Genomic DNA, 113,553 nt, shown 5'->3' with positions numbered 1-113,553 from the left:
CACGACGTGCGGACCGGGCGCTCGGTGGCGTACCGCGCCGACGAGCGCTTCCCGATGTGCTCCGTCTTCAAGACCTTCGCCGTCGCGGCCGTGCTGCGCGACCTCGACCACGACGGCTCCTTCCTCGCCCGGCGCCTCCGGTACACGGCGGCTGACGTCAAACGGTCCGGCTGGTCCCCCAGGACGGAGCTGCCCGAGAACCTCGCCCACGGCATGACCGTCGGCGAGCTCTGCGACGCCACGCTGCGCTTCAGCGACAACACGGCGGCGAACCTGCTCCTCCGCGAGCTGGGCGGTCCGACCGCCGTCACCCGGTTCGCCCGGTCGATCGGCGACCGCACGACCCGGCTCGACCGCTGGGAGCCCGAGCTGAACTCGGCGGAGCCGTGGCGCGAGACGGACACCTCGACGCCCCGCGCCATCAGCCGGAGCTATGGACGCCTCGTCCTCGGCGACGCGCTTCCGCGCCGGGACCGGGAGCGGCTCACCGGGTGGATGCTCGCCAACACGACCAGCGGTGAGCGGTTCCGCAAGGGGCTGCCCGCCGACTGGCTCCTCGCCGACAAGACCGGCGGCGGCCGCTACGGCGGCAACAACGACGCGGGCATCACCTGGCCACCGGACGGCAGCCCGATCGTGCTCACCGTGCTGACCACCCGATTCGCGGAGGACGCGGCGCCCGTCGATCCGCTGGTGGCCGACGCGGCCACGCTGATCGCGGCGGAACTCCGCTGATCGAGAAAAGAACTCGAAATAAATGGCTTGAGCGTCGCCGCGGGCTTTCCTAGGCTGTGGTCACACGCTGAAAGGAGGTGATCCGAGAACATGGTTTCTTTTCGGATTCGTGAGGTGACTGCGGGCTAACGGCCTGCCGTCGCACTCTGTGCACCTCGGCAGGCCATCTGCCGAAAACCACGCAGTCACCCGACCCGTGGGCCGCCGGTAGATCCGGCCGGCTCCGTCCGAACTCGAGCGGACGGAACCAGGCCCACGGGTCGTCCGCGTTCCCGGCCGCCCACGGATCCGCCGGTGTGGGGCGGATCACAGGGAACCTTCGGGCGGTACCGCTCCTCCTCGGGGTGTCGGCGCGCTGCGGCGCCGGCCTCGGAACGGAGGGGGAACCACCATGGCGGTCATCGGCATCGAGCGGCCTCGCACGATCATCGGCGGGCGCGGCGTCGCCGCGCTGCTCGCCGTCCTCGCGCTCGTGCACCTCTACTGGGCCACCGGTCTGACCTGGCCCGCCGCCGACGAGCGGGCGCTGTCGCTCGCCGTCCTCGGCAGCGTCGTGTCCTTCGGGCCGGCCGTGGTCCTGCCGCTCGCGGCCCTCGAAGGGTGCGCTGCGTTCGCCGTCGCGCTCCACGCGCGCGGTGGTGGCCGCCGACGCGGAATCCCGCGCCTGGTCACGGCTGCCGTCGCCACCGGGATTCTGCTGCGCGCGGCCGTCGGACTGGTGTGGATCGTCGTGGGCAAGGACGGCTCGGGAGCGGCGTTCCCGTGGCTGAACGCGCTCGTGTACACGCCGCTGTGCCTGGTCTTCGGAGGGGCGGCCCTGCGTGCCGCCCGCTGACGCCGTCGACCGCGCCGGCCCCGCGGGCCGCGTCGGCTCCGCTGACCCCGTCGACCGGGGCGTGGCGCTGGTCCGGGCCGCCCGGGGCGGCGACACGCTGGCCCTGCACGACCTGCTCGATCACCTCACCCCGTACATCTCCCGGATCTGCCGTCCCATCGCGCTGGACGACGGACCGGACGCCGCACAGGAGGCGCTGGTGGCGGTCTTCACCTCGCTGCGTTCGCTACGGGAGCCGGAGGCGCTCTACGGGTGGGTGCGGGCGATCGCCGTACGGGAGGCGGTGCGGGTGGCGAAACGGGCGGGAAGGGCGCGGCCGGCCGAACTCAGCGACGTACCGGAGCGGGGAGATCCACAGCTGGCCGCCGACATCGACGACGTCCTGGCGCGGCTGTCGCCCGCCCATCGGGCCGTCCTCGTGCTGCGGGACATCGAGGGGATGGACGAGGAGTCCGCGGCGGCGCTGCTCGGCGTCCCGACCGGCACGGCGAAGTCCCGGCTGCACCGGGCCCGGCAGAGTTTCCGAAAGGCGTGGTCCGCGTGAAGGAAGGCACCGAGGGCGATGGGGGCAACGAGGGTAGGGGTGCGCCGCTGCTCGACGACGTGCGGCGGCTGCGCGTCATGGTCGCGGGTGTCCGGGGCGCCCGGCTCGTCGAGCGGGTGCTCCCCGCGCCACTCCCCCGGGTCTGGCAGGTGATGGGTGATCTGGAGGGCGGCTTCGGGGAGTTCCAGCCCGACATGAGGTCGGTCCGGATCCTGCAGCGCGACGGCGACCGGGTGGAGGCCCTCGCCCGCAGCCGCTACGGACTGCGGGCGCACTTCGACGGCGTGCTGCGCCCCGGCTGGTGCTGGCTGCAGAGCCGGTTCCTGGTCATCGGGATGGCGGCCGTGGAGGACGAGAAGGAGAGCGGGCACACGCGGGTCGCGCTCACCGGTGGCGTACGGGTCCCGGGGCGCGCGGCGCTGGTGCCGTTCGGCGCGCGGCGCGAGCTGGAGCAGGCGATGGCACGGCTGTCCGCGCGGGTCATGTGACCGCCCCCGCGCCCAGCGGCCCGGCGTCGGTCGCCGAGGGGTGAACGCGCTGCGGCAAATCCCCTCCGCGGCAGTCAAGTTGGATGTCAGCACCCATGCCGCGGGACCTGTTCGGCTGGAAGGGTGAGGTCGACATCCGGACGGGAGGCGACCATGACTGCCGTACCGCGTCAGGTCCCTCGCCGTCAGACCGGCGGGAGTCCGCCTCCCGCCGGGGCGCCCCCCAGGACGGGCACACGGCCGGGCACATGGCCGGGCACATGGTCGTGTGCGGGGACGACGCCCTCGCCCACCGGATCGCCGGTGAACTGGCCGAGGTGTACCGGCAGGACGTCGTCCTCGTCGCACCCACCGGCGGCGGCCCGGAGACCGACGAGCCACGCGTGCGGGTCCAACAGGCCGACCGGACACCGCCCGACGAGCCGGCCCTCGTCGCGGCGGGCGTACGCCGGGCGCAGGCACTGGCTCTGCTCCACGAGGACGACGAGGTCAACATGCGGCGGACGCCGTCCGGGTCACCGCCACTTCCTGGCGACTGAACGAGACAACCCATGGCTGGATCTTGCCGTTGATGCCCCCTCCATGATCATATTCAAGCCTTTCTTGTGATCATTTACGTGGGGGCAGAAATGGCCAGAGGCATGGACCGTCGTTCCGTCATACGCGGCGTGGCGACAGCGGGAGTCGGGGCCGCGGCGGGCGCTCTGACGGTGGGGGGCGGTACGGCCCACGCGGCCGGTTCCGGGGGTGACCCGTACAGCGTCGACGTCATCAGCAAGGGCGCCGACCCGACCGGCGTCACCCCGAGCGACGCCGCGTTCCGTGCGGCCGCCGCCGAGGTCCTCGCCTCGTTCCAGCCCGGTCCGATCTCCGGGGCCATCCCGAAGAAGGTCCTGGTCGTCCCGCCCGGCACCTATCTTCTGACCCAGCCGGACTCGCTCCTGCCGAACGTCAACGGCGAGGGCAACGGCGGCATCGTCGACGGGGTGTCGATCACCGGCTACGGCAAGCGGCTGTCGCGGATCGTGTACTCCCCTACGGCCGACGACACCACGCTCTGGACGAACTACCAGCGCTACAAGAACATCCGCATCTCGGGCCTCACGTTCACCAGCACAAACGCCACGTCGAGCTTCAACTACGCGTACTCGTCCGCCGATTACGGCGTCCAGGACACCTGGTACAGCGACGTGGAGTGGCGCGGCAGCTGGAAGCGGGGCATCGGCCTGGACGGCCCGGCCACCACGTCCAACCTGAACAGCGAGATGGGCTGGGACCACTGCCAGGTCGGTGGCTCCTACTCCGACGCGTTCCTCGTCATGGGGATGACGACGGCCGCGACCCAGCAGGACCAGTTCCTCAACTACTGGTTCCGCGACTGCAAGGTGGAGTACCAGTCCGGGGTGTTCGTGAAGAACAACCGCGGCGGTTCCATGAACTTCGTCGGCGGCTCCTACATCCTCACCGACGCCGCGTCCACCGGCACGTTCTTCCAGCTCACCCCCGACGCCACCACCCGGGCCGACTCCGTCATGCGGCTGTACGCGCAGGGCATCCGCTTCGAGCTGCGCGGCGTCGGCCACAAGGTCATCGACTCCCGGTGGTACAAGGGGAACATCACGTTCGAGTCGTGCGACGACACCGCGCTGAGCTTCAAGTCCTGGGCTCCGAACGCCGTCACGCACGTCTACGACTTCAACGCCAACGGCGCCCGCGGACCGATGGTGCGGTACGTGGACTGCGGCCTCATGGGCTCCCACCAGGTGACGACCGGGGCCGTCCCGACCACGTACGGCAAGGTCCTGTACGACGGCTGCCGGTTCATCGACATGTCGACGGCGACCGGTGCGACCGGCTTCCTCCGCTGGACCGGAACCGTCGCGCCGCACTACGAGATGCGCGACTGCCTCATCGGCGCGAGCTACCTGGCGGACGTGAAGAACCCCGCCTGACCTCCTGCCGCCTGCCGCCTGCCGCCTGCCGCAGCAGACAGACGCGGGCCGCGACACACGGTCGCGGCCCGCGCCGCGGTTCATCGCGCGTACACCTGGACTTCGGACCTCCGGCCGGGCGGAGGCCGCCGGGCCGACACGGAAGGGCAGCACGCTCACGCAGGACGTACAAGCCCCCCTCCTGAGGAGACTTGCGTGACTCGCCCCCGTACCGCCCGGTCGCTCGTGCTCGTGGTCACCACGGCGCTCGCCGCGGCCGCTCTCGTCGCGCCGGCCCAGGCCGACGCCGATGCCCAGGAACAGGCCCAGGCCCAAGCCCAGGAACTGGCCCAGGTGCGCCACCGTGGTCCCGCCCGCGCGCTGCCGGCCGTGACCCCCCGCGCCGAGACCCCGGTGCTGCACGACGACGACGCGGGCGGCAACGCCGACGCGGACGACCCCGCCATCTGGCGCAACACCGCCGCCCCCGGCCGCAGCCTCGTCATCGCGACCGCCAAGGAGGGTGGGCTGCGCGTCTACGACCTCGACGCGCGCCCGGTGCAGTCGATAGCCGCGCCTCCGGCGGACGGGCCGGACGACGCCCCCGGCCGGTTCAACAACGTGGACCTCGTCCACGGCCTGCGGCTCTCCTCGGGGCGCACCGACCTCGCCGTCACCAGCGACCGCGGCCACGACCGGCTGCGGTTCTACCGCATCGACCGCGACCGCGCCGGCGGCCCGCTGACCGATGTCACCGATCCCGCCGCCCCGGCCGTCTTCTCGCGGGACCAGGCCGAGATCAACGACCAGCGGACCGCGTACGGTCTGGCGACCTGGACGGACCCGGCGTCCGGGAAGTCCTTCGCGCTCGTCAGCCGCCGCGAGCGGACCAGCATCGCCCTGCTCGAACTCCTCCCGGGCGCCGACGGCAAGGTCACGTACCGCACGATCCGCACCCTGGACCTGCCGGCCACCTTCCGGCTGCCGAACGGCACGTCGTGGGCCCCGTGCGGCGAGCCCGGCGAGCTGCCGCAGGTCGAGGGCATGGTCGTCGACCCGGCCAACGGCACCCTGTACGCCGGCCAGGAGGACGTCGGCGTCTGGCGTCTTCGCGCCGACCTCACGGGCACGCCGAAGCTGGTCGACACGGTCCGCGAGTACGGCGTCCCCGGCGTGTACGACGAGGAGACCGAGGAGTGCACGCCGGGCGCCGACCCCGGCTACGGCGGGACCCGGATCTCTTCGGACGTCGAGGGTCTGACACTGGTCACCGAGTCCGACGGCGACGGATACCTCCTCGCCTCCAGCCAGGGCGACAACACCTTCGCCGCCTACGACCGGGAGCTCGCCGACCACAACGAGTACGAGGGCGGCTTCCGGGTCGCGCCCGCGAGCGGCGCCCTCGACGGCTCCGAGGAGTGCGACGGCGCCGCCGCCCTGAACGCCCCCCTCGGCTCGAAGTACCCGAACGGTCTCCTCGTGGTGCAGGACGGCCACGACGCTCCCGGCGACGGTGACCGCCCCGCGACCAACTTCAAGTTCGTCGACCTCGGCCTCGTCGTGGACGCCCTCGACGACTGATCCTCCGCACGACCGCTCTCCCGCACCCTCACCCGCACCGGCCGCCGGGGCCCGATGCCCCCCGGCGGCCGGTGCGCTGTCACGGGGTCGCGAGGAGCACCGCGACCGCGTGGGCCGTCTCCGGGTGTCTCGTCGTCAGGGACGACGCGGGGAGCGCCGGACCCACCGGCGTCCAGGGATCGCCGCAGCCCAGGAGGTCAGCGACGGCGTCGCAGGTGGCGCGGTGGGTGAACAGGAGGGCCGTACCCGTCGGGGCCGTCGGGCCCGTCGCCGGCCCGTCCGCCGGGGCCCACCCGTCCGTGCGGCCCAGGAGGTCCGCGAGCGCGTCGCAGGTCTCCGGGTGCAGGGGAAGCAGCGTCGCGCCGCGTGGCACGGAGGCGGCCGGGGACACCTGGGCCACCGGCTGTGCGTGCCACGGCGGGACCCAGGTGTCCAGGGCCGCGAGCCGTGCCGGGAAGATCCGGCCCGCCTCGCGGATGAGGAGCGGGGCGAGGTCGGCGGCGTTCGACCGCAGCGTGGTGATGAGGGTGGGCAGCCATGGCAGCAGGACGGGGTCGGGGAGCCGTCCGAAGGCGTTCGACACGGCCTCCACGACGACGTCCGCGAGTCCCGGCACCGGCTCCAGCGCGTGCACGAAACCACTGAGGTAGCGGGGGTACGAGGGCACCACCAGGGGGTTGCCGAGGAGTTCGTCGCAGCGGCCGCGCAGCTCGCCCCGGGTCAGGGTGCCGAGCTGGACCTGCGCGGCCCACAGCAGGGCCGTCTTGGCAGGGTCCCCCGGGTGCGACTGCGCGACCGCGAGCTCCAGTTGTGTCCGGTCGCAGCCGAGCGACAGCGCCAGGCTCTCCATGCTGAACAGGAAGCCCAGCATCGCCGACACCTGCCCCACGGTCGCGTCCTCGTCCCGGAAGGCCGTCGGCAGCAGGGTGCAGTAGTGCGCGTACCCGGCTCTGACGAAGGACTCGATCCACGGCGGGAGGACCGGCTCGCTGGTGCGGTAGTACGCGAGGAGACCACGCACCCGGCGCAACACTTCCGGCGCGCCGTCCACCGTGCGTTCGCCGGCGAGGACTTCCAGGGCCCGGGTGCCGAGCTCGTCGGCGAGGCGCCGGCCGCCGAGATGGAGCGTCGCGTCCTCGACGGCCGCGAGGACCTCGGCCGTGGTGGCCTGCGGCCCGTAGGCGGTGCGGCGCAGCCGCTGCTCCAGCACCTGCTCCAGGCTCACGCCCTCGTAGCCGAGCTCGATGAGCGCGCGTTGGTGGGTGCCGAGCGACAGGTCCCAGGACTCCTGGATCGACCGCTCGCCGAGCCGTCGCTCCCCCATCACCGTGCGGGCCGCGCCGGGCGGCAGCAGACGGCGCAGCATCCACAGGACGTCCGAGCAGGCACGCAGCTCCGGCCGGGACGCCATGTCCAGCAGAGCTCGCCGTACCCCCCGCTGCTGGAGGTTCAGTTCCAGGGGCGCCAGCCGGTCGTGCACGTCACGGGCGAGGGGCGGCAGCGCGTCGTAGCCGACCTGTCCGATCCGGTCGCCGCCCATCATGATCTCGACGAGCCGCCGCACGTCCCGCCGGCCGGGGACGGTGTCCTTCTCGATGCAGGTGACCGCCGCGTCCTGGAAGTCGTACGGCGTCGGCTTGGCCCGGTCCCGCAGGGCGGCGAGCAGGATCGACGTCTCGAACACGGCGATGGCGTCGGCGGTGGAGGCGAGATAGCCGTTGCGTCGGGCGGCACGCACGATGTCCACGGACCAGCCGAGCAGTTCGGCCTCGTCGAGGGTGTGGAGAGCGGGGGGCTGCTGGAGGAACCCGGTGAGCCGGTCCTCGGTCGGTTCGGATACGGGCGCGGGTGCGGCGGGCATGGGCGTGGGCGTGGCCGCAGGGGCCTTCGCCGCCGTCTTCCTCGCGCTCGGCTTCCTCGTACCGGACTGGCCTTCCAGACGGTACGGCTTCACCCGGGTGCGCTTGAGGTTCTTCGCCCATTCCGTCGCGGCGATCGACACCGAGCCGGATGCGAGGCCGAACTGTGCCTCGATCGCCGCGTGGCTGGAGGGAATCAGCCCGTACTGCCAGGTCGTGGCGGTCCGTGGGGAGATGGCGAAGTCGCCGGTGCCGTGGACGCCGAACTCGTCGACGCGGCTGGCCGCGTGGAAGGCTCCGCACACGTAGAGGCAGTCCGCGGGGTCGGTGCCGGTCGCGGCGAGGTGCTCGCGCATCCGGGTCCACATGTAGCGCTCGCGGTCCTCGTCGACCCGTACCCGCTCGCCCCGGCCCGGGGCGAGCCGCCGGAACAGGCTGCCGATGAGGAACATGACCTGGCGGTAGGTGTCGTGGTCGCTGTCGCCGAGCGGGACCTCGACGTACTGGTGCCACCATTCCGACCAGTGCCGCACCTTGCCGTGCCGCAGCAGGTGCTCCTCCAGTTCGGCGAAGCGCGGACGCAGGTCGCCGATCTCGACGCCGACGGCCTCGCCGTGGAGAGCGGCCTCGGGCTCGGTCCCGGCGGCGTGAGTCTCATCGTCCGCAGGCTGCCGGGTGTCCCACTGGAAGACGTGGTCGGAGGAGCGGTCGACGAGGACGAGTTCCACGCCGGGGGTGTCGAGGGCGTACGCGATGGCCTGGTACTCGGCCGAGGCCTCGGTGATCGGGGCGACGACGGACAGCGGGGCCCAGTCGGGCGGGAAGCCGTCGATGTCGCTCGCGAAGGCCTGCACGGCGACCGGCAGCCGGCAGTTGCGCAGTTCGGTCAGGAGCGGCGCCATGTCCTCGCACAGCTCCAGGTAGACGACCTTGGGCTGCTTCTCGCGGAGCCGGCGGGCCATGGCGAGGGCGGAGGCGGGCGAGTGGTGGCAGACGGGGAAGATCTCCAGCGGTTCGGCGACCGCCCGGTCGACATCGTCGACCATGCCGAGCAGGATGCCTTCCAGGGCGTCCTGGCCACCGGCGAACTCGTTCGCCGCTTCGTGGAGTTGCCCGCGCAGAGCGGCGAACGACGGGCTCACGGGCCGCTCGGAAATGGCGCTCATGCCAGCTTGGCGATCGCTTCGCGGCCGCCCTCCAGGAACTCGGGCCAGGAGCCGCCCTGCTCCTTGCCGCGCGGCTCGACGACACCGTGCAGGTACTTGTTGAGGATGGCCAGGTCCTCCGGCTCGCGGCGGGCGAGCGTACCGACCAGGGAGGCGGCGAGGGCGCGGGCCGTCAGCGTGCGCTCGCCGAAGAAGTCGCTGTGCAGGACCGCGTCCTCCAGGACGCCGATCTGCTCGGCGGTGGACAGGGCGGACTCCAGCTTCTCGTCGTCGCTCCCGGCCGCGGCGGCGGAGGCACGGAGGTCGGCGAAGCTCTGGAGGAGGACGTCGAGGAGGGTGGGCGGCACGTCCAGCTCGATCGAGTGCCGGCGCAGCAGTTCCTCGGTGCGGAAACGGACGATCTCCGCCTCGCTCTTCTTGTTCGTCACGACCGGGATGCGGACGAAGTTGAACCGGCGCTTGAGCGCGGACGACAGGTCATTGACTCCGCGGTCACGGCTGTTGGCGGTGGCGATGACGGAGAAGCCCGGCTGGGCGAAGACGATGTTCTCGCCGCCGGCGCTGTCGAGTTCGGGGACCGAGATGTACTTCTCGGAGAGGATCGAGATGAGCGCGTCCTGGACGTCGCTGGTGGAGCGGGTGAGCTCCTCGAAGCGGCCGATGGTGCCGGTCTCCATCGCGGTCATGATCGGTGAGGGGATCATCGACTCGCGGGACTGGCCCTTGGCGATGACCATCGAGACGTTCCAGGAGTACTTGATGTGGTCCTCGGTCGTGCCCGCGGTGCCCTGCACGACCTGGGTGGAGTTGCGGCTGATCGCGGCGGAGAGGAGTTCGGCGAGCCAGCTCTTTCCGGTGCCGGGGTCTCCGATCAGGAGCAGGCCGCGGTCGGAGGCGAGGGTGACGATGGACCGCTCGACGAAGCTGCGGTCGCCGAACCACTTCTGCGTCACCTCCCGGTCCAGGCCGTCGGCGCGCTCGGAGCCGAGGATGAAGAGGCGGACCATCTTCGGGGAGAGACGCCACGAGAACGGCTTGGGGTTGTCGTCGATCGACTCGAGCCAGTCGAGTTCCTCGGCGTACTTGATCTCGGCGGGGGCGCGGAGCAGGTCGGACATGCGAGGGGCCTTTCTGGGCAGGCTCAGGTGAGGAAGGTCTTGAGTTCGTGCACGAGCTTGTTGATGTGGCCGGAGACCACCGGGGTTCCGAGCGCCTTGAACCGCTCCCGGAACCAGGGGTTGACCTCCTGACGTCCGGAGCTGGTCACCGAGCCGACGGGGATGAACCGCACCCCGGACCGGTGGACCGCCTCGATGCCCTCGAACAGTGGCTGTGAGCGGTCGAACTCGTAGAAGTCGGAGATCCACACCATGACGGTGTTCTTCGGCTCAGCGATCTTCGGTCTGGCCATGGCCATCGCGACGGGTCCGTCGTTGCCGCCGCCGAGGTTGGTGCGCAGGAGCACGTCGAACGGGTCGTGCACCCAGGGAGTCAGGTCGATCGCGCGGGTGTCGTACGCGATGAGGTGGACGTCCACCTTCGGCAGCCCGGCGAAGATCGAGGCGAGGATGGTGCAGTTGACCATCGAGTCGACCATGGAGCCGGACTGGTCCACGACGACGATGAGCCGTTGCGGTGTGGTCCGGCGGACGGTGTGCCGGTAGTAGAGGCGGTCGACGTAGAGCCGCTCCTCCTCCGGGCTCCAGTTGGTGAGGTTCTTCCAGATGGTGCGGTCGAGGTCGAGGTTGCGGAAGACCCGCTTGGGCGGGACGGAGCGGTCGAGCTCGCCGACGGTGGCCTTCTCCACCTGGGTGCGGAGCACCTGGGCGACCTCGTCGACGTAACGCCGGATGAGGGACTTGGCGTTGGCGAGGGCGATGCCGGACAGGTTTCCCTTGTCGCGCAGGAGCTGCTCGATCAGGGACATGCTGGGGGTGAGCCGGGCGGCGAGCGCGGGATCGGCCAGTACTTCACGCAGGTGCATCCGGCGGACGAGCTCGGCCTCGACGGCGCCGAGTTCGAGACCCGCGCCGCCGCCGTCGACGGCCCCGGCGCCACGGTCGCCGCGCAGCCCGCCGGGCGGGCAGCCGAGCGACCGCTCCAGCCAGCCGGCGTCCGACTGCCAGCGGGCCAGCTGTCCGGCGGAGACCGTCCCCGATCCGGTGGAGAAGACGTTGAGCAGCAGCTTCGACGCGAGCGCCGCGCGCCGCACCTCGGCCGCCCGGTCGCGGGCGCCGTCCGGCTCGGGCTCCGGGGTCATCAACCCGTCGAACTCTTCGGCCAGTTCGGGATGGCGCTGCACGACGGAGTCCACGGACGCGCCCGGGTCGAGCAGCGCGGACGGCAGGCCGATGTCCTCGACGACGGCGAGGCTCGCCGCTTCCAGGGCGGCCTGCTCCTCGGGGTCGAAGAGCCGGGCGAGCAGGCGCCAGTAGAGGACCTGGCGGCGGTTGTCGTAATCGGCGTCGGTCATGCGCGCAGCAGCTTTCCGGCTCGTTCGCGCAGCACGGCGACGGAGTCCGTGGCCGCCTTCTCCGCCCTGGCACCCGCCTTGTCGGTGGTGCCTCCCGCCCAGCCGCCCGCGCGGAAGACGAGGGTCTTCTTCCGGACGGTCGTCTCGACGGCCAGCGGCTGGATGAGGAACTCCCCCGCGTCCCACCGGAGCAGCCCCAGGCACGCGCCGGACGCGGCGACCACGTCCGGGGTGAGCGGGCCGGCGGTCGGGATGCGGTCGGTGTCGACGGCCAGCCGGTGCCCGGAGAGTGCGAACGTCAGCCGGCCGACGCCCTCACCCGCGCCCTCACCGGCGCCGTCGCCCTCGCCCGCGCCCTCACCCGTGCTGTCGCCCTCTCCGTCGTCGTCGCCCTCCACCGCGTACCCCTCCAGGAAGACGGGGACGGCGATCCGTGCCGGGTGGCGGTCCAGCGGCGCGGTCACCGGGTCGGTGGCGGTGGCGAGGACGACCCGGGCCGTGCTGAACGGGTCGACCGGCTCTCCCGTACGGGCCCGCCGGTCGTCCCAGACGAGGTCGCCCTCGTCCGTGACGGGCATGCCGTCGAGCTCCATGCTGCGGCACTCCCCCGCGGCGGCGAGCAGCGACATGCGCGGCCGGAGCAGCTGCCACAGGCCCGCGCCCACGACCGTGTCCGGCTTGGGCGCGGACACGGCGGCCCGGACCAGACGCGGCTCCGTGCCGTCGGCGGGTTCGAACACCGCGTGGACCTGGGCCTGTACGGCGGTCGCGTGCTCCTGTACGTCCACGCCGAGCGGCAGCAGGCGGCCGGTCGCGGTGGACATGGCCGGGGTCCGGGCGGCGCCCGGCAGGGTCAGGAGCAGCGCGCGCGTCCACAGGTCGGCCCAGCGGCGGACCGGCACGCGGTCCAGGGTGGCCCCGGGGCAGGAGGCCGCGAGTTCGGCGGCGAAGCCGTCCAGCAGGGTGGCCTGCCGGCGCAGCCGCAGGTCCGGCAACATCGCGGAGACGACGGGCGCGGCACCGGCGACCAGCTCGTGGTCGATGCCCTGCCAGCCCGCGCGGGCGAGGTCGCACAGCCAGGCGCGTGCGCCGGCGAGCACGTTGGCGCCGGGCTCCTGCGCCGCCGCGTCCGGCGTGGTCCGTTCGGCGCGCGGCCGGCCGGTGATCTCCGCGACGCGTTCCGTCAGGGCGTCGTGGACGGAGCCCATGAGGGCGGTGCGGGCGGCGGCGAGCGCCACGAGGTGGTCCTCGCCCGCGGCGCCGGCGGCGGCCTTGTCGGCGGCCTCGGCGACCAGCGCGGCCAGCGGCGTTCCACCGACGGCGGTGGCGAGTGCCGCCAGTCCCGCGGCCTGGTCGGGCCGCGGGCGGAGCAGTCCGGAGACGAGGACGCGGTCGAAGGCGTCGACGGCGGACAGTGCCTCGTCGAGTCCGTCGACGGGGTCGGTGAACAGGTCCGTGCGCATCAGGCGACCGTCCTCGTCGGCGGGAACCACTGCATCTCCGGCAGCGGCGCGGTGGTCGGCTCCAGTTCCAGATAGGCGAGGTGCCGCAGGAAGCGGCTGAACACCGGCGCCGCCGCCGAAGTGTCGCCCTGCTCGGGCCGCGTGGCGGTCATCAGCGCGACGAGCTCGTGCGCGTCGGGCGTGGTGTGCGCCGTGTCGCCGGTGTCGGCCTTCAGGTACCGGGCGACGCGGTCGGCCCCGTACTGGAGGACGGCCTCGGCGACGAGTGCCCGGATGTGGTTGCAGAAGCTGCCCCGAGCGCCGCCGCAGGGGCGGTTGTTGTTCGTGCTGCAGGCGAACGCGTACGTCCCGGTCGCGATCGAGGACACGTACACGCGTCCTGCGTCGGACCCGCTGGACACGACACCCTGCAGCCGCCCGTCGGCCAGTTCGACGAACGGCACCTTGGCGAGTTTCCGCGGTCGCGCGGGCGGTACCACCCGCGCCGTACTCGACAGCTCCCAGACCGGCAACGTACCTCTCCCATGCACGTCGAAGGGGATGTTCTCGCCGTTGCGGGAACAGGAACGAACCTATCCCCGGCCACTGACAACGCCTCTGGATCATGTCCACGGGTGTGGTGGCCGGCCCGGTGAAACCGCTCGACACCCCGGCCTTGTTCGGGTTGGCTGGCCGGCATGTCAGAGCTGCGTACCGAACGTCTCGTGCTCCGCTTGTGGAGGGATTCCGACCGCGAACCGTGGGCGGCCATGAACGCCGACCCCGAAGTCCGGAAGTATTTGGGGGGACCGCAGACGCGGGAGCAGAGCGACGCCGCTCTGGCCGGCATGCGGGCCGACTTCCACGAGCGAGGTTTCGGGTGGTGGGCGCTCGAAGCACGCGAGACCGGTCGGTTCATCGGCCGCGTCGGCTTGGACGTGGTGGGCCCGGACATGCCCTTCGCGGGGGTGGACATCGGGTGGCGGCTGACCCGTTCGGCATGGGGTCACGGTTACGCCACCGAGGCGGCCCTGGCCTGCCTGGCCTTCGGTTTCGAGACCCTCGGCCTGCCGGAGGTGCTTGCGTCGACGACCGTCGAGAACCTCCGCTCCCAGGCGGTGATGCGCCGGATCGGCATGACCCGCGACCCGGCCGACGACTTCGAGGACCCGAGCGTGCCCGAAGGACCGCTTCGCCCGTGTGTGCTCTACCGGATCTCCCGCACGTCTGCTCACGGCCTGCGGACGGCGTCACCGGGGCGCTCGTAGCCGCTCTGACCGGCCCGACCGCCCCGACCGCCGACCGCCCCGACCCACGGCATGCCGGGGCCGGGGCCGGGGCCGGGGCGGCTCCCACCCGGTCTCAGCGGGTGCCGGGTTCGCCGTCCAGGAGGTCGAGCGTGGCGCGGGCATCCTCGTCGCCCGCGCGGGCCGGGCCCCTGAGCCAGTCGGCCACCGCCGCGAGGTCGGGCCCCGGCTGCCCGTCGGCAGCCGGTCCTTCCGGCGCACCGGCACCGCGGGAGCCGGAGGGGGCGGGTGCGGAGGAGTGCGAGGCGGCGGGGTCGACGGAACGCAGCCAGCGTTCGGCCTCCTCCGTCCGGCCCGTACGCACCAGCGCCTGGACGAGGTTGAGCCGCGCCGCGGCGTGTCCCTCTTCGGCGGCTCGACGCCAGAGGGGCTCGGCGGCGTCCCAGTCGCCGCGCTCGGCGAGGACGGCGCCGTAGCTGACGAGCGCGTCCGTGACGCCCGCCTCGGCCGCTTCGCGCCACCACCGTTCGGCGCCTGCCAGGTCACCGCGTTGGCGCAACAGGTTGCCGAGGTTGTTCATGCCTCCGGCGTCGCCCGCCTCGATGGCCTTGCGGTAGTACGACTCCGCTCCGTCGAGGTCACCCCGGCCGCGGAGCAGGACGCCGAGGTTGGCGTAGGAGTCGGTGTGACCGGCATCGGCGGCGAGCCGGTAGTAGTGCTCCGCCCGTGCCGTGTCGCCCTCCTCGGCCAGGAGCACGCCCATGGTGTGCTGGGACGTCGCGTGTCCGGCGTCGGCCGCCCGCCGGATGTGCTCCCGCGCGCCGTGGAGACCGTCCTCGGCCACGTGCATCCGGGAGATCCAGAAGAGGACTTCGGGATCGCCGGAGGCGAGGGCGGCGGCGAAGTGGCGGCGGGCGCCTGTCCCGTCGCCCTCGTGGGCCCGGAGCACCGCCATGGCCAGCTGCGCGTGCGGGTGGTGCTCGTCGTCCGGGTGGAGGAGGAGCAGTTGTTCGGCCCATTCGACGGCGGACTCCGCGGCGGGGGCGGGGGCCGCCGCGGGAGCGGACTCCGGCGCCCTCGGCGGCGGCACCGGCGCGCTACGGGCCGCGGCCGCTCGCATGGCCCGCAGTTCGGCCAGGGCTTGCCGGGCGCCTACGTGGCCGGTCTCGGCCACCGGCCGGAAGTATCGTTCCGCCGCTTCGAACTCCCCTCGGTCCATGGACAGCGTTCCGAGTGCCAGGGCGGCCATCTGATCGCCTGCGGCCCGGGCGCGCCGGAGCCACTCCTCGGCCTCCTCGACGGCTCCCCGGTTGCCGAGCCCGATGCCGTAGACGGTCATCGCCCGCACGTTGCCCGCGCTCGCTGCCTCCGCGGCGAGTTCCTCCGGGATCGGGGCGCCTTCCTCGTACGCCGCCCGGACCAGCTCGTCCAACGCCGCCGCCCGGGACGCTCCGCGGGCCGGTCCACCGGACGGTCCGCCGGCCGTGCCGGATCCTCGCCCCGCCCGTCTCCTCCACCACGCGACCATGCCCGTCCCCGTCCGTCGTCGTGTCGTCATTGTGGCCCCGGTGCAGACGGCCGCACCACCTCCAACACACCTGTGGCGCAAAGGAGTTCGAGGCTCGACGTCAGGGGCCGACATGGATGTGGGCGGCCCACAGGGACGGGGTGAGGGGGTACCGGTCGCGTACGCCGCGCACGGCCTCACGCACCGCGTACGGCGCCCGGTCCGCCACCGGGCGCGGTGCCCCCAGCCCGGTGTAGACCTGCTCGGCGATCCGTACGGACATGGTGTCGTCGATCTCCCAGAGTGTTCCCACCACATGGCGGAACCCCGCGAGTTGCAGCCCGCCCGCGAGGTGGAGCCCCTCGTCCATGGCCGTGAAGCCGGACCGGGCCGTGCCGCAGGCGGACAGGTACGCCAGTTCCGCGCCGGACAGGTCGAGGCGGGAGAGGCCCGCCACGGTCAACGGGTGGTCGAGGTGGTCGTGGACCAGCAGTCTGCTGCCCACGGCCGTGAGCGGCTCGGAGGTGCCGTGGCCGGAGAAGTGCAGCCAGGTGCGGTCGGCGAGGGCGGAGACGACGGCATCCCTGGTGGCGGCCTCACCACTGAGCAGCAGGGCGCCGGGCAGTGCTCCGGCGACGGCGACGCCTTCCCCGGCCGCTCCGGGCAGCGGCCGTGCCCCCGGCGCCTCGGGCACGGCGACCACCAGGTAGGAGGGCGGGGACGCGGGGGCGGGACGGCGTCCCGCGGCGAGCGCGCGGACGGTGGGGGCGTACGACGGCACGGTCCGGTCGAGGACGGTGCGGCCGTCGGCCGCGCGGTGGTGTCCTGCGGCGTGCAGCGGCAGGAAGGCCAGCGGGCCGGTGGGGATCCACCACACCCGCGGCGGCGGATCGCCGGCGGGCGTCTCCGTGATGCCGAGGGCGTCGAGCACCGGCCCGGTGATGGTGTCCCACAGCCATCCGAGGTGCGCGTCGATCTCGTCCTCGGCGGCCGGTCCGGCCATCAGGTCGTCGTCTCCGTCCGCGGCCCGGAGCCGTTCGAGGGCGGTGAGGAAGACGGTGGTCCGGTCGGCCACCTCGGACAGCTGGAGCCTTGGCAGCGGGATGGCGCGCAGCCCTCCGGCCGTGATCGCCAGGGCGTCACAGCGGAAGCGGCTGACGTTGACGAGGACGACGGGTCCGTCGGCGCCTTCGGTGAGGAGCCTGTCGGTGTCCGGCGGGAGCATGAAGTCCTCGAAGCCGTCGAGGCGCCGGACGGCGGCCAGGGTCCGGTCCCATTCCGAGGCCGACGCACGGCGTTCCTCGGCGGCCGCGACTCCGTCCCGGGAGTCGGCCGCGCCTTCGGTGTCCAGCCGGGTACGCAGCCGGGCGAGCCGGTCGGCGGTACGGGGGTCCTGGACGCGCAGCCGCGCCAGGTCGTCGTGGTGGCCGAGCCCCTGCCCGAGGAGGAGGCCGCGTCCCGACTCCAGGAGACGCAGGGCGAGGGCCGGGTCTCCGGCGGCGAGCGCACAGGCCGCCGCCTCCCCGGCGATGCCCCGGCTCTCGGCGAGCGCGCGTTCCGCGTCGGCGAGGGGGAGGTGTCGGGAGGCGAGCGCGGGGAGCTGGGCCAGGGCGTGGCCGTAGGCGGTGGCGGCCTCCTCGGGCCGACGCGCCGTCATCGCGTCCCACCCCCAGGCGTGTGCCGCGCGCAGCCGCGTCAGGGGCGCGGCCGCGGGGTGGAGGGCCGCGTCGCGCAGCGCGGTACGGGCTTCGGGGCGCCCTCGCGCGGCCAGCACGAGGCCGAGCTGGTACTGGAGGCCGGCGTACAGGGGGTGACCGGACGGCAGCGTGTCGGCCGCGGTGCGGAGCAGGCGCTCGGCGCGGTCCGCGTCCCGTGCGTCTCCCGTGAGCCGGTAGCGCTCGGTCAGGGCGACGGCGAGGTTGAGCAGGGCGCCCGCCCTGGAGGGTTTGCCGGGGGTCCCGCCGCCGTCCTCCGTCCCGGTCGCGTGCCGCGACGCGGCCTCCGCTCCCGCTTCCCGCTCCGCCGCCCTCACGGCCGCCTCCCGCTCCGCCGCCTCCACGGCCGCCTCCCGCTCCGCCGCCTCCACGGCCGCTTCCAGGGCGTCGTCGCGTGCCCGCAGGTCCGCGTCGGCGGCGGTGCGTTCGTGCTGGACGCGCAAGGCGTTGGCGAGTCCCTGCTGAAGGAGGGCGTGGTCGCGGTGGCCCGGCGGGGTCAGGGCGACGGCCTCCCGGTGGGCGGCGAGGGCCGCCACGAGGTCCTTCGCGTCACCGGTCCGTTCGTAGCGCTGCCGCAGGGCGAGGCCGAGGTTGTGCAACCGGCCGCCACGGTCTTCCGTCCCGCCCTCCTCGACGGCCGCCCTGCCGATCCGTACCGCGTCCATCACGTCGTCGAGGGCGCCGCGGCGTTCGTACCGCTCCCGCAGCGCGGCACACAGGGCACTCAGGACGAGGCTCCGCTCGGGATGGCCGGTGCCCGCCGCCGCCTCGGCCTCGCGCAGGGCGGTGACGGCGGCGTCGAGGTCCTCGGACCTGCCCTCGCGCTCGTACCGGAGGCGCAGGGCCGTGCCCTGAAGGGCCAGGGCGGAGGCCCGAAGCGGACGGATGTGCACGGGAGTTCCGTTGACGGCGGCTTCACAGTCCCGGATCGCGTGGTCCAACCGCCCACGGTCACGCAGGCGTTCGGCTGCCATGAGGCTCTCCCTGGCCCGCTCGTGGAGCGCGGCCAACCGGGCACCCTCCGCCGCGGCCCCGGGGTCGGGTCGCGTCTGCCGCTGACCGGCGTACCGTTCGAGGGCTGTGGCGATGGCGGCGTCCTCCCGGCCCTCCTCGTCGCCGAGGAGCACGCTCCGGCACCGATGGAGGTCGGCGAGGGTCAGGACGGCTTCGAGGTCGGCCGACGGGTCGGGCACATGACGCATCAACTCCCTTGCCATCCCCAGGGCTTCAGGGGCGAGAACCGCAGCTGCGTCCATGTTCGTCCGGAACAGCAGCACCCGCGCCGCCAGGGCTCGCAGCAGATCGTCCCGCCTCGTGACCGCCATACGGGTTACGGTACCGAGCGTGGGCGGCGTCGACCGAGGGGGCGGTTGTATGGCGGGTGAGGAGAAGTACCGGCTCGGCCGGTTGTGCGCACAACTCACGGCGATCCGCTCGCTCGCGGATCGGCAGGGGGAGTCGGCGCAACTCGACGCCCTCCTCACCGAGCTCCGGGCGGACGGCGACCTCCCCGAACTCACCTCTCGCGCGGACGAGTTGCTGCGCCGCTGCGGGGTGGCCCGGGGGCTCGGCGACCATCGTTCCTACGGTGGTGTGCTCCCCCACCTGGGCGGCGGGCACCCGGTGGAGGAGGCCCATGTGTGCCCGAAGGGCCGCTGCGACCGGGTGGACCTCGAAGCCGGCGGCAGGTGCGAGCTCTATGTCGTCCCGTTGCGCCTGGTCAGGTGGGAGGCGTGACCACCTTCCTGGCGACGCTCGGCGGCAAACTCGCCGACACCTGGGTCTCGTTGCTCGTCCTGCCCGGTCTGCTGTACCTCGCCGTGGCCTCGGCCGCCTCGGTGCTCGGTCACCGGCACGCCCTCGACCACGGCGTGCTGACCGCGCGGATCGACGCGCTGGCCGACGATCCGGCCCTCCACGAGCCCGGCACGGTGGTCGTCTTCGGCGTGCTCCTCCTGGTCGCCGCCGCGGGCGTCAGCAGGCTGGCCGCTGCGCTCGGTGCCGGTGTCGAGCGGCTGTGGCTAGGGGACTGGCCGCCGCCGCTACGGCCCGCCGCCCGCGCCCTGACCCGGCGCCGTACCACGCGGTGGGAGGCCGCCGACGCGGCCCACCGCCGGGCGGTGACGGCCAGGGCGCTGCAGGCCGCCGCGGACGGACGGGACGCGCCCTCCCAGGACCCCGCCACCCCGGGCGGCGCCGCGACGGACGGCCTGGGCACCACGCGGTCGGACCCAGGGGCCCTGGACACCGTCGGCCTCAACGAAGCCCGTAACCGGATCTCCCTGACCCGGCCGGCCCGGCCGACCTGGATGGGCGACCGGCTGATCGCCGCCGACGCCCGGGTCCACCGGGCGTACCGGATCGACCTCACCTCGGCCTGGCCCCGGCTCTGGCTCCTCCTGCCCGAGACGGCGCACGCCGAGGTACAGGCCGCCCGGTCCGCGCTCACGGCCTCGGCCCGCCGCGCGGCCTGGGGGCTGCTCTACGTGCTGCCCGCACTGTGGTGGTGGCCGGCCGCCCTGATCGCCGCGGTCACCTGGACCGGCGCCTGGCGTCAGGGCCGGGTGGCGGTCCACGAGTTCGCCGAACTCGTGGAATCCGCCGTCGACCTCCACGGCCGGGACCTCGCCGCCGCCCTGGGCATTCCCTGCGAGGAGCAGCTGACCGCCACCACCGGCCTGGCGATCACTCGTACCCTGCGCAAGGGAACGTGACCCGGTGGCGGCACAGCACCTGAACCGGGATCACACCGCGCCGCTCTTCCGGAAGGACGTGTCGTCGGTGGCCAGCGCCCAGATCACGAGGATCGAGATGGCCATCGAGAAGAGCGCCCACCAGGGGTGATAGGGCAGGAAGAGGAACTGGGCGACGGTGTTCAGGGCGGCCAGCGTGATGCCACCCATCCGCCCCCATTCGGAGCCCATGAGGATTCCGGTGCCGGCGAGGCCGACGAGGATGCCGAGCACGACGTGGGTCCAGCCCCAGCCGGTCAGGTTGAACTCGAAGACGTAGTCGCCGACGCGGGTGTAGACGTCGTCCTTGGCGATGGCGACGATGCCCTGGAGGACGTCCAGGATTCCGATGACCACCATGAGGACACCGGCGAACAGGGTTCCCCCGGCGGCTCCCGGGGCACTTGCGGGGGCGCGGGGCGGGCGGGGTGCGGTGTTCTGGCTCATGGGGTCATCGTCCGGCCGTCGCTCCTTGGACGATCGTTCAAGTGCTCCGCACGGGTGAACGGGCGCCGGTGAGCTTCGTTCGCGGAGCAGGTGAGGGGCAGGTGCGGAGCAGGTGAGGACGGGGATCAGTCGATGGTCCACCGCTGAAGCGACGCGCCGGTGTCGGGCTGCTGGGTGACGAGGGCTCCGTCGGCGGGGGAGGCGGTGGTCAGGAGCAGCCCGCTCGCCGCGGAAGCGACGGTGTAGGTGCCGGCGGCCTGACGGGTGATGTTCCAGCGCTGGTTGGCTCCCTTGGTGCAGGTCCACTGGATGATGTTCGTCCCCGCGCCGGTGGAGCCGCCCTCGACGTCGGCGCACAGCCCGGACTCACTGTTCCTGAGTTCGTAGGTGCCGTCGGTCTGCTGGGTGAAGCTCCACTTCTGGTTGAGGCCGCCGGTCGGCGCCCAGGTGATGAGCCGGGTGCCGGCCGTGGTGCTGTGGTCGGGGTTGTCGAGTGCCTTGCCCGCGGCGGTGAGGGTGTGGACCCCTTCGAGGGAGGCCGTGACCGCCCAGGTGAACGTGGCCGTGCCGGTGGCGCTGCCGGAGGACGCGGTGACGGTGACCGTGGAGGTGCCCGCCGTGGTGGGGGTGCCGGTGATCAGCCCCCCGGTGCTGATGGACAGACCGGCGGGCAGGCCGGTGGCGGTGAAGGTCAGGGGCTTGCCCGCGGAGTCGACGGCTTCCAACTGGAGGGAGACGGCCTTGTTCAGGGTGGTCGTCCGGTTGCCCGGGTGGGTGACCGTCACCGTCTCGGGGACCTGGCCGGTCGGGGTCAGTGTCAGGATCTGCTCCCCCGCCGTCCGGGTGCCGCCGACCGCGTTGCCCGTGGTGTTGCTCCACGTACGGGTGGGCGTGGACTCGGCGAGCCGACCGGAGTCGGCGGAGAGGCCGATGACGAGTCCGCTGTAGCGGTTGACGATCTTGTACGTGCCAGTGGCGGTGCCGTCGGTGGGCGAGGTGCTCCGAAGGACGAACCACTGCTGTCCGACGGTGGGGCCGCCGGTCGGGGCGGCGGTGACGGTGGGCTTGGTGCCCCAGGCTCGTGTGGCGGTGGAGGTGGCGGCCACCCCGAGGAGCTGCCCGGTGGCCGAGTTGGCGATGCGGTGGGAGCCGTCGCCGTTCGGGGTGAAGATCCACGATTCGAGACCGGAACCGGTGGCGGCGGCGAGCGAGGTGGTGGCCGAGCCGCCGGATACCTGGGCCAGGACGCGTCCTCCGGCACTGGAGATGCGGTACGCCTTGGTCGTGTCGACGGGGGCCGCCGGCGCGGTGGTGCCGATCGTCAGGTTGACGTACTCGCTGCTGGTGCCGGCGGAACAGCCGAAGGAGCAGTACGAGCGGAAGTTCTTGCCGACGATCCCGGAAGCGGTCTTGTTGCCGCTGTCGAGGAACCAGCGGTACCAGGACGCGTTCTTGTAGCTGCCGGTGTCACCGAGGCGGAACCACCGCTGGGTGGCCAGGTTGTCGGTGGCGTAGATCTCCTGGGAGGCGTTCCCGCTCTGGTCGACCGCCTGCGGCTGGCCGATGTACAGGCCGAGATGGGCGTTGTACGTGATGTCCATGACGAACAACGGGGACGTCGGGGGCGTCAGGCCGGCGGCCACCTGCTGGCTCACGGTGCCGCCGTTGGCCGGGTCGTACTCCTTCGACGGCGGCGTGTAGCCCGTCGTGCTGCCGGAGCCGACCGGGACCATGGTGCTCTCCCGGCCCCCGACGCCGGGCTGGGACCAGGCGCCGTCGTACCACTTCCGCCAGGATCCGGGAGCCATCTTCGACGAGATCGGAGCTCGGGCGACGTGCCCGTAGAACGCGGCCCAGCCGCCGCCCTTGTTCACGATCCGGGAGCCGTAGAAGGCGTAGAAGTAGCCGGACGCCGTGTCGACGAACAGACGCTGGTCACCGGTGCCGTAGTGGTAGGTCTGCTGCGGGAAGGCAGCGGTGTCGCCGCGCCTGGTGCTGTGGTGCGAGGTGATGACGTGGTCCTTGATGGTCCACGTACGTCCCTGGTCCTTGGAGACGGCGTAGTCGATGCCGTCGTAGTGGATGCCGTCGCCGAAGGGCTGCGGGGTGAACTCGTTGTGCACGAGTCCGTACCAGTCACCGGTGTCCGGGTCGACCCAGACACCGGCGAGGTCGCAGTAGTTGCGGTGCGCGTAGGAACCGGTGGAGGGCGCCTGGGTGGACTCCAGGCCCGTCGGGCTGTTGTTGCAGCGCCAAGTGGTGTCACTGTTACGGTCGTTGGGGTTGGACGGGTTCACCGCGTCGCTGATCGCACCGGACCGGGTGGCGGTGTCGAAGTTCGTCCCCGTGTAGAAGGTCCACTTGCGGGGATCGTTCGCGCCGTACAGCGCGTGCGCCTGCTGGAAGTAGAAGGTGCCGTCCTTGTCGATGTACGTCCCGGCGGGGGTGTCGTCGGGGTGGGTCCACGAGCCCTTGGCACCGACGGTGACGGTGTAGCCGACGGCGCTCGGTGCCGCGGAGGCGGCGGACGCAGGGGATGTCGCGGACGCAGGGGTTGTCGCGAGCGCAGGGATTGTCGCGGGCGCAAGGGGTGTGGCGGACGCAGAGGGCGTGGCCAGCGTGCCGCCGCCGGTGACGACCAGCGCGGCGGCGACGAGCGCCCCGGCCAGTCTGCTGTGCGGAGTGGGCATGGTTCTCCCTGATCGGAGGAGCCGAGAGGGAGCGGGCTCCTTGACGGTCCGGCGGCCTCGCGGACGGCCCACGAACCGGCGGGTCGGCGCGGCCCGCCGGCGTGGACGTGCGTGGCGGCACTCAGACTCCTCGCCCCCGCGTCATGACTCATAGGGACGAATCACCACGGCGCTTGGACTTTCAGTCATGAGCCGGCGCCCACGGCCGGCCGGGGGACGCACGTCACGGTGCGGCGCGTACCGGTGCGGTACGTCCGCCGACCGGCCCTGGCCGGGGCGTGCCGCGGGCTCGTACGGCTCCCGTTCTGCTAGGCAGGCAGCTACCCCGACCGGGTCTCCCGGCCCGGGCCCAGGGCCGGAGGCGCCGGCCCGCCGCTCACCGCACCCAGGGAGATCCGCACGTGCCCACCCCCACCCGTGGCCGCGACCCGCGCACCGTACTGTCCGCCACCGCCCTCGTCGCCGCCGTGCTCGGTGCGGCGCTGCTCCAGCCCGCGCAGGCCGCCGACGGCCACCCGCCGCGGCAGGACCCGCGTCTGCAGCGGCAGCTCGACCGGCTCGTGGCCCAGGAGGACGGCCCGCCCGGGGTGATCGCCCTGCTCACGAAGGGCGACCGTACGCAGGTGTACACCGCCGGCGTCGGCGACATCGCCACCGGCCGGCCGCCGCGCCCCGACGACCACATGCGGATCGCCAGCGCCGCCAAGGCGTTCAGCGGCGCCGTCGCCCTCCGGCTCGTCGACCAGGGCCGGCTCTCCCTCGACGACACCATCGCCGACCGGCTTCCCGGACAGCCCGCGGCCTGGGGTGCGGTGACGCTGCGCCAGCTCCTGGCGCACACCAGCGGCCTGCCCGACTACTCCTCCGACCCCGAGTTCGTGGCCATCCTCACCGCCGACCCCCGCCACGTCTTCGACCCGCGTCGGCTCCTCGGCTTCGTCGCCGACGAGCCGCTGCTCTTCAGTCCCGGCTCTCTGTACGAGTACTCCAACTCCGACAACATCGCGGTGGCGCTCATGGCGGAGGCCGCGACCGGCCGCTCGTACGAGGACCTCCTCGACGAGCTCGTGTACCGGCCCCTGGGCCTGCGCCGCACCAGCCTCCGGCTGGGGCACCGGCTCCCGCGGCCCTTCGTGCACGGCTACGCGGTCGCTCCGCCGGCCGCACCCGAGGACGTGAGCGAGACCTTCGGCGCCTCCGGAGCCTGGGCCTCGGGCGGCATCGTCTCCACCCCCAGGGAGCTGGGCGCCTTCATCCGCGCCTACGCCGGCCCCGCGCTGCTCTCGGAGCGGACCCGCGAGGCGCAACTCGCGTTCCGCCCCGGCGACTCCTCCGAGCCTCCGGGGCCCGGTACGAACGCGGCGGGGCTGGCGATCTTCCAGTACACCACCCGCTGCGGCGTGCTCTACGGCCACACCGGGAACACCGCCGGCTACACCCAGCTCATGGCCGCCACCCCGGACGGCACCCGCTCCCTGACGTTCTCCATCAACACCCAGACCAGCCCCCGCAACAAGCCCGCCCTGCTCGCCCGACTGCGCACCGTCCAGGAGGATTTCGCCTGCGCCCTCCTCAAGGACAAGTGAACGGCCGCTCGGCCGCGGCAGGAAGGGCCCCACACCGGACCGTCGTCACCGGACCCGCGTCACCGAAACGTCGGGGCGAACGGAAGGTAGTCCGCGGCCGAGCCCGAGGGGATGACCGCATAGCTGCCCTCGGGCAGTTCGTTCCATACACCGGGCAGGTCGCCCAAGGGCTCGGAGACCACTATCCGAGTGTCATCGGATATCTCCTTCAGGTAGTGCAGCTCAGGGTGAAGGCGCCGCACCGTCTCGGCCCTGCTGCTGTAGAAGAGCGACCGGGCTCTTCCCTGACTGGAGTAGCGGAAGGCCCATACGCGCTCTCCGTCACTCACGGCCACCGTCATCTGCAGGGGTTCCGACACGCCGTGCTCCTTGCCGAGGCGCTCGATCAAGCCCGCCATGCGGGCGACCGCGCCGGGGACGTCCTGGTCGAGGCCGAAGGTGACGGCGAGGTAGAACATCACCTCGGAGTCCGTCGACCCTTCCATGGCGGGAAAGAGCACCGGGTCGACGGCCATGCACAGGTCGCGCTGCAGCCGGGGAAAGTCCGCGATGGCCCCGTTGTGCATCCACAGCCAGCGACCGTGGCGGAAGGGATGGCAGTTCGTCTGCTGGATCGCGGAGCCGGTGGAGGCGCGGACGTGCGCGAAGAACAGGGAGGAGCGGACGTGCGAGGCGAGCTCACGCAGGTTGCGATCGCTCCAGGCCGGTCCGACATCGCGGAACACCGCCGGTGTTCCGCCGCCGTCAGGGCTGTACCAGCCGACTCCGAAACCGTCGCCGTTGGTCGACTCGACGCCCATCCGTGCGTGGAGGCTCTGGTTGATCAGTGAGTGCTCGGGGCGGTACAGCACGGCGTCGAGCAGCAGGGGCGAGCCCGAATACGCAAGCCAGCGGCACATACGGACCATCCTTTTCGAGGTCTGCTCCGAGCCTACGCCGGTCGCGGTCTCCCCACCCACGCCGCTTCCCGCGTCGGCTCACCGGGTCATGGTCTTCTCAGGCCGGGTGGCCCGGTTCGAGGTCCCGCAGCTCCCGGTACCGGAGCAGCGCGGAGGGTGGGCCCTCGACCGGTGGGGACACGGCCACGGGCGCCAGGACGAAGCCCATGTGGTCGCCGCCGTCGACGCGCCCCTCGATCCGGCCGGTGAACCAGGTGGACAGCTGCTCCAGGACGGGGCTGCCCGCTTCTCCCGGCCGCCAGCCGACCTTCGCGAACTTGTCGACCCGGTCGCCCGTTTCCTCGCCGAAGAGTTCCGCGAGCGCCCGCTCGTCCCGGTGGAGCAGGTGCACGGTGAGGTACTCGGCCTCGCGCGCGACGCGGTAGGTGCGGTTGGCGACCGACAGCCACACGGCGAACCGGGGCGGGTCGATGGAGCACTGCGAGGCGAATCCCACGAGGCAGCCCGCCGGCTCGCCGTCGGCCGCGGCCGTGACCACGTACATCGGGCCGTCGAGACCGTCGGTGAAGGGGTCCAGGTCCGTCACTGCGCCTCCTGCGGTTCCGCGTGGTCGGTGGTCCGGTGGTCTGTGATTCGGTGATCCGGTGATCCGGTGGTTCGGTCAGCGGCTACCCCGGGCGTCGGCGGGCAACCGCGGCGCGGCCCGTCGCTCTGCGGCGACGGTCGTCGGACACCGTGTGAGGGCTCGGTCAGGCGTCGCGTACGGGGGCCGCCCGATCAGACATCGCGCCACTTGGACTCGCCGAAGGAGAACACCCCGAAGAGCACGAGACCGACGGCCACGGCGACCAGAAGCCACGGTCCCGCCGGGGTCTGCGCGAACGAGCGGATCGCGTCGTCGATGCCCTTGGCCTCGCCCGGATCGGACTCGGTCGACGCCTTCAGGCCGAAGAAGCCGACGGCGGCGAACACGAGCCCGCGTGCGACCCCGCCCGGTACGCCGGTCACGTCCATGAAGCGGCGCTGCGGCGCGGACATCCGCTCCCATGTCAGATGCTTGCGGTACTTCCGCAGCACGGCCCGACCGGCGATCCACAGCCCCGCGCCCAGGATGGCCGTGGCCACCGCGCCCACCCACCACGGGCCGCCGGGCAGCGACAGCAGACGGCCCGAGAGGTCATGGCTCTGCCGGTCGGTCGTGCCCGCCCCACTGCCCCGGTCCCCCGCCGCGAAGGACAGGACGAGGAAGGAGCCGACCGCGTAGAACGCGAAGCGCGCGCCGGACAGGGCGCGTCTGCCGAGCCGGTCGCCCTTGGGCCCGGCAGCCCCGAAGAGCGCCTCCGACAGCCGCCACAGCGCCATGCCTGCCAGGCCCACGCCGAGGGCCCAGAGGAGGACGGCCCCGAACGGCGTCGACACGACCTCCGCGAGGGCACCTCCCCGGTCGGCCTGTTCGCTCGTGCCCGTCAGGCCGATCCGTACGGCCAGGGCTCCGACGAGGAGGTACAGCACACCACGCGCCACGAAGCCCGCCCGCGCACCTGCCCGTACGGCCGCTCCGCGGGCCGCTCCTCTCCTCAGGTTCATGGACGACGGGCGCATGGACGACAGGCGCATGGGCAACTCTTCAGGCTCATCGACGGCCCTGCTGTGATCATGTCCGGTCACTCCCCTCGGTCGGAACCTACGGGTTCCCCGTCTCCCCCGGCCGAACCATGCACGTCGGGAAGACGGCCCCCGGAGCGGTGGATGACCTGCCGTTTCCGGGGTAGTCGCGGATCGACCCAGGGAGAAGGCCATGAAGGCACTGACGATGGGCGTCGAGGAAGAGTTCGTCCTGGTCGACCGGACGAGCCGGGCGCCGGTTGACCGGGCTCCTGAGGTGATCCGCGCCGCGGCCCGTGAGCTGGGCGAACAGGTGCAGGCGGAGTTCTACAACGCCCAGATCGAGATCAGTACCCAACCGACCACTTCCTGCCGGGCCCTGCGGGACGAGCTCGCGTGGCTGCGTGCCGTCGTGGCGCGGGCGTCCCACGCCGGGCATTGCCGCCCGGTCGCATCGGGCACCCCCGTCCTGCCCCCCGAAAAGCCGCTGACCATCACCGATACCGAGCGGTACAGGCGGATGGCCAGCCATTTCGCCTCGCTGGTGTACCCGTACAGCGGCCTGGACAGCGGCTGCCACGTCCACGTCGGGACCTTCGACCGTGAGACCGCGCTCGCCCTCGCCCACCACATGCGGCCCTGGCTGCCCGTCCTGCAGGCCCTCGCGGCCAACTCCCCGTACGCGGAGCGCCGGGACACGGGCTTCCACAGCTGGCGGTCGATCGAGCACGCGCGCTGGCCGACCGTCGGACCCGCACCCCTCCTGGACGAGGCGCAGTACCTCGCTCACGTCACGGCCCTGGTCGACGACGGCACCCTGCTCGACCGGCGGATGATCTACTGGTACGCCCGGCCCTCCGAGCACGTACCGACGCTGGAGATCCGGGTCGCCGACGTCAACGCCGACCTCGACACTGTCGTCCTGCTCGCCGCGCTCGTCCGGGGGCTCGCCGGGACCCTGCTGCCCGACGTGGAGGCCGAGGCCCCGCCGCCGGCCGTACCCCTGCCGCGCCTCCTGCGCGCTCACGGCCTGGCCGCGGCCCACGGTCTCGCGGGCATGGGGCTGGACCCGGAGGACGGCACCGAGCGTCCGGCCACCGAGCTCGTCGAACGCCTTGTCGCCCGGGCGGGGCCCGGGCTCGACGCGGCCGGCGACACCGCCTGGGTCAAGGACTGCTGGGAGCGGGTGCGGGCGACCGGTGGTGGCGCCGCCCACCAGCGCGCCGTGTACCGCCGGAACGGCCGGTTCAGCGCCGTGGTCGACGCCGTCGCCGCGGTCACCGTCACGGCCTGACGGTGGCGGCCGTCGGGTGGCTCGACGCGTGGCGGTGAGCGGCCGTGCGCAGTGCGGCGACGACCGCGGTGGTCGTGGGATCGGCGGTGTCGGTGTGTCGCGTCGCGGCGAACAGCACACGGTGGATCGGGGTGCCCTCGATGGGCGAGGTGTGGATTCCGGGGACGGTCGGGTCGATGGCCGTCCGGGGGACGAGCGCGGTGGCGAGGCCGGCCCGGACGAGGGTGAGCTGGGCCGCGATGTCGGTGGTGACGTAGGGCGTCGACGGTGTGAAACCGGCGTCGTGGCAGGCGCGCAGGATGGCTTGGCCACAGTCCGTGGTCGGTGGGGGCACGGCGAGGCTGTGGGTGGCGAGATCCCGCAGGGAGACGGGGCGCTCGTCGGCGCGGTCCGCGGCAGTGACGACCAGCAGGGGATCGTCGAGCAGTGGGTGGACGTCGACACCGCGGGGCGTGACATCGGGCAGGTGGTGGTACCGCTGGCCGAGCACCACGTCGACGGTGCCGAGGGGAAGTTCCCGTAGTTGCGCCTGGTCGGTGACGAGACAGGCGACGGTGAGCCGTGGATGTCGCGAGGCCAGTGCGGTCAGGGCCGGGGCCACGATGCGGGCGACGGTCGACGGCAGCGCGGCGAGGGAGGCGGTGGTGCCGACCGTGCCTCTGACCGCCGCGACGGCGTTCTCGGCCTCCTGCACGGCGTCGAAGATCCGGTCGGCGTGTTCGACGAGCACCCTCCCCGCCTCGGTCAACGCCACGGTGCGTCCGTCGGGGCGCAGCAGATCGACTCCGACGTCACGCCGCAACGCGGACAGCTGCTGGGACACGGCCCCGGCGGACAGGGCCAGTGACTGGGCGGCCGCGGCGATGGAGCCGCGTGCGACGACGGTCTTCAGCATGTGCAGACGGCGGATGTCCAACATGACTCGGTAGATTACCTAACGGGTCGCAGGAGGAAACATCATCTTGTCCTGTCGAGTCATGGTGCGCGACCGTGGGCGCATGGAGATCTTCGACTGCATCGACGCGGTGGCCCGGCCCATCCATGACTTCGGTGACGAGTTCATGTCCGACGAAGCGACCAGCGCCATGGGGCTGCGCGCCGGCTTCCTTCCAGGGCGCGGCTTCTACTGCCGTGGCCGGTTCGGGGTCCTGGGCGAGGTGCCGGTCTCCGTGGTCCAGGCGGTACAGGGCTTCCTCGGCCCCGGCCTGATCTCCGCGGGCTGGCGGGCGGGACGCGCCGTGATGCCGGCAGGGGACGCCGCCGCCTGCTACACCCGGGCCGTCCGGCACTGGGGACGCGCTCACATCCCCGGCGACATCGACGTGGAGCACTTCAACCGGCTCGCCCAGCGGCTGATCGACGCCGCCGACGCGGACGCCTTGCCCTTGTTCGCCGGCTGGCGCGCACAGCCCTGCCCCGACGAGGACCCGGTCGGCGCGGCCATGCAACGCGTCCACGTGCTACGGGAGCACCGCGGCGCCTGTCACCTGGTCGCGGTACGCCTCTGCGGGCTCTCCGCTCAGGAGGCCATGGTCATCAACCTCGGCGTCGAGCGGACGACGCACTACGGGTGGGAGCGACCGCAGCCCGCAGCCGCGGACCTTCTCCCCCGGTGGCGTCGGGCCGAGCGACTCACCACCGCGCTGCAGGCACCGCTCTATGCCGCCCTCACCGACCGGGAGCGCACCGAATTCGCCCGACTCGTCAGCGGGTTGACCGCCTCTCCGACCCTGCCGTGACAAGGGTGCCGACGCGGCCTCGGCGCAACCACGGGGCTGTTCACCCGTGGGACTTCTTCACCCCGTCCGCCCTGACGCGGTGCTCGGCGGCGTAGGCGTCGAGGACGGCTCCCGTGCTCCCTTCGGTACGGAGGAACCGCTCGTCGAGGATGGCGGCGAGATCGTCCATCGCCGCCCGCAGAACCTCGGAGGCGAGGCCGACGTCACGGTGCCGGGCCTTCGCCGCGTGCTCGGCGAGCTGTGCCGCGTAGCCGATCTGCTCGGCGAGCGACGCGCGGTCGTCACCGTCGTAGAAGTAGTACGACTCCGGGTACTGCATGAAGTCGATGGACACGACGCACAGCTCGGACGCGACGCTGTCGAGGATGGCCGCACCGGCGTCGGAGTCGAGAGCCTCCGTCGTGGCGTGCGTGCGGCGCAGGTGAGAGAGGCGCAGCGCCAGGGTCCGGCGCCGTGCGAGCGCGGGGTAGATGCCCAGGATCCAGGTCACGGTCGCTGACAGGAGCGCGAATCCGACCAGCGCCTCCAGCGGAGCGAAGAGGCGCAGCCAGCCCGCTGTCGGTGCGATGTCGCCCAGACCGAGTGTCGCCAGCGTCACGAGCGAGACGTACAGGGCGTCCACGGGGCCCGCGTGCGCGGACGGTTCGAGGCCGGCGGAGTACGTGAAGGCCTCGGGCATGTGGGGCCAGTAGACCAGGGCCCAACCGACGGCGACGGTCAGCGCCCAGATCGAGACGACGACCACCATGCCCAACGGTCCTGCCAGCCCGGCGGCTCTGCGACGGCCGCTCATCCGGCCGGAGAGCCGCCAGAGCGTCGTCATCGCCAGCCTGCTCAGGCCGCCATGACGCGTCGGATGCCACAGGGTGTGGAACACGTCCCGCAGCATGAACACCACCAGCGCCGCGCCCAGCAGCGACAGTGACCACTTCATCTCGCCCCTCGCCCCTCGGTCCTTCTGCTCCGGCTCGCGGTCCGGGTGGGTCACTCGGCGCGCCGGAACCGGGCGGGTCACTCGGCGCGTCGGCATGCGACCCTCCGTGTCGCCGACGGTAGCCGCCGGGCTCGTGGTCCGAGGCTCGACATGTCGGTCCCCCGCCGGACATTCTCCGGACGGCGCGTTGGTCCACGGGCGTGGGGCGGAGGCTCCCCCACCGCGACGCCGTACGCGCCGCGCCGGTTCACGCGCGACGGGACCCGGCGCCGCCGTGTCCACGAGGCGCCGAGTCCGCGCCAGACCGTTGCTTGTCGCCCGCGGCCGATGGTGTGACCCACCTCGTCTCGATCAGGCGGGCCGACCCGGATGGGCGAAGACCATCCGGGTCGGCCCGGAAGGGGGAAGCCCGCGCTCACCTCGCCCCCGCCGGGACGGAGTTGATCGCGTGACCAAGCCGCACGTCACCGGTCCCACGTCGTGGCTACCAGTAGTGTCGTCGGCCTCCCACCGCGTGTCCCACGGCTCCGAGGACCCACAGGACCACGCCGATGATGACCAGGATCATCCCGATGGTCCACAGAATGGAGATACCGGCGACGAGTCCGATGATGAGCAGGATGACTCCGACAAGGATCATGGCTACCTCACTCTGGATGGGCCAGGCTACGGCGAATCCACCGGCGCCCACGGGCGGGGGATGTCCCAATCGCCCACGAACGGCGCCTACCCGCATCCCGCGGTGGTAAGGGTTCCCGGCGATGGTTTCCCGGCGTCGGTTTCCGGGGCCCGGAGGGGAGTTCCGGGCTTCGTCCCGGGCCCCGAGGCCGCTGGACCGGTTCCCGTGCGGGGCACCCGGGGTGCCGTCGGGCGAGGTACGGGCCAGCCTGGGGGGAGTCCTCGTCAGACGTAGAAGCGACTCGGAGGGTCTCCTCGGTGGACCGACCTCGACAGCCCCGCCCGCACGGCTGGTCCGGGCGTGTGAAGGAGCGTGCCGCGGCGCTCCGCGAGCGTCGGGCGCGGCTCCAGGCCCAACGGGACGCGGAGGAGGAGCGGGCGTGGGAGAAGTCGCTTCCCCCCGAATGGCGACGCGGCGCCGTCCCCCCGGCGCGGGGGCCGGCGGCATCGGTGCCGTGGCCGGTGCGGGTGGCCGCGGAGGCCGGCTGGCGGTTCCTGGTGCTCGCCGCCACCCTCTGGGTGCTGATGCGGGTCATCGGAGCGGTGCGGTTGGTCGTGCTCGCGTTCGTCGTCGCACTCCTGGTCACGGCGCTGCTCCAGCCGACGGTGGCCCGGCTGCACCGACACGGCCTCGCCCGGGGCCCGGCGACGGCACTGACGGCGACCAGCGGGTTCGTGCTGCTCGGACTGGTCGGATGGTTCGTCGTCTGGCAGGTGCTGGACAACCTCGGCAACCTCTCCGACCGCGTTCAGGAGGGCATCGACGAACTCAAGCAATGGCTGATCGACAGCCCGCTGCACGTCACGGAACAGCAGATCAACGACATCGCCGACAGCCTGAGCGACAGCATCGGCACGAGTACGGGCGAACTCGCCTCCACCGGCCTCCAAGGCGTGACCGTGCTCGTGGAGGTGATCACCGGCCTGCTGCTCGCCATGTTCGCCACCCTGTTCCTGCTGTACGACGGCAAGCGCATCTGGCTGTGGACTCTCAGGCTGGTCCCCGCCGGAGCCCGCCCCGGCGTCGCGGGCGCGGGTCCACGGGCATGGCGGACCCTGACGGCGTACGTGCGCGGCACCATGATCGTTGCCATGATCGACGCGGTCTTCATCGGCCTGGGCATCTACTTCCTCGGCGTACCGCTCGCCGTGCCCATCGGCGTGGTGATCTTCCTGTCGTCCTTCGTGCCGCTCGTCGGCGCCGTCGTCTCCGGGGCACTCGCGGTCGTCGTCGCGCTCGTCACCGAGGGGGTCTTCACCGCCCTGATGGCCCTGATGGTCGTCCTCGTGGTGCAGCAGATCGAAGGACACGTACTCCAGCCGTTCATCCTCGGCCGCGCGGTCCGGGTCCACCCGCTGGCCGTCGTCCTGGCCGTCGCCACGGGCGGCACGGTCGCGGGAATCGGCGGGGCCGTCGTGGCCGTACCGCTCGTCGCGGTGAGCAACACCGCCGTCGGGTACCTCCGCAGCCACCCCGCGGGAAGCGGTGAGGAGGCCGCGGGGCAGGCGGTCGTCCCGACCGAGGACGAGCAGACGAAGGGCGAGGGCGGGAAGGAGCGGTGACCACTCGGTGGACGTGGTGGACGTGATCTCAGTCAGGGGGCTCCTCGGCCTCCGGCCGCTCCGTGGGAGATGACTTGGGGCCCGGACGGGCCTCCTTCTGCGAGGTGTCGGACTCCCCCTGCGGCGTGCCGGAATCCTCCTGCGGCGTGCCGGAATCCTCCTGCGGTTCCGGCTCGCGCGGGACGGCCTGGGGGCTCTCGGGAGTGGGGCCGGGGCCTTCGGGTTCGGGCGTGGGGGTCGATTCCATCCGGATCACCACCTCGCGGTGCGTCGGGTGTGTGCGTCGCACGGCTGATGCCGGTGCTGTACGCCTGCCCGCCCGCTCGCGACTCGATCGGCGGCCGAACCTCATCGTCCGCCCCGCCGCCACGACCGAGCCTCGGCGGCGCCCTGCCGCGCCGCACGCGGGGCTCGCGGGGCTGCCCCCACGATTCGCGCCGCGGATCTTTTCGCTGCGAGCGGGTAGTCGCAGATTCAGATTCCGGTCCCGCCCGCTGAACAACGGGCACGAGGACGGAGGAGCACGATGAGCAACGGCCAGAACGAGTACCAGATCGCCCGGTTCCGGGCCCGGCTCGCGCGCGAGGACGTGGCCGAGCTCGGTGTGCGGATCGAGGTGCGCGGCGCGACCTTCCTCCTGACGGGCACCGTGCCGACGTCCGACGTCCGCGACGAGATCCTCCGGATCGCGGATGCGGAGCTGACCGGCATCCCCGTCCGCGCGGACCTCCTGGTCGCCTGCGCGGACCCGCCCCAACGGCCCGAGGAGCTGCTGTGACCTCGCCCGCCGACCGGACTCCGGCGGCCTCGCACGGCGGTGAGCGGAACGGTGCCCACGTCCGGGTGGCGGCGGTCGGCGACATCCACCTCGGCCCGGACTGCGCGGGCCTGCTGCGCACCGCCTTCACGACCCTGCCGGACTGCGCGGACGTCCTCCTCCTCGCCGGGGACCTCACCCGCCACGGCACGGTGGTCGAGGCGGAGGTGGTCGCGGAGGAGGTACGCGACCTGGGCGTGCCCGTCGTCGCCGTACTGGGCAACCACGACTACCAATCCGAGCAGGAATCGGACGTGGCGCGCGTCCTCACCGACTCCGGGGTCACCGTCCTGGAGGGCGAGAGCGTGATCCTTCCGGTGAACGGCGGAACCATCGGCATCGCCGGGACGAAGGGCTTCTGCGGCGGTTTCGCGGGCCGCAGCGCCGGAGAGTTCGGCGAACGGGAGATGAAGGAGTTCGTCCGCGCCTCACGCCGGAGCGCCGAGGGCCTGCGGCAAGCCCTGACCGGCCTGGCCACCGGCGGCTGCGGGACCAGGATCGCGCTCACCCACTTCTCCCCCGTGCCCGACACGCTCGCGGGTGAACCGGTGGAGATCTATCCCTTCCTGGGGAGCTATCTCCTCGCGGAGGCCATCGACGAGTCGGGCGCCGACCTCGCGGTCCACGGCCACGCCCATCTCGGCACGGAACACGGCATGACGGCCGGCGGCGTACGCGTCCGCAACGTGGCCCAGCCCGTCATCCGCAAGGCCTTCGCCCTCTACCACCTGCCGCTCGACCACCTGCCGCCGGCCGGGGCGGACCGCCACCCCTGACCGTGGGCCTCAGGGCTTGTCCGGGGACTTGCCCAGGGACTCGTCCGGGGCGGTCGTCGGCTGGATGACGTCGAGGAGACCAAGCAGGTACAGGAAGGCGGCGGCCATGGGCAGATCACCGGTCTCCACGCGTACACGGTCCCAGTCGACGCGCTCCCGCAGCCCTCTGGCGAGCGGGAGGAGTTTCCCGTAGTCGCAGTGGTGCTCGGAGAGCGCGCCCAGGCGCCCGATCATGAGGTCGGTCGGGTCGATGACCGGCATGTGCACGGAGTCCACGGGCAAGGTCCGGGCCCGTGCCAGCAGCTCGCTGGTGACGGGCCGGCCCGCCAGGGCGAAGATCAGGTCGATGTGCTCCCCTGACCTGCGGCCCTTCACCAGCCAGTCCTCCGGCGGGTCGACGATCTCGACGCCGTGTTCGCGGAGCAGGTCAGTGATCTTGTCGGCGTCCTCCCGGCGCACGGCGAAGTCCGTGTCGTGCTGCAGCCGGACCGGGATGCCGTACGCGTGCGCGGCGACGCTGCCGACCAGGGCGAAGGGGTAGTCCGAGGCCTTGAGGACGGCGGCGATCGCCTTCGTGACCTCCAGGATGGCCTGCGTGTGGTCCGGAGGGAGATCCTGCGCCGACTGACCGCCCGCCGCGCTCGTCGCGGAGGCAGCCAACCGCAGGGGCCGGCCCGTCGCCGCTGTGCGGGCGTCCGCTGGACGGCCTTCGACCCGGTTCATGGAGCTACCTCCTCGGATGCGGCCGTGGGCCCGGCGAGGGGCCGGGACATGCCGCTACCCCCTACGCGGGGAAGAATGCGCGACCCCGCTGTCGCCACAGGGCCACGGCCGATGGCGTACCGGCCAGGAGTGCGGACCACGCGGACGCCGTAGGCACGGTCGAGCCGCGCGGGCCGAGCGGGCCCAGGCCGATCAGCTCCGGCCGGGTGGGCCGGGCTGACCGACCGCGCCCCGTGCCGACTCGCCAAAGGGGGGCGTCCAGGCCCGGCGGCCTGTCAGGGGGCCGTCGCGCCCGCGTTGCGGATCAGCTGACCGAGCACCTTCAGCGCGACGACGTAGTCCGCGTCGTCGATGCCCTCATGGAGGGCGGCGCGGATCGCGGGCGCATCGCGTGCAAGGTCCACCCGGGCCTGTTCCCCCTCCCCCGTGAGCCACAACCGGCCCTCGGCGTCCCGCCTCAGCCATCCGCGTTCCTCGAGCGCCGCGGATTCTGCCGCCAGGTCGTCCTCGGGCCGGATGTACGACTTCATCGCCTCCCGCAGCTCGGCCACGGTCATCCCCTCGCCATCGGGCGAGATGTCGTTCACCGACAGGTTGCGCAGCAGCCAGAACTGGGGCTGGGTGTAGCCCTTCTCGAGCTGCCGGGCGCGGGTGAACGCGATCAGCGCCTCGTAGGCGACACCGGTCCAGTACGCGGCGGGCTGTCGGGCGAGTTCCTCATCGGACATCGGCTGGGTCGTCATGGAGTGTTCTCCCTTGCTGCTTCGAGCGAGAATCTTGTATGACAAACCGTGCAGGGCCGTCAGTCGGCCACGATGGTGTTCTGGGCGGCGCCGATGCGCCAGGTGCCGTCTTCCTTGACCAGGAGGTAGAAGGGGCGGCCCTCAGGACGGTCGGTGATCCGGGTGCCGTCGTGCTGGACGGGCTGCTGGCGGACGTTCACCGCGGCGACGTCGGGCCGCAGGAACAGCACGCGCTCGACGTCGTAGACGGCGGTGGACTCGGCCGCCGCACCAGGGAGCACCTTCCGGGTGAAGCTCGCGATCTCCTCGAAGCCCGACAGCCGCTTGCCGTGGCCGGTGGTCCACACCGGGTCCTGCCGGCGGAAGACGCTCAGGAACCGGTCGACCAGCTCGTTCTGCTGGGCGTGCTCGACCTCGGCCACGAGGCGGCGGATCGCGGCCACCTCGGCGTCGGTCCCCGGGCCGTCCGGGGCGCCGAACACCTCGACCGGCCGGTACGAGCCCGACTCCAGATCGGCCACCGCGCGCGGCCGGCTGGGCTGCCAGCCGAGGGCGGTACGGGCGGCGGCGCCACTGACGCTCTGGTCGAGGGCGAGCGCTTCGGCGAAGAGCGGGCCGAAGACCTCGGCGGCCTGCTCCACCGGCACCGCGTGCGGGGCGGCGAGCACTCCGGCCGCGCGGCCCGCGGCCCGGGCGAGGTCACGGACCGCGACGGCGGGCTCGCCGACGCCGTGCCAGAGGGTGCCGGCCTGGGCCCGCTCAACGGCGGCCACGAACAGCTCGGCCAGGTCGTCCACGTGCACGGTCGGCCAGCGCACCCCCTGATCGCCGTAGTACTCGGGCGCCCCCTGCAGGCGGGCCCGGTCGACGAGGATGGCGGGGATGCCGCCGCCGCGGCCGTACACGATGCCGGGCCGGACCACGACCGCGCGCACGCCCTCGGCGGCCTCGGCCAGCACCCGCTCCTCGATCCGGGGGCGGTAGCCGACGATGTCGATCGGGTTGACCGTGGCCTGCTCGTCGACCTCCTGGGCCCCACCGGTGGCGCCCAGCACCCAGACGCCGCTGGTGTAGACGAAGGGCCGGCCGGTGCCGCGCAGCGGAGCGGCGAGCGCCTCGATGACGGCGGTGTCGACGGCGGCGTCACCGCTCGGGGGAGCCAGGTGGATCACCGCCTCGATGTCGGGGGTCACCGCACCGGCCAGCGAGGCCGGGTCGGCGGTGTCGCCGACCAGCTGGGCGTGCCAGCCCCGGCCGGGCTGCTGCTCGGCGCCACGCGTGAGCGCGACAACCTGGTGGCCGGCCGCGGCGAGATGGTCGGTGACGGCGGAGCCGATGTAGCCGGTGGCACCGGTGAGCAGAACCTTCATGACGTTCCCGTCTTGAGAAACGAGACGTTTCATCTCGTTCGATGGAATGGGGACTTGCTTCGAAACCGCGCAGTGCGCGCGGTGTCTCGTCGGAGACCTCGCCGAGAACAGCGGAGAACTCTCGACGGAGACAGGACTTAGGGCCGGCCGGTGACGGTCAGAGCGCCTCGACCACCCCATCGGTCGAGCACCGCGTAGGCGGGCCGCCACAGGTGCGCGTACGTGTGGTGCGCGGACTCGGGCAGGAGCTGCCTCAGAATGACGGCCGCGGTCCGCTCGGCGACGCCGTCGAGAAGCCATGGCAGGATCCGTGCCACGTCGGCCTCGATGCGCCGGGCGTGGACGCTCCCGAAGTGTTCCCACTGCTCCTCGCCAAGGATGGTCTGGACCAGAGGGAGGATGGCTTCCTCCTCGTGGCGGAGGTGTCCGCGTAGACCGGTGACCAGCGAGCCGGTGAGCTCACCGAACAGGTCGAGCGCGGCATCGGGGTCGGCCAGCGTCCGGTCGATCGCCACGAGCAGCAGAGCGAGCGCGGCGCGCTCGGCCTCGAGCACCTCCAGCCGTGCCAGGGGGAAGGGGCGGCCGTCCAGGGCCTGGCACAGGGAGGGCCACAGCGCGTCGTCCTCGGCGCCGTGGTGGGCGTGCAGAGCCCCCCGGAACAGCTCCCAGCCCGCCGCGGTGCGCAGGACGTTCACTCATGCCGACCTGATTGATGAGCTCCTCCGCGTTGGTGACGGGGCGTCGCCCGCGCTCGATCGGCCGGCCCTGGAAAGTCTGGAAGGGCAGGTAGCTGTCCTCCCAGTAATCCGGAAATGCGGGTGCCATGGCGTGCTGGAAGTCGGCGAACATCTCCAGTCGCACCGACGTTCGCTCCGCGAGCTCATGGTCAGTGGCCACGGCGAGGACTCGGGGGTCCGTGCACAGGATCGGACCGACTGTGAGGTCCGGTTCCTCCACGGGCAGCCAGGCCACAAGGACGTCCATGTCGTTGTCACGGAGGCGGCCGAACGGTTCGACGTACTCCAGCTGGCGAATCTCCAGCTCCCACTGCGGATACCGTGAGCGGAAGGCCCTCCAGTAGTGGTGCAGGTCGACGACGTTGAACGGCATCATGCCGACCCGGAGCCTGCCGGTGACCCCGCGGGCGGCCAACCGGGCGCGTTCCAGGGACTCGTGCAGGCCCGCGTAGACCGGCTGCAGGTCGTCGCGCAGCTGGCGTCCGACGCTGGTCAGGCGCACGGTGCGGCTGGTGCGCTCGAACAGCGCGGCGCCGATCCGCCGTTCCTGCTTTCGGACGGCCTGGCTGACCCGTGCCTGGGAGACCCGGAGCCGCTCGGCGCTCCGACCGAAGTGCAATTCCTCGGCCAGGACCAGAAAGATCTCGATGTCCCGCAGTTCCATCACACCCCCGTGTGTCCTTCTCCGCCGACAACCCAGAGGCTGTCGAGCAGCAGAAGTGTATGTTGATCACAGTTCCGCGTGCAGGAGCGCTGCCGGGAGCGGGCGTGCCGGACGGCGAACTCCTGCCCCGAGAGCGCGCCCACGAGGGGATCGAGTACGGGCGGCTCGCCGAAGTGCCGGCACACTGAGCCGCCGCAGGACGGCGATCTCGTCACGTCAGACCACCCGTGTTCCCCTCATGCCGGCCGCGCGTATGGATGACCAGTCAGACCGCCGGACACGGCGTCAGCCGGTTGCGACCCTCGGTAGCCTGCACATCGTCCTGCAGGCCGGCTCGGCCCGCTCATCGCATTCCAGCCTCGGCGCCGGTTCGCCAAGGACACCGTGCTGGTGGTCGACGGCACCCTGGTGCCTACCCGGGACCACAGCATCGCTCAACAGTCAAGGAACTACCGGTACGCCACCAACCGCCAAGTCGTCATTGACGCGGATACCCGCCTGGTCGTTGTGGTCGGTGAGCCTTTGCCCGGCAATCGCAACGACTGCCGGGCAGGGGGGGAGTCCGGCGCGAAGGCCGCCGTGGGCACGGCATCGCCCGACTGCACAACCTCGCTCTCACGGGACAGCTTCTGCCGCATACGAGACCTGAGAGGTTCCCGGGAGACGGCTCCCCCCTCGCGGTCTCGGAGGAGAATCAGGCGAGGCAGAACTCGTTGCCCTCGATGTCCTGCATCGTGATGCACGACTCGTTGACGCCATCGGCGCGCTGCGTCAGCACGTGTTTCGCGCCGAGCGCCATCAGCCGTGCGCATTCGGCCTCGAGTGTGGCCAGGCGCTCGTCACCCACGAGCCCTGTGCCGACCCGCACATCAAGATGCACCCGGTTCTTGACGACCTTGCCTTCGGGAACTCGCTGGAAGAGCACGCGCGGGCCCGCACCCGAGGGATCAGTGCACGCGAAGTAGACCTCGTCCTCTGGCGGCAGCGAGTGGTGGTACTCCTCCCACGTGGCAAAGCCCTCCGGGACTGCCGGTACGACGTACCCCAGCACCTCGCACCAGAAGGCGGCGAGGCGCGCAGGTTCCGCGCAGTCGAAGGTCACTTGGAACTGCTTGATCGTTGACATCGGCGCACGATAACAGGGGCCCTGCTCATCTCCCCAGGCGGGTGGATCCACACGTTGCCGGAAGGACGGCCCCTGCCATCCGCTGCTGTGTCGTGCGGTCACAGGGGTGAACCGAGGTCGGCGCCCCTTCCAAAGGGCGGGACCCAGGATCCGATCTCAGCCGACCACTCGTGCCAAAGATCAGTTACGGACAGCCCTTGGGTGTCAATTGGCTCCATCGGAACGGACTGGCGTCAGCCATCGGCCAGCTGCTGGATGGTCTTGAGCGTCTGGCCTGCTCCGTTCTCGGTCACGAGATGTTTCGCCGCTCTTGCGGCGGCTCGGCTGTGCGCCTGCTGCTTCACCACTTGCTCAAGCGAGTCGGCAAGCCGTTCGACGGTGAGGGACCGGAAGGGGATCGGGTCGGTGGCGGCGCCGAGGGCGGCGAGTCGTCCCGCCCAGAACGGCTGGTCCGCGGTCACCGGCACGGTGACCGCAGGCACTCCGGCGCGCAGCGCGGCGGCCGATGTGCCGGCTCCGCCATGGTGGACCACCGCAGCCAGCCGTGGAAACAGCAGGGCGTGCGGCACGTCCCCGATGGTGAGCACGTCGTCCCCTTCGGCGGCGAGCCCGGCGCTGCCGGCTTGGAGGATCCCCCGCAGCCCGGCGCGGCGCAGGGCTCGCACAGCGATCTCGCTCAGCCGTTCCCCGTCGCCGGACGCCATGCTCCCGAAGCCGATGAGGACGGGCCGGGGTCCGGCACACAGGAAGTCCTCAAGTTCAGAAGGCAGCCGTTCGGTCGCATCGTGATGGGGCCACCAGTTGCCTACGACCTCCAGGCCGGAGCGCCAGTCGGAGGGGCGGGGCACCAGGGCCGTACTGAAGCCGTGCAGAACAGGCCAATTCGCCTGTTCCCGGCGTCGGCGCATCTCGGCAGGGGAGGCCGGGGGCAGCTCAAGGCGGTGGCGCAGTTCTGCGACCGCCTGTTCGTAGACGCGGTCGGCCATCCGCAGTGCGAAGCGTCCGGTTGCCCGGTTGGCGAGACGTCCCAGCGAGCGCGGGCCTGTCACGACGGGCGGGAAATCGCCGGTCGGTGCGGTGGGCTGGAGGTACACGCCGAGGCTCGGTATGCCCGTGGCCTCGGTGAGGTGCCAGCCGAGCGGGGCCGTGGTGGTCGACAGCAGGAGCAGGTCCGTGTCATCGCCCACCGCGTCGACGAAGCCCCGACCCAGTTCGGTGATGAACGCGGAAGCGGTCCGCATCAGTTCGCGTGTGCCTGTGCCGTTGTCACGCACCCGCGTGTCGGCGGGCAGAGACCGGAACTCCAGCCCTGCGTCGCGTACGAGGGGCGCGAAGGTGTCTGTGGCGGCGAGGGCGACGTCGTACCCGGCCCGGCGCAGTTCAGCACCCAGGCCCGTGTAGGGCGCGACGTCGCCGCGCGATCCGGCCGCGGCGATCAGGATCCTCATTGGTCCTCCTCGAGATCGGTACCGATACCTGCGTGGCGGGCCGCATTGGCGTGGACCGCCTCGCACGTATAGGCGGCCAGGCCCGGTCGTTGCTGCGAGGGCGGTACGACCAGCGCGAAGGCGCGCGGGTCGGTGACGAAGTCGTCCGCGATGCGTCGGTGCATGTCGGGCGGGCAGGTGGTGAACCAGCGTGAGATGTGCAGGCGGTGTTCCTCGGCGAGGTCCATGGCCCGCGCGCCGCCGCTCGGCTCCCCCTCGTCGAAGACCGCGAGCAGCTCCGCGCGCCAGGCAGCGGCTTCGCCCATGAGCCGGCGCCAATCCTCCTGGGTGTGGGCGGCCGCGCGTGCCATCGCCTCGCGCCGTCCCTCCGAGTGCGCCCACTTCAGCTCTGCCTCGGTGGCGTAACTCAGGTCGAAAGTGATCTCGCCGAAGACCTCGAAGCGTTCTCGCGGAGTCAGGGACACCCCGGTCTTCTGGACCTCTATCGCCCGTTCCGCCACCTCGGCCAGCCGCTGCAGCCTGGCGATCTCCTCACTCAGCTGCCGCTGCCGGGCCCGGAGCCGCTTCAGAGGGCTCACCTGTGGATCCTTGAGGATCGCGGTGATCTCGTCGAGGGGGAAGCCGAGTTCACGGTAGAAGAGGATCTGCTGGAGACGGACCAGGTCAGCCTCACTGTAGAGCCGGTATCCGGCGTGGCTGCGGTCACTGGGCGAAAGCAGTCCCGCCTTGTCGTAGTGATGCAGTGTCCGCACCGTCACCCCGGCGAAGGCCGAGACCTGCCCCACGGAGTAGCTCATCCACCTGCCCTTTCGTCGGCCTACAGCCTCAAGCCTGACGTAAGGGGAGGGTCAACTCGCGCTCGAAGCGGGGCAACCCAGGACAACGGCTGGTCGTCACCGGCGTCATTGCCTCCCCATGTCGCCTGAGCGTCCGGGCAGATCGGCGACCGTTCGGCCGAGTCCGGCCGGCAGGCCGTCGGCACCCGCCGAAGGCTGCTGCTGACGCCCCCACGCCGACCCCATCAGGAGATGCCATGCACGCCGGTCCAGAGCGACACGAACCCCCGCCGGGCGGCATGACGAGCAGAAGACCCGAGCAATCGCACGCTGCGACCGGGTGCCGGCCGAACCGGCCCACCGGCGCTGGTCATCCACGGTCTCGACGACGTCGTCGCCGCGCCGAGCGGCTCGACCGACATCCACAACAGCCTCGCCGTGCCCGACGAGCTGCTGGTGCAGGTGCAGTGCGGCAGCCACCTCCTTCACCTCGGCGGCTGCGACGGCCCCCGCTGCACCCCGGAGACGGGCACGCCGTACGGCAGCCGCCCCGGCCGCGCCTGGGGCGGCCCCCACGCGACGTACCAGGCAGCACTGATCGAGTGGATCACGAGGGGGACCTTCGACCGCGCCGCGAGCGGGCACTTCGTCGGCGAAGAAAAGTGGCGTGGCACGACCGGCCGTCACCAAGAGCGTCACCAGGCGCTGGCCTCCCCCGCCCGGAGACCTTGGAGTCCACCTGGCCGGCGAGTGCGGCGAGCGCCGGTCGTCGTTTCACCTCACCAGGAACTTCACCGAACCGAAGTGATCGGGGCCCCTCTGGCCCGGCTCGTAAAAGGCCACGATCGCACCGTCGTTGCAGTCCGTGCCCCTGTACAGAACGGCAAGGCGGTCGGTGTTGTTGGCCGGCTGGGAGGACGGTCCTTGCATGTTGTAGCAATGACCGTCCTCGGGGTCGTTCAGCTCGAATCCCGGCCACCACCCGTCCACGTGATACGCGAAGACCCCGCGCCCCGCCTGAGCCGGCGTCGCGAACACGGTGGACAGGGCCGCGGCAGCGACGGCGACCACCAGCGCCTTTCGGATGTTCTTCATGAAATCGCTCCCTCAGGTGACGTCTTTACGGCGGCCCAGTGTGTCCGCCCGGATACGTCGGCAGGACGCCCGTCACCCGAATGGCCGTGGAGGAAACGATCCCCCGCCACCCGTCGGAGCTATCCCTCGCCCCGTAAACCCCGCCCCTGTGACGCTCGTTCCGACGCCGGCCCCGTGTGAGCGAGGGCCGGAGCATGATCGCAGTATGGTTGTCCGTTGATCAGTCAAGAGGGAAGACGGGCAAGGAACTTGAATCGCAAACGAACGACGGTGGCGCTCGGTCTGGTGCTGTCCGCGGGTCTCGTGACCGGGTGCTCCGGAGGCGCGGGCCCCGAGGCCAAGCCCGGCGGCGGGGAGACGGCGAAGGCCACGGAGTCCGCGTCCGCGGCGCCCAAGAGCCCGGTCTACCAGGGCAAGCCGGTGCCGGGGCTGGCCGCGAAGCCGGCCTGGAGCGCCGAGGAGGGGAACTGCGCGAGCAAGGCGTACGAGCCGGACACGGGGCGGCTCGACGTATGCACGGTCGGGGACGCCGTCATCGTCACCGACTCCAACGACAGGCAGTCGGACGTGAGCACCTTCACCGCCCGGCTCCTCGACGCCAAGAGCGGTGAACTGCGCAAGAAGTTCGAGTTCACCGTCCCCAAGCAGGACGGATCCTCCCCGCCGACGTTTGCCCGGGCTCAGGTGGCCGAGTGGCGGGACGGTTCGCCGGCCCTGCTGGTCCGCAACCGGGTCGACACCCCGGCGAGCGGCCTGAAGAAGGCCACGACCCAGACCGTGCTGACCATGTACGCCCCGTCCGGCGAGAAGCTGGGAAGCTCCTCCTTCGACGGGGACACCCACATGATCACCCCGGTCCGGTACGGCTACCTCGAGGAGGCCGGCCTGTCCCAAGGCTCCACGTTCACCCCGATCGGTGACGGAGAGCCGCAGACCAGCGAGACCACGCACATCGACCTGGAGAGGAGGGTCGGCTCCGGCACCGGCTACTTCTCGCAGGAGGACATCTCCTTCCAGCCCTCCGCCCGGTGGATAACCGCCAAGGACGTCGTCACGGGCAGGAAGGCGTGGAGCACCAAGGACCTCGCGCCGCCGGCCGCCATCGCCAAGCTCGTCACCGCGGACAAGGCGACCACCGCGCGGCTGATGCCGTTCCAGGGTGACAAGGTGCTCCTCGGTTGGTCCTCGTACGGAGACTCCGAGGAGGTCATGACGCTGGTCGACGTCAAGAGCGGCCGCCGGCTCGCCGAGGGGCCGGCCATCGAGACCAACGGCACCATCGAGGACGACGGCCTCGCCATCTCCCCGGACGGCAAGACCGCCGTGGTGCAGTACGGCGAGGGCGCGGTCGCCTGGAACACCGAGACCGGCAAGGAGCTGTGGCGCCAGGCCGAGGACGAGGTGACGATCAGGCCGAACGCCCTCCCGGGCAACGGCGTCCTCTACGCGTACCTGGACGGCACCGGAGCCGCGCTCGACGCCCGCGACAAGAAGCTGCTGACCTCCGGGATCGAGGAGATGCCGCAGTTCACGACGAACGGGTACGCCACCGTTCGCACCGCCGAGGGCATCTTCGTCTTCGCCACCCAGCCCGTCTGACGGGCGCCCCGCCTCCGGTTCAGGGGTCGCCGGAGGGTCCTTGGAGCCGGGGCGGGCACGGTCGACGGGCGACGCTGCCCCGGAGCAGCCGGTGGCAGTACGGCCCCTGGCGACGAGGCGTGGGCGGCAGGAGGTGTCGGGCTGCCTGGGCGGCCGCCCGACTGAATCCCGCCGATGACGCAGCGGCGGCGAGGCTGTCGACATCGCCCGTCGGCCAGGACGGAACCGCAGCCGCCCACGAGGCGGGCGCCCAGGCATTCTGGCCCCTCCTGGCCGCGACCGGTGTGTGGCTGCGTTCCTCGGGGGCGTCTCCGCGCGGCATCCGTGCCGCCCGGCTCCGACCGGTTGCCCGGTGCGGAGCCGGAGCGGTGTCACGTCGTCAGCGCCGCAGTGTCAGCAGACCCGGCCGGTAGGGCCACTGGCCGTAGTCGCCGCCGGAGCCGGGGGCGCGTCCCTGGTAGAGGAACTGCAGGTTGCAGGGATCGACGGTGAAGGTCTGATCGGCGCTGGTGCGGATCAGTTCGCCGTGGCTGATGTCGTCGGTCCAGGTGGCGCCGCTGTTGGCCTTGCCGGCGAAGGGGTTGCTCTCGGTCGCGGCCTGGGGCGTCCATGAGCCGTTCAGGCTGGTGGCCGTGAACGAGCGGAAGTAGCGCCCGTTCGCACCCTTGGCCTCGACGATCATGAGGTACTGCTGTCGGCCCTGGACCTTGTAGACCTGGGGGGCCTCGAACAGGTTGGCCTCCGTGTCGCTCATGACCGTCGTGTACGACGAGCCGAAGCTGCCCGGGAAGTTCCCGATCGGCATGCTCGCCCGGTAGATCCTGCCGTTGTCACCGGCGAAGAACAGGTACATGTTCTGGTCGTCGGCGATCAGGGTCTGGTCGATCGGGCCGGTGGGGGAGCCGGTGATGCTGCCGGTGAACAGCGGCTGCGGCGCGGACCAGCCGTTGGGGTTGGTGGGGTCGTTCGACGTGCGGTAGATGAAGGGCCACTGGCCCCACTGGTAGGCGAGCACCCAGATGTTCTTCGGCGCGAAGAAGAAGAGCGTGGGCGCGACGACGGAGTTCGACATGGTGTTCTGGCCGGCCGAGGCCATGTCGGACCAGTTGGTGAAGGGGGTGAAATTCATCGAACCCCAGCCCACTCCCGTTCCCGCGGCGCCGTGCGTCGTCGCGTAGACGAGGTGCTTGCCGTTGTAGGGGGCGACGGTGAAGTCCTTGAGGGAGGCCCATCCCGCCTTGGGCTGTGCCAGCGCGCCCGTCGACGACCAGCGGTACGTCGCCGGAAGGGCACACGTGCCGGGGGTGCCGCCGCCGACCTTGACGAGCTGCCACTGCTGGTTGGCACCGCCCCAGTCGTCGTACTGGATGATGTTCGCGGCGTCGGCCGTGGAAGCGCCCTGCACTTCGAGGGCCTTGCCGCTGTGGCGCGCGATGAGCCGCACGTGACCGTCGGGGCTGTCGGCGAGCCGCCACTGCTGGTTGGGGCCGTTCAGGTCGGTCCACTGGACGATCGCGCCGCCGTTGGCGGTGGAGCTGTTGTGGACGTCCAGCACCTTGCCGGAGTGGCGGGACTTGATGCGGTAGTAGCCACCGCCGGAGTCGACGAACTGCCACTGCTGCTGGTTCTGGTCGTTCCTGGTCCACTGGGTGATGCGGGCGCCGTCGCCGGTCGCCAGGTTGTAGACGTCGAGGGCCTTGCCGCTGTTGCGGTTGACCAGTACGTAGGAGGCGTTGGTGTCGACGGTCGCCGCGGCGGCGGGCGGGGCACTGAGGAGGGAGGCGCCGAGCAGCAAGGACGACAGGACCGCGAGTACGAGACTCAGGACCAGGGGTGGATGGCGAAACCGCATCAGAAGAGCTCCTTCAGGGGATGGAGGTGAGGTGACGGGTGGTCGGGGACGGTATAGGTGTGAAGGCGGCCGCACATGCCGAAGACCTGGTGCTCCGGGCGCTCAAGGCGTGACACCTCGCCGTGGCCGAGGTGCGAGAGGTCTCCGGCCTTCAGCCGTTCCAGCTGACGGCCGGTCGCGACGGCCGCGGCCATCGGGCCGTCACGCCAGCGGATCCGCCAGGCGTCCAGGAGCTCGCTCTTCAGGCGGAGGGCCGCGGTGTGGAACTCCGGGAGCCCACCTTCGCGCAGGGCGAGGAACCCCTCCAGTGCGAGGTCGCGGCGGCGGCGCGCCGCCGTGGAATGGTCGCCGGTCAGGGCGGCCGCCTTCCGGTAGGAGTGGGGGTCGGCGAGGACCGGGGCGGGGAAGGTGAAGACGGCGTCGCCCGCCTCGGGCAGTCCGCTGTTCTGCATGAGCACCACGAGGCGCAGGCCGCCGGCGTTGACGAGGCGGTGGATCGTGCCCGGGGTGAACCAGACGACGTCGCCCGGGTGCAGCGGGGTGTCGGCGAAACCGGAGGCGGTGAGGGTCTGGACGCTGCCCGCGCCATCGATGACGACGTAGGCCTCGGAGCAGACGAGGTGCATGTGGGGTGTGCCGCCGCACAGCCCGTCGGCGGCCTCCCAGTCGTACACGGTCAGCCCGGAGATCCCCACGCCGCCGGGGAACGGGGTCACCACGGGTGTTCCTCTACGTGGCGGGCCAGCCGCGCGGGGGTCCAGGCTCCGTCGGCGACGACGATCCGGTAGCGGCGCGACAGGGTGTCGCCCGGGGCCAGCGGCAGTTCCTTGTCGAACGCCAGGGAGGGGTTGACGGCGGGGATGGGCTCGTTGCGGACGAACCACTGGCAGGGGGCTTCCGGATCGTCCAGGAACAGGAGCGTGGACGAACGGTCGACCTCGTCGTGCGTGCCGACGAAGGCCAGCCAGTCGCCCTGCTCCCCCATCGCTGGGCCGATCACGTCGCCGCCGATGAAGTCGCGTGGGCCGCGCCAGAAGAGGCCGGAGTATCCGGCGAGCTCTCTGCCCTGGGTGCCCGGACTGCCGAACCGCAGGGCGGTGTCGTGGACGTTGGTCAGCGCGGTGGTGACCTCAAGGGTCCAGGAGTCGGGCTCGACGTCGCGTGCGGTCAGCGTGCGGCGCTCGTCGATCCAGTGCTCTCCGGCCATCGTGTGCCAGGCCAGGTCCTCGGTGATGACGGCGCGGTCGTGGTCGGTTCCGGCGGATACGGCGAGGCTGCGCATCGTGCCGAGGTTCGGCAGGTCCACGTAGCCCTGGCCGCGCAGGAAGGTTCCGCCGCCCCAGAAGTTCTGCCCCGAGACCCACGACGCCGTGATCTGGACGCCTTTGTGCCAGCGGTGGTCGTGCGGCCGGTACCCGGTGATCACGTCGCCGGCGAGCGTACGGATCGGATGCAGGTAGGGCTTCGGCGCCTCGAAGGGGTCCATGACCGGCCGGTGCACGTACCGGAAGAGGTCGACGCCGCGGGTCCGGACGGTCAACGAGTCCTCGTTCTCGAGGAGTTCGAAGGTCATCGGAACACCCCCGGGCGCCCCCCGTTGAGCGAGTCGTAGAACGGGTCGGCGGCGTCGATCTCCCCGCGCCGGACCGGCAGTCCGGTGATCGCGGCCTTGTACAGGGCGGTCACCAGTTCCATGGTGGATCTCCCGAGGTCGGGCCGGGCCCCCACTTCGTAGCCGTTCAGGAAGGCGTCGAGCTGGGCGGTGTGCGAGCTCGGCAGGTCGTCCGGCGGGTCCCAGGTGACTCCGGGCGACCCGGTGGTGACCGTCCAGTCCGCGTTGGAGTAGCCGTACAGATGGCGCAGCTCGACCGTGGCCTCGCTGAAGTCGAACCGCAGGTAGCTCTCCTCGCGCGGGGAGAGGACGCTGTTGACGACCGTCGCGATGGCTCCGTTCTCGAACCGGACCAGAGCCGTGGACACGTCCTCGGTCTGGACGTCGCGCTCCAGCCGGCCGGCCATCGCGCGTACCTCGGCCCAGTCGCCGAGCACCGCGAGCATCAGGTCCATCTGGTGAATGCCGTGGCCCAGCGTCGGGCCGCCTCCCTCGCTCTCCCAGGTGCCGCGCCAGGGCACGTCGTAGTACGCGTCGTCGCGGTACCACGCCGTGACGCACTGCGCGACCAGCGGGCGGCCCAGCGTCCCGGCCGCGATCCTTTCGCGCAGGTAGCGGGCGCCGGAGCCGTACCGGTGCTGGAACACCGCGCCGGCGACGGCGGTCCCTTCGGCGGCGCGGATCCGGTCGATCTCGCCGAGCGACAGCGCCACCGGCTTCTCGCACCACACCCACGCCCCCGACTCCAGGCAGGCCACGGCCTGGTCGGCGTGGAGGAACGGCGGCGTGCACAGGTGCACGAGGTCCGGCCGCTGCTCGTCGAGCATCGTGTGCAGGTCGGTGTGGACCGCGGGGATGCCGTGTTCCGCCGCGAACGCCTCCGCGCGCGCGGCGTCCACGTCGACGGCTGCCACGATCTCGGCCCGGTGCGCCTGGGCCCGGAGGGCGGGAACGTGGCAGATGCCCGCGATCCCGCCGGTTCCGACGATCGCCGTCCTGATCATCCGCCCAGCACCGCCTTGATCGCGTGGTACGCGGGCTTGGGCCGCAGGTTCTCGTCGTAGGGCAGCGCCGCGCCCTCACCGGGGAAGACGGAGGGGATCCACGAGTACTTGTCCGTGTAGTCCCAGATGGTGATGCCGACGCACTTCTCGACCGCCAGACAGGCCTTGGTGTAGTCGGCGTACCAGGTGGCCTGGGTGGCGAGCTGTTCCGGGGTCGCGGGGAGGTTCATCCGGATGTCGAGTTCGGTGACCGCGACGTCGACCCCGAGGTCGGCGAAGCGCTGCATGTTCTGCCGGACGTCGGCGGGGAAGCCGTACTGGAGTGCCAGATGGCCCTGGATGCCGAAGCCCTCCACCGGGACGCCGTCGGCCTTCAGCTGCTTGATCAGGGTGTAGTAGGCGTCGCTCTTGGGGCCGATGCCGTCGACGTTGTAGTCGTTGAGGTACAGCTTGGTGTGGTGGTCGGCCTCGTGGGCCCAGCGCAGGGCGTCGGCGATGTAGCCGGGGCCGAGCGTCTTGTAGAAGAGCGACTCGCGGTAGGTACCGTCCTCGTTGAAGGCCTCGTTGACGACGTCCCAGTGGATCACCTGGCCCTTGTAGTGCCGGACCACTGTCTGGATGTGGTTCTTGAGAATCGCGCGGAGCTCGTCGGCGGTCCAGGTGCCCTCGGTGAGCCAGGCGGGGAGCTGCTGGTGCCAGAGGAGGGTGTGGCCGCGGACCTTCATCCGGTTGGCCTTGGCGAAGGCGACGACCTCGTCGCCGGCGGTGAAGTCGAAGACGCCGCGCTCGGGCTCGGTGGCGTACCACTTCATGGCGTTGCCGGGGGTGGTCTGCCCGAACTCGCTGCCGAGGAGCTTCAGGTAGGCGGCGTCGGTGAACTCGGGGTTGTCGGTGGCGGAGCCGAAGTACTTGTGGTGCTTCTTGGCCAGTTGGGCGAGCGTCCTGGGCTGGGGGTCGGCCGCCGCGGGGGCGGCGGCGACGCCGGCGGCGAGGCAGGCCGCGGCGGTCAGGGTGGCGAGCATCCGGGACGCGGTGACGATCCGGGACGTGGACATGGCGGACTCCTCGTGCGGTAGGCGGTTCAGTCGAGGACGATCGTGGTGAGCGCGCGGGGGGCGAGCTCGGCCGTCAGGGTCGTGCCGTGGGTGGAGACGATCTCGGCCGGGGCGATCGAGCGGGTCTCGTCGGTGACGTAGGCGTCGGGGTGCCGGTCGTACCCTCCGCGCAGGGTGAACGCGGCGGAGCGTGCGGTGGTCGCGGAGTTGAGGATCTCGATCACGCGGCTGCCGTCGGTGTTCCGGAAGGCCGTGATCCGGAGGGCCGGGTCGGCGTTCGTGGCCGGTACGCGGACGGCGCCGGGGCGGATGAAGCGGCTGAAGGCGGCCAGCGCCCAGTACCGCTTGGACACCCGGTAGTCGTCGCCGGGGTTGGCGAGCTGGATGAGCCCCCGGGTCGCCCCGAGGGACGCGCCGGTCCAGTAGACGTAGGCGTTGGCGTTGCCCGTGGTCAGGGTGTTCTGGATGTCGGCCGCGACGGTGAGACCGTCGTAGCCGCTGCCGTCGTCCCAGTTCTCGTTCCAGGTGGAGCCGTCCGGCGACCATTCCGACATCCACACGCGCTTGTCGGTCGGCTGCGGGACGTCGGTCGGACCGCTGTAGCGGTGACCGGTGATGGTCCGTACGGCCTTGTCGGCCGCGGGGTCCGCCTCGATGGCCTGGGTGTAGGCGACCTGGCGGTCCCAGCCCGCGGCGTCGCAGCAGACCACCCCGGTCTTCAGTCCGGACGCGCGAACGGTCGGCCCGAGCACCTTGAGGAAGTCGACGGCCTGCTGCGGGGTGAACCGCATGGAGGCGTAGGTCGCCGTCCAGTCGGGTTCGTTGGTGAACCCGAGGTCGGTGATCCCGATGCCTTCCTGGCGGTAGAACTTTGCGTACTGGACGAGGTAGTTCGCGTAGGCCTGACGCCATTCGGGCCGGAGCTCGCCGCCGTCGTTCTCGCTTCCGTTGGTCTTCATGAAGGCCGGGGCGCTCCACGCGTCGGCGAAGAACCGCTTGACGCCGTAGGCCTTGGCCTCCTTGGCGAGCCGGACCTGACCGCCGTCCCAGCCGTCCCAGACGTAGTTCGGTGTGGCGTCCGGGCCGCCGGGGTCGGTCGGCAGGATCGTCGGCATGTGGTCGTAGACCCTGTCGGTCGACGACCCGATGCCCAGGCGCAGGATCGAAAGCCCCGCGCCCTTCTCCTTGCTGAACAGGAGGTCGAGCACTTCGCGCTGCTTGGCCGGGCCGAGGCCTCGCGCGCCGTTCAGCAGGTCGGCGCGCTGGAAGGCCATCGAGAAGCCGAAGCCGTCGATGGGCTGGAGGGCGGTGCGGAAGTCGACTGTGGGGCGTGCGAGCTCGGCCGCGGGTGGCGCGGGGTCGGCCACCGCCTGTGTTGTTAGCGCTAACATGATGACGGCCGTCAGGGCGGTCAGGCGTTTCACGAGGTCTCCTCGGGTGGGGGGGAACGTTGGGCGGGTCAGCCCTTGGTGGCGCCCGCGGTGAGGCCGCCGATCAACTGACGCTCGGCGACGGCGTAGAAGGCCAGGGCGGGGACCATGGCGAGCACGATGTAGGCGAGGACGAGCGCGTAGTCGGTCGAGTACTGGCCCTGGAACTGCTGGACGCCGACCGGGATCGTCTGCCATTTCGGATCGTTGAACACCAGCAGCGGCAGGAAGAAGTTGTTCCAGCTCGCGACGATCGCCAGCACCGAGACCGTACCGAGCGCCGGGCGTGCCATCGGCAGCAGGATCTTCCAGAAGAAGCGGAACTTGCCGCAGCCGTCCATGATGGCCGCCTCCTCGATCTCCGCCGGGATGGTCCGGAAGAAGCCGCGGAGAATGATGATCGTCATGGGGAGCCCGAAGGCGGCCTGCGGGAGGATCACTCCCAGCGGGTTGTCGAGCAGGTCGAAGTCGCGCAGCAGCAGGAACAGCGGCAGGACCGCCACGGCGAACGGGAACATCAGCCCGATCGTGAAGAGCATGTAGAACAGTTCGCGGCCCCGGAAGGCGTAGCGCGCAAGGACGAACGCCGCCATGGCGGAGGCCACCACCGTGCAGACCGTCGTGCCGATCGCGATGCCGGCGCTGTTGGCGATCTGCCGCCAGAACATGCCGTCGCCGAGGATGCCGGTGTAATTTCCGGTCTTCCAGTGCTCCGGAAGCCCGAACGGATTGGTCGTGAGCTCGCCGGTGCTCTTGAACCCGGAGATCACCGCGTAGATCAGCGGTACGACGACGAACGCGCCGATCAGCCAGACCACGGCGTGCAGCGACAGGCCGCGTGCGGCCCTGCGGGCGTTCATCGGCCACCTCCCGTGGTGACGGCACCGCTCAGATCACGGCGGAGCACGTACCGCTGGTAGAAGAGGGAGAAGACGAGGCTGATCATGAACAGCACGACGCTGATCGCACTGGCGTAGCCGACCTGGTAGCGCTTGAACCCGAACTGGAACATCGAGATCGCCATCGTCTCGGAGGAGTGGTTGGGGCCGCCCGCGGTCATGACCCAGACGAGGTCGAAGAGCTGGATGGCCCCGATGACCGAAAGGAAGACGCTGATCCGGATCGTCGGGCCGAGCAGCGGCAGCGTCACGTACCGGAAGCGCTGCCAGGCGCCGGCGCCGTCGATGGAGGCGGCGTCGAGGACCTCGCGAGGGATGCTCTGCAGCCCGGCGAGGAAGAGCATCATGTGGAAGCCGAAGTACTTCCAGGTCATGACCACGAACAGGGTCGGCATGACCGTCGAGGGGTCGGCGAGCCACTTGCCCTGGAGTCCCTCCAGGCCGAGGGCGCCGGCCAGATGGTCGGCCATGCCGTCGCCGGGGAGGAAGATCATGGTGAAGAGGACCGCCGTGACCACCTCGGACAGGATGTACGGGGCGAAGAACAGCATCCGGTACACGGCGCGGCCGCGGAGCTTCTGGTTGAGCAGGACCGCGGTGAACAGCGCGAAGGGCAACTGCACCGTGATCGACAGGATGATCAGGTAGAGCCCGCGGCCCATGTCGCCGAGGAAGACCTGATCGGCGAAGAGCCTGACGTAGTTGTCGAGGCCGACGAAGTCGGCCATGGGGCCGACCCCGCCCCATTTGAAGAAGCTGGTACGGACGGCGACGACGATCGGGGCGAGGACGAAGACGAGGAAGAGGACCAGAGCCGGCACGAGGAACCAGGCGATCGACGCCCAGCCGCCCAGCCCGTGCAGGAGCGACCGGGCCGGGGCGGGCGGGCACGCCGGTACGGTGCCCGCCGTCCGCTCGTCGGCCGGGTCCTTGGCCATGTCCTTGGTCATGTCCTTGCCCGGGTCCTTGGTCGGGGTGGCCACGGAGCTAGGCACCCTTCGCAGCCTCGGTGATCGACCGGGTGACCTGCTCGGGCGTCTTCTTGCCCGCGATGAGGTCGGCGACGCTGTCGTTGACCTCCTGGCCGACCGCCGGCGGATAGGCCTGGTCGAGGAAGAGCTGGAAGCCCGTCGCCTTGGCCAGACTGCCCGCCACCACCTTCTTGTTGGCGTCGGTCAGCTGACTCTCCGCGCCCTTGACCACCGGCAGGTAGCCGTTGGAGGCGAGCAGCTTGGACTCGTTCTCCAGGACGAAGAACCTCAGGAAGTCCAGCGCCTCCTTCGGGGCGCCCTTGCGCAGCGCGAAGCCACCGCCGCCGCCGAACACCTCGCCGGCCGTGCCGACTCCGCCGTCGACCGTCGGGAAGGGGAAGAAGCCCAGGTCCGCTCCGAGGTCGGCGGCGGCGTCCTTCTGCACCGACGGCGCCCACTGTCCCATCAGCTCCATGGCGGCCTTGCCGTTGCCCATGGTCGCGGCCTGACCGCCCGGGGTGGCGTAGCCGGCGCCGAGGAAGGCCTCCTGGAACGGCTGGAGGTCGACCAGCTCCTTGAGGTGGACACCGGCCTGGACGAAGCCGGGGCCGGTGAAGTCCTTGCTGGTCGCGGCCTCTTGCAGGGCGGGGAGGCCGGCGACGCGCATCGCGAGGTAGGCCCAGTAGTAGTGGCCCGGCCACTTCTCCTTGCCCGCGAGGGCGATCGGGGTGACGCCGGCCGCCTTGAGCTTCCTGACGACGTCGAGGAACTCGGCCCAGGTGGCCGGCGGCGCGGTGACCCCGGCCTTGGCGAAGAGCTTCTTGTTGTACCAGAAGCCGACCATGCCGATGTCGTACGGGACTCCGTAGGTCCGGCCATCGATCTGATAGGCCTGCAGCGACACCGGGGTGAGCTCGGACGACCAGCCGAGCGCGTCGGTGAGGTCCTCGACGAGCCCCGCGTCGACCTGCTGCTGCAGCACGCCGCCGCCCCAGGTCTGGAAGACATCAGGGAGCTTGCCGGACGAAGTGGTGGCGGTCAGCTTGGACTTGAACGCCTCGTTCTCCAACGAGGTCGTCTTGATCTCGATGTTCGGGTGAGCGGACATGAACGCCGAGGCGATCTGCGGGAAGAGGGACTTGCCCGGTTCCGTCGTGGCGATGTTCCACCAGTCGAACGCCACCTTGCCGTCGGCTGCCGGCCCATCGCCGGAGCCGCCGCCGGCGCAGGCCGCGGTCAGCGAGACGGACAGTGCGGTCAGGCCCGAGAGCGCAAGGAAGCGTCGTCGGCTCGGGGGGATGCTGGCCATGGGACCTCCGGGGTGGGGAATGCCGATTCAGGCCCGAAAACTTTTCGTAAACTCCTCGAATTCCGTGAGGCCACAAACTAGGAACGCGAGGCTTCCCGGTCAAGGCCTCTCCCCGAACTCCCTTGAAACAGTGGCGTTTTCCAGGGTTGACAAGCCGGTCACGGGATCCGAAACTCTTCGAAACGTTTGCGGAACACATCACCGGCCGATGGCGTCCGCACAGAGGAGAGATGTTGAGCGAGCAACGCCCGACCCTGGCCGTCATCGCCGCGGAGGCAGGCGTCTCCCAGGCCACCGTGTCCAAGGTGATCAACGGCCGCTCCGATGTCGCGCCCTCGACACGCGAGCGGATCGAGGCCCTGTTGCGATCCCGCAACTACCTTCCCCCCGGCCGCCAGGGCAGGGCCCGCAGGTCGGGCCTTGTCGACCTGATCCTCGGCGGCCTGGACAGCGCCTGGGCGGTGGAGATCCTGCGCGGTGTCGAGGCCGAGTGCGCCCTGCGGAGCGTCGGCACCGTCGTGTCGCTCGTCCCGCCGGGCGAGGCCACACCGTCGAGCTGGACCGCGCTGCCGGTCCTGCACCACAGCGACGGGGTCATCCTCGTCACCTCCTCGGTCACCCAGGCCCAGCGCGCCCAGGTCGAACGGGCCGGAGTGGCGCTGGTCGTCATCGACCCGATCGACCTGCCGGACAACGGCGTGCCGAGCATCGGCGCGACCAACTGGGCCGGCGGCCTGGCCGCCACCGAGCACCTGCTGGAGCTGGGGCACCGCCGGATCGCCGCGATCGGCGGGCGCAAGGAGATGCTCTGCAGCCAGGCCCGCATCGACGGGTACCGGGCAGCGCTCGAGCGGGCCGGGGTCGAAGTCGACCGCGACCTGATCCGGTTCGGCGACTTCCAGCACGAGGGCGGGTTCCGGCGCGCCCAGGAACTGCTCGCCCTACCCGACCCGCCGACGGCCGTCTTCGCCGGCAGCGACCAGCAGGCGATGGGCGTCTACGAGGCCGCACGGCAGGCCGGGTTGAGCGTCCCGGAGGACCTCAGCGTGGTCGGCTTCGACGACCTGCCGATGTGCGACTGGCTGTCGCCGCCGCTGACGACGGTCCGTCAGCCGCTGGAGGAGATGGGCCGGCTCGCCGCCCGCACCCTGTTCCAGCTTCTGGAGGGCCAGCCCCTGGTCAGCCCCCGGATGGAGCTGTCGACCGAGCTCAAGGTCAGGCTCTCCACCGCCCCGCCCCGTCGCTAGGAGAAGCCCTTGACCGAACCCTGGCGTGACCCCCTCCCGCCCGCGCCAAAGCGCGTCGCCGATCTGCTGCAACGGATGACGGTGGAGGAGAAGGCGGGGCAGCACCCTGCGCACGCCCCACGCGCGGTGCTGGACCACCGGCGACGGGCTCCGTCTCCGGCTCCGCCCCCGAACGCCTTGGCGAGCGCGCCTCCCCGCCGCTCGTGGCCCGCCCGCGACGACGACACCCGCCTCCTGTTCCTTCGTACGGCGGAGGGCTCCGCCTCCGCCGTGGGCCCGAGACCCTGGCCGGCGTTTGCGTGCCCTCTGGCCCTGTCCGCCCGCAGGTCCGTATCCGAGACTCCGGCCATTCCTTCGTCCACGCGGCGCCCGACGGCACCCGGCAGGAAATGACCACCGCCGAAGCGACGTTTCTCTCCCCGCTGTTCGCCAGCGCGCATATCGGCCTCTATGCCACTTCCCATGGCCGCCCGTCCATCAACGAGGCCCTTTTCACGTGGTTCGACCTCGCATATCCACGTATCTCGGCTCCAGGCCCGGTCCTCTCGCCGTGAAAAGGCGTCCTTCGTCTCGACACTCGACGATAGACGCAGCTCAAGGGTGGGCCGCATCGAAATTCTTTCGACGCTGGCAGCCTTCGAAAGAGCTTCGAAACTCTTGACTTGTTTCTGCTGCGTTTCCACACTTATTCCCGAGGCGGCGTCTCCCGCTTTTCGGTACGCCCTGATACTGCGCGCGTCTTTTGTTCATCGACGAAGACATCACCGACGCGGATTCGCTCTGCCGCCTTCACTTCCTTCCGCGATTTCCATCCTGGAGGTTCCTTCATGCGCTCACGCGCTCATTCCCCGTCCACCGTCCGCCGGAAAACAGGCGGCCTGTGCGCGGCCCTGATCGTCGGCGTCCTCGGTTCCGCCACCGTGCTCGTGGCGCCCCTCACCTCGCACGCAGCCGAGAGCACACTCGGCGCCGCGGCGAAGCAGAGCGGCCGGTACTTCGGCACCGCCATCGCCTCGGGCCGGCTCAACGACTCGGCGTACACGACGATCGCGGGCCGCGAGTTCAACTCGGTGACGGCCGAGAACGAGATGAAGATCGACGCCACCGAACCCCAGCAGGGCCGGTTCGACTTCGCTGCCGCCGACCGCGTCTACAACTGGGCCGTGCAGAACGGCAAGCAGGTACGCGGCCACACCCTGGCCTGGCACTCCCAGCAGCCCGGCTGGATGCAGAACCTCAGCGGCAGCGCGCTGCGCCAGGCGATGACCAACCACATCAACGGCGTGATGGCCCACTACAAGGGCAAGATCGGTCAGTGGGACGTCGTCAACGAGGCCTTCGCCGACGGCAGTTCGGGAGCCCGGCGCGACTCCAACCTCCAGCGCACCGGCAACGACTGGATCGAGGTCGCCTTCCGCGCCGCGCGCGCCGCCGACCCGGCCGCCAAGCTCTGCTACAACGACTACAACGTGGAGAACTGGACCTGGGCCAAGACCCAGGCCATGTACGCCATGGTCAAGGACTTCAAGCAGCGCGGCGTGCCGATCGACTGCGTGGGCTTCCAGTCCCACTTCAACAGCGACAGCCCGTACAACAGCAACTTCCGCACCACCCTGCAAAGCTTCGCCGCCCTCGGCGTCGATGTGGCCGTCACCGAACTCGACATCCAGGGCGCCTCAGGCACCACCTACGCCAACGTGACCAACGACTGCCTGGCCGTCCCGCGCTGCCTCGGCATCACCGTCTGGGGCGTGCGCGACACCGACTCCTGGCGGCCGGAGCACTCGCCGCTGCTGTTCAACGGCGACGGCAGCAAGAAGCCCGCGTACACCTCCGTCCTCAACGCACTCAACGCCGTCTCCCCCGGCCCCACTCCGACCCCCTCCCCCGGCTCCGGCCCCGTCAAGGGAGTCGGTTCGGGCCGCTGCCTGGACGTGCCCGGCGCCGGCACCGCCGACGGCACCCAGGTCCAGCTGTGGGACTGCAACAACCGCACCAACCAGCAGTGGACCCACACCGCAGCCGGTGAGCTCAGGGTCTACGGCGACAAGTGCCTGGACGCCGCAGGAACCGGCAACGGCACCAAGGTCCAGATCTACAGCTGCTGGGGAGGCGACAACCAGAAGTGGCGCCTCAACTCCGACGGATCCGTCGTCGGCGTCCAGTCCGGCCTGTGCCTCGACGCCGCCGCCAACGGCACCGCCAACGGCACTCTGATCCAGCTCTACTCCTGCTCGGGCGGCAGCAACCAGCGCTGGACCCGTAGCTGACGTCGCACCGTCCACGGAGGGGAGCCAGGACGATTCTGGCTCCCCTTCGGCGTGTCAGACGGAGGCGGGGTTGCCGTAGTAGGCGTCCGGGCCGTGCTTGCGGGTGAAGTGACGGTCCAGGAGGTGCTGCGGAGGTTCGACGGTGCCCAGGGCGATGGTGTGGAGCGCCATCTCGGCCACCGCCTCGCAGATGATCGCGTGTTCCAGGGACGTGGTGGCGTCCACGCCCCAGGTGAACGGGCCGTGGTGGGCGACGAGGGCTCCGGGGACTTCCCTGGCGCGGGTGTCGTCACGGCCCAGCAGGTCCACGATGACCTGGCCGGTGTTGTACTCGTAGTCCGTGGCGCACTGCTCGGGGGTGAGGGCCGCGGTGACGGGGACGGGGCCGTTGAAGGTGTCGGCGTGCGTCGTGCCGAGGACCGGTATGGGGCGCCGGGCCTGGGCGAAGGCGACGGCGTGGGTGGAGTGCGTGTGGGTCACGCCTCCGATGGACGGGAAGGCCAGGTAGAGACTGCGGTGCGTCTCCGTGTCGGTGGACGGGCGCAGACGGCCGTCGACGACGCTCCCGTCGGACAGGGAGACGACGACGAGGTCCTCCTCCCTCAGGACGTCGTAGTCCACCCCCGAGGGCTTGATGACGAAGACGCCGGCCTCCCGGTCGACACCGCTCACGTTGCCCCAGGTGAGGGTGGCGAGCCCGGCTCGTGGGATACGGAGGTTGGCCTCCAGCACCTCTCGGCGCAGTTCCTCGGGAACGGTGGTGCTCACGGAGGGCTCCGTCCTGGTGGAGTCGGTTGCGGTGGCTGCCGAGGTGTTCACAGGCTCTGGGCCAGACGGTGGTACGCCTGGTTCCAGCGCAGCTCGCGCGTGAAGCGCCGGACGGTGGTGTCTTCGTCGATGACGGCGAGTTCGGTCCGCAGCATCTCGGCGAGGTCTTCGAGCTCCTCGCCGCCGAGGGCGGTGGTCAGGACCGTGTGGTGCGGTGCTCCGGCCGTCAGCCAGGCCTCGGTGGACGTACGGAGGTCCGGGCGGGGCCGCCAGACGGCACGGGCGACGGGGAGCAGGGGGAGCGGCTCGGGCGCGGCGACGACGTCGATGTGGTTGGCGACGAGGCGGAACCGGTCGCCCATGTCGGCGAGACCGACGACGACGGCCGCGCCGGGGTCCGCGTCGAAGACGAGGCGGACCGGGTCCTCGCGTCCGCCGATGCCCAGCGGGTGGATCTCGCAGGCGGGGGTGGCCGTCGTGAGGGAGGGGCACACCTCCAGCATGTGGGCGCCGAGAATGAGCTCCTGGCCGGGTGTCAGGTCGTAGGTGTAGTCCTCCATGAAGGAGGTGCCGCCGGGCAGCCCGTGGCCCATCGCCTTGAGGGTGCGCAGCAGCGTGGAGGTCTTCCAGTCCCCTTCGCCGCCGAAGCCGTAGCCGTCCGCCATCAGGCGCTGCACGGCGAGGCCGGGCAGCTGGCGCAGGCCGCCGAGGTCCTCGAAGTTGGTGGTGAAGGCGCGGAACCCGCCTTCCGTGAGGAAGGTACGCAGACCGGCTTCGATGCGGGCGGCGTAGCGCAGGGAGTCGTGGCGCTCGCCCCCGGGCCGCAGCTCGGGCGCGAGGGCGTAGAGGTCCTCGTACTCCTCGACGAGGGCGGTGACGGTGTCGTCGGGGGCGGCGTCGACGGCGGCGACGAGGTCGTTGACGCCGTAGGTGTTGACCGAGACCCCGAACCGCAGCTGGGCCTCGACCTTGTCGCCTTCGGTGACGGCGACGTCGCGCATGTTGTCGCCGAACCGGGCGAGTTTGAGGGTGGTGAGTTCGGCTCGACCGACGGCGGCGCGGGCCCATCCGGCGATGCGGTCGACGACCTCGGGGTGGGAGACATGGCCGGCCACGGTCTTGCGCGGGACACCGAGACGGGTCTGCACGAAGCCGAACTCGCGGTCGCCGTGGGCGGCCTGGTTCAGGTTCATGAAGTCCATGTCGATGGTGGACCAGGGCAGTCGGCTGTTGGACTGGGTGTGCAGGTGGAGCAGGGGCTTGCTCAGGGCGTCGAGGCCTGCGATCCACATCTTGGCCGGGGAGAAGGTGTGCATCCAGGCGATCAGGCCGATGCAGCGATCGTCGGCGTTGGCCTCCAGGCAGATCGCTCGGATGGCGGCCGCGTCGGTGAGGACCGGCTTCCACACGAGGCGGACGGTCATCCGGGGCTGGTCGGCGAGGGTGTCGCGGATGGCGCGGGACTGCTCGGCGACCTGGGCCAGGGTGTCCTCGCCGTAAAGGGACTGGCTGCCGGTGAGAAACCAGATCTCGCGGTCGGGCTGGGCGAGCGTCATGTCGGGTGTGCTCCTCGGGGGTACGGGGTCGGAGGGATCGGGCCCATGGAGGCGGAGGCGAGGCTGCGGCCCGTTCAGTGGGTGAGGGTGGTGGCGGTGGCGCGTGCGGTGTTGCGCATCCGTCGCAGGCGGTGCAGGAGGAGGTCCGGACCGGTGCCGAAGTGCTCGTGGAGGGTGCGGTACTCGCCGAAGAGCTCGTCGTAGGCGTCCGCTCGCGCGGGGTCGGGCAGGTACATGTGGCGCTGGACGCTCCCCATGGCGGAGGCGGCGGAGCGGACGTCGGGGTAGGCGCCCGCGGCGACGGCGGCGTGGATGGCCGAGCCGAGCGCCGGCCCCTGTTCGGAGGTCCCGAGAGAGACGGGGCGGCGGAGCACGTCGGCGTAGATCTGCATGAGCAGCGCGTTCTTCTTCAGACCCCCGGTGACGATGAACTCCTCGACGGGGATGCCGCCGGCCTCGAAGGTCTCGACGATCAACCGGGTGCCGTACGCGGTGGATTCGAGCAGGGCCCGGTAGATGTCTTCGGGGCGGGTGTCGAGGGTGAGGCCCGCGATGACTCCGGAGAGGTGGTGGTCGACCAGGGGGGAACGGTTGCCGTTCATCCAGTCCAGGGCGATCAGACCGTGCGCGCCGACCGGCTGGTCGGCGGCCTTGCGGGTCAGGAGCCGGTGCAGGTCCTCGCCCGATGCCTCCGCCTCGGCGCGGTAGTGGTCCGGGACGCCCTGACGGAGCCACCAGGCGAAGATGTCGCCGACCGCGCTCTGGCCTGCCTCGTAGCCGTAGGCGCCCTCGACGATGCCCCCGTCGACGACCCCGCAGATGCCGGGGACTTCGGCGAGGGCCGCCGCGTTGAGGACGTGGCAGGTGGAGGTGCCCATGATGGCGAGCATCCGGCCGTTCTCGACGGCGCCCGCCGCGGGCGCGGCCACGTGGGCGTCGACGTTGCCGACGGCGACGGCGATGCCCTCGGGGAGGCCGGTCCAGCGGGCGGCCCGGGCGCTCAGTCCGCCGGCTCGGGAGCCCAGGGGGGCCAGCGGGTGCTCCAGGCGCGTGGCGGGGAAGTCGGCGAACTCCGGGTGGAGCCGCGCGAGGAAGGCGGGCGACGGGTAGGCGCCGTCCTGGTGGATGCCCTTGTAGCCGGCGGTGCAGGTGTTGCGGGACTCGGTGCCGGTCAGCTGCCAGACGATCCAGTCGGCCGCCTCGATCCAGCGGGCGCAGGCGGCGTAGACGGCCGGGTCCTCTTCGAGGACCTGGAGGGCCTTGGCGTACTGCCACTCGGCGGAGATCTTGCCGCCGTACCGTGCGATCCACTTCTCGCCGTGGGCGTGGGCGAGGGCGTTGATGCGGTCCGCCTGCTCCTGGGCCGCGTGATGCTTCCACAGCTTGGGCCAGGCGTGCGGGCGGTCGGCCCACTCGGGCGTCAGGGCGAGCGGGGTGCCGTCCGGGGTGGTCGGAAGGACCGTACAGGCGGTGAAGTCGGTGGCGATGCCGATGACGTGGTCCGGATCGACTCCGGCGTCGGCGAGCGCCGCGGGTACGGCGGTACGGAGGACGTCGCGCCAGTCCTCGGGGTGCTGGAGGGCCCAGTCGGGCGGCAGTGGGGCGCCGGTGGTGGGGAGGCGGTCCTCGATGACCGCGTGGCGGTACTCGAGGACCGACGACCCGAGTTCGGCGCCGTCCCGGACCCGGACCACGACGGCGCGCCCGGAGAGGGTGCCGAAGTCGACTCCGATGGTGCAGGCCTCGGGGTGGTGGCGGGCTGCGGGGTCGGCAAGGGCATGTGTGGTCACGATGCGGTCTCTCTCGTCATGGGCGGGTCGGAGAAGCATCCTGATTGTTAACGCTCACAATTGAGTTGGACAAGGGGTCTTTGCAGTTCTGTCCCACATTCGGCAGGAAGTGAGGCTTCGGAAGTGAGCGCTCACCTGCAGGCCGAAGTGGCCGTCGGCGCCGCGGCCCATTCGAGGTGAGCCCGGTCGCCGACAGCGAGGCGGTGGCGGCGGCCGCAACGTGGCGGTGGCCGCGAGGCGGCGGCGCCGGTGGTGAGGCGGTGACGATCACCGCGCGGTGGGGGTGGCGGCGGCGAGAGCCGCCCGCCCCGTCAGCCCTCGTGCGCCGGGCGCGTGCTCGCGCGCATGATGAGCTGCGGTTCCACCAGGAGGTGCTGGGCCTTCCGGGCGCGGCCCTCGATGTGGTCCACCAGGAGCCCGATGCTGCGGCGCCCGATGGCGGCGAAGTCCTGCCGGACCGTCGTCAGGGGCGGCGGGAAGTACTCGGCCTCCGGGATGTCGTCAAAGCCGGCGACGGCCATCTGGGCGGGGGTGCGGATGCCGCCCTCGCGCAGCGCCCGCAGGACGCCCAGCGCCATCTGGTCGTTGGCGACGAAGACGGCCGTGACGGGTGTCGCCCCGCGGCGGGCCAGGACGAGCCCCGCGAGTTCCTGTCCCGCCCGGTACCCGGACAGCGGGCTCCAGTCCCCCGTCAGTACGCGGGGAGGCTCGACGCCGTTCTCCTCCAGGACGGCGCGCCAGCCCGCGGTACGGGCCTCGCTCTCCAGCCAGTCCTCGGGTCCCGCCACGTGCCAGACGGTGCTGTGTCCGGCGGCGAGGAGGTGTTCCGTGACCATGCGGGCGCCGAGCTCCTGGTCGAGGGAGACGCCGGGCAGGTCGAGCTGATGCCCCCCTTCCACGGTGACCACGGGGAAGGGCGCCTCCAGCTCGGCGAGCGCCTGCACGTGCGAGCGCTGCGGGGTGATGGCGACGACACCCTCCACGCCCCAGGCCGCGAGGTGGTCGATGGCGTCCTTGAGTCCCTGCCCCCCGCCCGAGCGCAGATTGACGGTCGAGACGAGGTAGCCCTCCTCCCGGGCGGCCTCCTCCAGGCCGGTGAGGGTGCTGGCAGGGCCGTACAGGGCGGTGTTGACGGCGATGACGCCCAGCGTCCTCGTACGGCGCGTCACCAGGGCGCGTGCGGCGGAGTTGCGGCGGTAGCCAAGGCGCTCGATGGCGATGGTGACCGTCTCCCGGGTGGCCGCGCGCACGTTGGGGTGACCGCTCAGCACCCGGGAGACGGTCTGGTGGGAGACCCCCGCCTCTCGTGCGACGTCGGCCATCGTCGGCGGGCGGACGTCTTCCGCGGGATGCGCCACGTTTGCCTCCCTTCTCCCTGCTTGCGGCTGTGTATCGATACGAGAAAAACCTTAGCGCCTCTTGTATCACGCTGTTGTGAGCGCTAACAATCAAGCGTCCGGGGTGCCGAAGCCCACCTGTGGGCAGAACAGCCCGCTCCGGACATGGCCGTGCCGCCGGTTCTCCACCTGCGTGCACGGCCGTATCGGCATGTTCGTACGGGGTCAGAGATGCGTACCGAACCGCAGGACGGTCCTCGACCTGTACTCGCCGCCGGGTCGCAGCACGGTGGACGGGTCACCGGGGCGGTTCGGGGAGTCGGGGAAGTGCTGGGTCTCCAGCGCGACGCCGGCGCCCGACCGGTAGGGCGTACCGCTCTTGCCGAGGACCGATCCGTCGAACTGGCCCGCGGTGTAGACCTGGAGTCCCGGCTCCGTGGTCAGCACCTCCATGCGGCGGCCGGTGGCCGGGGCGTGGAGGACGGCGGCCCGGCGCAGTGTCCCGCCGTCGTGCGGGCTCAGGACGAAGTTGTGGTCGTACCCGCCGCCCGCGCCGAGGCGGGCCTGGGCCTCGGCGAGCCTGAGCGGCCGGCGGAGGTCGAACGCGGTGCCGTGCACGGGGCGGTGGTCCCCGGAGGGGATGAGCTCCTCGTCGACCGGCGTGTAGTGGTCGGCGTCGACGGTCAGTTCGTGGTCGAGGATGTCGCCGGCGCCCTCGCCTTCGAGGTTGAAGTAGGCGTGGTTGGTCAGGTTGACCGGGGTCGCCGCGTCGGTGACGGCGGCGTACGAGAAGGAGAGTTCGCCGTCGCGGCCGATGAGGAAGCTGACGGTGACGTCGAGGTTTCCCGGGAATCCCTGGTCGCCGTCGGGGCTGTGAAGGTGCAGGAGCACCCCTGTCCGCTCCGGGGTGTGGACCCTTTCGGCTTCCCAGAGCCGCGTGTCGAAGCCGTCGGCTCCGCCGTGCAGGCAGTGGCCGTTCTCCTGTGTGGTCAGCTGGTACGGCGCGCCTTCCAGGGAGAACCGGCCGTGTGCGATGCGGTTGGCGTAGCGGCCGACGGTGGAACCGAAGTACCGGGCGGTATCGGCCGTCCGGGCCGGGTCGCGCGGAGCGAGGACGACGTCGGCCGGGGTGCCGTGCCGGTCCGGCACCCACAGTCCGTGGAGACGGGCGCCGCGGGTGTGCACCTCCGCCGTGAGTCCGCCGGGGAAGCCGAAGATCCATCGCTGTCCGGAGTCCGCACCGGGAACGCAGACCGGCGGGCCGCCGCTGAAAGGGGGACGGGACGTCGAAGTCACGGTCATGGGAGTTCCTTGTCCGGAGTGCGGCACGGCCGGGAAAAGGGGCTGAGGGCCCCCGCTCCCGACCGTAGTCGTGGTGGTGGTGGGTGATCAGTGGTGGGTGACTGGCGCTCAGTGGTCCGCTCGGGGTCCGCCGAAGAGCCGCTGGAGGAGGATGAAGACGAACAGCAGCCCGCCGATGACGATGCGCGTCCACCACGAGCTCAGCGTGCCCTGGAAACTGATGACGGTCTGGATCAGACCGAGGACCGTCACACCCAGCGCGGTGCCCAGGACGAAGCCGGAGCCCCCGGTCAGCAGGGTCCCCCCGATGACGGCGGCGGCGATGGCGTCGAGTTCCATGCCGACGGCGTGCAGGGCGTAGCCGGACAGCATGTAGAAGGTCAGCAGCAGGCCGCCGAGGGCGGAGCACAGACCGCTCACGGCGTACACCGCGACCTTGGTGCGTCCCACGGGCAGGCCCATGAGACGGGCCGAGGACTCGTTGCCGCCCAGGGCGTAGACGGTGCGGCCGAAGCGGGTGTGGTGCAGGACGCCGAAGGCGAGCGCCAGAACGACCAGGGCGATGACCACGGCGGGTGAGACGAACAGTCCCCCGGGCAGGAGCACCCGCGTCTGGGCGATCGTCGTGGTCGTCGGGTCGGTGATCGAGATGGACTCCGTGCTGATCATGTAGCAGAGGCCGCGGGCGAGGAACATGCCCGCGAGGGTGACGATGAAGGGCTGGATCTCGAAGGCGTGGATGACCCAGCCCATGAGGGCGCCGCCTCCCGCTCCCACCAGCAGGACCAGCGGCACCGCCAGGGCGAGCGGCACGCCGTTCTGTTCGACGAGCCAGGCCGTCAGCATGGTCGACAAAGCCACCATGGAGCCAACGGACAGGTCGATGCCACCGGTGAGGATGACGAACGTCATGCCGATCGCCACGACGAGCAGGAAGCCGTTGTCGATCAGGACGTTGAGCAGGACCTGCGCGGAGAAGAAGCCTTCGTACTGCAGCGAGCCGATCGAGAACATCGCGATCAGCAGTGTGGCCGTCACCATGAGCGGCAGGCGGGTGGCATGCCGTACCGAGAACCGCTGGAGCGGTCCGGTGAGGGAACTGAGGGGGGTACTCACGGGTGGACCTCCTGCCGGCGGGCTCCCGCGTCGCCGGCCGCGGGGGCCGGGTCGGGGCCGGCCGGTCGGCGACGGTGTGAGAGTCGTGCGCGGAACGCGGGCGACTGGGCGAGACACACGACGATGACGACCAGGGCCTTGAAGACGAGGGTGGTCTCCGGCGGTACGCCGAGTGTGTAGATCGTGGTCGAGAGGGTCTGGATGATGAGCGCGCCCAGGACCGTCCCGCCGAGCGAGAAGCGGCCGCCCGTGAGGGCGGTGCCGCCGATGACCACAGCGAGGATCGCGTCCAGCTCGATCCACAGGCCCGCGTTGTTGCCGTCGGCACTGGACACGTTGGAGCTGATCATCAGGCCGGCCACCGCGGCGCACACGGAGCTCACCACGTACACCATGACCAGGAGCCCGGCCGCCCGGATGCCGACGAGGCGGCTCGCGACCGGATTGCCGCCCACCGATTCGATGAGCATGCCGAGCGCGGTCCGCCGGGTGACGAGGGAGGTCACCGCGACGAGGACCCCGGCGAGCAGGACGGCGAAGGGAAGCGTGAGCCAGTAGCCGCCGCCGATCATCTTGTAGGCGCCACTGGACACGCTGATGATCTGGCCGTCGGTGATCAGCTGGGCCACGCCCCGCCCCGCGACCATGAGGACCAGCGTGGCGACGATGGGCTGGACGCCGAGCCGGGCGACGAGGAAGCCGTTCAGGAGTCCGATGGCGGCGGCCACACCGAGCGCCGTCGCGATCGCCGACAGGACGGTGGGCAGGCTCCCGGGGTCCTCCGCGGTGGCGATGTGTTCGCACGCGAGGGCGCCGGCGATGGCGACCGTCGAGCCGACAGACAGGTCGATGCCCCGGGTCGCGATGACCAGCGTCATGCCGAGCGACACCAGGACCAGGGGGGCGCCGAACTGGAGGATGTCGATCAGGCTGCCGTACAGGTGCCCGTTCTGGACGCGTACGGCGAAGAAGTCGTGGGTGAGTGCGACGTTCCCCAGCAGCAGGGTGGCCAGCGCGGCGGCGGGCCAGAACAGGCGGTGCTCGGTGAGCCGCCGGGCGCCGGGCATCCGGGCCGGACGCCCCCCGGCGCCGGTGTCGTCAGGTGGTGTCATGAGGTGGCTCCGGTGGCGATGGCGCCCAGGATCCGGTCGGGCGTCAGGGTCGTGTCGTTGGGGAGGGTGGCGACGAGCCGGTGGTCGCGCAGCACGCCGACCCGGTGGCTGAGCCGCAGCACTTCCTCCAGTTCGGCGGAGATGAAGAGGACCGCGGTGCCCTCCGAGGCCAGGCGGGTGACGAGCTTCCCGATCTCCGTCCTGGCGCCGATGTCGATGCCCCGGGTGGGTTCGTCCAGGATCAGCAGCTCGGGGTCGGTGAGCAGCCATCGGGCGAGCAGCACCTTCTGTTGGTTGCCTCCGCTGAGATTGCGGACCTGGGCCTCGGGGTCGGCCGGACGGATGTCGAGGACCTCGATCCACCGAGCGGCGATCTCGTCCTGACGGGTGCGGGAGAGGGGTTTGGTCCAGCCGCGTGCGGCTTGCAGGGCCAGCACGATGTTCTCGCGGACCGTGAGTTCGCCGATCAGGCCCTCCGCCTTGCGGTTCTCCGAGCAGAAGGCGATCTTGTGGGCGATCGCGGCGCGCGGGGAGCGCAGGGCGGCGCGCTCGCCGTCGATCCGCAGCTCGCCCGCGTCGGCGTGGTCGGCGCCGAAGAGCAGCCGGGCCGCCTCGGTACGTCCGGATCCGAGGAGTCCGGCCAGGCCGATGACCTCGCCGCGGTGGATGTCCAGGTCGTACGGCTGGATGGAACCGGCCCGGCCGAGTCCGCGGGCGCTCAGGAAGGGGGCGTCCGCGGAGTCGGGGACGTCGACGGTGTCGGTGCCGGTGTGGGACGTCTCGGCCGGTTCGTCCAGGGTGCGCGGTTCGCTGCCGACCATGTGGTGTACGAGGGTGACGGGTGTCAGCTCGTCGATCCGGTACTCGCCTTCGAGGTGGCCGTTGCGCAGGACGGTCACCCGGTCGCACAGGTCGAAGACCTGGTCGAGGAAGTGAGTGACGAACAGGATCGCGACGCCCCGGTCACGAAGTCGGCGGACCAGTGTGAACAGCTGGGCGACTTCGTCCCGGTCGAGACTGGAGGTGGGCTCGTCGAGGACGAGCACCTTCGCCTGGATGTCCACGGCGCGGACGATGGCGACGAGTTGCTGGACGGCGAGGGAGTGCGCGCTGAGCGGCCGGCGGACGTCGAGGTCGAGTTCCAGCTCGGTGATGAGCTGTGCCGCACGCCGGTGGAGGGCCGACCAGTGGACGAGGCCCAGGCGCCGGGGTTCACGGCCGATGAGGATGTTCTCGGCGACGGAGAGGTTGGGGCACAGGTTCACCTCCTGGTACACCGTGCTGATTCCGGCGTGCTGGGCTCCCAGGGGCTCGGCGAACCGCTGGGGGGTTCCGTCGACGGAGACCGTTCCCGCGTCGGGCGGGTGAACGCCGGTGAGGACCTTGATGAGGGTCGACTTGCCGGCGCCGTTCTCGCCCATCAGCGCATGGACCTCGCCCGGGAAGAGGCGCAGGTCCACGCCGTCGAGTGCGAGGACGCCGGGGAAGGCCTTGCGGATGCCGTGGGCCTCCAGGACCGGCCGGTCGGTGCGGGTGGGTGTGCGCGGGGTGGGTGGGGTGGGTGGGGCTGCCATCCGCCCTCCTCTCCTGAGGGAACGGGGGCGGCGCGAGGGCCGCCCCCGGTCTGGTGCGGGCGGTGGGTCAGTACTGGCGGCCGGGCAGGGCGGCCGCGGCCTGATCCTGAGTGAAGACGCCCTCCTTGACCTCGACCCGTCGCGGGACGTCTTCCCCGGCCGCGACCTTCTTGGCGAGTTCCATGAGCTGGTCGCCGAGGAGCGGGTTGCACTCGACCACCACGTTGATCTTCTTCTCCTGCATGGCGACGAAGGCGTCCTTGATGCCGTCGACGGAGATCACCTTGATGTCGGTGCCCGGCTTCTTGCCGGCCTCCTCGATGGCCTGGATGGCGCCGAGGGCCATGTCGTCGTTGTGGGCGTACAGGACGTCGATGTCCTCGTGGGACTTGAGGAACGCCTGCATGACCTCCTTGCCCTTGGCCCGGGTGAAGTCCCCGGTCTGGGAGGCGACGACCTTGAACTTGGGGTCGCCCTTGATGGCATCGGCGAAGCCCGCCTTGCGGTCGTTGGCGGGTGCGGAACCGGTGGTGCCCTGGAGCTCGACGAGGTTGACCGGCGCGGAGGTGCCCTCGTACTCCTTGACCAGCCACTTGCCGGCCTCCTGTCCCTCCTTGACGAAGTCGGAGCCGAGGAACGTCCGGTAGAGGGAGGTGTCCTGCGAGTCGACCGCGCGGTCGGTGAGGATCACCGGGATGCCGGCGTTCTTCGCCTCCTTCAGGACGGTGTCCCAGCCGGACTCCACCACCGGCGAGAAGGCGATGACGTCCACCTTCTGCTGGATGAAGGTGCGGATCGCCTTGATCTGGTTCTCCTGCTTCTGCTGCGCGTCGGAGAACTTCAGCGTGATGCCGGCCTTCTCGGCCGCCTCGCGTACGGACTTGGTGTTGGCGGTACGCCAGCCGCTCTCGGCTCCCACCTGGGCGAACCCGAGCACCAGCTTGCCGTCGGAGGGGCCCTTGCCGGTACCGCCGGTGCTGCCGGTGGTCGCGGGCTCGGTGGTGCAGGCGGTCAGCACACTGCCGGCCAGGGCGGCGGCGGCGATGACGCGGAGGGCTCGGTGGGCCATGTCGTGGTTCCTCTCGGGACGTGCGTCGGACCAGGCGGAGCCCAGAAGGAGATGGGCCCGGTGAAGGCGTGGCTGTGCAGGGGTGGTTGAGCCGGGCGGAGGCAGAGCGAAGCGTCGGCCTCGACGAACGGCGCTGGCGAATGCGACACATTGTGAGCGCTAACAGAGTCGTAACTCAAGAGCCTGTACGGCCGTTACCTGTTCTTGATGGGCCGACCATCCGCTGAATTGAGGCGCCCGTGCGCCACCCGAGGGCCCGATGCGGCGACCTTGACATGGGAGATCGACCCAAAAGTTGTGAGCGTTAACACCCACGGGGCCATCCCAAGGATCGCCACGGGCCGTCGAAATCCCCGTGGAGCGACGACCGTTGACACGTCCACGGCGGCTTCGTATCGTCGCGACACAATTTCGAACAACGTCCGATATACCGAACATCGGGGGTCGTCCCATGGGTTCCACTCGGTTCAGCACCCACGCGAGGGGTGTGAGCCCTCGGAGGCCTGCCGTCGTCCTCGACGCTCCCAGGACGTTCCGCCTCGTCGAGCACACGCCCCGGCAGCCAGGGCCCGGGGAAGCCCGGGTACGCGTCCATGCCGTCGGGATCTGCGGGAGGGACCGCGACGTCTACCTGGGCCGCCGCCCGGCTCCGTACGTCCGCTATCCGGTCACCCCGGGCCACGAGTGGTCCGGCACCGTCATCGCCGTGGGCGAGGGCGCGTCCGCTTCGCTGATCGGCCGCAAGGTCGTGGGCGAAGGGCTGCGGAACTGTGAGGCCTGTGGGCCCTGCCGCGACGGCGAGACCAACCTGTGCACCGCCGGCTACGAGGAGACGGGGTTCACCCTTCCCGGTGCCATGGCCCCCACCCTCGTACTCCCCGCTCGCCTGCTGCACACGCTTTCGCCGGACGCCGACCTCACCGCCGCCGCGTTCCTCGAACCCGCCGCCCGCGCGGCCGCCGCCGTCCTCAAGGCGTGCCCTCTGCCCGGGTCGCGGGTGGCCGTCATCGGGTCCGGTGCCCTCGGTCTGCTCGCCGCGCAGCTCCTCGGCGCCTTCTCCCCGAGCGATCTGACGCTGGTCGGCACGAGCCCTGACCGGGCCGAGCTGTCCCGCCGCTTCGGAGCCACCGCGTACCGGACGTGGGACCACGCCTCCGGTCTCGCCGACTTCGACGTCGTGATCGACGCCGCGGGCGCGACGTCGACCGCGCGCGCCGCGACATCTCTGCTGCGGCCGGGCGGACGCCTGGTTCTCACGGGTATCCCGGTCGACGGGGCGGAACGACTCGATCCCGCCCACGTCGTCGCACGGCAGCTCTCGATCGGAACCGCCTTCGGAGCCTCCTCCCGGGCCTGGTCCTACGCCGTGAGCGCCTTCTCCGCGGGCCGGCTGACACCGCTCGAACTCCTCACGCACGAACTGGGCATCGACGAGTTCGAGCGGGCGTTGGAGCTCACGGGCGGCGGCGATCCCCGGGTCGGGAGGGTGCTGCTCCGCCCTTAGAGGGCCCGGCCGGCCCGACGATGCCGACGAGGCCGGCGGCTCCGTTCGCGGAGCTCAGCGCGCCGAGATCGCGTTCGCGCCGATGGTCCTGGCGTACCAGCCGGCGCTCGCCTTCGGGGTGCGCAGCTGGGTGGCGTAGTCGACGTGGACGGCGCCGAAGCGCTTCTCGTATCCGTACGCCCACTCGAAGTTGTCCAGCAGGGACCAGAGGAAGTACCCGCGCACGTCGGCTCCGTCGGCGATGGCCCGGTGGACGGCGGCGAGGTGTCCGTGGAGGTAGTCGATCCGGTCCCGGTCATGGATCCGGCCGTCCGCGGCGGGGACGTCGGGGAAGGCGCCACCGTTCTCGGTGATCGCCAGCGGGAGCCCGGGATGGGCGCGGGAGGTGGCCATGAGGAGGTCGTACAGGCCGGTGGGGTCGATGGCCCAGCCCATCTCGGTGGTGTCGCCGGGCGGGAGGTGGAAGTTGACGTCCTCGGAGCCGGGCCACGGGGAGTGGTCGCTCTCGCCGTGGGCGTGGTTGGCCGCGGCGGCTCCGGGAGTGGGGGCGGCGACGACGGTGGGCGTGTAGTAGTTGATCCCCAGGAGGTCGATGGGTGCGCCGATGGCGGCCTCGTCCCCGGGCCTGACGAGGGTGTCCCAGTCGACGAGGTGGGCGGTGTCGGCGATCAGGTCGGCCGGGTAGCCGCCGGAGAGCATCGGCCCCGTGAAGATCCGGTTGCCGACGGCGTCGATGCGGCGGGCCGCGTCGAGATCGGCGGGGTCGCAGGTCAGCGCGCGGACCTGATGGAGGTTGAGGGTGACGGCGACCTGGGCGTCGGCGGGCAGTGCCGCACGCAACGCCGCGGTGGCGCGCCCGTGGGCGAGGTTCAGGTGGTGGGCGGCGCGGAGCGCGCGGGCGGGGTCGGCGTGGCCGGGGGCGTGGACGCCGGAGCCGTAGCCGAGGAAGGCCGAGCACCAGGGTTCGTTGAGGGTGGTCCACAGGGCGACCCGGTCGCCGAGTGCCTCGGCGGCCAGGGTCGCGTACTCGCCGAAGCGTTCGGCGGTCTCGCGCTCGGCCCACCCTCCCTTGTCCTCCAGGGCCTGGGGGAGGTCCCAGTGGTACAGGGTGGCGACGGGCTGGATGCCGGCGTCGAGGAGTTCGTCGACGAGCCGACGGTAGAAGTCGAGGCCGGCGGGGTTGGCGGTGCCCTGGCCGTCGGCCTGGACGCGGGGCCAGGACAGGGAGAAGCGGTAGGCCTGGAGGCCGAGCTCGGACATCAGAGCGACGTCGGACCGGTACCGGTGGTAGTGGTCGCAGGCGATGTCTCCGGTGTCGCCGGCCGCGACCTTGCCGGGGGTACGGGAGAAGGTGTCCCAGATGGAGGGGGTGCGGCCGTCCTCGGAGACGGCGCCCTCGATCTGGTAGGCGGCGGTGGCCGCGCCCCACAGGAAGCCGGGCGGGAAGTGCAGTCGGTCGACGGCAGCGGGGATACGGGCGTTGTCGGGTGTTGCGGGCATGGCGAGTTGCCCCTTCGTTCGATTCGTTCGACAGAGGGTGTGAGGTGCTGGGGAGAGGAGGAGGTCAGCCCTTGACCGCGCCCTGGGTGATGCCGCCGACGATGTGACGGCCGAAGAGGGCGAAGACCAGGAGGAGGGGCAGGGTGCCCATGAGCGCTCCGGCGGTGATCACGGACCAGTCGGTGGACCAGCCGGTTCCCAGTCCGGCGAGGGCGACCTGGACGGTGGGGTTGGTGGAGCCGTTCATGACGATGATCGGCCACAGGAAGTCGTTCCAGGACTGGACGAAGGTCAGCATGCCCAGGACCGCCATCGCCGGGCGGGCGACGGGGAAGACGACGTGCCAGATGACGCGCAGGGAGTTGGCGCCGTCGACACGGGCGGCTTCCAGGAGTTCGGTGGGCACCGCCTGCGAGAGGAACTGGCGCATGAAGAAGACGCCGAAGGCGGTGACCAGCACGGGCAGGATCAGCGCCCCGAGGTGATTGCCCAGCCCCAGGTTCTTGGTGAGGATGAACAGGGGTACGACGCTGAGCTGCGCGGGTACGGCGAGGGTGGACAGGACCAGGCCGAGCATGACCTTCTTTCCGCGGAAGCGGAGTTTGGCGAAGGCGAAACCCGCGAGGACGGAGAAGGTCACCGTGCTGACGGTGACGGCCGCCGCGACGAGCGTGGAGTTGAGCAGGGCGACGCCCATGCCCCGGCCGCCGGCGTTGTCCCACACGTAGGCGAGGTTCTTGAACAGGTTGCCGCCGGGGAGCATCGGCGGTGGACTGGAGACGACCGCGTGGCTGTCGGTGGACGCCGCGACCAGCGTCCAGTACAGCGGGAACAGCGAGGCCAGCGCCGCGAGTCCGAGGACGACGTGGGCGATCGGCCCGGCCCGGTGCTGGCCGCCGGCCTTGCCGGCGCGGGCGGACGGGCGTGGCACGGCCCGGTGGGATCGGCCGGATACGGGTGTGGTGGTGGTCATGTGGTACTCCACGTCACTGGGAGGCGCGCAGGCGGCGGGTGATCAGCGCGTTGACGAGCCCGATGAGCAGCAGCAGGGCGAACATGATCCAGGCGACCGCGCTGGCGCGCCCGAGCATGCTCGAATGGAAGCCCTGGTCGTACATGAGGATGCCGAGGGTCTCGTACTGGTGGTCGGCGCCGCCCTGGTGACCGCTCTGACCGCCGAACAGGTAGGGCTCGCCGAAGAGTTGGGTGGCTCCGATGGTCGAGACGATCACCGTGAAGAGGATCGTGGGGCGCAGGGCGGGGACCGTGACGTGCAGGAACTGCTGCCAGCGGCTGGCGCCGTCCAGTGCGGCGGCCTCGTACAGCTCGCGCGGCACGGCCTGCATGGCGGCGAGGTAGATCAGGGCGTTGTAGCCGGTCCAGCGCCAGGTGACGATCACGGAGATCGCGAACTGCGAGGTCCAGCGGCCGGCCTCCCACTGCACGGGGCCGGCGCCGAACAGGCCGAGGAGCCAGTTGGCCATGCCGCCCTCGGGGCTGAAGATCAGGGCGAAGACGAGGGTGGCGGCGGCGACGGAGGTGGCGTACGGGGCGAGGAGCGCCGTGCGCAGGAACCCACGGGCGCGCAGCCGGTAGTTGAGCAGGTGGGCGAGGCCCAGCGCCATGAGCAGCTGCGGGATGGTGGCCAGGGCTCCGAGGGTGACGGTGTTGAGGAGCGCGTTCCAGAAGTAGTGGGCGACCTGGCCGGTGAAGAGGTCGGTGTAGTTGCGCAGGCCGACCCATTCGGCACGGTCGACGTTGTACAGGCTCACCCGGTGGAAGGAGAGCCATCCCGTGTACAGCAGCGGGAAGAGCCCGAAGGCGGCGAAGACGAGGAAGAAGGGTGCGACGAGGGCGTACGGCGTGCCCTTGGTGTCCCAGCGGTGCAGGCGACTGCGCCAGGCGGAGGCCCCGGAAGGGCGGGCCGGGGGTGGCTGGGTGTCCTGTCGGCCTGTGGGGCCGTTGCGGCTGGGTGCGGTCGTGGAGGCCACGGGCGGTTCCTTCGGTGGTCACGGCCGGTCGTGTCGGCGGGGAGAGGGGCGGCCGGCTCCCCGGTGACCGGCCGCCTCCTCTCCCGCGGCGGCGGCCGGGGAGAGGCGGGGCGGGGAGCGTTACTGGATGGTGCTGTCGATCTGGCGCACGGTGGCGTTCCACGCCTCTGCCGGGCTCTTGCCGTTCTGTTCCATGAGCAGGACGCCGGTGCCGAAGGCCCCGGTCAGGTCGCCCGCTCGCGGGCCGGTCTCGGCGGGCTTGATGGCCTTGGCCGCGGTGGAGAAGATCAGGCCGGTGGCGGCGTCCGGGCCGATGTAGGCGTTCTTGTAGTCGACGACGCCGGGCAGGTCGTAGGCGGCCTGGTTGGCGGGGATGTTGCCGACCTTCTGGAAGACCTTCGCCTGCTGCTCGGGCGCGGTGAGCCAGGCGACGAGCTTCTTGGCCTCGTCGACGTTCTTGCCGGAGGACGGCACGGCCAGGAAGGACCCGCCCCAGTTGCCGGCGGCCGGGGGCTGGGCGATGTTCCACTTGCCCTTGTTGGCGGGGCCGGAGAACTGCTGGATGTTGGCCTGCTGCCAGGAGGGACAGACGGTGGTGGCGAAGGTGGACTTGGAGAACGCGGTCTGCCAGGGGGTGTCGAACATCTTCAGGCCCTGGCTCGTCCTGCCCTGTACGGCCTTGGCGGCCAGGTCCCAGGCGTTCTCGACGCTCGGCGAGTCCTTGTAGGCCAGCTTGCCGTCCTTGTAGTACTGGACGGTGCTGCTGGAGACGACGGCGTTGAACAGCCCACTGGCGCTGTCCATGAAGAAGGTGCCCTTGGGCGCCTTGGCCTGGTACCGCTGGGCCGCCTCGACGAACTTCGCCCAGTCACCGGCCCACAGCTTGCCGACCGACTCCGGGTCGGAGGGCAGGCCCGCGGCCTTGAACAAGTCCTGGCGGTAGCAGATGGCCATCGGGCCGACGTCGGTGCCGAGGCCGATCGTCCTCCCGTCGGCGGTGGTGGCCTGGTCCCACTTCCAGGGGAGGTAGGACTTCTTGTCGACGCCGGGGGCGTCGGAAAGGTCGACGAAGGCGTCGGCCAGGTCCTCGGAGGTGGCCAGGGATATACGGCCGACCTCAAGGGCCTGGACGTCGTCGAGGCCGCCGCCGGAGAGCCGGGTCTGCAGGGCGGTCCAATAGTTGCCCTCGACGGTCGTCGGGTTCTCCTTGATGGTGATCCCGGGGTTCTGCTTCATGTACGCGTCGTACAGGCCGGCCTCCTTGTACCCGAAGGTCCCGAAGGTGCCGACGGTCAGGGTGGTCTTCCCGTCGGAGGGGGAGCCGCCGTCGCCGGAGGACGAGCAGCCGGTGAGGACGAGCGCCGAGGCGAGCGCCGCGGAGGCCAGTACGGCGGAGCGAGTGCGGAGGCGCGGCAGGGACGGACGGGGCATGGCATCTCCTCGATGCGTCAGGGGGTGAGGGGTGAGGCGTGGGGCGTGAGAGGTGAGGGGTGAGACGTAGGGCGTGAGAGGTGAGGGGTGAGACGTAGGGCGTGATGGGTGAGGGGTGAGGCGTGAGGGGTGCGCCGGGCAGAGCCTCGCCTCGTGGGCGGATCGGCGCGGGGGTGGGGCCTTCGGAGGCCGGGGGCGAAACACCCGGGGCATCCCGAACTGGGAGCGCTCCCAAAAGGTGGCATCCGGAACCGTGCCGCCCCTTCGACCGCCTGTCAAGCTCGACGGGCGGGGGCGGCCGGGCACTGCCCACGGGTGTCCCCGAGGGCGTGCCGTCCTGTCACGCGCTGGCGCGGACGACCAGGCGTGTGGGCAGGATCAGCGGAGTGGGGTCCTGACCGTCGATGAGCGCGACCAGCATGCGCGCCATCTCCCGGCCGAGACCCTCTATCGGTTGGTTCACCGTGGTCAGCGGCGGATCGGCGATCCGGGCCACGTCGAGGTCGTCGAACCCGACCACGGCGACGTCACCGGGGACCGTCCGGCCGGCTTCACGCAGCGCGCGCAGCGCGCCGACCCCCATGTTGTCGCTGGCGGCGAACACCCCGTCCAGGTCCGGATGCCGCGCCAGCAGGGCGGCCATGGCGACGGCTCCACTGGCCTCCGTGAAGTCACCGGCTTCCGGCGGGTACGGATCGAGGCCCGCCGCCAGCAGGGCGTCCCGGTGACCGCGATGCCGGGCGCGTCCGACCTCGGTGTCGAGCCGCCCGCAGATGGTGGCCACCCGGGTCCGGCCGGCCGCGAGCAGGTGCTCGGTCGCCGCGCGCGCTCCGCCGACGTTGTCGACGTCCACGTACCACCGGGGGTCTAAACCGACCGGCCGCCCGCCGAACACGACGGGCATGTCCGCCTCCTGGGCCATGCGGGCCAGCGGATCGTCCTCGCGCAGCGCCATCAGCATCACCCCGTCGGCCCCCTTGGACCGAAGAAGCTGTTCCACGCGCTTACGGCCCCGGTCGGAGGCGGCCAGGCACAGCATCAGGTGGAGATCGGCGTCCTCCAGGGCCGCCGAGGCCCCCACGATCACCTGAGCGAAGAACGGATCCGCGAAGATCGACGGGTCCTCCCCCGAGACGACCAGGGCGGCCGCGCCCGTCTGACGGGTCGCCAGCGCGCGGGCGGTCGGGTTCGGCACGTAGCCGAGCCGGTGGACGGCCCGTTCGACCGCCTCGCGTTTGGCGCGGCTGACGTGTGGCGCGTTGTTGAGTACACGGGAGGCCACCGACCTTGAGACACCGGCCAGTTCGGCCACTTCGTCGAGGGTCGACTGCCGACGCGGCACACCTTCCGCCATGTTCTGCCTTCCTGTCACGAGCTGTGCACGGGGAAACTGGAAGCGCTTCCAATTTCAGGACTGTAAGGCTTTCCGGCCATTGTGTGAAGTGCTGGTTAAGGAGCGGTACTTGACAGGCTGGCCAGTGCGTCACACGATACCGGCCACACCCCAAGGCAGCCGGAGAGCCGACTGGGATCGCTTCCAGTGGGAGCGCTTCCACGGACTCCGCAGGTCCAAGGGCACGCCGTACCACCGCACTTCCTCCGTGCGCCGCCCCCTCAGGACGTGAGGGGGCGGCGCGTCCGCCGTCAGGAAACCGAGGTACCGTCATGCGCCGCCGAATCCGCGCCCTCGCCGCAGCCTTCCTCGCGCTGCCGCTGGCACTCGCCGCCGCCCCGTCCGCCCACGCGGCCGACCCGACCACCATGACCAGCGGCTTCTACGTGGACCCGAACTCCACCGCCAAGCAGTGGGTCGCCGCCAACCCTGGCGACGGCCGGACGCCCGCGATCAACGGGTCCCTCGCCAACACCCCCCAGGCCCGCTGGTTCGGCGCGTGGAGCGGCACCATCGGCACCGCGACGGGTGCGTACGTGGGGGCGGCCGACCACGCGGGCAAGCTGCCCATTCTCGTCGCCTACAACATCCCCCTCCGCGACTCCTGCGGCGGGCACTCCGGAGGCGGCGCCTCCTCGCCGTCCGCGTACGCGAGCTGGATCGCGCAGTTCGCCGGCGGGATCGCCAACCGCCCGGCCGTCGTCATCCTGGAACCGGACGCACTCGCGGACTCCGGCTGCCTGAACCAGACCCAGATCCGCGAACGACAGACCATGATCAGCGGCGCCGTCTCCGAGTTCAACCGCCAGGCACCCAACGCCTGGCTCTACCTCGACGCCGGCAACCCCGGCTGGGTGAGCCCGGCGGACATGGCTCAGCGCCTCCACGCCGGCGGCCTCCGGCAGGCCCGCGGCTTCTCCCTCAACGTCTCGAACTACTACACCACCGCCCAGAACACCGCCTACGGCAACGCCGTCAACGGCGAACTGGGCGCCCGCTACGGCTACACCAAGCCGTTCGTCGTCGACACCAGCCGGAACGGGAACGGCTCCAATGGCGAGTGGTGCAACGCGGCGGGCCGCCGCATCGGCACCCCCACCCAGCTGGGCGGCGGCGCCGAGATGCTCCTGTGGATCAAGGCCCCGGGCGAGTCCGACGGCAACTGCGGCGTCGGAGCGGGATCCTCGGCCGGACAGTTCCTCCCCGAGGCCGCCTACAAGATGGTCTACGGCTACTGATCCACAGCGCTCCTGGTCCACGGCGCCCCTGATCCGCGGCGCTCCCTGATCCACGGCGCCCCTGATCCGCGGCGCTCCTGATCCACGGCTACCGACCTACGGCGCGACTGATTTCCGACTCCTGCGGCCCGGCGTCTCCGTGCCCCGCGACCGGGCCGCAGGAACTCACACCCATCCATCGACCAGGAGCATTCATGAAGCCACGCAACCTACGGCGTCGGGTGACCGCCGCACTCGCGGCGGTCGCCGCCTGCGCCGCCCTGACCGCGACGCAGGGACAGGCGCAGGCTCAGGCACAGGCCGCACCCTCGCAGGACGGCACGCTCACCCCGGCCACGAAGTTCTACGTCGACCCGCTCAGCAAGGCGGCCAAGCAGGCTCTCGCCGACGTCAGGAACGGCGACTTCGCGAACGCCGCGAACATGGCCAAGCTCGCGAGCCACCCACAGGCCGAGTGGTTCACCGAGGGCACCCCCGACGAGGTGCGCGCGAAGGTCGACGGGCTCGTCCGCAAGGCCCGAGTGGTCGGCAGGACCCCCCTCCTGGTCGCCTACAACGTGCCGGGCCGCGACTGCTCGCAGTACTCCAGCGGCGGCGCCGCGTCCTCCGCCGCGTACCGGAAGTGGATCGACGCCTTCGCCGCCGGCATCGGCGACCGCAAGGCGGTGGTCGTCGTCGAACCCGACGGCCTGGCCCTCCTCCCCCGGGACTGCGGGCCCGCCGTGGACCCGACCGGCGAGCTCACGGCGACCCGCATCGCCGACCTCGAATACGCCGTCAGAACGCTCAAGTCCAAGCCCCGCACGGCGGTCTACCTGGACGCGGGCAACGTCCTGTGGCGGCCCGTCGGCGACATGGCCCAGCGACTCCTCGACGCCGGCGTCCGGTACAGCGACGGCTTCTCCCTCAACGTCTCCAACACCCACCCCACCGACCACAACACCAGGTACGGCACCTGGATAGCGAAATGCATGTGGCTCGCCACCGAAGGACCCGACTGGGCCCGCGGCCACACCGACTGGTGCGCCACGCAGTACTACTCGCCCGCCGCGCCCAACGACGGCACCCCCGGCAACGCCGTCGACTCCGCCGACCCCGCCACCTGGCGCTGGACCGACGCCTGGTTCGACCAGAACGCGGGCACCCCGCCCAACGACGCGCTGCACCACTTCGTCATCGACACCAGCCGCAACGGACTGGGCGCCTGGACCCCGGAGCCCGGCAAGTACAGCGGCGACCCGGAAATCTGGTGCAACGCGCCCGGCCGCGGCCTCGGCCCGCGCCCCACCGCCGACACCGGCGCACCGCTCGTCGACGCCTACCTGTGGATCAAGATCCCCGGCGAGTCCGACGGCAGCTGCACCCGCAACACCGGCGGCACGATCGACCCCGAGTACGGCATCGTCGACCCGCCGGCCGGCACCTGGTGGCCGGACCAGGTCCACTCCCTGGCCCGTAACGCGGCACCGCGGCTGACGTTCAACCGCTGAGCTCCGTCCACGCCCGCCCACGTCCGGCCACGAGAAGGCGCACACTCGTGGCCGGGCGCGAGCGCGCGTCGGGTCATCACCGCCATGTCCGGGCCCGGCACGACGGCCAGCAGGCCGAGGACACCGAGCGTGGCTACGCGGCGGGGCCGCCGAGCTTCGCGGCCCCGCAGGGGCCTGAAGAGACACCGAGGGCCGCGAGGCCGGCGGCCGCGCCGGCGCAGCCGCCAGGCGTACGGCCTCGCCATAAGCCGTCCTGCCGGCGCTGCCCCTGAGGGACATCGGCAAGCCCTCCAAGGTTCCCCTCCACCTCGACTCCACCCGGCGCGCGGTCGTCGGCGCCCTGACGTCCATCGGCACGCCTACGCCGGCGAACAGATCCGATGCGACCTGGCCGACGGCCGCCCGACGGTGGCCCTGCCTCCTGTCTCCGACGCCGACCTGCGCCGCCTCATCACCACCCGACTCGCCCCGTACGGCGTGGACCGGGCCGGCTGCACCTCGCAGCGCTGGAGCCGGAGCCCGAACCGGCCTCCCTGCTCGGTCTGCGGTCTCCTGGACCGGCGCCGACCACGCGTTCACCTCGGTCACCGGCGGCGAGGCTCGGCCGAAGGACCTGCACGTCACGATCGCCGCGCTGCTGGTCGCCCAGCTCCGCTCCGACGGCTTCAACGTCCGCGACGAGGTCCATCACGGTCCGTGTAGGCGGTCGCTACAGGCCCCTCGACAACGCACCCCTCAAGAGCCCTGGCCCTCCGACAGCCCCGTATGGGCAGACCTCCGCACCACCACACCCCCGATGGATGCATGCAATCCGCGTTTGCGTTTATAGCGCGCTTGCAATTATTGTGGCAGCACGTAATCAGCCCACTCAAGCAATCCAGAAGGGGTGAGCCATGCCGCTCGCACTCCTCGCCCTGGCAGTCGGGGCATTCGGAATCGGCACGACCGAGTTCGTCGTCATGGGGCTGCTCCCCGAGATCGCCGGTGACTACGGCGTCTCCATCCCCACCGCCGGCCTGCTCGTCACGGGCTATGCGCTCGGCGTCGTCGTCGGCGCGCCACTGCTGACCGTCCTCGGCAGCAAGGTGAGCCGCAAGCGGATGCTCATGCTGCTCATGGGACTGTTCGTGGTCGGCAACATACTTTCCGCGATCGCCCCGAGCTTCGGAGTGATGGTGACCGGGCGCGTGATCGCCTCACTCGCGCACGGCTCGTTCTTCGGCATCGGGTCCGTCGTCGCCGCCGGCCTCGTCGCCCCCGACAAGAAGGCCGGCGCGATCGCCACCATGTTCACCGGCCTCACCGTCGCCAACATCGTCGGCGTGCCGCTCGGCACCTTCATCGGGCAGGCCGTCGGCTGGCGCACCACCTTCGCCGTCGTCGCCGCGCTCGGTGTGGTCGGGCTGCTCGGCATCGCCAAGCTCGTGCCCGCCATGCCCCGCCCCGAGGGGGCCCACGTGCGCCGGGAACTGAAGGCGTTCCGCAACCCGCAGGTGCTGCTCGCCATGGCGATGACCGTGCTCGGCTTCGGCGGCGTCTTCGCCGCGATCACCTACATCGCACCGATGATGACCGAGGTCGCCGGCTACTCCGACGGCGCCGTCACCTGGCTGCTCGTCCTCTTCGGCGTCGGGATGTTCCTCGGCAACCTGATCGGCGGCCGGTACGCCGACCGCGCGCTGATGCCGCTGCTGTACGCCGCCCTCGGCGGGCTCGCGGTCGTCCTCGCGCTGTTCACCGTGCTCGCCCACGACAAGGTCCTCGCCGCGATCGCCATCCTCCTCGTCGGGGCGCTCGGCTTCGCCACCGTCCCGCCGCTGCAGAAGCGCGTCCTCGACCAGGCCCACGGCGCGCCGACCCTGGCCTCCGCCGTCAACATCGGCGCCTTCAACCTCGGCAACGCCCTCGCCGCCTGGCTCGGCGGCCTCGTCATCGCCGCCGGCCTCGGCTACACCGCACCCAACTGGGTCGGCGCCGCTCTCGCGGCCGCCGCTCTCGGCCTCGCCCTCTGGTCCGCCGCCCTGGAGCGCCGGGCCCCCGCGACCGCCGGCGCCGATGCGGTCGCCGGCGACACCGGCACCGGCACCGGCACCGATGCCCGTATCCCCGTACACCACTGACCCCCCTCCCCCGCCGCTGTACATCCCCCCAAGGAGAAGCACCATGCACACCACCGCCGTCACCCCGCTCACGACCACCGAGGCCGAGAGTCTGGTCACCACCGCCCGCCGCGCCGCCGAGGACGCCGGGGTCACCGTCAGCATCACCGTGCTCGACGCCGGCGGCCACCTCCTCGCTTTCCGCCGCGACGACCGCGCCGTCCTGATCTCCGGCGAGACCAGCACCCGCAAGGCGTACACCGCCCTCCAGCTCAACGCCCCCACCGCCGACCTGGTCGACCTCGTCAAGCCCGACGGCCCGTTCCACTCACTGCCCACCGCCCTCGACCGACCGCTGCTCTTCATCGCCGGCGGTCTGCCGATCCACCGCGAAGGCCGCCTCATCGGCGCCATCGGCGTCGGCGGCGGCGCCCCGGAGCAGGACCACTCGTTCGCCGCCGCCGCACGCGAGCAGCTGTCCCGATGAGACATGGGCCTTCCGCGGCTCTGCTGCGATTGCCGTCGGCACGGGCCGAACGGTTCGTGGTGATCGGGGAGTTACCCCCTGGGAGTGCAGCTCGAATCCGCCCTCACCCCGTGGAAGCTGCGCTTCGGGCGGCGGTCGCGGGGCCGGTGGGCCGTACCGCCGGGCTACGCGGACACCGGGAAGGCCGCCTGGAAGGCGAGCCGGTGATCGGCGCCGTCGCCGATGCCTCCGAGGAGGTCGTCGAGTGCGAGGTACTCCTCCCACCGCTCACCGCCCGACGCCTCCGTCAGCCGCGCGAGGACCAGGTCTTCGAGCTCAGGGACGCGCTTGTTCTTCCACACCTTGTCGGCCGTGCTCACCAGCAGGTCCTCGAGCGTCGTCCCGGGTGCCGTCCAGGAGGCGTGGGTGCCGGCGAAACGGGCCAGGGACGGGCTGAACCCGTGGGCGAGGAGGAGTGCCCGCCCTGCCTCCTCGTGCGCCGAGCCGGGCCCGGACAGCTCGGCGACGTGCACGGCCTTGCCGATGTCGTGGGTGGCCGCACCGAAGAGAACGGCCGCGCGGTTCACTTCGAGGCCCGGACAGCGCTGCTCCAGCCAGTCGACCAGGTGGACCGCGACGTCGTGCACGGCCCGTAGGTGGGCGGCCAGTCGCGGCGGCGCGTCGAGGGACTCGAGGAGCTCCGCCACCCCGGACGGGAGCGGCCGCAGGGGCGGATCGGCGGGTGCGTGCAGGGCCCGGAGGAGACTGTCCGACGGTGTCACCGGCTCAGGCACCGACCGCTTCGGGCGCCAGTGCGTGCGCGGCCAGCGCCGCCAGGGCGATACCCGCCGCCGCCCCGAACAGCAGGGCGGCGACGCCCGTCGCCCGGCCGACGCCCTTCTCGTACGGGACACTCGGCACGACCTTGTGCAGCAGCGGCGCCACGACGAGGACGAGCCCGAAACCGACGCCGAGGCGCGCGTACGTCCCGCCTGCGCAGGCGGAGTCGAAGCGGCCGCCGCAGCCGCTCGGTTCCACGGTGAAGCCCGTCACGATGAGGAACAACGCGCCCGCGTACACCGCTCCGAACAGCAGCGACGTCCAGAGGTCGAGCCGCCACTCCCTGCCGAACCGGGTGCCGTCGCCCGCCACATCGCCTCCCGAAGACCGCCGAACCGGACGTGTGGAGTGTACGGGCGTCGCGGCCTCCTCCGCCGGGCGTCCGTGTGCGCGGGAGACGTCGGCACGAGGTCGTCCTGCACGCGCCCCTAACGCCGGAGCGTACGCAGCGCGCCGTCCGCGCGGAGGTCGGCGAGCGTCGGGTAGCCGTCGACAGCCATGATCAGGTCGGCCTCGGCGAGGAGGGAGCGGAGGACGTGCACGATGCCGTCGGCGCCGCCGAGGGCGAGTCCGTACGCGTACGGGCGGCCGACCCCCACCGCCGTGGCCCCGAGGGCGAGCGCCTTGACGACGTCGGCGCCGCTGCGGACCCCCGAGTCGAAGAGCACGGGAAGCCCGTCGGCGGCGGCGACCACGCCGGGCAGCGCGTCCAGGGCGGGCAGGCCGCCGTTGGCCTGGCGACCGCCGTGGTTGGAGCAGTAGATGCCGTCCACGCCGCCGTCCCTCGCGCGGCGGACGTCCTCGGGGTGACAGATCCCCTTCAGGACGATCGGCAGGTCGGTGAGCGAGCGCAGCCAGGCCAGGTCGTCCCAGACGAGCGGCTTGCCGAAGATGCCCACCCACTCCAGGACGGCGGCGCGCGGGTCCTCCTCGGGGCTCTTGGCGAGGCGGGCGCGGAAGACGGGGTCGGAGGTGTAGTTCGCGAGCGCGTGTCCGCGCAGCTGGGGGAAGTTGCCGGTGGCGAGGTCACGTGGCCGCCAGCCGGTGATCCAGGTGTCGAGCGTGACGACGATGCCCTTGAATCCGGCGGCCTCGGCACGGCGTACGAGGCTCTCCGCGAGGTCGCGGTCGGTGGGCGTGTACAGCTGGAAGAAGCCCGGTGTGTCGCCGAACTCGGCGGCGACGTCCTCCATCGGGTCGACGGTGAGCGTGGAGGCGATCATCGGCACGCCGGTACGGGCGGCGGCGCGGGCGGTCGCCAGGTCGCCGTGCCCGTCCTGGGCGCAGAGACCGATCACGCCGACCGGCGCCATGAACAGCGGGGACGGCAGCTTCAGCCCGAACAGGTCGACGGACAGGTCGCGCTGGGCCGCGCCGACCATCATGCGCGGCACGAGCCCCCAGCCGCGGAAGGCCGTGACGTTGGCCTCCTGCGTGGACTCGTCACCCGCGCCGCCCGCCACGTACGACCACAGCGAGGGCGAGAGCGCGGCCCGCGCCCTCGACTCCAGTTCGGCGAAGGTCATCGGCTGTGTGGGCAGGACGCCGAAGAGCCCGTCGAAGTAGATCTCGTGCTGGTAGTCGCCGTAGTGCTGGGGCATGGGGTGACGTTTCCCTTCCGGTTCCTGTCGGCGCGCTCGGGTGGCCCCGCTGCGGTGGCCCCCATCGTGCCCGCCCCGGGCGCCCGTGACCATGGAGAGGCGGCCAGGAACGTGGGGACTGCGGACGGGGCGCGGGCACGGACCAGGTGCGGGTGCGGACGAAGCGCGGCCGGCGCCGGGGGTCAGGAGCGCGACGCGGTCCTGCACCCGCCGTCCTGGCTCCCCGTCCCGCCGAACATCGGCTCGCTGCGGTCGTACGGGTCGACGGCCTCACCGCCGGTCGCTCCGGTGTCCGACCCTCGCGTGCCGAACTCCGGAGTGAAGTAGCCGGTGAAGGTGTCGCAGCCGCCGTTGGTCATGTCGACCTTGTACGAGACGAGGGAGAGCGTGCCCGGCTCGGTGATGATCTTCGAGGGGTCGTCCCAGTTCACCACGACCTCGCGCCGCGCGATCGTGCGCACGACCTCGTCGCTGCCGGCCCCGGCCCGTACGACCGGATAGACGTAGGTGACGTCGGTGGTCACCTGGAGGGCGCCACGGTCGCCCTCCAGGAACGTCATCCGGCCCCGGGTCTTGACGACGTCGCCGGCCACGCGCGCGTACGAGGAGTCGAATCGGCTGAAGAGGAGGAGCGGGTCGTTCTCCTCGGTCGGGGTGCCGAACGCGGCGGCCAGATAGTCCTTGACGTCCTTCTGGTGCGGATTGATCAGGGCGATCGCCTTGGTGGGGCGCTCACCGCGCAGCACGGCCGGGTCCAGGCTCGACGCGGCGAGGAAGTCGCGCGTCTGCCGGAGTGCCTTCTCCACCTGCGCCTTGCTCATCCACCCGGTCGCGCGGGCGGCGGGGACGGTGATCCCGGCCGTGCCGTCCGCCCAGCGCACGGCGGGCGAGCCCCTGAACGGCTCGGCGAGCGTGGGGAGTCGGGCCGGCTCCACGGGCGGCGCGCCGGTCGGGCGCCCCGACTCCTGGGCGAGCGGCGGTCCGGACGCCCCGTCCGCGTCGGACGCGCCGATCATGTTCCACGGGTCGAACGCCACGACCAGCAGCGCCACGGAGGCGAGCAGCCCGACCAGGTACCGGCCCTTCTTCCGTCGCGCCGGGGCGGGCGTGTACGTACGCCAGCCGTCGTTGCCCGCAGGCGCGTCGCGCAGCCGCTCCGTCACGACCCGGGCCCGCGCCGACGGCTCCTTGGGTGCGTCGGCGACGCCTTCCACGGAATCCCGCAGGAACTGCTCCCACACGTCGTCCGGCACGGACGAATCGCCCCGGTCCCCACCCGAACTCACACCGCGCTCCTCGCATCACGCCCGCCCGATCGGGCGGCCCGCCCGCCCCCGGGGCCACTGCATGGTCCCATGCCGGATTCCGGGGCGTCGAGGCAGGTCAGGCTGGGCAAGGTCCGCTAGAGGAAGGCCATTTCCACCCGGCCGGTGGGGGTGCTCCCCACGCACGCCGCGAGCCATTCGACGCGGCCGCCGTCGTCGCCCCGGCTCGTGTGCACATGGACGGTGTGGTCCTGTGAGGGCTCGTCCTGACAGAGGTCCCTGGAGTTCACCGTGAGGGTGAGGTAGGCGTATTTCTGGGAGACGGCCTCCAGTCCCGCCTCGGGCACCTCGGGCCAGCCGTTCAGGTCCCAGCGGACGGCGGCGGCGGTGCCGGCCAGGGCGGCGATGAACGGTTCGGCGCGGTCCAACGGCCGTCCCCATTCGAACAGTCTGATCGGCAGGCAGGCCGCCGGGTCGTCCCCCGCCTTCGAGGAGCCCTCGGCGGTCTCGCCGAAGGCCCACCACTCGAAGCCGCCGGGCAGCACGTCCTGGACGCGGCGGAGAACCTGCGGCGAGTGGATGACCGCCTCGAAGTCCACCTCGGCCCTGTCGAGGTCGGCGACCGCCAGCAGGGCGCGCACCGCGCGTATCGCCTCGGTCAGGTCGGGGGGCGTGAGGACGGCTGCTGCCAGGGAGTTGCTCATAGGCCGACCCTAGACGCGGGCGGGCGCCCGCGTCGTCCCGAAAAGACGCCGATGACCCACGGGCCGGCGGTGGCCACCCTCGCACTCCCCGTGGGCCGGAGCCGGCGGACGGACCTGGACCGAACCGCCGTCCGTCCGCCGGGAGTCCGGAGGCGGGAGTCCGGAGTCCGGAGGCGGGAGTCCGGAGTCCGGAAGCGGGAGTCCGGAGTCGGTGCCGTGTCCGGTCAGGCGTACGGGTCGAAGGGGATGCCGGCCGGCTTGGCCTTGGCCAGGTGGGGGGCGAAGTTGCCGTCCTTCAGGCCGAACACCGCGCTGCCGAAGTCGGCCTGGCTGAGCTTGTCGCGCAGACCTGCCGGGTAGCCGTTCCAGCCGACCAGGCTCGGGAACTGCCAGCTGTGCTGGTGGTTCTCGGGCGGCTCGTCGTTGGAGTTGGCGGGGCGGAAGCAGTGCGTGCCGATGCCGTCCTTGTGGTAGACGATCTTCGGGTGGGTGCCGTCCCAGCGGATCGCGTTCCGGCCGTAGGTGTCGAAGTCGCCGTGGGCGGACGTGGAGACGTACTGCGCCTGGTTGTTCTGCACCCACACCACGACGTGTTCCCAGTCGTGGCGGTGTCCCCCGAGGCTGCTGCCGATGACGGCCTGGTCCTTCTCGAAGTACAGGCCGTAGAGGATCGCGCACCATCCGTTGTTGCACTTCGCGCGGGAGTAGCCGTTGGTCTGGGTGAGGTCCCAGGAGTCACGGCACTGGCCGTTGAGGGCGCCGGACGGGTTGAGCCCGCCGTTGATGGTGCCGTCGGGTCCGATGGCGGCGGTGGAGTAGCAGCCGTCCGTGTCGTAGTCGTAGGCCGGCTGGAAGGTCTGCTCCAGGCCGTCGGCGTTGGCCGGGAGGGCGGGGGGCGGTGCGGCGAACGCGCTGCTGGGCAGGGCGATGATCATCGTGAGGGCGGCGGCGAGGGCGAGCGCGCCCCTGGTGGCGTACACCTGTGTCTTCACTGTGTCCCCTGGGTCGGGCGGCATGATTCGACAGGCGACATCTTGGCATGGACAGCTCATCCAGGGTGAGGCTCGATCGTGAACTCAGCGCGTCGAGGCCGCGACCAATCGCCCCACCTCCCCGGCCGACACGGAGCCACCGTTGACCAGGCGATCGAAGACCAGACCGTCCACGCAGGTCAGCAATGTGACGGTGCGTTCGTCGGCGTCCGCGATCCCCCGCGCGGCCAGGAAGTCCTGGACGATCCGGCGGCCGGCGTTGTCGCGCGGTACGAGGATCTCCCGCAACTCGGGGTGGTGCACGCTCTCCAGAGCACAGGCGTAGCGCGCGAGCGAGCGGCGCCGCCCGTCGCCGGTGAGCCGCCGCTCGGCGAAGGCGACAAGGCCGGCCACGAGTTCCTCGGCGTCGCGCGGCACCGGGGTGCGCTCCCCCGCCTCCTGGAGCTCCGCCTGGTCGAGCTCGACCAGACGCCGGACGAGCGCGGTGAGCAGCGCCTGGCGTGTGCGGCAGTACGCGGACGTGGTGCCCGGTGGAAGTTCGGCGGCCCGGTCCACCGCACGGTGGGTGAGCCCTCGCATGCCGTGTTCGGCGAGAACGTCGATGGCCGTGTCGGCGAGGAGCGTACGTCGAGTGGTGGACATCCCCCCTTTCTACACCTGTAGAGGGAAGGTGTACGTTTCCTCGTCGAGAGTGTCTTCTACAGGTGTAGAAACCGCCGGGAGGGGCTCTCGTCGCGCGGCCGACGGACGGCCGCCGGAAGGGGGGTTGGGCATGAGGAACGGGAACGCCGTGGTCGTCGGCGGCGGCATCGGCGGACTGGCCGCCGCGATCGGACTGCGCCGGATCGGATGGGAGGTGACGGTCCTCGAACGCACCCCCGCCCTCGACGACGCCGGCGCGGGCATCTCCCTGCACGCCAACGGCATCCGAGCCCTGGACGCCCTCGGAGTCGGCGAGGCGGTACGCGAGGCGGCGCGGCCGCAGTACACCGGGGGCACGCGCGTCCCGGGCGGTGGCTGGCTGGCCCGGATGGACGGGACGGCACTGGAGCGAGAACTCGGCACGCCGATCGTCGGCATCCCGCGCGCCGCGCTCCACCGGATTCTGCGCGCGGCGCTGCCCGCCGAGTGCGTGGTCGTCGGGACCGAGGTGACATCACTGGACCTCGCCGATCCGTGCCGCGCGAGGGTGTTCACCATCGGAAGCAGGCGGGGAAGCCGGAAAGCAGACGGTGAAGGGCACGAGGCCGCAGCTTCCCTGGAGGCCGATCTGGTCGTGGCGGCCGACGGCGTCAACAGCCGCCTTCGCGCCCAGCTCTTCCCCGGCCACCCGGGCCCCGCCTACAGCGGCTCCACCGTCCTCCGCGCGATCACCGACACCCCCGTACCACTGGCGTCCGACTTCGAGCTGACCTGGGGCAGGGGTACCGAGTTCGGGCACATCGCGTTCACGAACGGCCGCGCCGAGTGGCACGCCGTACTCAACTCGCCCCCGGGTCTGCGCCCTTCGGATCCACTGGCCGATCTGCGAGACCGCTTCGGGGACTGGCACGATCCCATCCCCGCGCTGCTCGCCGCCACGCGGCCCGAGGCCGTGCTGCACCACGACATCCACGAACTCACCGCCCCGCTGCCCACGTTCGTCTCGGGCCGGGTCGCCCTGCTCGGTGACGCGGCCCACGCCATGACCCCGAACCTCGGCCAGGGCGCCTGCCAGGCCCTGGAGGACGCGGTCACGCTGGCCGCCGCGCTCGCGACGACCGGCGGCTCCACCGCCACGGCGACGTCCGGCATCGAGGGCGCTCTCGCCCGGTACGACTCCGTACGGCGCCCCCGCAGCCAGTCCGTCGCCCGCGCGGCCCGGCAGGCCGGCCGTATGGGGCAGCAGCTCACCCACCCCCTCGCGGTCACCCTGCGCAACGCCGCACTCCGGGCGGCCCCGTCCGGCGCGACCCTCCGCGCCATCCTGCGACACGCCGACTGGACCGCTCCCGCCCTGGACCCCGACGGGCCGCCCGGAACCGGCCTCGACCCCGCGCCCCGGACATCTGATTAGACGAGACGTCTCGTCTCACATAGGGTGGTCGCCATGACCACCACCGCGTCCCCCGCGCACATCGCCATGTTCTCCATCGCCGCGCACGGCCACGTGAACCCGAGCCTGGAGGTGATCCGCGAGCTCGTCGCGCGTGGCCACCGCGTCAGTTACGCCATCCCCGCGTCCTTTGCCGAGAAGGTCGCGGAGACGGGAGCCACGCCCGTCGTCTACACCTCGACCCTGCCGACCGACGACGACCCGGACGCCTGGGGAACGGAACTGATCGACAACCTCGAACCCTTCCTGAGCGATGCCGTGCAGGCGCTGCCGCAGCTCGCCGAGGCCTTCGACGACGACCGGCCCGACCTCGTCCTGCACGACATCACCGCCTACCCGGCCCGCGTCCTCGCCCACACCTGGGGAGTGCCGGCGGTCTCGCTGTGGCCGAACCTCGTGCCGTGGGAGGGGTACGAGGAGGAGGTCGCCGAGCCGATGACCGCCGAGCTCAAGGCCTCACCGCGTGGCAAGGCGTACTACGCGCGGTTCGAGGCCTGGCTCGCCGAGCACGGGCTCGACACCGACCCGGACAGGTTCGTCGCCCGCCCGCGCCGCGCGCTCGTACTCATCCCGAAGGCGCTGCAGCCGCAGGCCGACCGGGTCGACGAGTCCGTCTACACCTTCGTCGGTGCCTGTCAGGGCGAGCGCGCCGAGCAGGGCGGCTGGGAGCGGCCGGCGGACGCGGAGAAGGTGGTCCTGGTCTCGCTCGGCTCCGCCTTCACCAAGCTGCCCGGTTTCTACCGTGACTGCGTGGAGGCGTTCGCCGGGCTTCCCGGCTGGCATGTCGTCCTCCAGATCGGCAGGTTCGTGGACCCGGCCGAGCTCGGCGAGGTCCCCGCGAACGTCGAAGTGCACTCCTGGGTACCCCAGTTGGCGATCCTCCGGCAGGCCGACGCCTTCGTGACCCACGCGGGCGCGGGCGGCAGCCAGGAGGGCCTGGCCACGGCCACGCCCATGGTGGCCGTCCCACAGGCCGTCGACCAGTTCGGGAACGCCGACATGCTCCAGGCCCTGGGCGTGGCGCGGCACCTGCCGATGGACGAGGTCACCCCGGAGCGGCTGCGGAAGGACCTGCTCGCACTCCTCGCCGATCCCGACGTGGCGCGCCGCGCCCGGGAGATCCAGGAGTCGATGGCCCGCGAGGGCGGCACGAGCCGGGCCGCCGACCTGATCGAGGCGGAGCTCGCGGGGCATTGACCGGGAGGGGCGACCCGTCACCCCGACCCGTACGGGGAGGCCGTACGGGTCGGGGTGACGGATCCGGCGGTCCGGGGCGGTGGATCCGGGTGACCGTCGCCGTTCGGTTCGCCCGGGTCAGACCACCGCACCCGAGCGGTCCCGGTCCGCGCCGGCACCGCCCGCCCGCTGCCGCGTGCCGGAGCCGGAACCGCCGCCCGATGCGGCGGCGGGCGCCGGGTTCCCGGTCTCCAGGGCCACGGCCAGGGGCATCGCCGTGAACACCGTCGACGCCATGCCGAGCACGACTCCCGCGAGCAGCGCGACGGAGAAGTCGGTGAGCGAGTCGCCGCCCAGGACGGCGAGCGCCACCAGGACGAAGAGCGCGCCCATGCCGGTGTTGACCGTACGGGGCAGGGTCTGGGCGACGGCCCGGTCGGCGAGGTCCGCGAGCGGAACACCTCCGCCGCGGCGCCGCAGCTCCCGCAGCCGGTCGAGGACGACCACGGAGTCGTTGACCGAGTAGCCGACGACGGTCAGGAGCGCGGCCAGGAAGACGCTGTCCACCGGCTTGCCGAGCCAGGCGAACAGGCCGATCACGAGCAGTACGTCCTGGGCCATGGCGGCCACCGCCGCCGTCGCGTACGTCCAGCGGAACCGTACGGTCAGATAGAGGAGTTGGGCCGCGACCGCCAGTCCGAGCGCGAGCAGGGCGTGGGTGCGCAGCTCGCCGCCCAGACTGGGGCCGATGAGGTCGTCGCGCTCGACCTCCACCGGGCCCGCGACCCGGGTGAGGGCCTCCCGGATCTCCCGCTGTTCGCCGTCCCCGCTCTCCCGGACGCGTACCGACACATCGCTGTCGCCGGTCGTCTGGACGACCGCTTCGGGGAAGCCCGCCGTCGCGATCGCCGCGCGCGCCGCGTCCGCGTCGACGGGTCGCTCGGCCGTGTACTGGACGACCCGGCCGCCGGTGAACTCGACGCCGAACTCGACGCCCCGGACGCCGATTCCGGCGAGGGCCACCATCAGGAGTCCGGCGCAGGTGAGCAGCCAGCGGCGCCGGTGGGCCATCAGGCGCGGGACCCGCCGGGTCAGCCGAGTGCGCAGCCGCCCGAGTCCCGCCATGCCGGTGACCGCCGGCCTGCGGCGTACGGCGGGCAGGCGCAGGGTCAGGTCGGCGAGGAGGCGGGTGATCACCATCGCGGTGAGGAGGGAGGTCACGACGCCGATCGCGAGGGTCACGCCGAAACCCTTGACGGGGCCGGTGGCGAAGGCGAAGAGCAGGCCCGCCGCGAGCAGGGTGGTGACATGGGAGTCCGCGACGGCGCTCCACACCTTGCCGAACGCCGTCGTCAACGGCCGCCGCAGATCGCGCCCGGTCGTGGCCCTGCCCAGGGCCGCGTACTCCTCCCTCGCGCGTTCGAAGACGAGGACGTTGGCGTCGACGGCGATGCCGATGGCGAGGACGAATCCGGCGAGGCCGGGAAGGGTGAGCGTGGCGCCGAGGGCGACCACCGCGGCGTACGAGATCAGTCCGTAGAGGAGGAGCGCGGCGGTCGCGAGGACGCCGAGGAGCCGGTAGACCACCATCACGAAGATCCCGGTGCAGGCGAGACCGATCACCGCGGCCCAGGCGCTGGCCCGGATCGCCTCGGCGCCGAGCGTCGGGCCCACGGTGCTCTGCTCGATCGTCGTCACGGGGACGGGCAGGGCGCCGCCCTGGACGAGGGCCGCGAGGTCGCGGGCCTCCTGCGCGGAGAATCCGCCGGTGATCTGTGCGGAACCGCCGCCGATGCCCGAGCCGCACCGGACGCCGGTCTGCATGGCGGGCGCGGAGACGATCCGGTCGTCGAGGACGATCGCGACCCTGCGGGCCGGGTCTCCGGGCGCCGCGCAGGCGGCCGCGCCGGTCAGCCTGGCCCAGGTGTCGGCGGCGCGGTCGCGGAAGGAGAGGTCGACCGTCCAGCCGCGGCCGCTCGTGGTGTCGAGCACGGCCTCGGCGCTCTTGACGCCGTCGCCGGTGAGTACGGGTGCGGCGAGGTCGAGGAAGCGGCCGGGCGCGTCGGGATCGGCGAGGACGCGTGCCCCGCCGTTCTTCGCGGCCGGCTCTGCGGAACGGGCCGGGCCGTCCGGACCGCTCGAACTGCCCGATCCGGCGGGACGGGCCGGGCCCTGCGCCTCGCCGGTGACGGCGTGGAAGGTGAGCTGGGCCGTACGGCCGATGACCTCGGCGGCCTGGCGCGGGTCGCGCAGTCCGGGGAGTTCGACGACGATGCGGCGTTCGCCGGAGCGGGCCAGCGAGGGTTCGGCGACGCCGAGCCCGTCGACGCGTTTGCGGAGCACCTCCAGCGCGCGGTCGGTGGCCGCCGCGTCGGCGCGGGCGGCGGGTCCGTCCTCGGTCTGGAGGACGATGCGGGTCCCGCCGCGGAGGTCGAGTCCGAGGCGGGGCGGGGTGGTCAGGGTGATCCAGAGGGACAGGGCGACGACGGCGAGCGCGAGCAGCGCACGCCAGATCGTGGAACGAGAGGACACGGTTACTCCACGGGCGGCGCACGGCGACGGCGCTCGTCCACGCGGAGGGTGGGAGCGCGCGCCGGCCGTGCCGGACGTATGGGTGGATGCGCGTCGTGGACCGGTCCGAGGGCATGCCGATGGCCCGGACGGCGACGCGGGAGAACGTCAGCTGTGCCGGGTGGAGGGAGGACCGCGAGGGGCCCGCGGGTCGTGGGCCGTGCCGGGCGGGGCGCGCTCCCGGCGGGGGTCGCCGGCGAGGGCGCCGCGGGCCGGGAGGGAGAGGTCGGCGGGAGCGGTGACCGTCCCCGCGGGTGTGACGGGGAGCCGCACGGGGTTCTCGACGGCGGCGGGGAGTCGTACGACGGCGGTGGGCGCGAAGTGCGGCTCGGGAGCGGAGGCGCGGGGTCCGGCACCGTGGGACACGGCGGGCGCCACGGTCCTGGTCGGAGCCTGACCGGTCGCGGCCGTGTGGTCCGTCGGCTGCGCCGTCGACGCGGGAAGGACGAGCAGGGACCAGACCGCGCAGAGTATCGCGGGCAGCAGGGCCACGAGCCGGCGCGTCGAACGTCCCACCGTCCGCCCCCTCTCCCCTGGCCCTGGCACTGTCCCTGATCCCCGGCTGTCCGGTCATCAGCCTAGACCGGCCCGCAAGGCCACCCGCCACCGCGCCCCGCACTCATGGCCTTTGGGTACGGGAGCTGAGTACGCGTGCTCATGTGAGGGGACGCGCGGTCTCGCACGATGGGTGGGTCAACGCCTCGTCCTCGGAGCCAGGGGGCCCTTCGTGCTCAGCCGTCTCGCCGCCCATGTCGTCCCGTTCTTCGGACGACTGACCGTCACCTCCGATCCCGGGGCCCGCCTCGAACCCGGCAGCATCCTGGTCGTGAACCACACCTCGACGGCCGACCCCGCACTCGTCCTCGCCGCGCTCCGCAAGCGGCTCGCCGTCGAGCCGGTCCTGCTCGCCACCGCCGGGCTGTGGCGGATCCCGCTGCTCGGCCGGGCCCTGACCCGCGAGGGCCATGTGCCCGTCCACCGCGGCTCGGCCCACGCCGCCGCAGCCCTCGACCACGCGGCGGTCGCACTCGCCTCGGGGCGGCACGTGATGCTGTACGCGGAGGGCCGCATCCCGACGCGGCCGGACTCCGCCGAGAATCCGCCGGAGGCCTTCCGCACGGGGCTCGCACGGCTCGCCGAGGCCACGGGGTGTCCGGTCGTGCCGATCGGTCAGGCGGGAGCCCGCCGGATCACGTCGGGCGGGCGCGTGAAGCAGATCGCCGGGGTGCTCACCGCGCCGGTCCGGAGGCCTTGTCTCCATGTCCACATCGGGGCGCCACTGCGTCTGCCCGCCGATGTGAACGCCGCGACGGAGCTGGCCCACGGTGCGGTCACGGCGGCGTGGCGGACGGCGGCCGGGGCACTCGGCGAACCGGCGGCGACGAGGGCGGCGGACCGGCGGCGCTGAGCGGTGGTGCTGCGCGGGCGGGCGCTGAGCAGGGACGCAGCGTGCCACGGAGCGACGGGCGTTCACCTCCGAGTCCCCTGAGAGTGGTCCCGAGGACTCCCGTTGTTACCGAACAGCGCTCTACCATGCGGTGGTTGTGCGTGAGCACGCACAACGGGCGTCAGGGGGAGGCGCGATGGCGGTACGACCCGTACGACAGGTACGAGCGCAGGCCCGGGTACCGGATGACATACCGGGCCGGGTCGCGCGGGAGCTGCCCGGTGGAGTGGAGCTGTACCACCTCAGGCCCGACGGCAGCATCCTGCTCGCCGACCGGGAGGGCAGCCGGGAGCTGGGACCGGAGCGGGAGTTCCTGCGGTTCATCGACGACGGGCAGTTCGCCCACTACCTGGTCGGGGACGCGGCGACCTCGCCCGACCGGCCGTCGAACGCCACCGTCAAGCTCGGGGTGGTGGGCCCGCGCAGCGCCTTCACCCCGCACGCGCACGGCGGCGAGCACTTCGTCCTCAGCCTGGGCCATGCCGCCTGCGGACTGTACGACGAGGCACGCGGGCGCGTCACCGACGTCCCGCTCGCACCGGGCATGCTGATCCGGATCCCGGAGATGATGCCGCACTCCTTCGCCAACCGCGGAGACGCCCCGCTGACGATCGTCGCGGCGAACACCGGCTACGGCATCGACCACGAGGACTACGCGATCACCGCGGCCGAGGCCGAGAGGCGGGCCGAGTCCCCCGGCGGCACCCCCGCCGGCGGCCGGACCGCCCTGGCCGCCGAGACCCTCACCGACTACCGGGCCCTGGCCGCCGAGCTCCGCGACATCGAGCGTGCCCAGCGCGTCCACGGCATCGCCGCCACCACGGTCCGCGAGCGGCTGGCCGCCCGGCTGCGCCGGGTGGCGGCCGCACTGGAGGTGCCCAGGTGATCTGTCCGCACTGCGAACGCAACCTGCTCCGCAAGGAACGCACCGGCAACCGCTGCAGCCACTGCAGTCGCTCCTACGCGCTTGACCCCAAGACCAACCCGCTCCGTCTCAACGACCTCCGGGTACGCCGGATCACCACCGCCCTCACCGACGGGGGCCGGATCGGGATCGTCCCCGACCAGCTCTGGTACGCCCTCTCCCGCAAGCGCCTCCGGGACAGCGAGTTCGGACGGGGCTGCCTGGGCGGGGCGTTCATGGCGGCCGGCTTCGTCACCGTCATCGCCATCTTCGCCGAGGCGCCGGTCCTGCTGATCGCCTCCGCAGCTCTGCTGCTCATCGGCCTGGGCATCACCGTGGCCCGGGCCATGGGGGCGGGCACGGGCATCCCGCCGGTCGGCCGGGAGGCCTTCCCCGCGCTGGCGCTCTCCCCGTGGCGGTCGGTGTACGGGGCGCTGCCGCCGGGTGTGCTCGACACCACGGGGTCCACCGTCGGCGCCTCGGCCCCGGCGGACGCGGCCGACACCACCGGGGTGCTGGTCTGCCCCGACCGCGCCGTCGTCGCGTTCCTCTTCGCCGACGGACTGCCCGCCCGCCACGGCCTCACGGTGGTCCGGAGCGCCGCGGAGGCCGGGGCCGTACCGTCGAAGGGCCCGGTGCTCGTGCTCCGCGACTGCGACGCGGCCGGCGAACTGCTCGTACGGCACCTCCGCGACGCCCTGCCGGGCCGGACGGTCATCGACGTGGGACCACCGCTGCGCACCGTACGGGCCCTGCCCCAGGCCGTTCCCTACCGCGACCCGCGGCGGAAGCCGAGCCCGGCGGACCTGCGGCTCCTCACCGACCTGGGCACGTACACCCCGGAGGAGCTGAAGTGGCTCGGGCAGGGCTGGCGGTTCCCGCTGGTCGGACTGCCACCGGCCCGGCTGCTCTCGGTCGTCGAACGGGTCGCCGGGCAGGTGTCCCGCGGGGTCGACCCCGAACGGCGGCGCGCCGCGGACCTGGGTTTCCTCACCTGGCCCGAGCCGACCGGACCTGACCCGGTGGGTGGGGCGTGATCTGCCCTCACTGCGCCGCCCAGTTGGCGGCCAAGGAACGGACCGGGCAGGTGTGTTCGCGCTGCGACCGCCGCTTCGCACTCGACCCGAGGATCCACGGCCGGGGCATGCACGATCTGCGGATCCGGCGGGTCGCCGAGCGCGCCACCGACGGCGGACGGCTGAAGGTGACCCTCACCCAGCTGTGGTATCTCTCCCGGATCTACAGCTCCGCCTGGGACGCGAAGCCCGCACACGGGATCCGGCCCGGCGTCCGGTGGCTGGTCGCCGCGCCCCTCGCCCTTCTTCTCCTCGTCGTCGGCAATCTCGTCCACGGCCCATGGGGTGCGATCGGCGCCACCGCCGCCGTCGCTGTCGTGGTGGTGGCCTCGGTCATGCGGTACCGGCCCGCCGCCAAGGCCTGGTGGAGCATCAGCCCCTCGGAGGCCACGTTCCGGCAGCTGATGACCGGCTCCTGGCGGACCGCGTACAAGCAACTGCCACCGGGTGTGGTGAACGACGACCCGCGCGCCCCCGCACCCCGCGAATCCTCCACCGGCCGCCCCGAGGCCGTCATCCTCTGCACCGATCACGCGGTCTCCGTGTTCCTCCGGGTCAACGGCATCCCCGCGCGGCTCAAGGCGCGGCTCGTCCAGGCCGAACCGGCCGCCGCGCACGAAGCGCTGGCGGACGCTCCCGCCGGGCTCCCGGTGGTGGTCCTCCACGACGCGAGCGCCCTGGGGGCGCTGCTCGCACCGCTCCTGCGCCTCGCCCACCCGGACCGCGTCGTGGTGGACGCCGGCCTCCCGGTCGCCGCGGTCCGGACCCGACGGGGTGCCGTGCACCGGGTCTCGACCACGTCCGCCGTGGACGCGGCGGACCTGCGTTGTGTCGCGGGCCTGCCCGAGGAGGACGCCGCGTGGCTGGCCGGGGGCCGTTGGAGTCCGCTCGCCGCGGTCCCCCCGCCCCGCCTGGAATCGGTCGTCACTGCGGCCGTGGCACGGGCCCTGTCCGCCCGCCCCGGCGAACTCCGCTCCACCGACGGCTTCCTGACCTGGCCGGCCGAGGAGCCGACGCAGGCCGGCGGCCCGTCCCGTACGAAAGGCGCCACGGCCGGATGAGCCAGCGACACCTCCCGCCCCCGCACACCGGCCCGACCGCGGGGAACAACCGGGCCACCGACGTCGACCGGACCGCCGACGTGAGCCAGGCCACCGCCGTCGACCGGACCGCCGATGTCGGCCGGACCGCCCGCGTGAGCCAGGCCGCCGATGCCGACCGGACCGCCCGTGCCGGTCAGGCCGCCCGCACGGGCCGCCGTCCCGCCCTCGGGTTCGCCGACCGGGCGATGGCCGGCGTCGTCGACCGGGCGATCACCGCGGCCGCTGCCCGCGCAGCCGCACCCGGCGGGCTGCGCTTCACCGAGCGCCAGCTGTACTACGAGACCTGCCGTGCCCTGAGCCCCGGCACCGCGTTCCTGAGGGGCCGGATCCCCGGCACCCCCGCCCCGGCCCTGCGGTTGCCCGCCTTCACCCGCGCCCTGGAGGAGCGCGGCCGGGAGACCGTACCGGGACTGCTGCCGCCGCTGCCCGAGCCGGCCGTGCGGGTGAAGTCGTACGAGTCGTCCGAGTCCTCCGAGCCCGACCTCCACGACTACGGGCTCCCCCGGCTGCTGTTCTGCCAGGACCGCTCGATCGCCGGGATGCTGCTCGCCAACCACGTCCATCTGGAGGCGGCCTGCCCGGTGTTCGCCGCCACGGACGCCCTGCCGCTCGACCCGCGGCTGCTCGCCTCCCTGCGGCGGGCCGAGGACGCCACCGTGTACGTCCTGCACGACGCGAGCACGGCCGGGGTCGCGTTCCCGGCCCGGGTGAGGGCCGCTCTGGGGCCGACGCCCGGAGTGCGGGTGGTGTCCCTCGGTTTGGTGCCCCGGCACGCCGCCGCCCTGCGGCTGCCCACCGGCCGAGGCCCCGCGCCCGGTCCCGCCGCCCTCGCCGCCCTGCCCGCCGCACTGCGGGCGCGGGAGGCCGACTGGCTGGCGGACGGCCGGTTCGCCGAGGTGGCGGCCGTGCCCCCGGACCGGCTGTTGCGCACGGTACTCCGCCTGACGCGGGGGCCACGACCGCCCCGCGACTCCCTGTGGAGCGGACTGCGCGGCCTGCGCGGAACCGGCTTCATGACCTGGCCCGCCGCGTGACCCGTCCCGGCGCTCCCTCCCACCGACCCGAGGTACGCACACCATGAACCGTCCCGAAGAGATCGGCTACGCGGACGAACTGCTCGCCGACGGCACCGTCCACCGCCGCTACGAGAACGGCCTGGAGGAGTGGCGGCGGCGCACCTCCGGCCACCCGAACCTCGTGCACTGGCACGACAACCGCGGCGCCTCCGGCACCGACGAGCTGCTCGGCGACCGCATCATCAAGCGCAGCCTCGCCGACGGCACCGTCACCTATGCCCGGGACATCGGCTACGGGCGGACCCTGTGGGCCCGCGGCGAGAAGGTCCTGGTCAACCGGAGTTCCTTCGGCGGCCGGATGGGAGTCCTGCTCGCGGGCCTCGGGGTGGCGACCCTCGCCATCACCGCCGCCCAGCTGCCGCCGCTGAGCATGTCCCCCGAGCAGGAGGAGGCGTTGCGGCAGCAGCAGGCCCAGCAGTCCGGCGGGGGTGGGGGCGGAGGCGGGGGCGACAGCAGTGGCTCGGCGTCCGCCGACGAAGGGTCGGACGGGAGCGACGGGACCGACGGGTCCGGCGAGGGGTCCGGCGACGGGAACGACTGGGACGCGAACTGGGACGGCGACGGGGACGCCTGGAACGACGACGACTTCGGGTGATCCGCGCCGCGGCACTCCGGCGCCGACCACGCGACCGGAACCACTTGCGCCACCCCGAACCACCGCACCACCCGCACCACCTCACAACCCGCACAACCCGCACCACCAGTAGCACCAGGAGAAGGAGCAGTTCGTGGCACGTCTGTGCGCCTGTCTGGCCGCCACCACCGGGCAGGCCCGTGCCCATCTCGACGCGATGGGCGCCCTCGGCCCCGGCCATGTCCCGGCCGGGGTCCAGGGCGCCGAGCTGTCGCTGCTCGCCGGTGAACACGGCCGCGCCGAGGGCCCGTTCACCGCGCACGGGCGGACGGCCGTCGGAGAGGTCACCCTGCACAACCGTCCGGTGCTCCTCGCCGCCCTCGCGGAGCTGGCCGCTCCCCCGCCGCCCGACTGCCCGGACGGCGAACTGCTGCTGAACTGCTGGGCGTTGCTCGGGGACGCGGGGGTGGCCCTGGCCGAGGGCATGTTCGTGCTCGCCGTGCTCGACGGTCCCGACCTGGTGCTGATCCGTGACCACGTCGGTGCCCGGACCCTCTTCTACGCGCGGGCCGACGCCGCCTGGGCGGCCTCCACCTCGCTGCGCGCACTGCGCCGCTGGCCCGCGCTCGGCACCTCGATGAACCTGTCCGCGGTCCGCTCCTTCCTCACCTTCGCCTACCTGCCCGGCGAGGAGACGCTGCTGACCGGCGTACGGGAGGTGCTGCCCGGCCGGGTGCTCCGGCTGCACCGGGACGGGACGTGCACCGAGACCGTCCACTGGGAACCGAGGGAGCGGATCGAGGAGCCTCCGCCGGAGGATCCCGGCGGCCATGTCCTCGCGCTGCGGGGCCTGTTGGAACGGGCGACGGCGAGCCGGCTGCCCGTCGCCGAGCCGGCCGCCGTGCTGCTCTCCGGCGGAATCGACAGCTCCCTGGTCACGGCGCTGGCGGCGAAGCTCCACCATCACCCGGTGCACACCTACTCGATCAGCTTCGGTGACGACCTTCCGAACGAGCTGGGCTACTCGGGTCTGGTGGCCGCGCACTGCCACACCCGCCACCGGGTGCTGAACGTCTCGGGCGCGGCCGTGGCCGCCCGCCTCGCCGAGGCGGCCGCGCTGCTCGACAGCCCCGTCGGCGATCCGCTGACCGTGCCGAACCTGATGCTCGCCGAGGCCGTGGCCGCCGACGGCGCGTCCGTGGTCCTCAACGGCGAGGGCGGGGACCCCGTCTTCGGCGGGCCGAAGAACCTGCCCATGCTGGTCCAGGAGATGCACCGGACCCCGGGCGCGCCATGGGACGAGGACCGGGCGACCGCGTATCTGCGCTCGTACCGCAAGTGCTGGACGGACCTGCCGGACCTGCTGACGGCGACGGCGCTCGACGCCCTGCGGGAAGCCCCTCCCCTGGAGCGGCACGTGGCGCCCTATCTGACGGCGGAGGGCGGCGGCCCGTACCGGATGGGGCACCTCCTCAACCAGCTGCTCCACTGCAACCTGCGGACCAAGGGCGCCCATCACATCCTCACCAAGGTGGAGCGGCTGACGTCCTCGCAGGGGGTGGAGGGCCGTTCGCCGCTCTTCGACCGGTCGGTCGTCGACCACGCCTTCGCCACCCCGCCGTCCTTCAAGCTCCGTGGTACGGCGGAGAAGTGGATCCTCAAGGAGGCGGTACGGGACCTGCTCCCGGGCACGGTGGTCGACCGGCCCAAGAGCGGGATGCGGGTGCCGGTCCAGCAGTGGCTGACGGGCCCGCTCCGCGACCTCGGCCAGGACCTCCTCCTCGGGCCCAGGTCCCGGCAGCGCGGGCTGTTCCGGCCGGAGACGGTTCGGGGCTGGCTGCGGGGCGAGGGCGCTCTGCTGCCCCGGCAGGGCGGCAAGTTGTGGCTGGTGCTCACCCTGGAGCTCTGGCTGAGGTCGTACGACGTCTGAACCCGCACCGCACCGCACCGATGGACGAGAGGCCCCGTATGACCAGCGAAGCGACCGACTCCCCCGCCGTGACCGAACTGGCCGACCCCCGTACGGGGGCGCCGCGGGGCACGGCTGTGCTCTCACGGCTGCCCGAGGTCCGGGCCGCCGTGGCCGGCGCGCGTGCCGCCCTGCCCGGCTGGAGTGCGCTCACCCCCAAGGACCGGGGTCGGCGCCTCGACCGGCTCGCGGGCCTGGTCGAGGAGCACGCGGCGCGGTACGCGGCCCGTGAGGCGGCCGGGACGGGCAAGCCGGAGGCGGAGACGGCGGGCGAGATCGAGCAGGTAGCGGACCTGTTCCGGTTCTTCGCGACGGCGGCAAGGACCCGTACGGCACCGGCCGCAGGCCTGCTGGTGGCGGGCCACGAGAGCTGGGTGCGCTGGGAGCCGGTCGGTGTGGTGGGTGTCGTCGTGCCGTGGAACTATCCGCTGCTGATGGCGGCCTGGCGGTGCGCCCCGGCCCTGGCGGCCGGTAACACCGTGGTGGCGAAGCCGGCCGAGACGACCCCGGACAGCCTGGAGCTCCTCGCGGAGCACGCCGCGCTGGCCCTGGGCCCCGAGGTCCTCGTACACCTCCCCGGCGACCGGGAGACGGGCCGGCTGCTCGTCGAGTCGGCGGTGGACATGGTGGCGTTCACGGGCAGCGGCCGGGCCGGGGCGGACGTGGCGGTCCGCGCGGGGACGCGGCGGGTGAGTCTGGAGCTGGGCGGCAACGCGCCGGCGATCGTCCTCCCGGACGCGCCCGCCGACACCTGGGAGTCGCTCGCGGACGCCGTCACGTACAACGCGGGGCAGAGCTGCGCGGCTCCGGCGCGGGTCATCACCCTGCCGGAGAACTACGAGGCCGCCGTCGCCGGCCTGACGGCGGCGATGGCCGGCCGGGTGGCCGGCCGGGACTTCGGTCCGCTCAACAACCCTGACCAGGCGGAGCGTTACGACCGGCTCGTCGCCGCCTCCGACGCCAAACGGAACATCGTCGCGGACATCGCCCCGGCGCCGGGCGAGGAGGCGGGGCACTGGCGGCCGGCCCGGGTGCTCGCCGACCTGCCGGACGACGACCCGGCGGTCACCGAGGAGGTGTTCGGCCCGCTCCTCACCGTGCAGCGGGCCGACGGGGTGGCGGCCGCCCTGGCCATGGCGAACGGCGTCCCGCAGGCCCTCGCCGCGAGCGTGTGGACCGCCGACCTGACGACCGGCCTGGAACTGACGGCCGCCCTGAACGCGGGCGAGACCTGGGTCAACTGCCACCTCGTCCAGACGGCGGAGCTCCCCCACGGCGGCCGCGGCACCTCCGGCCACGGCACCGACCTGAGCACGCTGGCACTCCAGGAGTACCAACGGCCCAAGACGGTCACGGTCCGGCTGGGACGCCGGAACCAGACCGTTTCCTGCGGATCGCCTCGCCGACCGGATGAGGATCCGGCCCCCGTGTGACAGCTGGTCCACGGCCGCGCGCCGTGGCCCGACGGGCCCGAGGCCCGGAGGCGCCGGCCAGGACGACGCCATGACGGACATGCAGGAGATCGTCGTTCAGGCAGCCATCGCCGCCGACCAGAGTCGCAGTCGCGCCGAATTCGATGCGGCCACGGCCGGGATGGAAGAGCTGGACCACGGAGCTGTCCTGCTCAAGGCTGATGAGGAGTGCGAGAAAGTGACAGGCTGATCATCCTGCGGTCACCCACCCCGCGCGCCTGTAACCGTGCGACCGGCCCCTCAACGGTCCAGGTACGCGGCGCGGGGGACGGTGCCGGACAGCAGGGGGGTCAGGTGGTCGCGGTAGCGGCGTGACAGGGTCTGCAGGGAGGTGATCTTCTCCAGGGGGACCCAGTCGAGGCCGATCTGGTCGATGTCCTGCTCGGTTCCGCCGACGAGTTCGGCGCTGCCGTCCACGGTGCACAGGAAGACGACCTCGACCCGGTGGAAGTTCTCCGATGTCAGAGGACCGGGGTCGTCCCTCCAGCCCTCCAGGACCCAGAGCAGCGGGCCGACCCGTACCGTCAGACCGGTCTCCTCGTGCACTTCCCGGCGGAGCGCGTCGGGCAGCAACTCGCCGGTCTCCTGGCCGCCGCCGGGGAGGAAGTGGTACTCCCGGCCGTTCCAGAGGTTCCGGGTGAGCAGGACGGCCCCCTCATGGAGGACGACTGCCTTCGCGGAGGTGCGGATGCGGGTGGGGACGGTCATACGGGGTCTCCTCGGTCCGGGCGGTCGGCCACCCCTGCAGCATGCCCAGCCCGTCCGGCCACATGCCGCTCCCCGGTCGGCGGCCTTCCCCCTCCCCGGCCGCCCTCGGTGGTCAGAAGACCGACAGGCCCGTGATCGTCGTGAAGCGGTCGAGGGCGGTCACGCCCGCGACCGAGTTGCCCCGGTCATCGAGACCCGGGCTCCAGACGCACAGGGTGCAGCGGCCGGGTACGACGGCGACGACCGCTCCGCCGACGCCGCTCTTGCCCGGGAGCCCCACCCGGTAGGCGAAGTCACCTGCCGCGTCGTACGTGCCGCAGGTGAGCATGACGGCGTTGACCTGCTTGGCCTGGCTGCGGGTGAGCAGCCGTGAGCCGTCGGAGCGCAGTCCGTGGCGGGCCAGGAAGCCGGTGGCCAGGGCGAGATCGGCGCAGGACGCTTCGAGTGAGCACTGGCGGAAGTACTCGCGGAGCAGTTCGGGCACCGGTCCCGTGATGTTGCCGTAGGAGGCCATGAAGTGGGCGAGGGCGGCGTTGCGGTCGCCGTGGGCGGCTTCCGACGCGGCCACGGCGGTGTCGAACGCCAGGTCCGGGTTGCCGCTCTCGGCGCGCAGGAAGGCCAGCAGGCTGCCCGACGCGTCGCCGGTCAGCCGGTGCAGGCGGTCGGTGACGACGAGGGCGCCGGCGTTGATGAACGGGTTGCGCGGGATGCCGTTCTCGTATTCCAGCTGGACCAGGGAGTTGAACGGGTCGCCGGAGGGTTCCCTGCCGACATGGGCCCAGAGTGCGTCGCCCTCTCCGGCGAGGGCGAGCGCGAGGGTGAAGACCTTGGTGACGGACTGGGTGGAGAAGGGCCGCCGCCAGTCCCCCACCCCGTAGACCGTGCCGTCGAGTTCCGCCACGGCCATGCCGAAGTCGGTGGGGTCGCCGGCGGCGAGCGCGGGGATGTAGTCGGCCGGGGTGCCCCGGTCGGTGAGCTCGGCGATCTCCTCGGCGATGCGGTCGAGGACGGGCTGGAAGGAGGTGGTGGCGGTCGTCGTCACGCGCGGTCCCGGGGTCCCCGGTCTTCGGTGGTCTGCCCGGTGGCGGGCCGGTCGTCGGCCGCCTGCCCCGTGGCCTGCCCGTGCGCCACGGACTGCCGGGCGGCGGCGAGGCCGAGGTCGCCACCGGCCGGTACGGCGAAGTGGCGGGCGACGGACTCGTCCGTGACCTCGGGAAGCGTCGGCGGGGTCCAGCGGGGGTTGCGGTCTTTGTCGACGACCTGGGCGCGGATGCCCTCGACGAGGTCGGGGGTGGTCAGGGCGGCGCAGGAGACGCGGAACTCCAGGTCGAGGACCTCTTCCAGGGTCGCGAGGGACCGCGAGCGGCGCAGGGTGGCCAGGGTCGCCTTGAGGGCGGTCGGGGACTTCGCGAGGAGGGTGGTGGCCGCCTCCTTGGCGGCGGGCACGCCGGTGTCGAAGAGGCGCTCCACGACGGTCTCGACGGTCTCGGCCCGGTAGCAGGCGTCGATCCACTCCCGCTGCTCGGCGAGGACCCCGGGCGGGGCGGTGGCGGTGTGCCGGGCGACGGCCTCGTCGGCCGGAAGCCGGGCCAGGTCCCGGATCAGGGCGGGCAGTCGGGCGGAGGGGACGAAGTGGTCGGCGAGACCGGTGAGGATCGCGTCGGCGGCACCGACCTGGCTGCCGGTGAGGGCGAGATGGGTGCCGAGTTCGCCGGGGGCGCGGCCGAGGAGGTACGTACCGCCGACGTCGGGGACGAATCCGATGCCGGTCTCCGGCATGGCGACCCGGGAGCGTTCGGTGACGACGCGGACGGAGCCGTGCGCGGAGACGCCGACGCCGCCGCCCATGACGATGCCGTCCATGAGGGCGACGTACGGCTTCGGGTAGCGGGCGATACGGGCGTTGAGCCGGTACTCGTCGCGCCAGAAGGCCGCGGAGGCGGAGCCGCCGGCGCGCGCGTCGTCGTGGATGGCGCGGATGTCGCCGCCGGCGCAGAGGCCACGCTCTCCCGCGCCCTCGATGACGACGGTCGTGACCGCCGGGTCGTGCTCCCAGGCGGTCAGGGCCGCGTCGACGGCGAGGACCATGGCGTGGGTGAGCGCGTTGATGGCGCGGGGGCGGTTCAGGGTGAGGAAGCCGGTCCGGCCCTCCGTCCGGAGGAGTACGTCGGCGGTTCCGGTCGGCACGATCACTCGGTCCCTTCGGTGGCGCGGGTCGCTGTCGCGATCACCGTACCGGGCGGGTCCGGACGCCGGGATGCCCCGGGGAGGGAAGGACCCGGGGAGGGAAGGACCCGGGGAGGGAAGGACCTGGGGAGGGGAGGGGAGCTGGGCATGGGGGCGGGAAGGACTCATCCGCTTCTCGCGGATCCTGATTGCACGGTGCACGGTCCTGTGACGGCCGCTACCCCGCGTCCTCATATATCGAGCCCTTCCCGTCCCTTCCATGGAACCACCGCTCCGGCGGGGGCGCGAGCGCCCGCCGGAGCGGTGCCGGAAGGGGGTCAGGCCGGGAGCAGATCCTGCGGAACGCGCACCTGGCGGGGTGTGGACAGGCGGAGTTCGATGATGTCGCGGACGGTCGGCCATTCCTCGTCGAGGATCGAGTAGAAGGCCGTGTCGCGGACGGCTCCGTCGAGGCCGCGGGAGTGGGCGCGACGGACTCCTTCGCAGCTCGCTCCGAGGCGTTCGATCGCGATTCTGGACCGGGTGTTGCGGGCGTCCGCGCGCATCGTGATGCGGCGCACGCCCCAGGCTTCGAAGGCGTGCCGGAGCATGAGGTACTTGGCCTCGGTGTTGATGCCGGTCCCCCGGGCGTCGCCGGCGATCCAGGTGTTGCCGATCTCGGCGGCGTCCGGCACGGAGGTCAGCGGATCTCCGTGGGGCATGCCCGGGACGGGCGGCCACACCAGCGGCCCCCGCCAGTAGTCGAGTTCGAGGAACCGGGTCGAACCGATGACTCGCTCGTCGGCCGTACTGACCAGGGCGAAGGGCAGGGATCTTCCTGCCGCCTGATCGGTCAGGGCACGGGCGATGTAGTCGAGGGCCGATTCGAAGCCGTCGGGTACGGGGGTGAAGGCGTAGGCCGATCGGTCCGCCCCGCCGGCCCGGGCGAGGGCTTCGGCGTGCCGCATCGCCAGCGGCTCCAGGCGCACGGAGCGCCCGGTCAGGAGAACAGGTACTGGCACGGAACCTCGGGTCTTTCACGGGCAGGGAAAGCTTCCGCCGAGGGGTCGCCGCGGCGGCAGCAGGAGGGAGGTTCTCGCCGGTGCCGACCACGTCAAGAGAGCGACAAATGAGCAGGTAAAACGGTTCGTCACCGGTGGCGAGGAGGACAGTATGCAGCCACGAGCGCTCGGAGAACAGAACCCCCGGAGAACCCGGGTGCACGCCTGGGTGAAGGCTGGCGCGCGCCCGGGTGGACCGGTCTCAAGCAACGGACGGAGCCGCCCGCCAGTCGGACGGCCGGAGGGCCCTGAGGGGGCTCAGACGCAGGTGGGATGGCCCCAGCCGTCGGGGTTCTTGGCGATGGTCTCGCCCTTGTCGTAGGCCTTGCCGCAGCGGCAGCGGCCCGAGAATCTCGCCTTCAGGGTGCCGCCGGACGGGCGTGTCCGGCGCCCGGCAGCACCGCCGCCGGAACCACCGGAGGAACCGGCCGGGGAGGTGCCCGCGGAGCCGGACGGCGCTGAGGAGCGTGCGCGGGGCGCGGAGGCGCGTGTCGGGGCTTCCGGAGGCGGCAGCGGGGCTCCGACGGCGGAGCCCGTGGGCTCCTGCGTACGGGCGGTGTGGCTGGCCGCGCGGTCGGCCGCGTCGTTGAGGGGGTCTCCGTCGACCTGGTGCGCGGGCACGTAGACGAAGTCGACGTCCCGGCCGGTGAGGAGCGCGTCGATCCGGACGACCAGGTCCTTGTTGGCCACGGGGCTGCCGGAGGACGTCTTCCAGCCCTTGCGACGCCATCCGGGGAGCCAGGTCGTGACGGCCTTCATCGCGTACTGGGAGTCCATCCGGACCTCGACCGGCACCGCCGGGTCGAGTGTTTCGAGCAGCCGTTCCAGGGCCGTGAGCTCGGCCACGTTGTTGGTCGCGCGGCCGAGCGGGCCCGCCTCCCAACGGTCGATCGCTCCGTCGGCGCGGCCGATGACCCATGCCCAGGCCGCGGGGCCGGGGTTTCCCTTGGACGCGCCGTCGCACGCCGCGATGATCTTTTCCACCATCCCACGATCCTGACACGGCGGCGGGGGTGGGCGGCCCCACCCCCGCGGCACCGGTCCCGCTCGCCCCCGGCGCCGGTCCCGCCGCGGTCAGAAGTCGCCGTAGTTGACCTGCCAGGTGGGCAGGCCCATGCGGCGCCAGAGCGCGACGACGCGGTCACGGTCGTCGAGCGAGACGCGGACGGCGTACCGGTGGCGCACATGGGCGTCGAAGAGCTCGGCCTTCACGAGGTCGTCGCCGCGGCCGTCGCCGGACGCCCGCATCCACAGCTCGTCGTACGGCACCTCGTGGTGGGCGAGCCAGGCCTCGGTGAGCGCGCGATGGTCCTCGCTCCGGCCGGACAGCAGCACGATCCGGTCCCGCTCGGTGTGCCGGAAGGCCCGCAGGGCGTCCCGGACCGAGACGTTGAGCAGGTCGCGGTCGCAGCGTGTGAAGTCGTACGGGCCGCGGTCGACGCGCAGGGCGAGGGTGCCGTCGATGTCGCACATGACGGCGGTGGGGAGGCCCGGGTCGGGGACGTAGGGCTCGCCGATGTCGGGGCGGCGGTCGTTGAGCCAGTCCGCGGTGAGCCGCCAGCCGCCCCTGGTGGCCTTGGCGTGCTTGTCGGCGAGGATGCGGATGATCTCCTCGCCGACGGGCCGCTCGCGGACCGCGTCGCGGCGGACGCACTCGTCGACGGGGACGTCGGTGAAGTCGTGGACGGCGAAGGTGGCGAGGCCTCCCACGGCGGCCTTCAGCCGCTTCGGGACGTGCGGGGTCAGATGGGTGTTGTCGACGACGACGTCGAAGCCGTCGTCGACGGCCGCGCGGACGGCGGCGTCCTGGATGCCGAGCACGGTCTGCTCGTGCTTGTGGGAACGGCCGCGGTCCGCCGAGGGGACGTCGAGCATGGCGCGGAGGTCGTCGAGGTTGACGCGGCGCACGCGTCCCTCGGCGGCCGCCTGGAGGGCGCGGGCGGCCGTCGTCTTCCCGGAGGCCGGGAGGCCGGTCATGACGTGGACGACAGGCACGGTCAGTTCTCCTGCTCGTGGGCGAAGGGGTCGGTGGCCTCGGGGCGCAGCTGACGCCAGACGAGGAGGTCGGTGGGGCGCCCGTCGAGGCGCAGGAACAGGGCGGCGCGCAGGCCGCGGTCGGCGACCCCGGCGGCGGCGCGGGCGAAGGCGCCCCGGTCGCCGGCGAGGTGGGCCAGCTGCGCGTACGCCTCGTCGACGGCCCGCTCGCGCTCGGCGGCCGCGGCTTCGAAACCGCCGATCACCTCGCGTACCCAGGCGTCGAACTCGTCCGGCACCTGCTCCAGGAGGGCGTCCAGCGGCTTGCCGCCGTCGGCCTCGACCTCGGCCACGGAGCAGCCGAGGCCCTTGGCGAGTTCACCGGCCGGGAGGGCGGCGAAGCGCTGGATGCCGTGGCCGCGCCAGATGTCGCGCTCGGTGACACCGGTGAGGACCTTGTGGAGGCGTACGTACTCGGTGAGCTTGGCCTTGGCGCGCAGGCCGGAGGCGAAGCGCAGCACGAAGCCCTCGGCGTCGGTGCCGGTGGCCCGGTGGCCGCCGGGGAGGGTGTTGGACTCGGTCAGGGCGACGAGCTCGGCGATGCTCATGGCCGGCCAGGTGCGGACGACCGTGCCGACGGGGTGCCAGCCGGTGGCGGCGTCGGCGAGCGGGATCTCGGTGCCGTCCGGGCCGAAGGCGGCGAGCAGGACGAGGTCGCGGCGCTCGCCGTAGTTCACGACGATGCGGTTCCCCGGGTAGAGGATCTCGGCGAGGTACGTGACGCCGGGCGTCAGGCCCGCCGTGTCGGCCGCGTCGAGCCGGTGCTGCGCCCAGGTGGCCTGGGTGCTCGTGAAGGAGCCCTTGGAGGCGACGTGCCAGCGGTCGTCGTAGTGGAAGACCACGGCGAGGCTGCCGTCGACCTTGTCGTACACCTCGAAGGGTTCGTCGGGCAGCGGCGGCGCGTAGGGGCGACCGCCGGTGTGTTCGGAGACGTTGAAGAACTTGGGGAGGGGGAGCGCGACGATCCGTCCGGTGGCGTCGTCGGCGACGAGTCCGCGGCAGCGGGTGGTCGCCCGGTTCCAGTGCTGGGCGTACTGGCACGCGCGCGTGTACGTGTAGATCGACAGCGGCAGCTCGGGGTGCTGCTTGCGCGTGACATGCCCGTCCGTGAGTGCGGCGGCGAGCTCGTCGGACGGCATCAGGTCGTGCAGAGTCAGGGTCGCCTGGCTCATGGGGTCCCTCCCGGGTGTTCGATGATCCATTCTCGGCCGTCGGGGGTCGTGAGAACAGCGAATTTCGGGGCATGGGGGGCGTTGCGCCGGGTGGTGTGCGGGGACTCACTCCGGGGCGTGTCGGTGGTGCCCCGTAGACTCGCCGTCTCCCCGTCGGTGACGTCACCGACGCAGACGAAGGAAGCGAGCCCCATGAACCACGCGGACGGCACGGCACCGATCTACGCCGAGCTCATACGGGAGCGGGGGGATGTTCCGGGTGACGTCCGCCAGGTCGCCGAGGAGGTTCTGCGGGACCTGAGCCGGGTCATCCAGGTGCCGCCGCAGGGGGTCCAGGGGCCGCAGCAGGGCGTCGTCGTGCACGCGGGAGCGGGTGCGCACCCGGGTGCGCACCCGGGCGCCGTGGCGCACCAGGGGGCCGGCCAGCACCCGGGCGCCGGTGGCCCGATGGGCGTCGGCGGACCCGCGGGGGTCGTGGGCCAGGCGGGCGCCGTCCTGCCGCACCGCCCGATGCGCTAGCCGGCTGTTCCGGGGCCGCCGTCACGCTTCCGGCCGGCCCCGGCTCCCGTCCGTCCCCCGATCCGGGGCTGTCCGGACCCGTCCGCCCCGATCGCGGTCGGCGCCCCCGCCCGTCCGCCCGTTTCCGGGCGTTGTCAGTGCCATGGGTCATGCTGCTGCCGAACGGCCTGTGCCGCAGTGGAGGCGGGCCACGTACGGACGACTGGGGATGACGACATGGCCGATGTTCTGCTGTTCCACCACTCGCTCGGGCTGACCGAGGGCGTCGGCGCGTTCGCCGAGGAGCTGCGGAGGGCCGGGCACACCGTGCACACGCCCGACCTGTACGAGGGCCGGACCTTCACCGACCTCGAAGCCGGCGTCGGGTACGCCCAGGAGATCGGCTTCGACACGCTCGTGGCGCGCGGCGAGCGGGCGGCGGCGGAGCTGCCCGAGGCCCTCGTCTACGCCGGGATCTCGCTCGGTGTGCTGCCCGCTCAGAAGCTGGCGCAGACCCGGGCCGGGGCGCTCGGCGCCCTGCTGTTCAGCGCCTGTGTGCCGGTGACGGAGTTCGGCGCGGCCTGGCCGGATGGCGTCCCCGCGCAGGTGCACGGGATGGACGCCGACCCCTTCTTCGTCGACGAGGGCGATCTGGCGGCCGCCCGCGCGCTGGTCGCCGACGCGGCGGACCGGAGACTCTTCCTGTACCCGGGGAACGCGCATCTGTTCACCGAGCGCGGGGCGCCGTCCTTCGTGCCGGAGGCGACCGCGCTGTGCGTGGAGCGGGCGGTCTGCTTCCTGGACGCCGTCAAGCGCTGAAGCGTCGGACGTAGCGGCGCTGCCACGGGGTCTCGACGGCGTGCCGGTGGTAGTGACGGCGGACGTGGTCGACGGCCTCGTCGGCCGGGACCCCGTCGAGGACGGCGAGGCAGGCCAGGGCCGTGCCGGTGCGGCCCCGCCCGCCTCCGCAGGCGATCTCGACCCGTTCCTCCGCGGCACGTTCCCAGGCGTCGGTCAGGACGGCACGGGCCGTGTCCCGGTCCGTGGGGAGGCGGAAGTCCGGCCAGCGGAGCCACACCGACTCCCACGGGACCTCGGGC

At 72.0% G+C, this 113,553-nt stretch carries 104 protein-coding genes and 2 pseudogenes (2 of these 106 running past the window's edge); 40 read left to right on the top strand and 66 right to left on the bottom strand.

What is annotated here, in order from left to right; translation table 11 throughout:
- From bla to N5875_RS36640, 7 genes are all read left to right on the top strand, one after another.
- A protein-coding gene (bla, locus tag N5875_RS36670; RefSeq protein WP_338498679.1) for a class A beta-lactamase crosses the window boundary here: on the top strand, positions 1-735 show its 3' portion. It extends 183 nt beyond the left edge of the window; the window shows 735 of its 918 coding nt (coding positions 184-918); its start codon lies off the left edge, out of view; it ends in the stop codon at positions 733-735.
- Between the two features lie 391 nt (positions 736-1,126).
- On the top strand, positions 1,127-1,570 hold the full coding sequence (locus N5875_RS36665; protein ID WP_318211753.1) for a DUF3995 domain-containing protein: 444 nt from the start codon (positions 1,127-1,129) through the stop codon (positions 1,568-1,570).
- A gap of 61 nt (positions 1,571-1,631) precedes the next feature.
- The gene (locus tag N5875_RS36660; protein ID WP_318211862.1) at positions 1,632-2,114 is read left to right on the top strand and encodes an RNA polymerase sigma factor; all 483 of its coding nucleotides are present in this window, start codon (positions 1,632-1,634) and stop codon (positions 2,112-2,114) included.
- A complete protein-coding gene (locus tag N5875_RS36655) occupies positions 2,111-2,602 on the top strand; it encodes an SRPBCC family protein (protein ID WP_338498677.1) in 492 nt (163 codons plus the stop codon). Before N5875_RS36660 ends, N5875_RS36655 begins: the two co-directional genes overlap by 4 nt.
- A 95-nt stretch (positions 2,603-2,697) precedes the next feature.
- The gene (locus N5875_RS36650) at positions 2,698-3,141 is read left to right on the top strand and encodes a hypothetical protein (RefSeq protein WP_338498676.1); all 444 of its coding nucleotides are present in this window, start codon (positions 2,698-2,700) and stop codon (positions 3,139-3,141) included.
- Positions 3,142-3,270: 129 nt separating this feature from the next.
- Complete coding sequence (locus N5875_RS36645; protein ID WP_338498673.1) at positions 3,271-4,554, top strand: hypothetical protein; 1,284 nt, start codon at positions 3,271-3,273, stop codon at positions 4,552-4,554.
- A 195-nt stretch (positions 4,555-4,749) separates the two neighbouring features.
- On the top strand, positions 4,750-6,114 hold the full coding sequence (locus N5875_RS36640; RefSeq protein WP_318211749.1) for a phytase: 1,365 nt from the start codon (positions 4,750-4,752) through the stop codon (positions 6,112-6,114).
- Between the two features lie 79 nt (positions 6,115-6,193).
- Here the strand turns inward: N5875_RS36640 and N5875_RS36635 are convergent, their stop codons facing one another.
- From N5875_RS36635 to N5875_RS36615, 5 genes are read right to left on the bottom strand one after another with little or no spacing between them, the layout of a single operon-like run.
- Positions 6,194-9,139: a DUF5682 family protein gene (locus N5875_RS36635; RefSeq protein ID WP_338498669.1), complete on the bottom strand. Its 2,946-nt coding sequence runs from the start codon at positions 9,137-9,139 to the stop codon at positions 6,194-6,196.
- Positions 9,136-10,257: an AAA family ATPase gene (locus N5875_RS36630; RefSeq protein ID WP_318211747.1), complete on the bottom strand. Its 1,122-nt coding sequence runs from the start codon at positions 10,255-10,257 to the stop codon at positions 9,136-9,138. The genes N5875_RS36635 and N5875_RS36630 overlap by 4 nt, the downstream gene beginning before the upstream one ends.
- Positions 10,258-10,280: 23 nt before the next feature.
- Positions 10,281-11,612 (bottom strand): VWA domain-containing protein, encoded by a 1,332-nt coding sequence (locus N5875_RS36625; protein WP_338498666.1) that lies wholly within the window; start codon positions 11,610-11,612, stop codon positions 10,281-10,283.
- Positions 11,609-13,075 (bottom strand): hypothetical protein, encoded by a 1,467-nt coding sequence (locus tag N5875_RS36620; protein WP_338498664.1) that lies wholly within the window; start codon positions 13,073-13,075, stop codon positions 11,609-11,611. Before N5875_RS36620 ends, N5875_RS36625 begins: the two co-directional genes overlap by 4 nt.
- A complete protein-coding gene (locus tag N5875_RS36615) occupies positions 13,075-13,587 on the bottom strand; it encodes a hypothetical protein (RefSeq protein WP_318211744.1) in 513 nt (170 codons plus the stop codon). The genes N5875_RS36620 and N5875_RS36615 overlap by 1 nt, the downstream gene beginning before the upstream one ends.
- 165 nt (positions 13,588-13,752) lie before the next feature.
- Between N5875_RS36615 and N5875_RS36610 the strand changes: the two genes are divergently transcribed.
- A complete protein-coding gene (locus N5875_RS36610) occupies positions 13,753-14,322 on the top strand; it encodes a GNAT family N-acetyltransferase (RefSeq protein WP_338498662.1) in 570 nt (189 codons plus the stop codon).
- A 94-nt stretch (positions 14,323-14,416) separates the two neighbouring features.
- On the opposite strand, the gene N5875_RS36605 is transcribed toward N5875_RS36610, so the two are convergent.
- Positions 14,417-15,733: a tetratricopeptide repeat protein gene (locus N5875_RS36605; protein WP_338498659.1), complete on the bottom strand. Its 1,317-nt coding sequence runs from the start codon at positions 15,731-15,733 to the stop codon at positions 14,417-14,419.
- A gap of 196 nt (positions 15,734-15,929) precedes the next feature.
- Positions 15,930-18,848: a CHAT domain-containing protein gene (locus N5875_RS36600; RefSeq protein ID WP_338498657.1), complete on the bottom strand. Its 2,919-nt coding sequence runs from the start codon at positions 18,846-18,848 to the stop codon at positions 15,930-15,932.
- A gap of 49 nt (positions 18,849-18,897) precedes the next feature.
- Here N5875_RS36600 and N5875_RS36595 point away from each other — a divergent pair, with 49 nt between their 5' ends.
- Together N5875_RS36595 and N5875_RS36590 are read left to right on the top strand one after the other, a co-directional pair.
- Positions 18,898-19,260 carry a hypothetical protein gene (locus N5875_RS36595; protein ID WP_338498655.1) on the top strand — a complete coding sequence of 121 codons (363 nt, stop codon included), beginning with the start codon at positions 18,898-18,900 and terminating at the stop codon, positions 19,258-19,260.
- Positions 19,257-20,237 (top strand): hypothetical protein, encoded by a 981-nt coding sequence (locus N5875_RS36590; RefSeq protein WP_338498653.1) that lies wholly within the window; start codon positions 19,257-19,259, stop codon positions 20,235-20,237. Before N5875_RS36595 ends, N5875_RS36590 begins: the two co-directional genes overlap by 4 nt.
- Before the next feature lie 30 nt (positions 20,238-20,267).
- Here the strand turns inward: N5875_RS36590 and N5875_RS36585 are convergent, their stop codons facing one another.
- Together N5875_RS36585 and N5875_RS36580 are read right to left on the bottom strand one after the other, a co-directional pair.
- Positions 20,268-20,702, bottom strand: a complete 435-nt coding sequence (locus tag N5875_RS36585; RefSeq protein WP_338498651.1) for a hypothetical protein — start codon at positions 20,700-20,702, stop codon at positions 20,268-20,270.
- Between the two features lie 125 nt (positions 20,703-20,827).
- Positions 20,828-23,392 carry an RICIN domain-containing protein gene (locus tag N5875_RS36580; protein WP_338498649.1) on the bottom strand — a complete coding sequence of 855 codons (2,565 nt, stop codon included), beginning with the start codon at positions 23,390-23,392 and terminating at the stop codon, positions 20,828-20,830.
- Positions 23,393-23,793: 401 nt separating this feature from the next.
- Here N5875_RS36580 and N5875_RS36575 point away from each other — a divergent pair, with 401 nt between their 5' ends.
- Positions 23,794-24,978 carry a serine hydrolase domain-containing protein gene (locus N5875_RS36575; protein ID WP_318211736.1) on the top strand — a complete coding sequence of 395 codons (1,185 nt, stop codon included), beginning with the start codon at positions 23,794-23,796 and terminating at the stop codon, positions 24,976-24,978.
- A gap of 59 nt (positions 24,979-25,037) precedes the next feature.
- On the opposite strand, the gene N5875_RS36570 is transcribed toward N5875_RS36575, so the two are convergent.
- From N5875_RS36570 to N5875_RS36560, 3 genes are all read right to left on the bottom strand, one after another.
- On the bottom strand, positions 25,038-25,877 hold the full coding sequence (locus N5875_RS36570) for a class II glutamine amidotransferase (protein WP_318211735.1): 840 nt from the start codon (positions 25,875-25,877) through the stop codon (positions 25,038-25,040).
- Between the two features lie 97 nt (positions 25,878-25,974).
- Positions 25,975-26,463, bottom strand: coding sequence for a flavin reductase family protein (locus N5875_RS36565; protein ID WP_318211734.1), 489 nt, complete (start codon positions 26,461-26,463; stop codon positions 25,975-25,977).
- 191 nt (positions 26,464-26,654) lie between these two features.
- The gene (locus N5875_RS36560; protein WP_338499375.1) at positions 26,655-27,464 is read right to left on the bottom strand and encodes a DUF1206 domain-containing protein; all 810 of its coding nucleotides are present in this window, start codon (positions 27,462-27,464) and stop codon (positions 26,655-26,657) included.
- A gap of 211 nt (positions 27,465-27,675) precedes the next feature.
- On the opposite strand from N5875_RS36560, the gene N5875_RS36555 reads away from it, so the two are divergent.
- Positions 27,676-28,776, top strand: a complete 1,101-nt coding sequence (locus tag N5875_RS36555) for a glutamate--cysteine ligase (protein WP_318211733.1) — start codon at positions 27,676-27,678, stop codon at positions 28,774-28,776.
- Here the strand turns inward: N5875_RS36555 and N5875_RS36550 are convergent.
- Positions 28,766-29,695, bottom strand: a complete 930-nt coding sequence (locus N5875_RS36550; protein WP_338498646.1) for a LysR family transcriptional regulator — start codon at positions 29,693-29,695, stop codon at positions 28,766-28,768. The two genes, N5875_RS36555 and N5875_RS36550, sit on opposite strands and share 11 nt — an antisense overlap.
- A 79-nt stretch (positions 29,696-29,774) precedes the next feature.
- On the opposite strand from N5875_RS36550, the gene N5875_RS36545 reads away from it, so the two are divergent.
- Positions 29,775-30,515 (top strand): hypothetical protein, encoded by a 741-nt coding sequence (locus N5875_RS36545; protein ID WP_338498643.1) that lies wholly within the window; start codon positions 29,775-29,777, stop codon positions 30,513-30,515.
- 40 nt (positions 30,516-30,555) lie between these two features.
- Here N5875_RS36545 and N5875_RS36540 read toward each other — a convergent pair whose 3' ends face one another.
- On the bottom strand, positions 30,556-31,545 hold the full coding sequence (locus tag N5875_RS36540) for a potassium channel family protein (RefSeq protein ID WP_338498641.1): 990 nt from the start codon (positions 31,543-31,545) through the stop codon (positions 30,556-30,558).
- 388 nt (positions 31,546-31,933) lie between these two features.
- Positions 31,934-32,089 (bottom strand): DUF6131 family protein, encoded by a 156-nt coding sequence (locus N5875_RS36535; RefSeq protein WP_318211729.1) that lies wholly within the window; start codon positions 32,087-32,089, stop codon positions 31,934-31,936.
- Between the two features lie 341 nt (positions 32,090-32,430).
- Between N5875_RS36535 and N5875_RS36530 the strand changes: the two genes are divergently transcribed.
- A complete protein-coding gene (locus tag N5875_RS36530) occupies positions 32,431-33,690 on the top strand; it encodes an AI-2E family transporter (protein WP_338499373.1) in 1,260 nt (419 codons plus the stop codon).
- A gap of 28 nt (positions 33,691-33,718) precedes the next feature.
- Here N5875_RS36530 and N5875_RS36525 read toward each other — a convergent pair whose 3' ends face one another.
- Complete coding sequence (locus N5875_RS36525; RefSeq protein ID WP_318211727.1) at positions 33,719-33,937, bottom strand: hypothetical protein; 219 nt, start codon at positions 33,935-33,937, stop codon at positions 33,719-33,721.
- A 279-nt stretch (positions 33,938-34,216) separates the two neighbouring features.
- Here N5875_RS36525 and N5875_RS36520 point away from each other — a divergent pair, with 279 nt between their 5' ends.
- Both N5875_RS36520 and N5875_RS36515 read left to right on the top strand, forming a co-directional pair.
- On the top strand, positions 34,217-34,468 hold the full coding sequence (locus N5875_RS36520) for a hypothetical protein (RefSeq protein ID WP_318211726.1): 252 nt from the start codon (positions 34,217-34,219) through the stop codon (positions 34,466-34,468).
- A 65-nt stretch (positions 34,469-34,533) separates the two neighbouring features.
- Positions 34,534-35,283, top strand: coding sequence for a metallophosphoesterase (locus N5875_RS36515; protein ID WP_338499371.1), 750 nt, complete (start codon positions 34,534-34,536; stop codon positions 35,281-35,283).
- Positions 35,284-35,292: 9 nt separating this feature from the next.
- Here N5875_RS36515 and N5875_RS36510 read toward each other — a convergent pair whose 3' ends face one another.
- The 5 genes and pseudogenes from N5875_RS36510 to N5875_RS36490 form a co-directional block, all read right to left on the bottom strand.
- The gene (locus tag N5875_RS36510) at positions 35,293-36,006 is read right to left on the bottom strand and encodes a nucleotidyltransferase family protein (RefSeq protein WP_338498639.1); all 714 of its coding nucleotides are present in this window, start codon (positions 36,004-36,006) and stop codon (positions 35,293-35,295) included.
- A 275-nt stretch (positions 36,007-36,281) separates the two neighbouring features.
- Positions 36,282-36,749, bottom strand: a complete 468-nt coding sequence (locus N5875_RS36505) for a MarR family transcriptional regulator (RefSeq protein WP_338498637.1) — start codon at positions 36,747-36,749, stop codon at positions 36,282-36,284.
- 59 nt (positions 36,750-36,808) lie between these two features.
- A complete protein-coding gene (locus N5875_RS36500) occupies positions 36,809-38,119 on the bottom strand; it encodes an SgcJ/EcaC family oxidoreductase (protein ID WP_338498634.1) in 1,311 nt (436 codons plus the stop codon).
- A gap of 137 nt (positions 38,120-38,256) precedes the next feature.
- Positions 38,257-38,814, bottom strand: a complete 558-nt coding sequence (locus tag N5875_RS36495; RefSeq protein ID WP_338498631.1) for a hemerythrin domain-containing protein — start codon at positions 38,812-38,814, stop codon at positions 38,257-38,259.
- Positions 38,810-39,520 (bottom strand): annotated as a pseudogene (locus N5875_RS36490) (LysR family transcriptional regulator); the annotation flags it as partial. The pseudogene N5875_RS36490 and the gene N5875_RS36495, both read right to left, overlap by 5 nt.
- Positions 39,521-39,579: 59 nt before the next feature.
- Here N5875_RS36490 and N5875_RS36485 point away from each other — a divergent pair.
- Together N5875_RS36485 and N5875_RS36480 are read left to right on the top strand one after the other, a co-directional pair.
- Positions 39,580-39,708 (top strand): hypothetical protein, encoded by a 129-nt coding sequence (locus N5875_RS36485; protein WP_318211720.1) that lies wholly within the window; start codon positions 39,580-39,582, stop codon positions 39,706-39,708.
- 145 nt (positions 39,709-39,853) lie between these two features.
- Positions 39,854-40,105, top strand: a pseudogene (locus N5875_RS36480) (transposase); the annotation flags it as partial.
- A 109-nt stretch (positions 40,106-40,214) separates the two neighbouring features.
- Here N5875_RS36480 and N5875_RS36475 read toward each other — a convergent pair.
- The 5 genes from N5875_RS36475 to N5875_RS36455 all read right to left on the bottom strand — a co-directional run bounded on the left by N5875_RS36475 (position 40,215) and on the right by N5875_RS36455 (position 43,965).
- Positions 40,215-40,646 (bottom strand): VOC family protein, encoded by a 432-nt coding sequence (locus N5875_RS36475; RefSeq protein WP_318211719.1) that lies wholly within the window; start codon positions 40,644-40,646, stop codon positions 40,215-40,217.
- Positions 40,647-40,879: 233 nt separating this feature from the next.
- Positions 40,880-42,094 (bottom strand): glycosyltransferase, encoded by a 1,215-nt coding sequence (locus N5875_RS36470; protein ID WP_338498629.1) that lies wholly within the window; start codon positions 42,092-42,094, stop codon positions 40,880-40,882.
- Positions 42,091-42,891 (bottom strand): MerR family transcriptional regulator, encoded by an 801-nt coding sequence (locus N5875_RS36465; RefSeq protein ID WP_318211717.1) that lies wholly within the window; start codon positions 42,889-42,891, stop codon positions 42,091-42,093. The genes N5875_RS36470 and N5875_RS36465 overlap by 4 nt, the downstream gene beginning before the upstream one ends.
- Positions 42,892-42,996: 105 nt before the next feature.
- Entirely contained in the window at positions 42,997-43,350 is a 354-nt protein-coding gene (locus N5875_RS36460; protein ID WP_318211716.1) for a hypothetical protein, read from the bottom strand.
- 294 nt (positions 43,351-43,644) lie between these two features.
- Positions 43,645-43,965 (bottom strand): hypothetical protein, encoded by a 321-nt coding sequence (locus N5875_RS36455; protein ID WP_338498626.1) that lies wholly within the window; start codon positions 43,963-43,965, stop codon positions 43,645-43,647.
- 249 nt (positions 43,966-44,214) lie between these two features.
- Between N5875_RS36455 and N5875_RS36450 the strand changes: the two genes are divergently transcribed.
- Positions 44,215-45,564 (top strand): PQQ-binding-like beta-propeller repeat protein, encoded by a 1,350-nt coding sequence (locus N5875_RS36450; protein ID WP_338498624.1) that lies wholly within the window; start codon positions 44,215-44,217, stop codon positions 45,562-45,564.
- 379 nt (positions 45,565-45,943) lie between these two features.
- Here the strand turns inward: N5875_RS36450 and N5875_RS36445 are convergent, their stop codons facing one another.
- Genes N5875_RS36445 through N5875_RS36405 form a run of 9 tightly spaced genes read right to left on the bottom strand, consistent with a single transcriptional unit; the run spans position 45,944 to position 55,696 of the window.
- Complete coding sequence (locus N5875_RS36445) at positions 45,944-47,416, bottom strand: non-reducing end alpha-L-arabinofuranosidase family hydrolase (RefSeq protein WP_338498622.1); 1,473 nt, start codon at positions 47,414-47,416, stop codon at positions 45,944-45,946.
- The gene (locus N5875_RS36440; RefSeq protein WP_318211859.1) at positions 47,416-48,132 is read right to left on the bottom strand and encodes a cupin domain-containing protein; all 717 of its coding nucleotides are present in this window, start codon (positions 48,130-48,132) and stop codon (positions 47,416-47,418) included. Before N5875_RS36440 ends, N5875_RS36445 begins: the two co-directional genes overlap by 1 nt.
- On the bottom strand, positions 48,129-48,989 hold the full coding sequence (locus N5875_RS36435; RefSeq protein WP_338498619.1) for a PmoA family protein: 861 nt from the start codon (positions 48,987-48,989) through the stop codon (positions 48,129-48,131). Before N5875_RS36435 ends, N5875_RS36440 begins: the two co-directional genes overlap by 4 nt.
- A complete protein-coding gene (locus N5875_RS36430; RefSeq protein WP_318211711.1) occupies positions 48,986-50,032 on the bottom strand; it encodes a Gfo/Idh/MocA family oxidoreductase in 1,047 nt (348 codons plus the stop codon). Before N5875_RS36430 ends, N5875_RS36435 begins: the two co-directional genes overlap by 4 nt.
- The gene (locus tag N5875_RS36425; RefSeq protein ID WP_338498617.1) at positions 50,029-51,087 is read right to left on the bottom strand and encodes an endo-1,4-beta-xylanase; all 1,059 of its coding nucleotides are present in this window, start codon (positions 51,085-51,087) and stop codon (positions 50,029-50,031) included. The genes N5875_RS36430 and N5875_RS36425 overlap by 4 nt, the downstream gene beginning before the upstream one ends.
- A gap of 26 nt (positions 51,088-51,113) precedes the next feature.
- Complete coding sequence (locus N5875_RS36420) at positions 51,114-52,511, bottom strand: glycoside hydrolase (RefSeq protein WP_338498616.1); 1,398 nt, start codon at positions 52,509-52,511, stop codon at positions 51,114-51,116.
- Between the two features lie 35 nt (positions 52,512-52,546).
- Positions 52,547-53,377, bottom strand: a complete 831-nt coding sequence (locus tag N5875_RS36415; protein ID WP_318211708.1) for a carbohydrate ABC transporter permease — start codon at positions 53,375-53,377, stop codon at positions 52,547-52,549.
- Complete coding sequence (locus N5875_RS36410; protein WP_338498613.1) at positions 53,374-54,399, bottom strand: sugar ABC transporter permease; 1,026 nt, start codon at positions 54,397-54,399, stop codon at positions 53,374-53,376. The genes N5875_RS36415 and N5875_RS36410 overlap by 4 nt, the downstream gene beginning before the upstream one ends.
- A 4-nt stretch (positions 54,400-54,403) precedes the next feature.
- Complete coding sequence (locus N5875_RS36405) at positions 54,404-55,696, bottom strand: extracellular solute-binding protein (RefSeq protein ID WP_338498612.1); 1,293 nt, start codon at positions 55,694-55,696, stop codon at positions 54,404-54,406.
- Positions 55,697-55,929: 233 nt separating this feature from the next.
- Between N5875_RS36405 and N5875_RS36400 the strand changes: the two genes are divergently transcribed.
- From N5875_RS36400 to N5875_RS36390, 3 genes are all read left to right on the top strand, one after another.
- Entirely contained in the window at positions 55,930-56,943 is a 1,014-nt protein-coding gene (locus N5875_RS36400; RefSeq protein WP_338499369.1) for a LacI family DNA-binding transcriptional regulator, read from the top strand.
- Positions 56,944-57,332: 389 nt separating this feature from the next.
- Positions 57,333-57,497 carry a hypothetical protein gene (locus N5875_RS36395; protein WP_338498609.1) on the top strand — a complete coding sequence of 55 codons (165 nt, stop codon included), beginning with the start codon at positions 57,333-57,335 and terminating at the stop codon, positions 57,495-57,497.
- A gap of 273 nt (positions 57,498-57,770) precedes the next feature.
- Positions 57,771-59,213: an endo-1,4-beta-xylanase gene (locus N5875_RS36390; protein ID WP_318211705.1), complete on the top strand. Its 1,443-nt coding sequence runs from the start codon at positions 57,771-57,773 to the stop codon at positions 59,211-59,213.
- Between the two features lie 54 nt (positions 59,214-59,267).
- Here N5875_RS36390 and araD read toward each other — a convergent pair whose 3' ends face one another.
- From araD to N5875_RS36345, 9 genes are all read right to left on the bottom strand, one after another.
- Entirely contained in the window at positions 59,268-59,981 is a 714-nt protein-coding gene (araD, locus tag N5875_RS36385) for an L-ribulose-5-phosphate 4-epimerase AraD (RefSeq protein ID WP_318211704.1), read from the bottom strand.
- A gap of 47 nt (positions 59,982-60,028) precedes the next feature.
- Positions 60,029-61,537 carry an L-arabinose isomerase gene (gene araA / locus N5875_RS36380; protein WP_338498606.1) on the bottom strand — a complete coding sequence of 503 codons (1,509 nt, stop codon included), beginning with the start codon at positions 61,535-61,537 and terminating at the stop codon, positions 60,029-60,031.
- A gap of 74 nt (positions 61,538-61,611) precedes the next feature.
- The gene (gene araB / locus N5875_RS36375; protein WP_338498604.1) at positions 61,612-63,327 is read right to left on the bottom strand and encodes a ribulokinase; all 1,716 of its coding nucleotides are present in this window, start codon (positions 63,325-63,327) and stop codon (positions 61,612-61,614) included.
- A gap of 311 nt (positions 63,328-63,638) precedes the next feature.
- The gene (locus N5875_RS36370) at positions 63,639-64,685 is read right to left on the bottom strand and encodes a LacI family DNA-binding transcriptional regulator (RefSeq protein ID WP_318211701.1); all 1,047 of its coding nucleotides are present in this window, start codon (positions 64,683-64,685) and stop codon (positions 63,639-63,641) included.
- A gap of 204 nt (positions 64,686-64,889) precedes the next feature.
- Positions 64,890-65,966 (bottom strand): aldose epimerase family protein, encoded by a 1,077-nt coding sequence (locus N5875_RS36365; RefSeq protein WP_318211700.1) that lies wholly within the window; start codon positions 65,964-65,966, stop codon positions 64,890-64,892.
- Between the two features lie 108 nt (positions 65,967-66,074).
- Positions 66,075-67,082: a galactofuranose ABC transporter, permease protein YjfF gene (yjfF, locus tag N5875_RS36360; RefSeq protein ID WP_318211699.1), complete on the bottom strand. Its 1,008-nt coding sequence runs from the start codon at positions 67,080-67,082 to the stop codon at positions 66,075-66,077.
- Positions 67,079-68,194, bottom strand: a complete 1,116-nt coding sequence (locus tag N5875_RS36355; protein WP_318211698.1) for an ABC transporter permease — start codon at positions 68,192-68,194, stop codon at positions 67,079-67,081. Before N5875_RS36355 ends, yjfF begins: the two co-directional genes overlap by 4 nt.
- Positions 68,191-69,768: a sugar ABC transporter ATP-binding protein gene (locus N5875_RS36350; protein WP_338498602.1), complete on the bottom strand. Its 1,578-nt coding sequence runs from the start codon at positions 69,766-69,768 to the stop codon at positions 68,191-68,193. The genes N5875_RS36355 and N5875_RS36350 overlap by 4 nt, the downstream gene beginning before the upstream one ends.
- Positions 69,769-69,835: 67 nt before the next feature.
- Positions 69,836-70,837, bottom strand: a complete 1,002-nt coding sequence (locus tag N5875_RS36345; protein WP_338498600.1) for an ABC transporter substrate-binding protein — start codon at positions 70,835-70,837, stop codon at positions 69,836-69,838.
- 487 nt (positions 70,838-71,324) lie between these two features.
- Here N5875_RS36345 and N5875_RS36340 point away from each other — a divergent pair, with 487 nt between their 5' ends.
- Positions 71,325-72,341: an alcohol dehydrogenase catalytic domain-containing protein gene (locus N5875_RS36340; protein WP_318211695.1), complete on the top strand. Its 1,017-nt coding sequence runs from the start codon at positions 71,325-71,327 to the stop codon at positions 72,339-72,341.
- Between the two features lie 54 nt (positions 72,342-72,395).
- Here the strand turns inward: N5875_RS36340 and N5875_RS36335 are convergent, their stop codons facing one another.
- The 5 genes from N5875_RS36335 to N5875_RS36315 all read right to left on the bottom strand — a co-directional run bounded on the left by N5875_RS36335 (position 72,396) and on the right by N5875_RS36315 (position 78,617).
- Positions 72,396-73,841 carry a GH1 family beta-glucosidase gene (locus N5875_RS36335; protein WP_338498599.1) on the bottom strand — a complete coding sequence of 482 codons (1,446 nt, stop codon included), beginning with the start codon at positions 73,839-73,841 and terminating at the stop codon, positions 72,396-72,398.
- A 64-nt stretch (positions 73,842-73,905) separates the two neighbouring features.
- On the bottom strand, positions 73,906-74,814 hold the full coding sequence (locus tag N5875_RS36330) for a carbohydrate ABC transporter permease (protein WP_338498596.1): 909 nt from the start codon (positions 74,812-74,814) through the stop codon (positions 73,906-73,908).
- 13 nt (positions 74,815-74,827) lie between these two features.
- Positions 74,828-75,730 (bottom strand): sugar ABC transporter permease, encoded by a 903-nt coding sequence (locus tag N5875_RS36325; protein ID WP_318211856.1) that lies wholly within the window; start codon positions 75,728-75,730, stop codon positions 74,828-74,830.
- Between the two features lie 222 nt (positions 75,731-75,952).
- Positions 75,953-77,263 (bottom strand): extracellular solute-binding protein, encoded by a 1,311-nt coding sequence (locus N5875_RS36320; protein ID WP_318211692.1) that lies wholly within the window; start codon positions 77,261-77,263, stop codon positions 75,953-75,955.
- Between the two features lie 340 nt (positions 77,264-77,603).
- The gene (locus tag N5875_RS36315) at positions 77,604-78,617 is read right to left on the bottom strand and encodes a LacI family DNA-binding transcriptional regulator (protein WP_338498593.1); all 1,014 of its coding nucleotides are present in this window, start codon (positions 78,615-78,617) and stop codon (positions 77,604-77,606) included.
- A gap of 311 nt (positions 78,618-78,928) precedes the next feature.
- On the opposite strand from N5875_RS36315, the gene N5875_RS36310 reads away from it, so the two are divergent.
- The 4 genes from N5875_RS36310 (at position 78,929) to N5875_RS36295 (ending at position 83,970) form a co-directional block, all read left to right on the top strand.
- Positions 78,929-79,894: a glycoside hydrolase family 6 protein gene (locus N5875_RS36310; RefSeq protein WP_338498590.1), complete on the top strand. Its 966-nt coding sequence runs from the start codon at positions 78,929-78,931 to the stop codon at positions 79,892-79,894.
- Between the two features lie 194 nt (positions 79,895-80,088).
- On the top strand, positions 80,089-81,384 hold the full coding sequence (locus N5875_RS36305; RefSeq protein WP_338498588.1) for a glycoside hydrolase family 6 protein: 1,296 nt from the start codon (positions 80,089-80,091) through the stop codon (positions 81,382-81,384).
- An 893-nt stretch (positions 81,385-82,277) separates the two neighbouring features.
- Complete coding sequence (locus tag N5875_RS36300; protein WP_338498587.1) at positions 82,278-83,504, top strand: MFS transporter; 1,227 nt, start codon at positions 82,278-82,280, stop codon at positions 83,502-83,504.
- 43 nt (positions 83,505-83,547) lie between these two features.
- The gene (locus N5875_RS36295; RefSeq protein ID WP_318211687.1) at positions 83,548-83,970 is read left to right on the top strand and encodes a heme-binding protein; all 423 of its coding nucleotides are present in this window, start codon (positions 83,548-83,550) and stop codon (positions 83,968-83,970) included.
- A 164-nt stretch (positions 83,971-84,134) separates the two neighbouring features.
- Here the strand turns inward: N5875_RS36295 and N5875_RS36290 are convergent, their stop codons facing one another.
- From N5875_RS36290 to N5875_RS36260, 7 genes are all read right to left on the bottom strand, one after another.
- Positions 84,135-84,731 (bottom strand): HD domain-containing protein, encoded by a 597-nt coding sequence (locus N5875_RS36290; RefSeq protein WP_318211686.1) that lies wholly within the window; start codon positions 84,729-84,731, stop codon positions 84,135-84,137.
- 4 nt (positions 84,732-84,735) lie between these two features.
- The gene (locus N5875_RS36285) at positions 84,736-85,101 is read right to left on the bottom strand and encodes a hypothetical protein (protein ID WP_318211685.1); all 366 of its coding nucleotides are present in this window, start codon (positions 85,099-85,101) and stop codon (positions 84,736-84,738) included.
- A gap of 116 nt (positions 85,102-85,217) precedes the next feature.
- Positions 85,218-86,390, bottom strand: coding sequence for an alpha-hydroxy-acid oxidizing protein (locus N5875_RS36280; RefSeq protein WP_318211684.1), 1,173 nt, complete (start codon positions 86,388-86,390; stop codon positions 85,218-85,220).
- A gap of 182 nt (positions 86,391-86,572) precedes the next feature.
- On the bottom strand, positions 86,573-87,676 hold the full coding sequence (locus tag N5875_RS36275) for a hypothetical protein (protein WP_338498582.1): 1,104 nt from the start codon (positions 87,674-87,676) through the stop codon (positions 86,573-86,575).
- Positions 87,677-87,792: 116 nt separating this feature from the next.
- Positions 87,793-88,359, bottom strand: coding sequence for a hypothetical protein (locus tag N5875_RS36270; RefSeq protein WP_338498580.1), 567 nt, complete (start codon positions 88,357-88,359; stop codon positions 87,793-87,795).
- A gap of 224 nt (positions 88,360-88,583) precedes the next feature.
- Positions 88,584-89,294 carry an NPP1 family protein gene (locus N5875_RS36265; RefSeq protein ID WP_338499368.1) on the bottom strand — a complete coding sequence of 237 codons (711 nt, stop codon included), beginning with the start codon at positions 89,292-89,294 and terminating at the stop codon, positions 88,584-88,586.
- A gap of 141 nt (positions 89,295-89,435) precedes the next feature.
- The gene (locus N5875_RS36260) at positions 89,436-89,993 is read right to left on the bottom strand and encodes a TetR family transcriptional regulator C-terminal domain-containing protein (protein WP_318211681.1); all 558 of its coding nucleotides are present in this window, start codon (positions 89,991-89,993) and stop codon (positions 89,436-89,438) included.
- 130 nt (positions 89,994-90,123) lie between these two features.
- Between N5875_RS36260 and N5875_RS36255 the strand changes: the two genes are divergently transcribed.
- Both N5875_RS36255 and mgt read left to right on the top strand, forming a co-directional pair.
- Positions 90,124-91,407 carry an FAD-dependent monooxygenase gene (locus N5875_RS36255; protein WP_338498578.1) on the top strand — a complete coding sequence of 428 codons (1,284 nt, stop codon included), beginning with the start codon at positions 90,124-90,126 and terminating at the stop codon, positions 91,405-91,407.
- 33 nt (positions 91,408-91,440) lie between these two features.
- Positions 91,441-92,643 carry a macrolide-inactivating glycosyltransferase gene (gene mgt, locus N5875_RS36250; RefSeq protein WP_338498577.1) on the top strand — a complete coding sequence of 401 codons (1,203 nt, stop codon included), beginning with the start codon at positions 91,441-91,443 and terminating at the stop codon, positions 92,641-92,643.
- Between the two features lie 117 nt (positions 92,644-92,760).
- On the opposite strand, the gene secD is transcribed toward mgt, so the two are convergent.
- On the bottom strand, positions 92,761-95,154 hold the full coding sequence (gene secD / locus N5875_RS36245; protein WP_338498575.1) for a protein translocase subunit SecD: 2,394 nt from the start codon (positions 95,152-95,154) through the stop codon (positions 92,761-92,763).
- Positions 95,155-95,301: 147 nt separating this feature from the next.
- Entirely contained in the window at positions 95,302-95,709 is a 408-nt protein-coding gene (locus tag N5875_RS36240) for a hypothetical protein (protein ID WP_338498574.1), read from the bottom strand.
- 211 nt (positions 95,710-95,920) lie between these two features.
- Here N5875_RS36240 and N5875_RS36235 point away from each other — a divergent pair, with 211 nt between their 5' ends.
- The 9 genes from N5875_RS36235 (at position 95,921) to N5875_RS36195 (ending at position 105,004) form a co-directional block, all read left to right on the top strand.
- Positions 95,921-96,601, top strand: a complete 681-nt coding sequence (locus tag N5875_RS36235) for a lysophospholipid acyltransferase family protein (protein ID WP_338498573.1) — start codon at positions 95,921-95,923, stop codon at positions 96,599-96,601.
- Positions 96,602-96,776: 175 nt separating this feature from the next.
- Positions 96,777-97,526, top strand: coding sequence for a cupin domain-containing protein (locus N5875_RS36230; protein WP_338498571.1), 750 nt, complete (start codon positions 96,777-96,779; stop codon positions 97,524-97,526).
- Positions 97,523-98,581, top strand: a complete 1,059-nt coding sequence (locus N5875_RS36225; RefSeq protein WP_338498569.1) for a hypothetical protein — start codon at positions 97,523-97,525, stop codon at positions 98,579-98,581. The genes N5875_RS36230 and N5875_RS36225 overlap by 4 nt, the downstream gene beginning before the upstream one ends.
- A complete protein-coding gene (locus N5875_RS36220; RefSeq protein ID WP_338498568.1) occupies positions 98,578-99,681 on the top strand; it encodes a hypothetical protein in 1,104 nt (367 codons plus the stop codon). The genes N5875_RS36225 and N5875_RS36220 overlap by 4 nt, the downstream gene beginning before the upstream one ends.
- Positions 99,678-100,757: a hypothetical protein gene (locus N5875_RS36215; RefSeq protein ID WP_338498566.1), complete on the top strand. Its 1,080-nt coding sequence runs from the start codon at positions 99,678-99,680 to the stop codon at positions 100,755-100,757. Before N5875_RS36220 ends, N5875_RS36215 begins: the two co-directional genes overlap by 4 nt.
- A 43-nt stretch (positions 100,758-100,800) precedes the next feature.
- Positions 100,801-101,394, top strand: a complete 594-nt coding sequence (locus tag N5875_RS36210; RefSeq protein ID WP_338498565.1) for a hypothetical protein — start codon at positions 100,801-100,803, stop codon at positions 101,392-101,394.
- A 133-nt stretch (positions 101,395-101,527) separates the two neighbouring features.
- Complete coding sequence (locus N5875_RS36205; protein WP_338498562.1) at positions 101,528-103,303, top strand: asparagine synthetase B family protein; 1,776 nt, start codon at positions 101,528-101,530, stop codon at positions 103,301-103,303.
- A 38-nt stretch (positions 103,304-103,341) separates the two neighbouring features.
- Complete coding sequence (locus N5875_RS36200) at positions 103,342-104,775, top strand: aldehyde dehydrogenase family protein (protein WP_338498559.1); 1,434 nt, start codon at positions 103,342-103,344, stop codon at positions 104,773-104,775.
- 70 nt (positions 104,776-104,845) lie between these two features.
- Positions 104,846-105,004, top strand: a complete 159-nt coding sequence (locus N5875_RS36195; RefSeq protein ID WP_338498557.1) for a hypothetical protein — start codon at positions 104,846-104,848, stop codon at positions 105,002-105,004.
- 50 nt (positions 105,005-105,054) lie between these two features.
- Here the strand turns inward: N5875_RS36195 and N5875_RS36190 are convergent, their stop codons facing one another.
- From N5875_RS36190 to N5875_RS36160, 7 genes are all read right to left on the bottom strand, one after another.
- Positions 105,055-105,522 carry an NUDIX domain-containing protein gene (locus N5875_RS36190; RefSeq protein WP_318211667.1) on the bottom strand — a complete coding sequence of 156 codons (468 nt, stop codon included), beginning with the start codon at positions 105,520-105,522 and terminating at the stop codon, positions 105,055-105,057.
- A 112-nt stretch (positions 105,523-105,634) separates the two neighbouring features.
- Positions 105,635-106,564, bottom strand: coding sequence for a glutaminase (locus N5875_RS36185; RefSeq protein ID WP_318211666.1), 930 nt, complete (start codon positions 106,562-106,564; stop codon positions 105,635-105,637).
- Positions 106,561-107,715: an enoyl-CoA hydratase/isomerase family protein gene (locus N5875_RS36180; RefSeq protein ID WP_338498555.1), complete on the bottom strand. Its 1,155-nt coding sequence runs from the start codon at positions 107,713-107,715 to the stop codon at positions 106,561-106,563. Before N5875_RS36180 ends, N5875_RS36185 begins: the two co-directional genes overlap by 4 nt.
- A gap of 311 nt (positions 107,716-108,026) precedes the next feature.
- The gene (locus tag N5875_RS36175; RefSeq protein ID WP_209493217.1) at positions 108,027-108,710 is read right to left on the bottom strand and encodes a GNAT family protein; all 684 of its coding nucleotides are present in this window, start codon (positions 108,708-108,710) and stop codon (positions 108,027-108,029) included.
- Between the two features lie 297 nt (positions 108,711-109,007).
- Positions 109,008-109,736 carry a ribonuclease H gene (locus N5875_RS36170; protein ID WP_318211664.1) on the bottom strand — a complete coding sequence of 243 codons (729 nt, stop codon included), beginning with the start codon at positions 109,734-109,736 and terminating at the stop codon, positions 109,008-109,010.
- 87 nt (positions 109,737-109,823) lie between these two features.
- Complete coding sequence (locus N5875_RS36165; RefSeq protein ID WP_318211663.1) at positions 109,824-110,744, bottom strand: AAA family ATPase; 921 nt, start codon at positions 110,742-110,744, stop codon at positions 109,824-109,826.
- A 2-nt stretch (positions 110,745-110,746) separates the two neighbouring features.
- A complete protein-coding gene (locus N5875_RS36160) occupies positions 110,747-111,955 on the bottom strand; it encodes an RNA ligase (protein WP_338498550.1) in 1,209 nt (402 codons plus the stop codon).
- A gap of 192 nt (positions 111,956-112,147) precedes the next feature.
- Here N5875_RS36160 and N5875_RS36155 point away from each other — a divergent pair, with 192 nt between their 5' ends.
- Together N5875_RS36155 and N5875_RS36150 are read left to right on the top strand one after the other, a co-directional pair.
- Entirely contained in the window at positions 112,148-112,474 is a 327-nt protein-coding gene (locus N5875_RS36155; protein WP_318211661.1) for a hypothetical protein, read from the top strand.
- Between the two features lie 216 nt (positions 112,475-112,690).
- Positions 112,691-113,272, top strand: coding sequence for a dienelactone hydrolase family protein (locus N5875_RS36150; protein ID WP_318211660.1), 582 nt, complete (start codon positions 112,691-112,693; stop codon positions 113,270-113,272).
- Here N5875_RS36150 and N5875_RS36145 read toward each other — a convergent pair.
- Positions 113,262-113,553, bottom strand: the 3' portion of a protein-coding gene (locus tag N5875_RS36145) for a protein phosphatase (RefSeq protein WP_318211659.1). Its footprint extends 140 nt past the window's final position; only the last 292 of its 432 coding nucleotides appear in the window; its start codon lies off the right edge, out of view; it ends in the stop codon at positions 113,262-113,264. The genes N5875_RS36150 and N5875_RS36145 overlap by 11 nt on opposite strands.

Source organism: Streptomyces sp. SJL17-4, assembly GCF_036826855.1.
Taxonomy (GTDB): Bacteria; Actinomycetota; Actinomycetes; order Streptomycetales; family Streptomycetaceae; genus Streptomyces.
The sequence above is the reverse complement of the archived record's forward strand: the minus strand, read 5'-3'. Positions and strand labels throughout refer to the sequence as shown.

What these genes read in the sequence shown, in the direction of transcription:
- N5875_RS36585 (WP_338498651.1), bottom strand. Translation starts at nt 20,702, where the DNA reads ATGAGCCAGAACACCGCACCCCGCCCGCCCCGCGCCCCCGCAAGTGCC.
- N5875_RS36560 (WP_338499375.1), bottom strand. Translation starts at nt 27,464, where the DNA reads ATGAACCTGAGGAGAGGAGCGGCCCGCGGAGCGGCCGTACGGGCAGGT.
- N5875_RS36390 (WP_318211705.1), top strand. Translation starts at nt 57,771, where the DNA reads ATGCGCTCACGCGCTCATTCCCCGTCCACCGTCCGCCGGAAAACAGGC.
- N5875_RS36190 (WP_318211667.1), bottom strand. Translation starts at nt 105,522, where the DNA reads ATGACCGTCCCCACCCGCATCCGCACCTCCGCGAAGGCAGTCGTCCTC.
- N5875_RS36665 (WP_318211753.1), top strand. Translation starts at nt 1,127, where the DNA reads ATGGCGGTCATCGGCATCGAGCGGCCTCGCACGATCATCGGCGGGCGC.
- N5875_RS36625 (WP_338498666.1), bottom strand. Translation starts at nt 11,612, where the DNA reads ATGACCGACGCCGATTACGACAACCGCCGCCAGGTCCTCTACTGGCGC.
- N5875_RS36510 (WP_338498639.1), bottom strand. Translation starts at nt 36,006, where the DNA reads ATGAACCGGGTCGAAGGCCGTCCAGCGGACGCCCGCACAGCGGCGACG.
- N5875_RS36500 (WP_338498634.1), bottom strand. Translation starts at nt 38,119, where the DNA reads ATGAAGGTTCTGCTCACCGGTGCCACCGGCTACATCGGCTCCGCCGTC.
- N5875_RS36550 (WP_338498646.1), bottom strand. Translation starts at nt 29,695, where the DNA reads ATGTTGGACATCCGCCGTCTGCACATGCTGAAGACCGTCGTCGCACGC.
- N5875_RS36160 (WP_338498550.1), bottom strand. Translation starts at nt 111,955, where the DNA reads ATGAGCCAGGCGACCCTGACTCTGCACGACCTGATGCCGTCCGACGAG.
- N5875_RS36425 (WP_338498617.1), bottom strand. Translation starts at nt 51,087, where the DNA reads ATGTCCACGTCCCGGATCGTCACCGCGTCCCGGATGCTCGCCACCCTG.
- N5875_RS36265 (WP_338499368.1), bottom strand. Translation starts at nt 89,294, where the DNA reads ATGATCATCGCCCTGCCCAGCAGCGCGTTCGCCGCACCGCCCCCCGCC.
- N5875_RS36535 (WP_318211729.1), bottom strand. Translation starts at nt 32,089, where the DNA reads ATGATCCTTGTCGGAGTCATCCTGCTCATCATCGGACTCGTCGCCGGT.
- N5875_RS36150 (WP_318211660.1), top strand. Translation starts at nt 112,691, where the DNA reads ATGGCCGATGTTCTGCTGTTCCACCACTCGCTCGGGCTGACCGAGGGC.
- N5875_RS36610 (WP_338498662.1), top strand. Translation starts at nt 13,753, where the DNA reads ATGTCAGAGCTGCGTACCGAACGTCTCGTGCTCCGCTTGTGGAGGGAT.
- N5875_RS36540 (WP_338498641.1), bottom strand. Translation starts at nt 31,545, where the DNA reads ATGCCGACGCGCCGAGTGACCCGCCCGGTTCCGGCGCGCCGAGTGACC.
- N5875_RS36195 (WP_338498557.1), top strand. Translation starts at nt 104,846, where the DNA reads ATGACGGACATGCAGGAGATCGTCGTTCAGGCAGCCATCGCCGCCGAC.
- N5875_RS36210 (WP_338498565.1), top strand. Translation starts at nt 100,801, where the DNA reads ATGAACCGTCCCGAAGAGATCGGCTACGCGGACGAACTGCTCGCCGAC.
- N5875_RS36595 (WP_338498655.1), top strand. Translation starts at nt 18,898, where the DNA reads ATGGCGGGTGAGGAGAAGTACCGGCTCGGCCGGTTGTGCGCACAACTC.
- N5875_RS36650 (WP_338498676.1), top strand. Translation starts at nt 2,698, where the DNA reads ATGCCGCGGGACCTGTTCGGCTGGAAGGGTGAGGTCGACATCCGGACG.
- N5875_RS36350 (WP_338498602.1), bottom strand. Translation starts at nt 69,768, where the DNA reads ATGGCAGCCCCACCCACCCCACCCACCCCGCGCACACCCACCCGCACC.
- N5875_RS36355 (WP_318211698.1), bottom strand. Translation starts at nt 68,194, where the DNA reads ATGACACCACCTGACGACACCGGCGCCGGGGGGCGTCCGGCCCGGATG.
- N5875_RS36310 (WP_338498590.1), top strand. Translation starts at nt 78,929, where the DNA reads ATGCGCCGCCGAATCCGCGCCCTCGCCGCAGCCTTCCTCGCGCTGCCG.
- N5875_RS36570 (WP_318211735.1), bottom strand. Translation starts at nt 25,877, where the DNA reads ATGTGCCGCTGGCTTGCGTATTCGGGCTCGCCCCTGCTGCTCGACGCC.
- N5875_RS36525 (WP_318211727.1), bottom strand. Translation starts at nt 33,937, where the DNA reads ATGGAATCGACCCCCACGCCCGAACCCGAAGGCCCCGGCCCCACTCCC.
- N5875_RS36295 (WP_318211687.1), top strand. Translation starts at nt 83,548, where the DNA reads ATGCACACCACCGCCGTCACCCCGCTCACGACCACCGAGGCCGAGAGT.
- N5875_RS36555 (WP_318211733.1), top strand. Translation starts at nt 27,676, where the DNA reads ATGAAGGCACTGACGATGGGCGTCGAGGAAGAGTTCGTCCTGGTCGAC.
- N5875_RS36170 (WP_318211664.1), bottom strand. Translation starts at nt 109,736, where the DNA reads ATGGTGGAAAAGATCATCGCGGCGTGCGACGGCGCGTCCAAGGGAAAC.
- N5875_RS36200 (WP_338498559.1), top strand. Translation starts at nt 103,342, where the DNA reads ATGACCAGCGAAGCGACCGACTCCCCCGCCGTGACCGAACTGGCCGAC.
- N5875_RS36455 (WP_338498626.1), bottom strand. Translation starts at nt 43,965, where the DNA reads ATGAAGAACATCCGAAAGGCGCTGGTGGTCGCCGTCGCTGCCGCGGCC.
- N5875_RS36155 (WP_318211661.1), top strand. Translation starts at nt 112,148, where the DNA reads ATGAACCACGCGGACGGCACGGCACCGATCTACGCCGAGCTCATACGG.
- N5875_RS36320 (WP_318211692.1), bottom strand. Translation starts at nt 77,263, where the DNA reads ATGCCCCGTCCGTCCCTGCCGCGCCTCCGCACTCGCTCCGCCGTACTG.
- N5875_RS36280 (WP_318211684.1), bottom strand. Translation starts at nt 86,390, where the DNA reads ATGCCCCAGCACTACGGCGACTACCAGCACGAGATCTACTTCGACGGG.
- N5875_RS36255 (WP_338498578.1), top strand. Translation starts at nt 90,124, where the DNA reads ATGAGGAACGGGAACGCCGTGGTCGTCGGCGGCGGCATCGGCGGACTG.
- mgt (WP_338498577.1), top strand. Translation starts at nt 91,441, where the DNA reads ATGACCACCACCGCGTCCCCCGCGCACATCGCCATGTTCTCCATCGCC.
- N5875_RS36415 (WP_318211708.1), bottom strand. Translation starts at nt 53,377, where the DNA reads ATGAACGCCCGCAGGGCCGCACGCGGCCTGTCGCTGCACGCCGTGGTC.
- N5875_RS36430 (WP_318211711.1), bottom strand. Translation starts at nt 50,032, where the DNA reads ATGATCAGGACGGCGATCGTCGGAACCGGCGGGATCGCGGGCATCTGC.
- N5875_RS36300 (WP_338498587.1), top strand. Translation starts at nt 82,278, where the DNA reads ATGCCGCTCGCACTCCTCGCCCTGGCAGTCGGGGCATTCGGAATCGGC.
- N5875_RS36335 (WP_338498599.1), bottom strand. Translation starts at nt 73,841, where the DNA reads ATGCCCGCAACACCCGACAACGCCCGTATCCCCGCTGCCGTCGACCGA.
- N5875_RS36315 (WP_338498593.1), bottom strand. Translation starts at nt 78,617, where the DNA reads ATGGCGGAAGGTGTGCCGCGTCGGCAGTCGACCCTCGACGAAGTGGCC.
- N5875_RS36345 (WP_338498600.1), bottom strand. Translation starts at nt 70,837, where the DNA reads ATGGCCCACCGAGCCCTCCGCGTCATCGCCGCCGCCGCCCTGGCCGGC.
- N5875_RS36470 (WP_338498629.1), bottom strand. Translation starts at nt 42,094, where the DNA reads ATGAGGATCCTGATCGCCGCGGCCGGATCGCGCGGCGACGTCGCGCCC.
- N5875_RS36600 (WP_338498657.1), bottom strand. Translation starts at nt 18,848, where the DNA reads ATGGCGGTCACGAGGCGGGACGATCTGCTGCGAGCCCTGGCGGCGCGG.
- N5875_RS36635 (WP_338498669.1), bottom strand. Translation starts at nt 9,139, where the DNA reads ATGAGCGCCATTTCCGAGCGGCCCGTGAGCCCGTCGTTCGCCGCTCTG.
- N5875_RS36305 (WP_338498588.1), top strand. Translation starts at nt 80,089, where the DNA reads ATGAAGCCACGCAACCTACGGCGTCGGGTGACCGCCGCACTCGCGGCG.
- N5875_RS36520 (WP_318211726.1), top strand. Translation starts at nt 34,217, where the DNA reads ATGAGCAACGGCCAGAACGAGTACCAGATCGCCCGGTTCCGGGCCCGG.
- N5875_RS36435 (WP_338498619.1), bottom strand. Translation starts at nt 48,989, where the DNA reads ATGACCTTCGAACTCCTCGAGAACGAGGACTCGTTGACCGTCCGGACC.
- N5875_RS36270 (WP_338498580.1), bottom strand. Translation starts at nt 88,359, where the DNA reads ATGAGCAACTCCCTGGCAGCAGCCGTCCTCACGCCCCCCGACCTGACC.
- N5875_RS36395 (WP_338498609.1), top strand. Translation starts at nt 57,333, where the DNA reads ATGACCACCGCCGAAGCGACGTTTCTCTCCCCGCTGTTCGCCAGCGCG.
- N5875_RS36215 (WP_338498566.1), top strand. Translation starts at nt 99,678, where the DNA reads ATGAGCCAGCGACACCTCCCGCCCCCGCACACCGGCCCGACCGCGGGG.
- N5875_RS36365 (WP_318211700.1), bottom strand. Translation starts at nt 65,966, where the DNA reads ATGACCGTGACTTCGACGTCCCGTCCCCCTTTCAGCGGCGGCCCGCCG.
- N5875_RS36445 (WP_338498622.1), bottom strand. Translation starts at nt 47,416, where the DNA reads ATGCGGTTTCGCCATCCACCCCTGGTCCTGAGTCTCGTACTCGCGGTC.
- N5875_RS36620 (WP_338498664.1), bottom strand. Translation starts at nt 13,075, where the DNA reads ATGCGCACGGACCTGTTCACCGACCCCGTCGACGGACTCGACGAGGCA.
- N5875_RS36260 (WP_318211681.1), bottom strand. Translation starts at nt 89,993, where the DNA reads ATGTCCACCACTCGACGTACGCTCCTCGCCGACACGGCCATCGACGTT.
- N5875_RS36630 (WP_318211747.1), bottom strand. Translation starts at nt 10,257, where the DNA reads ATGTCCGACCTGCTCCGCGCCCCCGCCGAGATCAAGTACGCCGAGGAA.
- N5875_RS36475 (WP_318211719.1), bottom strand. Translation starts at nt 40,646, where the DNA reads ATGTCAACGATCAAGCAGTTCCAAGTGACCTTCGACTGCGCGGAACCT.
- N5875_RS36580 (WP_338498649.1), bottom strand. Translation starts at nt 23,392, where the DNA reads ATGCCCACTCCGCACAGCAGACTGGCCGGGGCGCTCGTCGCCGCCGCG.
- araA (WP_338498606.1), bottom strand. Translation starts at nt 61,537, where the DNA reads ATGACGCTCGCCCAGCCCGACCGCGAGATCTGGTTTCTCACCGGCAGC.
- N5875_RS36545 (WP_338498643.1), top strand. Translation starts at nt 29,775, where the DNA reads ATGGAGATCTTCGACTGCATCGACGCGGTGGCCCGGCCCATCCATGAC.
- N5875_RS36230 (WP_338498571.1), top strand. Translation starts at nt 96,777, where the DNA reads ATGGCGGTACGACCCGTACGACAGGTACGAGCGCAGGCCCGGGTACCG.
- N5875_RS36465 (WP_318211717.1), bottom strand. Translation starts at nt 42,891, where the DNA reads ATGAGCTACTCCGTGGGGCAGGTCTCGGCCTTCGCCGGGGTGACGGTG.
- N5875_RS36330 (WP_338498596.1), bottom strand. Translation starts at nt 74,814, where the DNA reads ATGACCACCACCACACCCGTATCCGGCCGATCCCACCGGGCCGTGCCA.
- N5875_RS36485 (WP_318211720.1), top strand. Translation starts at nt 39,580, where the DNA reads ATGTTGATCACAGTTCCGCGTGCAGGAGCGCTGCCGGGAGCGGGCGTG.
- N5875_RS36505 (WP_338498637.1), bottom strand. Translation starts at nt 36,749, where the DNA reads ATGACGACCCAGCCGATGTCCGATGAGGAACTCGCCCGACAGCCCGCC.
- N5875_RS36405 (WP_338498612.1), bottom strand. Translation starts at nt 55,696, where the DNA reads ATGGCCAGCATCCCCCCGAGCCGACGACGCTTCCTTGCGCTCTCGGGC.